Annotated in this window: 116 protein-coding genes and 6 tRNA genes (1 of these 122 running past the window's edge); 33 read left to right on the top strand and 89 right to left on the bottom strand. The window is 44.0% G+C overall.

Annotation, left to right across the window (positions count from 1 at the left end):
• A protein-coding gene (locus tag Q8O71_04010; GenBank protein ID MDP2705525.1) for an ABC transporter permease crosses the window boundary here: on the top strand, nt 1-222 show its final stretch. It extends 1002 nt beyond the left edge of the window; only the last 222 of its 1224 coding nucleotides appear in the window; its start codon lies off the left edge, out of view; it ends in the stop codon at nt 220-222.
• A 31-nt stretch (nt 223-253) separates the two neighbouring features.
• Nucleotides 254-721, top strand: a complete 468-nt coding sequence (locus Q8O71_04005) for a hypothetical protein (GenBank protein MDP2705524.1) — start codon at nt 254-256, stop codon at nt 719-721.
• A gap of 3 nt (nt 722-724) precedes the next feature.
• Here Q8O71_04005 and Q8O71_04000 read toward each other — a convergent pair whose 3' ends face one another.
• Nucleotides 725-1354 (bottom strand): hypothetical protein, encoded by a 630-nt coding sequence (locus tag Q8O71_04000; GenBank protein ID MDP2705523.1) that lies wholly within the window; start codon nt 1352-1354, stop codon nt 725-727.
• 162 nt (nt 1355-1516) lie between these two features.
• On the opposite strand from Q8O71_04000, the gene Q8O71_03995 reads away from it, so the two are divergent.
• The 5 genes from Q8O71_03995 to Q8O71_03975 all read left to right on the top strand — a co-directional run bounded on the left by Q8O71_03995 (nt 1517) and on the right by Q8O71_03975 (nt 4274).
• A complete protein-coding gene (locus Q8O71_03995; GenBank protein MDP2705522.1) occupies nt 1517-1723 on the top strand; it encodes a hypothetical protein in 207 nt (68 codons plus the stop codon).
• A gap of 551 nt (nt 1724-2274) precedes the next feature.
• Nucleotides 2275-2457, top strand: coding sequence for a hypothetical protein (locus Q8O71_03990; protein ID MDP2705521.1), 183 nt, complete (start codon nt 2275-2277; stop codon nt 2455-2457).
• 96 nt (nt 2458-2553) lie between these two features.
• Nucleotides 2554-2754, top strand: coding sequence for a PspC domain-containing protein (locus Q8O71_03985; protein ID MDP2705520.1), 201 nt, complete (start codon nt 2554-2556; stop codon nt 2752-2754).
• Between the two features lie 380 nt (nt 2755-3134).
• Nucleotides 3135-3530, top strand: coding sequence for a hypothetical protein (locus Q8O71_03980; protein MDP2705519.1), 396 nt, complete (start codon nt 3135-3137; stop codon nt 3528-3530).
• A 129-nt stretch (nt 3531-3659) separates the two neighbouring features.
• Nucleotides 3660-4274 carry a hypothetical protein gene (locus Q8O71_03975; GenBank protein MDP2705518.1) on the top strand — a complete coding sequence of 205 codons (615 nt, stop codon included), beginning with the start codon at nt 3660-3662 and terminating at the stop codon, nt 4272-4274.
• 1384 nt (nt 4275-5658) lie between these two features.
• Here the strand turns inward: Q8O71_03975 and Q8O71_03970 are convergent.
• Nucleotides 5659-6156 (bottom strand): hypothetical protein, encoded by a 498-nt coding sequence (locus Q8O71_03970; GenBank protein MDP2705517.1) that lies wholly within the window; start codon nt 6154-6156, stop codon nt 5659-5661.
• A gap of 351 nt (nt 6157-6507) precedes the next feature.
• On the opposite strand from Q8O71_03970, the gene Q8O71_03965 reads away from it, so the two are divergent.
• The 7 genes from Q8O71_03965 to Q8O71_03935 all read left to right on the top strand — a co-directional run bounded on the left by Q8O71_03965 (nt 6508) and on the right by Q8O71_03935 (nt 18872).
• A complete protein-coding gene (locus Q8O71_03965; GenBank protein MDP2705516.1) occupies nt 6508-7137 on the top strand; it encodes a hypothetical protein in 630 nt (209 codons plus the stop codon).
• A gap of 20 nt (nt 7138-7157) precedes the next feature.
• Nucleotides 7158-10232, top strand: a complete 3075-nt coding sequence (locus tag Q8O71_03960) for a type IV secretion system DNA-binding domain-containing protein (GenBank protein ID MDP2705515.1) — start codon at nt 7158-7160, stop codon at nt 10230-10232.
• 10 nt (nt 10233-10242) lie between these two features.
• The gene (locus tag Q8O71_03955) at nt 10243-12189 is read left to right on the top strand and encodes a recombinase family protein (GenBank protein MDP2705514.1); all 1947 of its coding nucleotides are present in this window, start codon (nt 10243-10245) and stop codon (nt 12187-12189) included.
• 69 nt (nt 12190-12258) lie between these two features.
• Entirely contained in the window at nt 12259-16110 is a 3852-nt protein-coding gene (locus Q8O71_03950; protein MDP2705513.1) for a hypothetical protein, read from the top strand.
• 129 nt (nt 16111-16239) lie between these two features.
• Nucleotides 16240-16719 carry a hypothetical protein gene (locus tag Q8O71_03945; protein ID MDP2705512.1) on the top strand — a complete coding sequence of 160 codons (480 nt, stop codon included), beginning with the start codon at nt 16240-16242 and terminating at the stop codon, nt 16717-16719.
• Nucleotides 16720-16776: 57 nt separating this feature from the next.
• Nucleotides 16777-17781: a hypothetical protein gene (locus Q8O71_03940; GenBank protein ID MDP2705511.1), complete on the top strand. Its 1005-nt coding sequence runs from the start codon at nt 16777-16779 to the stop codon at nt 17779-17781.
• A gap of 77 nt (nt 17782-17858) precedes the next feature.
• Nucleotides 17859-18872, top strand: a complete 1014-nt coding sequence (locus Q8O71_03935; protein ID MDP2705510.1) for a hypothetical protein — start codon at nt 17859-17861, stop codon at nt 18870-18872.
• Between the two features lie 37 nt (nt 18873-18909).
• On the opposite strand, the gene Q8O71_03930 is transcribed toward Q8O71_03935, so the two are convergent.
• Nucleotides 18910-19134, bottom strand: coding sequence for a helix-turn-helix transcriptional regulator (locus Q8O71_03930; protein ID MDP2705509.1), 225 nt, complete (start codon nt 19132-19134; stop codon nt 18910-18912).
• A gap of 106 nt (nt 19135-19240) precedes the next feature.
• On the opposite strand from Q8O71_03930, the gene Q8O71_03925 reads away from it, so the two are divergent.
• From Q8O71_03925 to Q8O71_03860, 14 genes are all read left to right on the top strand, one after another.
• On the top strand, nt 19241-20119 hold the full coding sequence (locus tag Q8O71_03925; GenBank protein ID MDP2705508.1) for a hypothetical protein: 879 nt from the start codon (nt 19241-19243) through the stop codon (nt 20117-20119).
• 59 nt (nt 20120-20178) lie between these two features.
• Nucleotides 20179-20583: a hypothetical protein gene (locus Q8O71_03920; GenBank protein ID MDP2705507.1), complete on the top strand. Its 405-nt coding sequence runs from the start codon at nt 20179-20181 to the stop codon at nt 20581-20583.
• 16 nt (nt 20584-20599) lie between these two features.
• Entirely contained in the window at nt 20600-21343 is a 744-nt protein-coding gene (traT, locus tag Q8O71_03915; GenBank protein ID MDP2705506.1) for a complement resistance protein TraT, read from the top strand.
• A 39-nt stretch (nt 21344-21382) separates the two neighbouring features.
• A complete protein-coding gene (locus Q8O71_03910) occupies nt 21383-23830 on the top strand; it encodes a hypothetical protein (GenBank protein MDP2705505.1) in 2448 nt (815 codons plus the stop codon).
• 49 nt (nt 23831-23879) lie between these two features.
• A complete protein-coding gene (locus Q8O71_03905; protein ID MDP2705504.1) occupies nt 23880-24050 on the top strand; it encodes a hypothetical protein in 171 nt (56 codons plus the stop codon).
• Between the two features lie 167 nt (nt 24051-24217).
• Nucleotides 24218-24787, top strand: coding sequence for a hypothetical protein (locus Q8O71_03900; protein MDP2705503.1), 570 nt, complete (start codon nt 24218-24220; stop codon nt 24785-24787).
• Nucleotides 24788-24801: 14 nt separating this feature from the next.
• Nucleotides 24802-25845: an endonuclease/exonuclease/phosphatase family protein gene (locus Q8O71_03895; protein MDP2705502.1), complete on the top strand. Its 1044-nt coding sequence runs from the start codon at nt 24802-24804 to the stop codon at nt 25843-25845.
• Between the two features lie 430 nt (nt 25846-26275).
• Complete coding sequence (locus Q8O71_03890) at nt 26276-27589, top strand: hypothetical protein (GenBank protein ID MDP2705501.1); 1314 nt, start codon at nt 26276-26278, stop codon at nt 27587-27589.
• Between the two features lie 30 nt (nt 27590-27619).
• Nucleotides 27620-27826, top strand: a complete 207-nt coding sequence (locus tag Q8O71_03885) for a hypothetical protein (GenBank protein MDP2705500.1) — start codon at nt 27620-27622, stop codon at nt 27824-27826.
• 798 nt (nt 27827-28624) lie between these two features.
• Nucleotides 28625-28831 carry a helix-turn-helix transcriptional regulator gene (locus Q8O71_03880; protein ID MDP2705499.1) on the top strand — a complete coding sequence of 69 codons (207 nt, stop codon included), beginning with the start codon at nt 28625-28627 and terminating at the stop codon, nt 28829-28831.
• Nucleotides 28832-28835: 4 nt separating this feature from the next.
• A complete protein-coding gene (locus Q8O71_03875; protein MDP2705498.1) occupies nt 28836-31334 on the top strand; it encodes a site-specific DNA-methyltransferase in 2499 nt (832 codons plus the stop codon).
• Nucleotides 31331-34024, top strand: a complete 2694-nt coding sequence (locus tag Q8O71_03870; protein ID MDP2705497.1) for a DEAD/DEAH box helicase family protein — start codon at nt 31331-31333, stop codon at nt 34022-34024. The genes Q8O71_03875 and Q8O71_03870 overlap by 4 nt, the downstream gene beginning before the upstream one ends.
• A 4-nt stretch (nt 34025-34028) precedes the next feature.
• Nucleotides 34029-37070: a hypothetical protein gene (locus Q8O71_03865; GenBank protein MDP2705496.1), complete on the top strand. Its 3042-nt coding sequence runs from the start codon at nt 34029-34031 to the stop codon at nt 37068-37070.
• A gap of 74 nt (nt 37071-37144) precedes the next feature.
• On the top strand, nt 37145-37225 hold the full coding sequence (locus tag Q8O71_03860; GenBank protein ID MDP2705495.1) for a BsuBI/PstI family type II restriction endonuclease: 81 nt from the start codon (nt 37145-37147) through the stop codon (nt 37223-37225).
• Nucleotides 37226-37304: 79 nt separating this feature from the next.
• Here Q8O71_03860 and Q8O71_03855 read toward each other — a convergent pair whose 3' ends face one another.
• From Q8O71_03855 to Q8O71_03825, 7 genes are all read right to left on the bottom strand, one after another.
• Nucleotides 37305-37607 carry a hypothetical protein gene (locus Q8O71_03855; GenBank protein ID MDP2705494.1) on the bottom strand — a complete coding sequence of 101 codons (303 nt, stop codon included), beginning with the start codon at nt 37605-37607 and terminating at the stop codon, nt 37305-37307.
• A 57-nt stretch (nt 37608-37664) separates the two neighbouring features.
• Nucleotides 37665-37928 carry a septation protein SpoVG family protein gene (locus Q8O71_03850; protein ID MDP2705493.1) on the bottom strand — a complete coding sequence of 88 codons (264 nt, stop codon included), beginning with the start codon at nt 37926-37928 and terminating at the stop codon, nt 37665-37667.
• 20 nt (nt 37929-37948) lie between these two features.
• Entirely contained in the window at nt 37949-38209 is a 261-nt protein-coding gene (locus Q8O71_03845) for a hypothetical protein (GenBank protein ID MDP2705492.1), read from the bottom strand.
• A gap of 176 nt (nt 38210-38385) precedes the next feature.
• The gene (locus tag Q8O71_03840; protein MDP2705491.1) at nt 38386-38649 is read right to left on the bottom strand and encodes a hypothetical protein; all 264 of its coding nucleotides are present in this window, start codon (nt 38647-38649) and stop codon (nt 38386-38388) included.
• 176 nt (nt 38650-38825) lie between these two features.
• Nucleotides 38826-39836, bottom strand: coding sequence for a CHC2 zinc finger domain-containing protein (locus Q8O71_03835; GenBank protein MDP2705490.1), 1011 nt, complete (start codon nt 39834-39836; stop codon nt 38826-38828).
• A 161-nt stretch (nt 39837-39997) separates the two neighbouring features.
• Nucleotides 39998-40942 (bottom strand): replication-relaxation family protein, encoded by a 945-nt coding sequence (locus Q8O71_03830; GenBank protein MDP2705489.1) that lies wholly within the window; start codon nt 40940-40942, stop codon nt 39998-40000.
• Nucleotides 40943-40991: 49 nt separating this feature from the next.
• Nucleotides 40992-42380: a type IV secretion system DNA-binding domain-containing protein gene (locus tag Q8O71_03825; protein MDP2705488.1), complete on the bottom strand. Its 1389-nt coding sequence runs from the start codon at nt 42378-42380 to the stop codon at nt 40992-40994.
• A gap of 810 nt (nt 42381-43190) precedes the next feature.
• On the opposite strand from Q8O71_03825, the gene Q8O71_03820 reads away from it, so the two are divergent.
• Nucleotides 43191-44078 (top strand): site-specific integrase, encoded by an 888-nt coding sequence (locus Q8O71_03820; protein MDP2705487.1) that lies wholly within the window; start codon nt 43191-43193, stop codon nt 44076-44078.
• Nucleotides 44079-44409: 331 nt separating this feature from the next.
• Here Q8O71_03820 and Q8O71_03815 read toward each other — a convergent pair whose 3' ends face one another.
• From Q8O71_03815 to trpS, 14 genes are all read right to left on the bottom strand, one after another.
• Nucleotides 44410-45453: an NAD-dependent epimerase/dehydratase family protein gene (locus Q8O71_03815; protein MDP2705486.1), complete on the bottom strand. Its 1044-nt coding sequence runs from the start codon at nt 45451-45453 to the stop codon at nt 44410-44412.
• A gap of 53 nt (nt 45454-45506) precedes the next feature.
• Complete coding sequence (gpmA, locus tag Q8O71_03810) at nt 45507-46211, bottom strand: 2,3-diphosphoglycerate-dependent phosphoglycerate mutase (protein ID MDP2705485.1); 705 nt, start codon at nt 46209-46211, stop codon at nt 45507-45509.
• A 319-nt stretch (nt 46212-46530) separates the two neighbouring features.
• A complete protein-coding gene (locus tag Q8O71_03805; GenBank protein MDP2705484.1) occupies nt 46531-46785 on the bottom strand; it encodes a hypothetical protein in 255 nt (84 codons plus the stop codon).
• Nucleotides 46786-46842: 57 nt separating this feature from the next.
• Nucleotides 46843-48150, bottom strand: coding sequence for a peptidoglycan DD-metalloendopeptidase family protein (locus Q8O71_03800; GenBank protein ID MDP2705483.1), 1308 nt, complete (start codon nt 48148-48150; stop codon nt 46843-46845).
• A gap of 2 nt (nt 48151-48152) precedes the next feature.
• Nucleotides 48153-49502, bottom strand: coding sequence for a glutamate--tRNA ligase family protein (locus Q8O71_03795; protein MDP2705482.1), 1350 nt, complete (start codon nt 49500-49502; stop codon nt 48153-48155).
• A gap of 2 nt (nt 49503-49504) precedes the next feature.
• Nucleotides 49505-50632: an undecaprenyldiphospho-muramoylpentapeptide beta-N-acetylglucosaminyltransferase gene (gene murG, locus Q8O71_03790; GenBank protein ID MDP2705481.1), complete on the bottom strand. Its 1128-nt coding sequence runs from the start codon at nt 50630-50632 to the stop codon at nt 49505-49507.
• A gap of 4 nt (nt 50633-50636) precedes the next feature.
• Nucleotides 50637-51737: a putative lipid II flippase FtsW gene (ftsW, locus tag Q8O71_03785; GenBank protein ID MDP2705480.1), complete on the bottom strand. Its 1101-nt coding sequence runs from the start codon at nt 51735-51737 to the stop codon at nt 50637-50639.
• Between the two features lie 181 nt (nt 51738-51918).
• The gene (locus Q8O71_03780; protein MDP2705479.1) at nt 51919-52995 is read right to left on the bottom strand and encodes a hypothetical protein; all 1077 of its coding nucleotides are present in this window, start codon (nt 52993-52995) and stop codon (nt 51919-51921) included.
• A gap of 62 nt (nt 52996-53057) precedes the next feature.
• Nucleotides 53058-54023 (bottom strand): serine hydrolase, encoded by a 966-nt coding sequence (locus Q8O71_03775; GenBank protein ID MDP2705478.1) that lies wholly within the window; start codon nt 54021-54023, stop codon nt 53058-53060.
• Nucleotides 54020-54583, bottom strand: coding sequence for an SMC-Scp complex subunit ScpB (locus tag Q8O71_03770; GenBank protein ID MDP2705477.1), 564 nt, complete (start codon nt 54581-54583; stop codon nt 54020-54022). Before Q8O71_03770 ends, Q8O71_03775 begins: the two co-directional genes overlap by 4 nt.
• Nucleotides 54584-54588: 5 nt before the next feature.
• Nucleotides 54589-54915, bottom strand: a complete 327-nt coding sequence (gene cutA / locus Q8O71_03765; protein MDP2705476.1) for a divalent-cation tolerance protein CutA — start codon at nt 54913-54915, stop codon at nt 54589-54591.
• A gap of 10 nt (nt 54916-54925) precedes the next feature.
• On the bottom strand, nt 54926-55675 hold the full coding sequence (locus Q8O71_03760) for a ScpA family protein (protein ID MDP2705475.1): 750 nt from the start codon (nt 55673-55675) through the stop codon (nt 54926-54928).
• Complete coding sequence (gene aspS / locus Q8O71_03755; protein MDP2705474.1) at nt 55662-57002, bottom strand: aspartate--tRNA(Asn) ligase; 1341 nt, start codon at nt 57000-57002, stop codon at nt 55662-55664. Before aspS ends, Q8O71_03760 begins: the two co-directional genes overlap by 14 nt.
• Before the next feature lies 1 nt (nt 57003).
• Nucleotides 57004-57987, bottom strand: a complete 984-nt coding sequence (trpS, locus tag Q8O71_03750; GenBank protein MDP2705473.1) for a tryptophan--tRNA ligase — start codon at nt 57985-57987, stop codon at nt 57004-57006.
• 155 nt (nt 57988-58142) lie between these two features.
• Here trpS and Q8O71_03745 point away from each other — a divergent pair, with 155 nt between their 5' ends.
• Nucleotides 58143-58343, top strand: coding sequence for a hypothetical protein (locus tag Q8O71_03745; protein ID MDP2705472.1), 201 nt, complete (start codon nt 58143-58145; stop codon nt 58341-58343).
• 46 nt (nt 58344-58389) lie between these two features.
• On the opposite strand, the gene Q8O71_03740 is transcribed toward Q8O71_03745, so the two are convergent.
• The 46 genes from Q8O71_03740 to Q8O71_03515 form a co-directional block, all read right to left on the bottom strand.
• Nucleotides 58390-58983 carry a class I SAM-dependent methyltransferase gene (locus tag Q8O71_03740; GenBank protein ID MDP2705471.1) on the bottom strand — a complete coding sequence of 198 codons (594 nt, stop codon included), beginning with the start codon at nt 58981-58983 and terminating at the stop codon, nt 58390-58392.
• 27 nt (nt 58984-59010) lie between these two features.
• Nucleotides 59011-59766 (bottom strand): methyltransferase domain-containing protein, encoded by a 756-nt coding sequence (locus Q8O71_03735; GenBank protein MDP2705470.1) that lies wholly within the window; start codon nt 59764-59766, stop codon nt 59011-59013.
• Nucleotides 59767-59771: 5 nt separating this feature from the next.
• On the bottom strand, nt 59772-60242 hold the full coding sequence (locus Q8O71_03730; GenBank protein MDP2705469.1) for an NUDIX domain-containing protein: 471 nt from the start codon (nt 60240-60242) through the stop codon (nt 59772-59774).
• Nucleotides 60243-60265: 23 nt separating this feature from the next.
• Nucleotides 60266-61051, bottom strand: a complete 786-nt coding sequence (locus Q8O71_03725) for a hypothetical protein (GenBank protein ID MDP2705468.1) — start codon at nt 61049-61051, stop codon at nt 60266-60268.
• Between the two features lie 72 nt (nt 61052-61123).
• The gene (locus Q8O71_03720; protein ID MDP2705467.1) at nt 61124-61309 is read right to left on the bottom strand and encodes a hypothetical protein; all 186 of its coding nucleotides are present in this window, start codon (nt 61307-61309) and stop codon (nt 61124-61126) included.
• Nucleotides 61310-61324: 15 nt separating this feature from the next.
• Nucleotides 61325-62380 carry a radical SAM protein gene (locus Q8O71_03715; protein ID MDP2705466.1) on the bottom strand — a complete coding sequence of 352 codons (1056 nt, stop codon included), beginning with the start codon at nt 62378-62380 and terminating at the stop codon, nt 61325-61327.
• Nucleotides 62381-62488: 108 nt separating this feature from the next.
• A complete protein-coding gene (locus tag Q8O71_03710) occupies nt 62489-64051 on the bottom strand; it encodes an ATP-binding protein (GenBank protein MDP2705465.1) in 1563 nt (520 codons plus the stop codon).
• A gap of 27 nt (nt 64052-64078) precedes the next feature.
• A complete protein-coding gene (locus Q8O71_03705; protein ID MDP2705464.1) occupies nt 64079-64831 on the bottom strand; it encodes a GNAT family N-acyltransferase in 753 nt (250 codons plus the stop codon).
• A 54-nt stretch (nt 64832-64885) separates the two neighbouring features.
• Entirely contained in the window at nt 64886-65590 is a 705-nt protein-coding gene (locus Q8O71_03700) for a methyltransferase domain-containing protein (GenBank protein ID MDP2705463.1), read from the bottom strand.
• A 2-nt stretch (nt 65591-65592) separates the two neighbouring features.
• Nucleotides 65593-66363 (bottom strand): lysophospholipid acyltransferase family protein, encoded by a 771-nt coding sequence (locus Q8O71_03695; GenBank protein ID MDP2705462.1) that lies wholly within the window; start codon nt 66361-66363, stop codon nt 65593-65595.
• 151 nt (nt 66364-66514) lie between these two features.
• Nucleotides 66515-67597, bottom strand: coding sequence for a molecular chaperone DnaJ (dnaJ, locus tag Q8O71_03690; GenBank protein ID MDP2705461.1), 1083 nt, complete (start codon nt 67595-67597; stop codon nt 66515-66517).
• Between the two features lie 16 nt (nt 67598-67613).
• Nucleotides 67614-69542, bottom strand: a complete 1929-nt coding sequence (gene dnaK, locus Q8O71_03685) for a molecular chaperone DnaK (protein ID MDP2705460.1) — start codon at nt 69540-69542, stop codon at nt 67614-67616.
• Nucleotides 69543-69580: 38 nt separating this feature from the next.
• The gene (locus tag Q8O71_03680; protein ID MDP2705459.1) at nt 69581-70156 is read right to left on the bottom strand and encodes a nucleotide exchange factor GrpE; all 576 of its coding nucleotides are present in this window, start codon (nt 70154-70156) and stop codon (nt 69581-69583) included.
• Between the two features lie 68 nt (nt 70157-70224).
• On the bottom strand, nt 70225-70635 hold the full coding sequence (gene rpsI / locus Q8O71_03675) for a 30S ribosomal protein S9 (protein MDP2705458.1): 411 nt from the start codon (nt 70633-70635) through the stop codon (nt 70225-70227).
• A 5-nt stretch (nt 70636-70640) separates the two neighbouring features.
• On the bottom strand, nt 70641-70985 hold the full coding sequence (gene rplM / locus Q8O71_03670) for a 50S ribosomal protein L13 (protein ID MDP2705457.1): 345 nt from the start codon (nt 70983-70985) through the stop codon (nt 70641-70643).
• A gap of 5 nt (nt 70986-70990) precedes the next feature.
• Nucleotides 70991-71338 carry a 50S ribosomal protein L17 gene (gene rplQ, locus Q8O71_03665; GenBank protein MDP2705456.1) on the bottom strand — a complete coding sequence of 116 codons (348 nt, stop codon included), beginning with the start codon at nt 71336-71338 and terminating at the stop codon, nt 70991-70993.
• A gap of 45 nt (nt 71339-71383) precedes the next feature.
• Complete coding sequence (locus Q8O71_03660) at nt 71384-72352, bottom strand: DNA-directed RNA polymerase subunit alpha (protein MDP2705455.1); 969 nt, start codon at nt 72350-72352, stop codon at nt 71384-71386.
• 68 nt (nt 72353-72420) lie between these two features.
• A complete protein-coding gene (gene rpsD, locus Q8O71_03655; protein ID MDP2705454.1) occupies nt 72421-73029 on the bottom strand; it encodes a 30S ribosomal protein S4 in 609 nt (202 codons plus the stop codon).
• 14 nt (nt 73030-73043) lie between these two features.
• Nucleotides 73044-73478: a 30S ribosomal protein S11 gene (rpsK, locus tag Q8O71_03650; protein MDP2705453.1), complete on the bottom strand. Its 435-nt coding sequence runs from the start codon at nt 73476-73478 to the stop codon at nt 73044-73046.
• An 8-nt stretch (nt 73479-73486) separates the two neighbouring features.
• Entirely contained in the window at nt 73487-73867 is a 381-nt protein-coding gene (gene rpsM / locus Q8O71_03645; protein MDP2705452.1) for a 30S ribosomal protein S13, read from the bottom strand.
• Nucleotides 73868-73902: 35 nt separating this feature from the next.
• Complete coding sequence (gene rpmJ / locus Q8O71_03640; GenBank protein MDP2705451.1) at nt 73903-74019, bottom strand: 50S ribosomal protein L36; 117 nt, start codon at nt 74017-74019, stop codon at nt 73903-73905.
• Between the two features lie 2 nt (nt 74020-74021).
• The gene (infA, locus tag Q8O71_03635) at nt 74022-74252 is read right to left on the bottom strand and encodes a translation initiation factor IF-1 (GenBank protein ID MDP2705450.1); all 231 of its coding nucleotides are present in this window, start codon (nt 74250-74252) and stop codon (nt 74022-74024) included.
• Nucleotides 74253-74412: 160 nt separating this feature from the next.
• Complete coding sequence (locus tag Q8O71_03630; GenBank protein MDP2705449.1) at nt 74413-75708, bottom strand: hypothetical protein; 1296 nt, start codon at nt 75706-75708, stop codon at nt 74413-74415.
• A gap of 15 nt (nt 75709-75723) precedes the next feature.
• Nucleotides 75724-76920 carry a hypothetical protein gene (locus tag Q8O71_03625; protein ID MDP2705448.1) on the bottom strand — a complete coding sequence of 399 codons (1197 nt, stop codon included), beginning with the start codon at nt 76918-76920 and terminating at the stop codon, nt 75724-75726.
• Between the two features lie 40 nt (nt 76921-76960).
• A complete protein-coding gene (locus Q8O71_03620) occupies nt 76961-81295 on the bottom strand; it encodes a DUF5011 domain-containing protein (protein ID MDP2705447.1) in 4335 nt (1444 codons plus the stop codon).
• Between the two features lie 119 nt (nt 81296-81414).
• A complete protein-coding gene (locus Q8O71_03615; GenBank protein MDP2705446.1) occupies nt 81415-83160 on the bottom strand; it encodes an alanine--tRNA ligase in 1746 nt (581 codons plus the stop codon).
• Nucleotides 83161-83163: 3 nt separating this feature from the next.
• The gene (locus Q8O71_03610; protein MDP2705445.1) at nt 83164-83370 is read right to left on the bottom strand and encodes a hypothetical protein; all 207 of its coding nucleotides are present in this window, start codon (nt 83368-83370) and stop codon (nt 83164-83166) included.
• Nucleotides 83371-83502: 132 nt separating this feature from the next.
• Complete coding sequence (locus Q8O71_03605; GenBank protein MDP2705444.1) at nt 83503-84126, bottom strand: uracil-DNA glycosylase; 624 nt, start codon at nt 84124-84126, stop codon at nt 83503-83505.
• Nucleotides 84123-84392, bottom strand: coding sequence for an MGMT family protein (locus Q8O71_03600; protein MDP2705443.1), 270 nt, complete (start codon nt 84390-84392; stop codon nt 84123-84125). Before Q8O71_03600 ends, Q8O71_03605 begins: the two co-directional genes overlap by 4 nt.
• Nucleotides 84364-85182, bottom strand: coding sequence for a PD-(D/E)XK nuclease family protein (locus tag Q8O71_03595; GenBank protein MDP2705442.1), 819 nt, complete (start codon nt 85180-85182; stop codon nt 84364-84366). Before Q8O71_03595 ends, Q8O71_03600 begins: the two co-directional genes overlap by 29 nt.
• A gap of 5 nt (nt 85183-85187) precedes the next feature.
• Complete coding sequence (locus Q8O71_03590) at nt 85188-86018, bottom strand: restriction endonuclease (protein MDP2705441.1); 831 nt, start codon at nt 86016-86018, stop codon at nt 85188-85190.
• 60 nt (nt 86019-86078) lie between these two features.
• Nucleotides 86079-87179 (bottom strand): tRNA 2-thiouridine(34) synthase MnmA, encoded by a 1101-nt coding sequence (mnmA, locus tag Q8O71_03585; protein MDP2705440.1) that lies wholly within the window; start codon nt 87177-87179, stop codon nt 86079-86081.
• Between the two features lie 46 nt (nt 87180-87225).
• Entirely contained in the window at nt 87226-88266 is a 1041-nt protein-coding gene (mltG, locus tag Q8O71_03580) for an endolytic transglycosylase MltG (protein ID MDP2705439.1), read from the bottom strand.
• 12 nt (nt 88267-88278) lie between these two features.
• Nucleotides 88279-89508, bottom strand: coding sequence for a hypothetical protein (locus Q8O71_03575; protein ID MDP2705438.1), 1230 nt, complete (start codon nt 89506-89508; stop codon nt 88279-88281).
• A gap of 89 nt (nt 89509-89597) precedes the next feature.
• The gene (locus Q8O71_03570) at nt 89598-90638 is read right to left on the bottom strand and encodes a sigma factor-like helix-turn-helix DNA-binding protein (protein ID MDP2705437.1); all 1041 of its coding nucleotides are present in this window, start codon (nt 90636-90638) and stop codon (nt 89598-89600) included.
• Nucleotides 90639-90829: 191 nt separating this feature from the next.
• Complete coding sequence (leuS, locus tag Q8O71_03565) at nt 90830-93268, bottom strand: leucine--tRNA ligase (GenBank protein MDP2705436.1); 2439 nt, start codon at nt 93266-93268, stop codon at nt 90830-90832.
• Nucleotides 93269-93325: 57 nt separating this feature from the next.
• Nucleotides 93326-94270, bottom strand: a complete 945-nt coding sequence (locus Q8O71_03560) for a DUF5671 domain-containing protein (protein MDP2705435.1) — start codon at nt 94268-94270, stop codon at nt 93326-93328.
• Between the two features lie 70 nt (nt 94271-94340).
• Complete coding sequence (gene ychF, locus Q8O71_03555; protein ID MDP2705434.1) at nt 94341-95444, bottom strand: redox-regulated ATPase YchF; 1104 nt, start codon at nt 95442-95444, stop codon at nt 94341-94343.
• A gap of 7 nt (nt 95445-95451) precedes the next feature.
• Nucleotides 95452-95676 carry a hypothetical protein gene (locus Q8O71_03550; protein MDP2705433.1) on the bottom strand — a complete coding sequence of 75 codons (225 nt, stop codon included), beginning with the start codon at nt 95674-95676 and terminating at the stop codon, nt 95452-95454.
• Between the two features lie 41 nt (nt 95677-95717).
• Nucleotides 95718-96554 (bottom strand): ROK family protein, encoded by an 837-nt coding sequence (locus tag Q8O71_03545; protein MDP2705432.1) that lies wholly within the window; start codon nt 96552-96554, stop codon nt 95718-95720.
• Between the two features lie 9 nt (nt 96555-96563).
• Entirely contained in the window at nt 96564-97529 is a 966-nt protein-coding gene (locus tag Q8O71_03540; protein MDP2705431.1) for a bifunctional phosphoglucose/phosphomannose isomerase, read from the bottom strand.
• Between the two features lie 294 nt (nt 97530-97823).
• A tRNA-Ala gene (locus tag Q8O71_03535) sits at nt 97824-97894 on the bottom strand.
• Between the two features lie 44 nt (nt 97895-97938).
• A tRNA-Pro gene (locus Q8O71_03530) sits at nt 97939-98009 on the bottom strand.
• A 2-nt stretch (nt 98010-98011) separates the two neighbouring features.
• Nucleotides 98012-98085 (bottom strand) — tRNA-Ala (locus Q8O71_03525).
• Nucleotides 98086-98255: 170 nt separating this feature from the next.
• Nucleotides 98256-98327, bottom strand: a tRNA-Pro gene (locus Q8O71_03520).
• Between the two features lie 82 nt (nt 98328-98409).
• A tRNA-Val gene (locus Q8O71_03515) sits at nt 98410-98483 on the bottom strand.
• A gap of 141 nt (nt 98484-98624) precedes the next feature.
• Between Q8O71_03515 and Q8O71_03510 the strand changes: the two genes are divergently transcribed.
• On the top strand, nt 98625-99134 hold the full coding sequence (locus Q8O71_03510) for an NUDIX domain-containing protein (GenBank protein ID MDP2705430.1): 510 nt from the start codon (nt 98625-98627) through the stop codon (nt 99132-99134).
• A gap of 58 nt (nt 99135-99192) precedes the next feature.
• Here the strand turns inward: Q8O71_03510 and Q8O71_03505 are convergent, their stop codons facing one another.
• From Q8O71_03505 to Q8O71_03495, 3 genes are all read right to left on the bottom strand, one after another.
• Nucleotides 99193-99459 carry a hypothetical protein gene (locus tag Q8O71_03505; protein MDP2705429.1) on the bottom strand — a complete coding sequence of 89 codons (267 nt, stop codon included), beginning with the start codon at nt 99457-99459 and terminating at the stop codon, nt 99193-99195.
• Nucleotides 99460-99804: 345 nt separating this feature from the next.
• Nucleotides 99805-99880: transfer RNA gene (locus Q8O71_03500), tRNA-Ala, on the bottom strand.
• 52 nt (nt 99881-99932) lie between these two features.
• Entirely contained in the window at nt 99933-100898 is a 966-nt protein-coding gene (locus tag Q8O71_03495) for a D-alanine--D-alanine ligase family protein (GenBank protein ID MDP2705428.1), read from the bottom strand.
• On the opposite strand from Q8O71_03495, the gene Q8O71_03490 reads away from it, so the two are divergent.
• Nucleotides 100897-101082: a hypothetical protein gene (locus Q8O71_03490; protein MDP2705427.1), complete on the top strand. Its 186-nt coding sequence runs from the start codon at nt 100897-100899 to the stop codon at nt 101080-101082. The two genes, Q8O71_03495 and Q8O71_03490, sit on opposite strands and share 2 nt — an antisense overlap.
• Before the next feature lie 131 nt (nt 101083-101213).
• Here Q8O71_03490 and Q8O71_03485 read toward each other — a convergent pair whose 3' ends face one another.
• The 5 genes from Q8O71_03485 to Q8O71_03465 all read right to left on the bottom strand — a co-directional run bounded on the left by Q8O71_03485 (nt 101214) and on the right by Q8O71_03465 (nt 108315).
• Complete coding sequence (locus Q8O71_03485) at nt 101214-102428, bottom strand: GIY-YIG nuclease family protein (GenBank protein ID MDP2705426.1); 1215 nt, start codon at nt 102426-102428, stop codon at nt 101214-101216.
• Nucleotides 102428-105043, bottom strand: a complete 2616-nt coding sequence (gene uvrA / locus Q8O71_03480) for an excinuclease ABC subunit UvrA (GenBank protein MDP2705425.1) — start codon at nt 105041-105043, stop codon at nt 102428-102430. Before uvrA ends, Q8O71_03485 begins: the two co-directional genes overlap by 1 nt.
• Nucleotides 105044-105146: 103 nt before the next feature.
• Nucleotides 105147-105377 (bottom strand): hypothetical protein, encoded by a 231-nt coding sequence (locus Q8O71_03475; protein MDP2705424.1) that lies wholly within the window; start codon nt 105375-105377, stop codon nt 105147-105149.
• 369 nt (nt 105378-105746) lie between these two features.
• Entirely contained in the window at nt 105747-107756 is a 2010-nt protein-coding gene (gene uvrB, locus Q8O71_03470) for an excinuclease ABC subunit UvrB (GenBank protein ID MDP2705423.1), read from the bottom strand.
• A 67-nt stretch (nt 107757-107823) separates the two neighbouring features.
• Nucleotides 107824-108315 (bottom strand): FKBP-type peptidyl-prolyl cis-trans isomerase, encoded by a 492-nt coding sequence (locus Q8O71_03465; protein ID MDP2705422.1) that lies wholly within the window; start codon nt 108313-108315, stop codon nt 107824-107826.
• 95 nt (nt 108316-108410) lie between these two features.
• On the opposite strand from Q8O71_03465, the gene Q8O71_03460 reads away from it, so the two are divergent.
• Nucleotides 108411-109127, top strand: coding sequence for a TIGR00730 family Rossman fold protein (locus Q8O71_03460; protein ID MDP2705421.1), 717 nt, complete (start codon nt 108411-108413; stop codon nt 109125-109127).
• A gap of 44 nt (nt 109128-109171) precedes the next feature.
• Here Q8O71_03460 and Q8O71_03455 read toward each other — a convergent pair whose 3' ends face one another.
• From Q8O71_03455 to Q8O71_03405, 11 genes are all read right to left on the bottom strand, one after another.
• Complete coding sequence (locus tag Q8O71_03455) at nt 109172-109705, bottom strand: hypothetical protein (protein ID MDP2705420.1); 534 nt, start codon at nt 109703-109705, stop codon at nt 109172-109174.
• 184 nt (nt 109706-109889) lie between these two features.
• A complete protein-coding gene (locus Q8O71_03450) occupies nt 109890-110477 on the bottom strand; it encodes an L-threonylcarbamoyladenylate synthase (GenBank protein ID MDP2705419.1) in 588 nt (195 codons plus the stop codon).
• A complete protein-coding gene (locus tag Q8O71_03445; protein ID MDP2705418.1) occupies nt 110474-110845 on the bottom strand; it encodes a VOC family protein in 372 nt (123 codons plus the stop codon). Before Q8O71_03445 ends, Q8O71_03450 begins: the two co-directional genes overlap by 4 nt.
• A gap of 97 nt (nt 110846-110942) precedes the next feature.
• Nucleotides 110943-111194 carry a DUF5654 family protein gene (locus Q8O71_03440; protein MDP2705417.1) on the bottom strand — a complete coding sequence of 84 codons (252 nt, stop codon included), beginning with the start codon at nt 111192-111194 and terminating at the stop codon, nt 110943-110945.
• Nucleotides 111191-111745, bottom strand: a complete 555-nt coding sequence (locus Q8O71_03435) for an NAD(P)H-dependent oxidoreductase (GenBank protein ID MDP2705416.1) — start codon at nt 111743-111745, stop codon at nt 111191-111193. The genes Q8O71_03440 and Q8O71_03435 overlap by 4 nt, the downstream gene beginning before the upstream one ends.
• Nucleotides 111705-111917, bottom strand: a complete 213-nt coding sequence (locus tag Q8O71_03430; protein MDP2705415.1) for a hypothetical protein — start codon at nt 111915-111917, stop codon at nt 111705-111707. The genes Q8O71_03435 and Q8O71_03430 overlap by 41 nt, the downstream gene beginning before the upstream one ends.
• 60 nt (nt 111918-111977) lie before the next feature.
• On the bottom strand, nt 111978-113183 hold the full coding sequence (locus Q8O71_03425; GenBank protein ID MDP2705414.1) for a replication-associated recombination protein A: 1206 nt from the start codon (nt 113181-113183) through the stop codon (nt 111978-111980).
• An 89-nt stretch (nt 113184-113272) separates the two neighbouring features.
• Entirely contained in the window at nt 113273-113674 is a 402-nt protein-coding gene (locus Q8O71_03420) for a hypothetical protein (protein ID MDP2705413.1), read from the bottom strand.
• A gap of 88 nt (nt 113675-113762) precedes the next feature.
• A complete protein-coding gene (locus Q8O71_03415; GenBank protein ID MDP2705412.1) occupies nt 113763-114350 on the bottom strand; it encodes a hypothetical protein in 588 nt (195 codons plus the stop codon).
• 6 nt (nt 114351-114356) lie between these two features.
• Nucleotides 114357-114506, bottom strand: coding sequence for a hypothetical protein (locus Q8O71_03410; GenBank protein MDP2705411.1), 150 nt, complete (start codon nt 114504-114506; stop codon nt 114357-114359).
• 31 nt (nt 114507-114537) lie between these two features.
• The gene (locus tag Q8O71_03405; protein ID MDP2705410.1) at nt 114538-115170 is read right to left on the bottom strand and encodes a hypothetical protein; all 633 of its coding nucleotides are present in this window, start codon (nt 115168-115170) and stop codon (nt 114538-114540) included.
• Nucleotides 115171-115343 lie beyond the last annotated feature (173 nt).

Below are 115343 nucleotides of genomic sequence, written 5' to 3'. Positions count from 1 at the left end.
GAAGCAATTATGCTCACATTTGTTGGAGGATTTGTCGGAGTTGTCCTGGGGTGGGGGATATCGTTTACGATTACCGCTTTAGGACTTATTCAAACGGAGGTTTCTATTTTTTCAATTCTTCTTGCCTTTGGCGTGTCGGCGGTTATCGGCATAGTATTCGGTTATTATCCGGCACGGCGGGCGGCGGCGCTTAATCCGATAGAAGCATTAAGATACGAATAATCAGTAAAAATTAAACAATAAAGAAAAAATTATGAATAAAATCATTGCAGGAACCGTAGTCGGAGTAGTCATTGTCGGAAGCGCTTCATTTTTCGGGGGCATGAAGTATGCACAAAACAATACTGCCGCGACATTTCAAGGCGGTAATTTTTCCAATCTTTCCGCCGAAGAGCGGCAAGAGCGTACGCAACAGTTGGGTGAAAATGTGGGGATAGTGATGCAAGGAAACGGTACGCGGGGAGGCTCTTCTTTTGTTACGGGAGAAATTATTTCAAAAGACGAACAGAGTATTACCGTTAAACTGCAGGACGGAGGTTCAAAGATTATCCTATTTTCGGAAAGTACAAAAATATCAGAAAACACAGTTGGTTCGGCAGACGATTTGAAAACCGGTGAACAAATTGTTATTACTGGTACGGCGAACCAAGATGGCAGTATAACCGCTCAAACAGTTCAAATTGGGGGAGCGTCCCGAGTATCAACACCGCCTACTCAATAGATGTTATACACTTTTTAGTTTGAAAAACGGCTGAATGCCGTAGGTATATATCGCGGCGATTGCGGCAGTAATGCCATAGAAAATCCACACATACCGCAAGGAACCTGTGCGCAAATCTCCTCCGAGACCGAGGGAATGGAAAAGGATAAGAAAGAAACCGAGCGTTGCGATGAGTTTAACGATGTACCAATGTCGCACAAAAAAATCGGTATTCTTAAATTTCTTTAAAATGTCATAAGCGACAAAAATCAGCCATGCAACAATGGCAAACCATACGAGGTATTGTTTATCGCCCGGAGCATACGTAAATCCGCTTCCTTTAACTCCGATAAGCCAGAAACCGACATAGATTAAAAGGGGGTGGAGAACGATGCAGATTAAAACAACGATAGAAGAAATCGTCATAAACTTTTTGTAATCAAAATATTGCTCCAACTTTTCTCTGAAAGGCCCTCCGACAATATGGAGCCACATGATGGAAAACGCGATCAGCCCAAGCACGGGGAAAATTTCAAACACCACCGTTTTGTTCCACGACAAATCCGAATTCCCGAACCATACAAAGATAGGGTAGAAGACTGCGGCAAGCGCGCCGAGGGAGATGGTGTATTGAATTAGCTTCTTGCTGTGCATAAGTATTTTTTAAGTATAGAACATTTAAAGCAAAATTAGCCCTTTTTGACTTTTGCCAAAAAGTGATTCGTAATTGACGAAGGGCTTGAAAAGTGGTACTATTGGAATTGCAGAGGAGTGGCTCATCGAAAGATGAATTTCATCAAGGGATGAATCTTCCGCATGCGGTGTGTGGGCGTCGAGCACCGTGTGAAGTCTCTTCTGTCCAAAGAAATGACGACAATATTACGGGTAGCGGGGTTCATTTTCCTCGTCCTGGCGTTCAAACAATTCTTTCCGGATGTGTTTGACGGGATGGAGAAAGCGATGCTTGGGCTTTTAGGCCCCGACTTCCTCCAAGCGAGCCCCATTCCTTCTATCGCGAGATAGGGAACTGGGAGCCCACAGTAGTTCGGTAACTTTTATTAACACCACCCCTCCGCTGTAACAGGCGGAGGGGTGGTTTGTTTTTATTTAAAAATATGTATACTGAATGAGGATGCAGGAAGCTGGAGGGGAAAAGGCAAAGGCGGTTATATCGAAGCCATAAGCTAAGGAATAGACACCCCCTCCGGCCTTTTTTCTTGACCTTTTTTTAATAAAAACTGTATACTTTAGGAAGTAGCACGACGTTGAGTGTTTCAATTGTCTGAAATGCTGTTTCGTCCGGTGGTTCTTCTCTGTAGAGGTATCCGTTCCAAAAAGACCGGCCTCGGGCTCATAACCCGCCGGTCTTTTTTTATTAAAAACAGACTTGATTTTTTGTTAATTTCGTGCTATTCTACAGGTAGTTCTTTGAGGTTTCGAAAGATAGTGAACGAGGAAACCCTCTCTGTATCGCAGGTTTCTATAAAGCCTTCGGTATAGAGGGGGAGTAGGCGGATTAAGCCTCAGTCGCAGATAGTCGTCTGCGATACAAGTCCCTCTCAAAACCATTCTCTATGAGAATATTACGAGTTTTGGGACTTGGGTTGCTTATCATCCTCCTCAAGTTTCTTGTTCCCGACATCTTTTCGGAAATACAACAGACCATTGTCCTGTTCCTGAAAACATTTCAGTTCGCCCTTGGAAAGTCTCAAAACTTTCTGGGCAACTCATTTACTCCCACCATTCCCCTTCGGTAGGACAATAGTTTCAAACAGCCTTTTCTTTGCGAAAAGGCTGTTTTTTGTGCTAGAATGCCAGCGATGATAGAAGATTGTTAATTTAATACAAATTTAATGGAAAATAAGAAAAAATTGCACCGCTCAACTAAAACCAAGATTCTGGGGGGTGTATGCGGAGGTATTGCGGAGACATATGAGCTTGATCCGACTCTTGTGCGCCTCGGAACACTCCTTTTGGGTGTTGTAACGGGTGTTTTTCCGATGATTTTGGCCTATTTCGTAGCCTGGGTCATTATGCCGGAAGAGGCAGTTTAATCTGATTTGGCAGGGTAGGGGAGATACGGCTTTGTTAAGCCGTATCTTCTATTATAAAACAAAAAGGGGATTGACACTCTTCTTAAAATCTGCTATGATTAAGAGAAGTCCAGTGAAGAACTGGATTTTTTCATTTCCTAAAAGCCCGCTTCGGTTGAAATAGAAAAAACTTTCTTGATTCTTCCGGAGGCTTGCAGGACAGAGGCGTTTCGCCCAACATCTCATTCCGCAGGGGATAAGACCAAAGCGAAAGTTGCCTTTTACAAAATAAAATTTAGCCTATTTTAGAACTTACCGCACTTAGCATTATCTTCGCTCTTTCAAATATAACCAATACTCAAATTCCCGACTCGTTCAACACTATCGTTCCCGATTCTCCTGTGGCAGGGGTGGAAACCTCCGCCGTTACTCAGGTGAAAAAGGAAGAGAAGGAACAGTTGGAGAAGGCTACGAACGTTGAACTCTATGTGCGCCATTACTTTGTCGACACACCCGTGATGACCAAGATTGCGTACTGTGAGTCTCGATTTCGTCAGTATGATAAGGGCGGTAAAATTCTTCGTGGAGAAGTGAACCGTGCCGATGTCGGGGTGATGCAGATTAACGAATATTATCACCTTGAACGCTCAAAAAAATTGGGATTGGACATTTATACGCTTGATGGCAACCTCGCCTATGCCCGCGACCTCTATGAGAGAGAAGGGGCACGCCCGTGGATGTCATCCTCTCCATGTTGGGCAAAGTTTACCCTCGCGGATGAGATAGCGAAGAACTAATCTAAACAAAAAACCCCTACTGGAAACGGCGGGGTTTTTTGTTGCAATTTCCCTGGGCCCGTGTTTGAATGTGCCCTAGTCAAAGTTCCATGACAATAACCAAATACTAACGGGCACAAAGGAGGGCGAATGTTTACCATCATTACCAAAAATAATGTAGGAAGCATAGCAACAAAGCTTATTTTCAAAAGAGGATACATCCTCATCGCCGAACCGGGTACGGGATGTCCTGGCGACATATGTATTAAACTGTTTCGTCACCCGAAAATCTTGGGTGATTCTTCGGTACTGTCAGGAAACCTTATGAAAGACAGGGGGTATCTCCTGCGCGTCATTCCCACCCCCTCGGAAGATAGGGCTTTCAACCACTGCCGTAGTTTGTTCTCGGTTTTAACCGTGGGATTTTATCAGTTCAAAATCCACTATGACGGCATTTCAAACACAGGTGTTCTTTCAAACAGGTCGGAAGGGGTAAGTCTCTATGTCCCTTCATACTCCGGGCTCGGAAAAGCATTTTCTTTTGGATTGCAGTATGTCGTCAATCGACTGCATTATTCCGAAAAGGGAAAGGGGCAGTCTCTTCCGCTCGTGACTAAAGGCAACATTGAAGAAATGGTTGCATATGCCCTTGATGACCTGAGGACGGGAAAGGTGTTTCAGGAAAATATCAGTGCGGGCCAGGAAGCGGATAGTCACTATGAAAAGTCGATGCAGGAAAGGTTTCTGAATTCTCTTCGTTCTTAAGTTTTAACCGCTACGTTTATAAATTAACGTAGCGGTTTTTTTGTACAGACAATTCCCCGGTATCCTTGTCGGGGGAGGGGGAAGGTGGCGGGAAATACACATTTGTTTTTATACTCCCTCTTCTTTCTCTCAAAAATTTTAAAAACTTCTGAAATTTTTTCTTCAGAAAAAGAAATTATTATTAATTTTTTATTTTTCGCGCATATCGTCGGATTTGAGAAATGGCGGATGAACTTCAGGGGAAGTGCTTGACAGTAGCCCCGAATGTGACAACTGTGGATAACTCTGGTACGTCGCACAATAAGACTTTAGAGACGTTAAAAATTTTCCAAACCCAGCTGAATTTAGATCAGTTGGGCTTTTGTGCATGGAAGCCTACAGAGGAGAGAAACAAGGGAACCCACTTATTATCAATTTAAACCCCAGCTCTCATCTGTAGACTCCCTTGCATAAGAAGAGGGGGAAAGGTCGAGATTAATAACCAACCGCTTTACTTCTATGCCGGATGAAGAATTTGAAATTGTTTCGTTAGAGGAGAAGTCGTTTGGCACGGAAAGTAAAGACGATGAACTAGAGATCATCGAATTCTAGGTCGCTGCCATTGCGTGCGGCCGAAAGGCCGGCGAAGAAGTTATTCTTTGCATTTACCGGCAGGCAATGGCAAGGGGGCTGGAATGATCAAACTATAGATAGAAGCCTCCATCTGTGTTTTTCGGACAAATACACTGCAGAGTTATATCAGTGAGCCGGAGAGATTTTGAGAGTTAGGCGTTTGCAATGTGACAAATAGCGGGATGTTTTATTCCTCGCAGAGGGGCACATTGAAAATAGGTACAGCCTATTTTTCCACAAGTCGCAAACCTTTCTCTTGGTATCTGGCTCAATGACGAACCATATTGAATAGTGGATAATTGGACGCGCCAAAAAATGCGTTGAAAATTTCCCCTTGGAGAACCCCTTGGGTTTTCTTCCCCTTCGTAAATGCTACTGCATTTACGAAGGGGACACAATTCTTTAATCTCTTAAAAATTTATCTAAACATAAATGGGGACTCTATATGGCTGGATTTTATTTTCTAAGAACGATCCTCCTCGTGGTATTGACAAATTTTTGATAGTATGCTTTGATTAAGAAAGGATTTTGTGTTCTTGGGAAGGCCCTCCTCTTTGGCAGAAAAAAGCTGCACATGCAATCACGCATGTGGGCTGTAACTGCCAAAGAGGAGGAGTGTAATGGAATTACCCTTGATAGTGAAGATAATTTGTGGCGTCTTTATCGTATTTGAAATTGGATCGGGCATTTATATGCTTTACACAGGTCAAAACTACTACGATTAAGTAGCCGAAATTTTAAAAATAACTGCTTCATAGTAAGCAGTTATTTTTTATTGCTCGTTGCTCGTGTGCCGCATAGTAGAAACCCAAAATTGTATTACTGCCGAAAAAATAAGACATGCTAGGCCAATGGAATATAGAAGAAATTGGTCAAAAAAGATGTTAAAAATTTGAAGTATGCCCGCAGCAGCTGTTTTGGGAAAAAATATACGTTTTAGCATTTTAGGGTGTGCCGGAACGTGACCATCTTTAGTTAGTCGTCTTAGTTGCTGCCAATTATATACAAATACTACCCAAAAAAATCCAGCCAGCGCTATACTTGAGATCCTCCAAATTTGTTTCTCTGATCCATGCCAATAAAAAATAAAAACAGGGAGAAGAGAAAAACAAAATAGTCCAAGTGTATGCTGCAAAATCAGTTTTACAGCAGCGATTTCAATAAGTGTCCATGGTTTTTCAGATTTCCTGAATACAGTAATCAGCCCACTAAACCCAGCAAACGCTATTCCAACCTGAGCAAGTGTTAACAAAAAACCCTCTTCCTTCATTTTTGTCCTCCTTGGAAAACTATAGGGATATGTGCTAACAAGATAAATATTGAAGACCAACTTAAATATAATTATACAGGAAAGGGAAGTGGTTTTGAATCAATTTTTAGTACGAAATTTTAGATGTAAAACGATAATCAAATAGACGTGTCACTGCAATGTTGGTATGCCTGAGCTATTCTTAAAACTTTGCCAACTAAGAGGCATGAAACTTTATTAAGTATGGGGGATGCACCCGTCCAATCATTTTTTATAACTCATTAGCTTAGAAATGGTATAATAAATTTTTAAATTGTTATCATTTCAAAAAAGGGGCTTATAATCCAACGGGCTGAGAAAATAGATGTAATTTTGAGTTGGCATCACCTTATAGAAAATTTCAATACTTCCCCTCAAGAATTTTACGATCTCCTCGAAAAAGCCATTGCCCGGCGTCAAATACCCAACTTGGAAATATCACGTGTTGAATGGAAAGAAGGGGGACTGCTTTCCAGTAATCGTGAGTATCTGCGTTTAAGCCGGGAGCGGCTTATCGGCTACATATGCGCCGCACCGTTCGGGACTGGCTTCTTCTTTTCATCGAGATTGGGGGACATATCGTCGCGTCTTACTCCTCTTCAAATGCTTGTCCTGCTTGTCATCGTGGTTCTTTTCTTCAATGTGTTTATTTCATCGTTAGGATTCTTCTGGGGATCGGTGGTTCTTGCCGGAGTAATCGGCTCGCTTGTCTGGTTTTCGAGAAGCATGGCGAGCAAAGGATTGACGGACTTTGATGCTATCGTCCTCAAAATTCTTCTCCTTGGTGCCGTCTACTATTATTTTTTTAGGCCCGTTACTTTTTTTCGCTATGACGCCATAAATAGCTACGCCGATGCCGTTCATTCAGCAGTGTTGGAAGTCATAGACGAAGTGACGAAAGCTAAGGGAATCAGACTTACCGAAGATCAACGCAAACCGATTATGAAGTCCCTGTGGAAATGATTCATTGAAGGAATTGTTGCATGGCATTGGCAGAAGATATATACGAATCGCAAATCGTCAAAGCCACCCGCCGGTTTTACGAATGGGAATATGGGGGCAGAGGAATACAATCTTTTGATTTTCATGTTCTTCCTGAGCCTCCGTTCGTATCGTTTCCCGGATATTACTCAACCCAACCCTCCATCGATGACGGACGCAGGAAGACTTTTTTAAGTAGCGTGACAGATCAAGTGTTTGGTCTGCTTGTCTCGCGAAGAAAGAATACGGCGAGCGATGCTCCCGAAGAGGCGGAACCGCTTGATATCGAATCCAACAGGGCGTCATATACTTTGCCTCATGAGATTCAGATAACCCTGCCCGCCGCATCCCAAGTTTCCAAAGAAGTCTTTGAACAATTTTTGTTGAGCCTGTCGTATTGCGCGCACCCGCTTGTTTTCGAAATCATCGGTTTGTCCGATTCGATCACGGTTCAAATCGTCGTTTCGGATGGTGATCTGGGTCAGGTAAGGGCCCAGCTCTCCGCGCATTTCCCGGAAGCCTCCATGTCTATCCGTTCCGATTTCTTTAGAAATTCATGGAGAGGCGTCAAAGGCGATGGAGAGACTGCCATAGTTGATTTCGGACTTGCTCAGGAGTTCATGTTGCCGCTTGCAACTTCACGTAAGTTAGACCCCGATCCATTTATCGGAATCATGGGAGCATTGTCGGAGATGCGGGATGGAGAAGCCGCTGTATTTCAGGTGATTTTCGAGCCGGTTTGCGCGCCGTGGGCTGAAAGCATTTTGCAAGCAGTCATCTGTCCCGACGGCACGCCATTCTTTATGAACGCCCCGGATTTTGCCGCTCAAGCCAAGACAAAAGTCGAAAAGCCTTTATACGCCGCAGTTGTGCGCATTGCCGCGCGAAGCACGCGAATGGATAGGTCAAGAGAGATCGTGAAGGCGCTTGCGGGAAGTCTGTCGGTCTTTTCAAATCCCACCGGCAACGAATTGATTCCGCTTGAAGACGATGAACGGTATAGTTTAGAAGACCGCGAGAATGATTTGATCGCAAGGAAATCGAGAAGAAGCGGCATGATTCTCAATAGTGATGAACTAATTTCCATTGTCCATCTGCCCTCGGATTCAGTGAAAACGGAAAAACTTAACCGGAGGGCAAAGAAGACCAAAGCCGCGCCCAAGACGGCGTTAAACCATAACTTGGTTCTCGGGGAAAACGTTCATCTCGGCGAGACTCGAATGGTTACCTTAAACTCGAACCAAAGAGTGCGTCATACGCATGTAATCGGCGCGAGTGGTACCGGCAAGAGCACGTTGCTGCTTAATCTCATTTTGCAGGATATCCGCAATGGGGAAGGAATTGCCGTTCTTGATCCGCATGGTGACTTAGTGAACACCATATTGGAACACATTCCGGAAGAACGCTTCGAGGACGTCATCGTCCTCGACCCATCGGATGAAGAATACGCAATCGGCTTTAACATTTTGTCCGCGCATTCCGAGCTCGAGAAGAATTTGCTTGCCTCCGATCTCGTCGCCGTTTTCCGCAGGCTTTCGACAGCATGGGGAGACCAGATGACATCCGTATTCTCGAATGCGGTGATCGCATTTCTCGAAAGCACACGCGGCGGCACATTAGCCGATTTGCGCAGGTTTCTCATCGAGCCGTCCTTCAGAACGGAATTTTTGAAAACAGTCACCGACCCCGAGGTTGTCTATTATTGGACCCGTGCTTATCCGCTTTTGTCCGGAAGACCCCAAGCCCCGATTATTACCCGGCTTGACGCTTTTCTTCGTCCGAAGCCTATCCGCAATATGGTTTCCCAAAAAGAAAACCGTCTCAACTTTGCTGAAATCATGAACGGCGGAAAGATTCTTCTCGCCAGACTTTCGCAGGGAGCCATCGGAGAGGAGAACGCCTATCTTTTCGGCAGTCTGCTCGTTTCCAAATTTCATCAGCTCGTCATGGGGAGACAAGAAACAAGAGAAGAAGACCGGCGGGACTTCTGGCTGTATATCGATGAATTCCAAAATTTCTCCACGCCTTCTATGGCATCTATTCTCTCCGGCGCCCGAAAATATCGTTTAGGGCTGACGCTTGCGCATCAGGAATTACGGCAGTTGGAAGCGCGCGACCCGGATGTCGCGAGCGCGGTGCTTGCGAACGCGTGTACCCGCATTTGTTTTCGTTTGGGAGACCAAGACGCGAGAAAACTGGAGAACGGTTTTTCTTTTTTCAAGTCGGATGACATGCAGAGCTTGGGAATCGGAGAGGCTGTCTGCCGAATCGAGCGGGCCGACTTTGATTTCAATCTGACGACTGCACTTCTCCCGAGGGTTGACAAGACGATTGCCGAGGAGAAGCGGCGGCGAATCATCGCTCTTTCGAGAGAGAAATACGGCATTCGACGAGAGAACTTGCCAATTGAACCGAGAATGGAATTTGAAGTTGAAAAGCCGTCAATTGTTCAACCGAAGAAGGAAGAAGTCAGAGTTCTAAAAGAAGACATTCCGTCTGCAAGAGAATCCGCGCCGATCCATGCGATTGCCGAGAGAAAGAGATCTCCCATACCAGTTCAGCCGGGGAGAGGAGGCAGGGAGCATAAGTACCTTCAGTTTCTCATAAAAAAACAGGCGGATGATTTGGGGTATCTTTCCGTGATCGAGAAATCCATTCTCGACGGCAAAGGAAGCGTCGATGTCGCGCTTCAAAAAGGGGAGTGTTCCATCGCCTGCCAGATTTGCGTAACGACGCCGGTGGATCAGGAGGCGGCCAACGTTAAAAAGTGTTTGTCCGCAGGATTCCAATATGTTACGGTAATATCCGCTGATCCCAGAAAACTCGAACAGTTAAGAAATGCTATCGCGTTGGAAGTTACCGAAGAGGATAGAGAGCGGGTGTGTTTCTTTTCTCCCGAACAACTCTTACCCTTCATGCAGGAAATCGCGATGAAATCAATGAGCACCGAAAAGACGGTGAAGGGATATAAATTAAAGACAAATTATCGCCCGACTGACAGCGCAGAAATCCGCGAGCAGGCGATTGTGAGGGTCGTTGCCAATTCTTTAAAGAAACTCAAAGAGCTGAAGAAGTGAGGAGGGCGCCATGCCTAAGAATGTACATGAGGGAAATGGATTAAAAAAGCAAGTCGGCATATGGATCAGAGTATCGACCGAAGATCAGGCAAAAGGAGAGAGCCCAGAGCACCATGAAAAGCGAGCCAGCTATTACGCCGAATCGAAGGGGTGGGACGTAAAAACAGTGTATCATCTTGAAGCCGTGAGCGGGAAGACCGTCTTCAATCATCCAGAAACTCAGAGAATGTTAAGCGACGTTCGCAAGGGAACGATCACCGGCCTTATTTTTTCCAAACTCGCTCGGCTTGCACGGAACACCAAAGAACTTTTGGAATTCGCCGAAATCTTTAGAGAGTGCAATGCTGACTTGATCAGCTTGCAAGAATCAATCGATACAAGCAGTCCCGCCGGACGCCTCCTGTATACCATGATTAGTGCGCTTGCCCAATGGGAACGAGATGAAATTGCGGAACGCGTCGCTGCCTCCGTGCCCATCAGGGCAAAATTGGGGAAACCCTTGGGGGGAGCGGCGCCTTTTGGCTATCAGTGGAAGGACAAGAAACTTATCCCAGCTCCGAACGAGGTGCCGATTCGAAAACAGATGTACGAGCTTTTCTTGGAACACAGGCGAAAGAAGGTTGTTGCGCGTCTTTTGAACGAAGCCGGTTATCGAACGAGGAACAATTCAAAATTCTCGGACACGACCGTTGACCGGCTCTTGAGAGACTCCACTGCTAAAGGACTGCACCGCGCCAATTACAGTAAAACGCTTGATAGAAAGAGGCATTGGGAAGTAAAGCCGGAGAAAGACTGGGTTTTCACGGAAGTCGAGCCCATCATTTCTCCCGAACTGTGGCAGCGATGCAATCACATTCTTGAGGAACAGGGAAAGTCACGAAAACGGGTATCGAGAACGGCCGTACAGTTGTTTGCCGGATATGCGGTCTGCGCCTGCAAGGGTCAGATGTACGTCCTTTCCAATTACCCCAACAAATACGTATGCCGCAAGTGCCGAAACAAAATCACTATTTCCGACCTTGAGGAAATCTACCTTGAGGAACTGAAAGGGTTCTTCATGTCCCCTGAGGATATAGAGAAGTACCTTCACGGGGCGGAAGACACCATCAAGGACAAAGCGGAACTGATGCAGGCCTTGGAGAGGGAGTATCAGAAGATTAAAAAGGAAATGGATGAAACATATGACCTGTATATGGCCAAACAGATCACCAAGGAAGGGTTCGGCAAGCGCTACTTACCCTTGGAGGAGAAAGAAAAGCAACTGGAAGATGAGATGCCGCGCGTTCAGGCCGAAATCGACTTCTTGAAGATTAACTACCTCTCATCGGATGAAATCCTTGCTGAGGGAAAGGGGTTGTACGGGAACTGGTCCCGGCTTGAATTTGCGGAGAAACGCAAGATTATAGAGAACATTACGGAAAGCATTGTCATTGGGAAGGATGAAGTGGAAGTCAACCTCTTTTATTTGCCCTCCACTAAGAAAGTGGCCAAAGAGCTTCAGAACCACATCCTTGCGTTGCCTTTTTGCCATATCAGGCGTACCGCCCAAAAGCCGCCTGATCCGGCCTATCCCAAGAGCCTTACCACCATCGGAGACCATGTTAAGAAGCGCAGGTTAGACCTTGGGCTGTTCCAGAAACAGGCGGCCGCACAAATTGGCGCCGATGAAATGACCATCTGCCACTGGGAACTAGGGCTTACCGAACCCGAAATCCGCTTTATTCCCAAGATCATTGAATTCTTAGGCTACAATCCATTGCCAGAGGCCCAGACACTCACAGAGCAAATCATACATTGTCGGAAGACCCTAGGCCTGTCCCAAGCACAACTGGCGAGGCGTTTAGGCGTTGATCCGGGGACGTTGGCAAGGTGGGAAACAGGTAACCGAGGGCTGGGGGAAAAGCATTTAGGCGTAATCCAGCGATGGCTTGAAAGTTTTGGTGTCAAAATGGTGTGAAGTGCGTTAAAATAACCTTAATTTCAAGAAAGACTAATAGGCAAAGAAAATTAAAATGAGAGTAATTTAATGGTAGATCTGGGAAAAATAACTAACGAAAAAGATTTTCAAAGATTGGTTAATCACTTATTCGCAATTGAATGTAACTCGCCAGCTTTTATTCCTTCGAGTCCTTACATTGGTTTTGATAACGGCTGGGATGGTTATTATGAAGGGTTTTACCCTAGCGAGAATTTAGAGGGTTTATTTTCCATTCAATCAAAATGGACGCAAAAGAATTTTAGTGAAGCAGAGGGTCATTTAAAGTCGGAAATTAGTAAGGAAATCGACAAGGCAATTAAAAACAAGGTTGAGCACCTTCGCATTGCTACCACTGCAGAATTAAGGGTTGACCAAGTCAAGGCTTTGGAAAATTTAAAACCCAAGGAAATAAAATCACTACATGTTTGGCATAGAGAAAATCTAAAAATTAGAATTGAGCGACAGCCCTTTCTTAGAAATTCTTATTTCGGTGATCCACAGCATCCGTTATTAGTCCCCGCCAGTCTATATTTTGATGATTTAGAGAAGCAGTTAATTGATGTCCCTGCCCATGAGATCACTGCATTTAAATCTTATATAGAAGAATTTCAAAAGTTTATGGCTTCAGATAAGCACCAATTATTTGTTGTTCACGCACCCGGCGGCTTTGGCAAATCGCATTTGCTGCGAGAAATAGCAACTTTGGCATATGAGTATGACCCCACTCGGCAGCCATGGATGCTTAAAACGGGTTATCGATCTTTTGAAGCTGCCATACAAGAAGAAATTGACCCTAAACAGAAATACTTATTAATTCTTGACGATGCAGACCGTGATTTAAATACTTTAAATCCTCTTTTGGCCTTTTTAACTAAAAGCGGTGTGGATATCAAAGTTGTGCTTAGCTTAAGGACATCTGGAATTTATATTTTGCAAGATAGAATACAAGAGTTTAGGGCGAGCGGGTTTACCACTGTTCTGAAAATTAATGAGTGGCCTAAGGATGATTTATTGAAACTGCTTCGTGCCTGTGCAAATAAAGATAGAGTTAACGATGAGGAAATCATTGTGCATGACTTTCCTAATCCATACTTTATTGTTCTTATCGGAAAGCGTATTAGGGGGGATGGGATTAAAGACTTTTCTAAAATTAAAGCTGAAATAATTGAAGATATTATTGTTGATGCAAAGAAGTCACTTGCTGATGTTTTTCAAGACGGCGCGGATGAACTTCTTTTAAATCTAGCATGTATTGTGCCTTTTAATAAGGATAATCAGGGAACGATTGACGAAATAGCTAAACAGTTAAATAAAAGTAGTGATCTTATAAAAAAGGCCATTGATCGGCTGGTTCAGTCTAATATATTACGGCAAGTCGGCCGCGCAATTCGATTTTCACCTGACATGCGAGGCGATGTTTACTTATTGTATAAGCTAGAACAGTTAAGTAAGGAGTACTTGAAAAACCTAGTTTTGCAATGGATGCCTCTGTTTTCGAAAAATATCTTTGTTAATTTGGGAGCCACATTTAAATATGGTCAAGCTAACATTATTTCAGCTATGTTAGAGGAATTTATAAACGAGTGGATCGACAAGGCTAAAGATACTTCGGGGACTGAAAGAAGAGAAAGACTGGAATGGTTAAAAAATGTTGTCGAATTTATACCCAAAGGTTGTCTTGATTTAATAAATACATATTTTGACTTTCCCCCTCCCCAAGAAACTAGCTTCCTTTATCCCGATGATTATCGCGTTGTATTGCTTTCTACAGATGATTATGGCCCGGCCATTGATGGTTTAATCAGAAGCCACAAATACCGAAATGAAATTTTATGCTTAATTGAAAGATTATATTCATTAGAAATGAAGGGAACATATGACAACTATAAACCGTTAACTTTAATTAAAGATTGCGTTTCTCCTTTAAGAAATGATGTTGATTCTATTGTTGAGATGCTGAATCTAATGGAGAAGTGGTTGGATGAGCCGAATAAAAATAGAGCGGACATGGTCAAATCAGCATTGTCAGAAGTTCTAGCAGCAACCCACGAATATAGCCGCTCTTATTTGGATAAAATGGAATTTGGTGAAAGACCTCTGCCCAATAATCCTAAAGTATTACAAATGAGAGATGCAGCAATGGCGTTATTAGATAAATTGCTTACACATGCCAATATTGAGTACCAGCTTTGCGCAATTGACGTTGTAAGCGACATTGGCAAAACGAGGATGGGCCATGTCTCACCTTCTCAGCTACCTTTAGCCGAAAGATTTGTTCAAGAAAAAATTAAAATTATTGATGACATTGGCCGCTTGATTCATCCTAATACAGATTTTCGTCTGTTGAGCGACATAGAGGATTTGTTCTTGCACTGGTGGGCCCAAGATGCTCCGGGAATAGAAAAGATTACTGAGTTATTAAAAAGTATTCCTCGAAGTCCTGAATACGAGCTTTTTCGATATTTTTCCTCTCGGTTAGATATTGTCCAGAGTTTTGAAGAAGTTTCAAAGGATGCTCCCCAAGCTAATAAATGGCCGTGGTTAGTTGAGAATGTAATGTCAAAAAAATGGTATTTGAAATCACATGATTTTTCAAGGCCTGTCCAACAATTAAATCAGGAATATAGCTCTGCCGAGTTGATAGCAAAATTTGTAAATCGTTTTGCCAAGAAGATTGAACCTTTAAATTCACATCTATATCCCATTTTTATTTATTGTTGGGTTGAGTTGAATTCAGACGCTTTTAGAGAAATTCGGGATAACACTACATTATGGCAATTAATACCCGATTATTTCAAAATGGAAATTGACGGTGCATTAACGAACCTTGATCCTAATCATCTGCAACGGTTAGCTAACGAGATACTGTCAGATATTAATAAGGCGACAGATGAGCGAATCAGCACATTGTTACATTTGATTACAATAAAGCAACCAAGAGAACGATCGGATTGGTCAAGAAAACTCATTGGGTGCGGTAATGACAAAATAATAAGCAAAGTAGTGCGAAACCTTTATTTCGTTTTCAAGGAAAATAAGAATGTTGATGACTTGATGGGATTATTATTATTGGCGTTAAATGAAATTAAAAATATCGATAATCAGTTTGTTGACAACGTTTCATTTCTTACCCACTCACTAAAGGATGATTTTAAGAAGCACAAAGATATCAACAAGTTAGTCAAAGCCCTCTACGATTTAATAAAAGATAGGCCTGAGCTGGAATGGCACGATCAGGAAATTGTGGAATTTTGTATTGGAAATGTGGATGAATTAATTGCTTTCATTGATTATCGCCTTAAGGAATCTAAGACGCATAACAAACGAGCCGAATTCGAGGCGATACCTTATGATGGAATAAAACATTTGAGCGGATCAATTCAATCCTACGAGGATTATAGGAAATTTCTTTCCCAATCTCTGGAATGGCATAATATTTATTCTGAAGGAGTGGAATATTATGACGTTCAGAAAATACTAAAGCCAATTTTATTCGCCCGTAACAATAAAACAAATCAGCTTTATATAACAGAATATATTAATGAACTGGTTCAAAAGAAGCAAATTAACGAGATATTGATTTGTGCTCAATACCTCCCACTAAACGGTGAAACTGTTGATTTATTCTTAAGAATCTCTGAAGAAGGAATCAAGAGTGATAATTTAAAGACAATTCGTTCTTTGTTATTTTCGAAAACATATCCTGAGGGTGGATGGTCTTCTTCTGGTGGTCAAGCTCCACCAGCCCTTTTGGAAAAAAAGCGAATTTACGAAGAGATGCAGAAAAAAACTTCTCTGGGAGCTCTAAGTAATTTATTGAAAAGATGCGCGGACAGTGTTGAACAATCAATAAAGGAACATTTAGATGTTAATAAGGAATTTTTAGCAAGCAGGGGTTAATAAAGTTAAGGGGAAATTTTGGGCAGAGAAATACGAAATGATATTATTAAATGTCTATCAGAACGAGGTCCCAACTGGGTTCGAGAAGGGATAATTCTCCGCGATCTGTCAATTCATAGTGCGGATGAAGTGAAACAATACCTTAAGCAGTTGGTTGGCGAGAAAAAAATAGTTGAAACTGTGCATCGCATAGAAGAGACAGATATTATTGTTACAACATACGCTCTTAAATCATATGCCGATAGTCCGATAAATTCTAATATAGAGATTAACGGGGTTAAAGTGCCGCGCTTAATGGATCGGGATTTAGCTAGGGCTGAAGATACAAATGTTTTGGCAGAGGAGCTACTGAAATATAGCAAGGTTTTAGATTCAAAGATTGATAAAGCAGCCAATAAATACATGCGCAAGCATGCAGCAAATATAATAGCTCTTTTTAGTTTATTTCTTGCTTTAATTTCATTTATCACATTTTCTTTTAAAGTAATCACGATAAACCCTGAAATAAGCAAATCCGAATTTTTGATATACAACATTTTTCAAATACTGCCACCTGCAATTGTTTTGTTTGTCTTTGCATTTTTACTAATATTTTTTCTAAAAGAGTGAATTAGAGTTATAAAATTCAAATAAAGAAGAATCGACGGACATACGACTGGATGCGATATGTTAAAGGTTATTTCTGATAGAAACGAGTTGGCGAATTGCCAGCAGGAAATGTTGAAAATACTCAAGACCAAATTGAATAACGTCGAGAGATTGGTAATCGGACATCCAGGTGGGAATTTTCAAGAAACGGTTTATTATGACGATAGACTTTGGTTTGCCACGAAAATCTTAATGAAAAAAGATGTCGCTATCCCAAGATATTGGAATGGATTCGGATTGGGAGTGAGCAGAAAAGGAATGCAAACTATCGCCGTAGAAATCAACATTCCATTGCAAGGTGTAGAAAAAAGATTGTCGGGGATTTTTGCCAAGGATGAGACTGGGAATTGTTATGTTTTAAGCAGAGGAAAGATAGGAGGGGGAAGTCCCGGAATAGGGAAAAATGCATTTATAGATTGGTATAGAGGAGAACGGTGCGACATCATTGATAATCAGGGTAAAATCGAGGAGGCCATATTGATCGCCTCTTTTAATTCGAAATATTTTCTTAGGAGTTTGTACAATTTTGTCCAAGAGGTCGCTAATTTTAAGGCGGCCGTTAAGAACAATGATCACCTTAGAGGCATTGATAAGAAAATTTTATTAGGATTTTCGCCTGAATCGTTTGGCAGAAGAAAAGCGAATCTTCATCGTAATATTGAATATGAGTCATACCATGGTTTCGTCGTGAACGAGCTTGAAAAATATGTTCGAACGAAACATCAATCTTCTAAGTGTGAAATATTCAATAATCGTTATATTGATTTGGGAGTCCTATCCGATGGTCAAATATTAAGCATATACGAAATAAAATCATCCTTGGACAGACAAAGCATATATACGGCCATAGGTCAGCTGGTTTTCCATGCTGCAGGGCATCAGAAAGCCCGGAAGATATTAGTTCTCCCTGATGAAAAAGGTATTAAAGGGATTAAGGGAATTTTGAATCAATTGGATATCGCCTTGTTAACTTATCAGATTGAAGAAGAGAAGGTTAATTTTAAAGAGGTTGATTTAATTTAACTGCCTTCAAACATTCTTGTTGACTCCCCGTGCTTATCGGAGAGTTCGAGGCAATATGCGATGTAAAGAGAGAGGGCGTGACATTGGCAAATGGAATAATCAAATCCGTTCAAGCTTGGTCTCGGATTTTGATTGTGGGATTTTTTGTAATCAATCTTATTGGTTGTGATTCCAATAATTTTCCACAATCTTGGGCCGAATTTAAGGCATTTAATCCGTTCGATGCCAAAAGTGGCGCTGAAAGGGCTGTGCTCAGACATTTTGAGACACATAGTAAGCGTCAAGACGGGAATATGCAGTTTATAAGTTCTATTCCTGCGAAGTTTGGAGAACAAGCCGATTTCTGGGAGATACGGAATTTTAATATCGGCATATCTCTCGTAGAAATGTCTGAGGCGGATCGTCTTAACGGGATTGAAGATCACGCCACCTTTAATGTCACTTGTTCAGCTTACCGCACACGCGCTTTTTATCCCAAAGAGTCGAAGGAGTGGTCGCTCTGGAAAGAGGGCGGTGAGCTCCTAAAAGGAGAAGCTGTAAAACGCAACGGGGTTTGGTCAGTTCAACTCACCCGGAATACTCCCATGGATGGGGCAGTGCAGGTTTCAATCGAGAATCTGGAACAATTTGAAAAACGAGGTAAAGAAAGATTAGCCGCCGATGGTGGAGAAGGGGGAACCAATCGATACAGACTTCCGAGAAAATTGGTGGCTATGATTGAACCTTATACCGAAGCACGATTCTTTGATTCTCATACTCATGTGTTTGAGGGCAGCTATGAAACGGTTTGGCAGGCTGTAGAACGTACATTGAAATCTCGGGGCGATAAAGTCATTGCAAGCGACCAAACGGCAGGTACATTGACGACGGACCTTTCACGCCATGGAATGTTGGGGTTTCCAACTCACGACAAGTTTTTCATTTATTTGGAGTCTCCAGACTCAAATCATACGCGTATTGAGTTTGTATTATTTTCTCTTGGGCCGAATAATGAACACTATCTAGTACCGATAACTGATAAAGAATTTGTCGCAAAAAGGGCGCAAAAATTTCTGACTTTAGTGGAGGCATCTTTAAAACCGAAGACATAGTTTTAGGCCTCGATGCAGTAATTTTTTAAATCTGGTATTAATCCCGCAAACGAAGCAATTCCCACATCGGAACGCCCAGCCCCTTAGCGAGTTTTTCAAGAGTAACGATCGTCACCCTTTTCTGAGGCACATCGAGCTCAAGATCTCGAATGTGCTGCCTGCTTACCCCCGACCGTTTAGCCAATTGAGAGATCGTATACTTTCTTCGCTCCCGCAGTTGTTTGAGGTGCTTGGCGAACCTGACTCGTATATCCTTCGGCATAGGGTCATTATGCCAAATCATTTGACAGCTATGGCTGTCAGTGGTATTATTTTTAGAAATTACCGGTTAGGCCTAGGTGTTAACCGAACCACTTTTTTGGGGAAGAATGGACAGTCGCGAGCTTGATGGGTTGATTGATGAACTGGAAACTACGGTCGAGGATGCCGCTCCGCTTCGGACGAAATGGAAACCTGTATGGGAACAAATTCGCGCGATCGCAGCCGGGTTCAAGGGAAGCCGTTACCCGAGTCGAGAGGAAAGAGAAGCGGCGTGGACCCGTTTTCAATCCCTTATCGACCGCGTCAAAGAGATCCAATCTCAGGAAAACCAGCTCCGGGAATCCATGAGAGGTATATCGGAAAGATATAGAGACGAGATCATCGCTCGGGCGCATTCCGCCATACCTCCAAGCGGTTTTGAAGAAGGATTGGCGGGAGCCTTCCTCGCTCCGATTAATATGTTCAGTGCCGCGTTTTCTCGGTTGCTTCCCGGGTCACCTGTGGACGAACACAGGGAGATGCTCAATGCGTGCTCGGAGGTGTTGCGCGAAGGATGGGGACTGCTGTCCCGGTACAAAAGTGAAATGCTCGGACACCACAAGCAGGAAGCATTTGAAGCGCTCTCCAAGGCAAAAGAGATTCTTGATAATCAATGGGCCCGTTGGAAAGAAACTCAGCAAGAAGCGTATGAGGCCCGCTGCCAAATCCGGGAAGAACGGGAAGCGAAGCGAGCGGCATGGAAAGAACGCGCGGAAAACAATATCGGGAATCTCCGACAACGGCTCGAACGGCTTCTGGAAATTTTGGCGAACAGAGAGACTCACTTGGAAGAACTTCGTGAGAAACGCGACACAGCTTGGAATGACGAATTTCGTGAGCGGGTTGAGGGATGGATTGATGAAGAGGAAGAGAACATCCAAGGAATCCGCGAAAAGATCGAATGCGTGGAGGGCTGGCTCGAAGAACAACGAGTGAAACTCTCTTGAGGCGACAAAACGGCAGTCGCTTTCGATGCTTAGCAGTAAAGCCGACAAGGAGATTGATTATGGTGATCTTTGCTATGAAGAAGGTAGTGCCTGTTAATAACGCTCGTTATTCACTTAATCCCGTCCTATCAACCTTGATTATAGCGTTCCTGTCGGTCATGGTTTTATCTGTCGGGGGTTGCGTAACAGCAGGAAAGAATTTTGATATCAGCCGGGCCGCAGCGATCCAGAAAGGCGTAACCACTAAAAATGAGATTTTAACCATGTTCGGTAAGCCTTATTCCAAAAGCCAATCCTCGGTCGGCGAAACTTGGATGTATCAATATATGGAAATGCGCCCGCACCTTTCTGATGTATTCGCGCTGGTGGGAATATATCATGCAAACCAATCATTACAAATGATGTTTATCACGTTCCAAGGGGATATCGTTCAAGATTATAATATTACCGAACAGGGTAAGTGACAACGAAGGAGGCGAAATGTATTACAAAATTCCGAGATTCGCAGTCGTATGTTTTTTATTGGTCTCTGTAGCAGTTACTTTTTCCGGATGCGCCGGGACCATAGAAGCGATAAGCAACCGGCAGATGACCCTCTCCGCACAAATGTCGGAGACGATATTCATCGATCCCGAAAGTCTCGCCAAGAACAACAGCATTTTTGTCCGGGTCACCAATACCTCGGATTTTCAGGAGATAGACTTCGCGGAGCTGTTAAAAAGCAAAATTTCCTCCCGAGGGTATGTCGTAACTAACGATGTGAGCAAAGCAGGTCATATCCTTCAGGCCAATCTCCTTTATATGGGCGCGCAAAAGCAGGACTTGACCGCCGAGGGCATGCTTGTCGGAGGCTTTGGCGGCGGGTTGGCGGGTTCCAATGTCAGAGGCGGCTGGAGAGGCCCCGTTGCCGGAGGAGTGGCAGGCACCCTTGTGGGGTCTGTCATCGGCGGAGTCGTGGGGTCGATGATCCATGTCGATACCTATTTGGGCGCGGTAGACATTCAAATCAAAGAAAGAGTCGAGGGGGGAGTCAAAGGCATGATGAAGACCAATACCACCTACGGCTCCGCGACCAGCTTTACGTCGGAGAGGCAAGTTGATTCAGGACATCAGGAATATAGGACGCGCATCGTGGTCACGGCAAAGCAGACGAACATCGACAGAGCGAAAGCCTGCGCGGCCATAGCGGACAGATTGGCAGTCCAAGTGGGAGGGATGTTTTAAAGAAAACGAACGTGGTAAACAAAGGAAAGGCGGTTGGAAATGGGTATATTCAGGAGGGGCTTTGTTACATTCTCTGTAGTAGGGTTAACATTCTTTTTTCTCGTATGTAATTTTCCTTTTGTTGGGCAACTTCGAGCAGACGCTGCGACCTTCCTCTATCTTGATGATGAACTTGGGAATCTCGCGAAGGTAGATGTGGAGGATGGAACGGTTGACCTGATTGGAAACACTGGTTTTCAGTTGACGGATATTGCCTTTGATCCATCAGCAAATCTTTATGGTCTTACTTTCGATAAGCTATGGCGGGTTGACCCAACAACTGCGGCGGCCACCCCTTTAGGGTTCCATAGCATTCTGGGCGCAAATTCCCTTGTCTTTGGAAACGACGGCACCTTGTATGCAGGGGGATCTAGTAAAGGTCTGTACACGATTGATCCACTAACGGCGAGCAGCACCCTGATCGGCGATACGGGGTCTCCCATGTCAGGAGATTTGGCATTTCACAATGGAAAGTTGTACAGTGCCTCCTTGGGTTCAAATCCCTTTTCACTTGCAAGTTTCTTGAGGGAGATTGATGTATCCACGGGTGCTGGCACAGTCATTGGCCCGACAGGGTTCAACAATGTTTTCGGCTTGGCATCACCTGATAATGGGATTCTCTACGGGGCAGCAGGAACGAGTATTTTTTCGATTGATACCACCACAGGGCTCGGGACGTCAATGTTTGATTACAATGGCTCCGGACTGGGGAACGCATGGGGCGCTGCCTCCATAGTGTCTCTTCCTTCGCCACCTCCAGATGACGGGGGAGGCGATACGGAACCGCCGCCGCCAGATGATGAGGAACCGCCACCGCAAGAACATCCGACGGGTTCCGTAGATCCACAAAACGGCGAGCCGATTGTTTCCAAAAACAATAGGCCTACTGAAATTGAACCTCCTCCTCTTCATGGGTTATGGTCAATGCAGGAGCAAGGCGGAAAGAAGGTTCTTTTACCCGGAACAGCCGGATTTGACTCATCAAAGCCAACGGTTGTCCTTGTTCATGGGTGGGAACCAAACAATGTGAAAAAAGATGGGACGGGCGCGTTAATTAACTCTTCCTTACCCTCTTGGATACGGGACACAGTTGAGAATCCTATTACGGGGACGCTAAATTATCGAAAAGATATTAACGTCTTGGCTTGGAATTGGATGGACGTTGCATCAACGACTTATGGACCTCCAAGCCAACCCTTTCCGCAAGGACAAGATCCAATAACAGAAAAACCATGGCCGGGAAATTTAGTGTGGAAAGAGGGAAGGCTCATGGCGAGAGCGCTGGAGACTACTTTTGCAGAAAGTGGTACAGTTTTAGGAAAAATTAATGGTCAGCCGCCGATACACTTGATTGGGCATAGCAATGGAGGCGGTGTAGTTTCTTTTGGAGGATATTTGCTTGATGGTTATGGATATGACGTTGATCAGATTACTCTCTTTGATGCGCCGGATGGAGGGCAACCCTATTCTTTAACTGAACTTAAATTAGACGGTTGGATAGAAAAGAACGCTTTGGGAAAAGGAATTTGGATAGATAACTACCCAACATCTTTTGGAAAAAATTATTTCTTGGATGTAGACGTAGAAAGCGGTGGAGACATTGTTAATATAGATACTAAAGGTTTTCCTCCCACATCTCATTTGGGAGATGTGTTTAATCATGGTTATCCTTTTAATTGGTATTTTGGAGTGGATGATGATTTACACAATCCCTTTAATAAGATTGAGATGGGGACACTCAGTAAATCCAATGGAATGCCAATTTCAGATGTAGGAGCCGCATGGTCAAAGGTGCTTAATCCTGCTCCGCGTATTCAGGGACAAAGTATAGATACTGTTCGTCGGGAATTGGGACAGAATGATCCATTTTTAGTTAAAGAAGATGATCTTCAAGATCCGTTGTCAGTATATACACTTTTACCTTGGGATGCTTCTACAAGACCGACATCCGGGCATACAGCGAAGGTGGACATAGGAGCGTTTGATTTCTGGCTCAAAAAAGGAGACGTGTATTTTCTAGATGGTTATTACCATATGGCAACAGCCTCACCAGTATTTCTATTCAGAGAATATTCATTCCCTATAGATAGTCAATCATTGTCATTTGCTTTTTTGCTCGAGAACCCCTTGCCGGAAGACGAACTCTGGTTTTTTGTCGGACTTGATCCGTTGTTTGGTTTTGATGGTGGTTCATTCCCTAGAAATTCGAATGAGTTTCTTTCATCACCGCCGATCAACGTCTCTCAATATGCCGGAACCAATCAGTGGTTGACCTTTCTTTATGATAGCGATGAAAAAGGGCACCGAGCTCAAATTGGGAATATCAATCTTTACCGATTTGAGGAAACCATTGACTCTTCAGTTGTTCCAGAACCGTCAACAGCTGTCCTGTTCGTCTTAGGGATGCTGGGATTTTGTGTTGTAGGCCTTAAAATAAGATTGACATAAAGTTGTCGTCTTTTCATGGAATTTATTGTAGGATGACCGTAGAAAAAATATGACCAAACCAAAATTTTCAAAAAAACAGGAACTGGAAGCAGAGATTAGAAATAAACTTACAATGCCTCTGACTGTCCTTAATAGCTTCATGGCAGGGAAAAAGGTCTCGGACAAAAGCGTTGAAATCGCCATCCGTGATATCGAAGCGATCCTTAAGCTGATGAAGTAGACATGCTTTTCTGAAAATCATTGATTTCAGGAGTGTTTAGGTGTATAAAAATGCTTAATGAAAAGCGGGTGCGGTACGTTTGAAGGGGGAACTGCCACGTTAAAATAACTCAAACCTTCGTCCTTAGAGGCGAGGGTTTTTTGTTTTGTGGGTGGGAAAGAGGGCTTATGTCGCAAGATAATATCTCCAAGAAACAGATTGATCCCAACAAAATCAAAATAGGCGACGTGATATTGGTGGCGAGCGGCACGAAAGCAACCATTGTGGTTCAACATAAGCTTGGTTACGGCGAAAGCAGCAAATGGACTCATGTTGCGGGAAGCATGGGCGGGTATGATTTGGTTGAAGGTCAAATCCCACAGTCAAGGGTTTGCAATTTACAGAAAGATTACGTGGATAAAGGTATTGAAATAAGAGTTGTCAGAAAAAACTACATTGATGACAATGACAGGATTAAAGTAACGTTGTGGTGGGCAACCATGAATAATATCCCTTATGACAAGCTCCAGCTCCTATGGTTTCCCATTGCCGCATGGCTGGGGAAAATTTTGCTTTATATGAGGAACATTTTTAATAGCCGAAAGAGATTGATTTGTTCGGAACTGATTGCCAACGGATTTTATAAAGAGGGATACAACCTGTTTAATAAACTCGCGGAGAATGTGTTGCCTGCGGATTACGACAATCAGGAACTGTTCAATGTGGTTAATGATGTCTGGCTGGATAATAGAGTCTGAAAGATTTTGTTCGTATGCGTAAATTTATATGCACGATCATTTTCCTTGCCCTCCTTTTTGTTTCTCCAAATACTGTTTGCTACTCTGATCCTTCTGTTTCCCTTAGCTCAACTACTCAAATCCGGATCGGCACCTTTAACATCGAGAAGCTCGGCAAAGACAATCCGTATCAAGTGAAAAATGCAGCAATAATCCTCAAGAATTATGACATCGTTGCGATTCAAGAAGTCATGAATACCGGCGCCACAAAAAATAACCCTTTAGGCGGAAAGGGTATAGAAGCCTTGCAGGAGATAGTTGCTCATCTCGGTGAAGATTGGGACTATGTTGTCAGTCCCGAGCCGAATGGAACGGCAAACGCTGAAAAAAGCAAGGCATTCAGTACCTTCGAGTATTATGCTTTCCTTTACAGAAAGTCAAAAATTGAACTTGTTAAAGATTCGGCCCATGTGTGGAATGAATCTGAAAATAAAATGTCCGGATTGAACGATCAAGAAAGGCAGTTTGACAGAGAGCCTTTTATTGCCTCATTTAGAGCAAAAGACGGCAATTTCGACTTTACCATTATTACCATTCATGCCGCTTCGCCCGCCGCACAATGGAGAAAAGACGAAATAGGAAGACTTGTTTTCGTATACAAGACGGTACAGGATTCAGACGAGAGCCAAAATGACGTTTTCCTCATGGGCGACTTCAATACGAACGTAGACAAGAAAGAGTGGGACTCTTTTAAAAGTCTGCCCAACATAAAGCACGTCTTAATATCGAAAGACGTGACAACACTTGATAAGGCGAGGGGCAGGCTATCCAAGAGCCAATATGACACGATGTGGTATCAGGACATTTATAGCGATGAGGATATCGTTCCAGACTCGGCGCATGTGCATAGAGCGTGGGAAGAGGATTTGCAAACGCCACAGGGAGTTAAAATTCCTAAGAAGATTAAGGGTAGGGAAAATAAAGGGATTTGGTTATATGGCGCATATGCCTCTGATCACTTGCCGTTAACTGTGTTGCTGTGGAATAACAGAGATGCCGATAATTTTGAGCATAGATAGAATATCCTCTAAAAATAAGCAAGAAAGAGATATGGAAATATGAAATACGTGCTATAGTTAAACTAATACAAAAATTTAACTGGCAGGATTGAATGCTGGTATTAAAATTAAATTATATTTCCCCCGGCTAATCTTTTCTAAAGATTCAGTCGGGGTTGTCTTTTTATGTGCACATTGCCCTAATAAAAATTAGTTGAGTTATTATAGATTTTAGTATATAAGAATGCATACTCTAAGGGCTAAATTTGAGGAAGAAAATTATTACTGTGCAATAATCCTGAATCTTCACTCGCAAAAGTGAAGATTTTTTATTTTTAATATAATATAGCTTGCCCAAAATTCATTAAATGTGATTACTTTGTGCCAAGAGCGCGGGTAATCCGTTGTGTAAATTATAGTCACTAACTATAAAATGTAAGTAGGTTTACCAATGCAACATATAGCCTTACTATCCCAAGAACTTGCTAAGAAACTAAATATCCCTGAAGAACTAATTAAAAGATATCTTATATCGAGGTTAGATAGGATTATCAAATACGCCAAGTTTTTTATATTAGAAGATGAGTATATCGAGAGAGAATGGAAGGAAATGGTTTCTTTGCATTATATAAACACAACATATCAATTCAAGCCTTTTGTAGCAAGAATTCACTTCTTCAAAGATAAGGTTATTGAATCGGATTTCTATCTTGGATTTGCGAATATACGGCCCATCGGTGAGGTGTCTGCCAGTTTGTCATTTATATATCCGAATTGGAAGATGTTAGCTCATGAATTTAGGAGGACGTATGGAGAAGATGTATATGTAATGACTTATAAAAAAACTGTTCATATTTGTGGAAAAGAATTAATTATTCATACTTTTCCATTTTTTTCTCAAGATGGTGTTGTCACAATATGCGCCCATGCTGCTATAGCTATGGTTACAAAATTTGTGAGAAGAACATTGGAATATAATTTGATAAAACTTTCTGACATTGTTGGCGGATACTCGTTTAAGACTAAAATGATCTCCAGCGAGGGTATTACTATTTATCACATGATAGAAATTTTTAATAATGCCAAAATTCCAATTTCAAGTATACATTTTAACAAGTATAAAGAATATTTTAGAGAATGGGCGGATAGTTATATAGAAAGTAAATTGCCCATAATTTTAACGTCAAACGATCATGTTATTACTGTAATTGGGCATACGCTTGGAATAGACAACCGAAGAAAATATTTAGTATACGATGATTCTGGTGCTTTTTTCCAACAAAAAGATTTGGATGGTGATACTAGGAAAGGCAAATCTTTTGTAGATTTAGTAAATTGGGAAGCTATCGAAGATTATATAAAACCAAATGGGTATATGATAGTCCCAGAAATGGAAAAAGTTTTTATCCCTTTTCCAAATATGAAGAAAAATTATGTACGTTTTGTAAAAAGTGTATTTCTTAAAGAGGGTTATGAGGTAAAATCAGAAAGATTCTTAATTGTGGATAATAGTATATTAAAGAATTTTCTAATGAACCCCAAGAAAAAGACTCTATCTGACAAGGACAAAAGTAGGTTTGAGGAAATGGTAAAGTCAAATTTGCCGCATTATTTATGGTTTTGTGAGGTTGTATTATCGAAAAACGGCAGGGAAATGATGGTGGGTATAATTGCTGACCCAACGAGGCATTTGCAATCTTCATCAAGTATGTTTTATAATTTCAGAATACGATTAGATAGAAGTATAAGTTTGTTGACAATTTAATTCTAAAAAATTACTCAGGAGGTGATATCAATGACTAGAGTCAAGCGAGAGAAAACCAGCAAAGATGAGAAAGAAGAAATGGAGTTTTTGGATTCTCTAAGCCAATCTTTTCACGATGCTTATGCTGATGAGAAATGGGTCATAAAGCAAGGGGAAAAGTATCTTCGTGATGCAGAAAAGATTAAGAAAAAAAGGTTTGAAAGCTTTAAACTCACCTTTACTACTTTTGTGAGATAGTCCTTTTAGAATTGGGAATTGGTTGAATTTAAAAGAACTAAATTATTAAGTTTAATAATTTAGTTCTTTTTATTGTGCGCCCGGCAGGGCGCACTTACTCGAAGGTGTAAGTCCTTTACAGGCTTGGTAGGAGGAACTGTTAGCCGGACGGCAAGGGTGTCTATCGTGAGGTAGAATCTGAAGGAAGCCGCAGGCAAAACGCTGGCCCGACGAACAGGAATCACATAGAGGCGGACATGCTGGGTGAGGAGTCAATTATCTCTAAAGCCCAAAACCTATCCGGAAAGCATGGGCGTATATGTGGCGGGTATAAGCGGGAAGGTAAGTGCGCATTACCCGGGGATGTCTGCATGTTTGCCCTGTCTGCCGACAGGCAGGCGCAAGGCTATCGTCGTCGTGAGGCGATGGGAAGAACATGCAGAAGTCAGCAGAGGCCATAGTAATCGTCGAAAGACGAAGAAGGGCTGAATCTGTCATAAGAAGCCAAGTTGAAATTCTGAAGTCATGACCAGAAGTTCCGCAAGGAAGCCACAATCGGAAGCAAGGGACGGAATCCCTGAGTTAAGAATGGGCGGTTAAATGATACAGGCATTGAGACTAAAAGGCAGGAGATGATAGAAACCGCCCTATACCGAACGGTCCGTACGGTGGTGTGAGAGGGCGGCGAAGGCGACTTCGCCCCCTACTCAATCTTGAATCTGATAAAAAACAAGGAAATGTCATCTTGTAGAATAATAATCCTATATAGAATAATGTTACAAGGGTTGCTATAATAACGAAAATAAACACATTTTGACCATGCCTGATATCTCAATCAAATTTGGAAAGCGCGTTCGTGAGATCCGCCTGAAGAAAGAAATGTCTCAAGGCAGCCTCGCCAAGGTTTTAGGTGTACACCCAACCTACATTAGCGGCATTGAGAGAGGTGTAAGAAATATGGCCCTTAGAAATATCGAACGAGTAGCAAAAGCATTAGGCGTGCCTATTGAGGATTTAATTAAATAATCTTATGCCACGCAAAGCATCAAAAAAGAAAAGAATATCAGTTGAGGCATATTCACACGCGGATAAAAAGCGAAAGAATAATCCGCCGGTCGGTCTTGTGTCATCACAAACCGACAAGTTGAATGGCATTACAAAATACGCGCACGATCCGCATATTGATCCGTATCTCTCTTGGGCTGGTAAACAAGAAGGCAACGAAGTCAATGTCCGCAATTTGAGTTTACATATTCACGAGCGCATTGATCCTATGCGTATTGTAAAATCATTTTTGAAAGAAGAAGAACTCAATCAACAGGCGACACTCTTTGACGCTTTTGAGAAAAAACTCACGATTGGTAAGGCGTTTGAGTTTTATCATCACGCGCAAGATTGGACGAACCGTCTTATCGCTGGTGATTCGCTCCTTGTGATGAATAGCTTGCTACAAAAAGAGGGTATGGCTGGCGAAGTTCAGATGATTTATGTAGACCCTCCCTTCGGTATAACATACAACTCAAATTTTCAGCCGTTCGTTAATCGTAAAGATGTTAAGGACAGAGATGAGGATTTACCATCCGAGCCGGAAACCATTAAAGCGTTTCGTGATACATGGGAGTTGGGTATACACTCTTATCTTTCTTATTTGAAAGATCGTTTCCTTCTCGCTCGTGAGTTGTTAAGCGATTCCGGTTCAATTTTTGTCCAAATTGGAGACGAAAACATCCACCATGTCAGAGAATTACTTGATGAAGTATTCGGTAGTCAAAACTTTTTTTCTCTTATTACTTTTAGAACAACAAGTGGACTTGGAAGTAAAGGACTAACTGGTATTGCTAACTATCTGCTTTGGTATGCGAAGGATAGAAATAAAATTAAATATCGCCAACTGTTTAAAGAGAAAGATTCAACCGAAGGAGCGTTTGGTTATGCTCACCTTCCAAGTGGAGAACGACGCAGTTTATCGGCCGAGGAAATACATAACCCTTCACTTCTCCCTAAAGGCAGTAAAATATTTAGCTCGGCAGACCTTGTTTCTTCAGGTTTAACAGCAAGTTGTGTTTTTGATTATGAATTTGAAGGAAGAACCTTTAAGCCCGGAAGAAATCGGAGTTGGAAGACCAATCTTGAAGGTATGAAAAAATTGGAGGCCGCAAAGCGGTTGGTAGCGTTCGGCAACACATTAAGATTTGTAAATTATTTTGATGATTTTCCAGTTAGTAAATATACTAATGTTTGGACTGATACAGTTGGCGAACTAAAAAAGATTTATGCCGTTCAAACATCAAAAGAGATTTTGAAAAGATGTATTTTGATGACTACTGATCCAAGCGATATAGTGTTTGACCCAACATGCGGAAGCGGCACTACTGCTCATGTAGCCGAACAGTGGGGTCGTCGCTGGATAACTTGCGACACCTCGCGCGTTGCTATTACGCTTGCGAAACAACGACTTATGACTTCTTATTTTGACCACTATCAACTTGCTCATCCAACCGAAGGAGTAGGAAGCGGTTTTGTATATAGGAAAGTTCCTCATATCACAATTAAATCAATCGCAAACAATGAATTAGACAAACAGGAAATTCTTTATGACCAGCCAGTAATTGACACAAGTAAAGTCCGTGTAGCCAGTCCATTTACAGTTGAAGCTGTTCCCGGACTTCGTGTTAAACCATTTGACGGAAGTCAGCAGAAAGTTACTACAACCGGCGAAGACATTGCGCGCACCGGAGAAACAGCGAATCAGGCAGTATGGCGCGACGAGTTGAAGTCGTCCGGTATCCGAGCCGTGGGCGGGAGTATCATCAATTTTTCTCGTATTGAACCGATGGCGGGGACAAAGTATTTACACGCCGAAGGTGAAATTTTAGACGAGAAAGGAAAACAGAAAAAAGCGGTTATCAGTTTCGGCCCGGATTACGGCCCGCTTGAGCAACGCCAAGTAGAGGAAGCTATCAACGAGGCGCGCATTTTAGCCGATAAACCGGAACTCGTCATCTTTGCGGCATTTCATTTTGACCCCGAAGCGTCAAAGGATATTGATGAGATGAAATGGCCGGGTGTTTCCATACTCAAAGCGCAGATGAGCGTTGATCTTCTAACTTCGGATTTACGCAAGAAGCGTTCGTCCAGCCAAAGCTACTGGCTTATTGGCCAGCCGGACATTGAGGTTGTTAAAAGCAAAGGCGGCACATACAAGGTGCGCGTTAATGGATTTGATTACTATAATCCCGTTACGGGCGAGATTGATTCCGGCGATACCACTCGGATTGCGATGTGGATGTTGGATACTGATTACGACGAGCAAAGTATTTTACCCGTTCAAGTTTTCTTCCCAATGAAAGATGAAAAGCGGGATTGGACTGGTCTTGCGAAAACTTTGAACGGCGCGGTGAACGAAGAAGTAATGGATTCGTTTATTGGTGTTGAATCACTGCCGTTTAAGGTGGGCGAACATAAAAAAGTTGCCATCAAAATTATTGACGACCGAGGTATTGAATCGTTTGTCATCAAAAAATTATGAGCCAAAAAAGCATAGACAAACTGATTATCAACGATGCCTACACCGAGCCAACTCGGTATTGGGCGTATATCCGAGAAAGTCAGGAATTTGAATTGCGTGATGGGCGACGGAAAGCAGGATATTGGAAATTATCCGGCGTAGGCCGTAATGGTAACGACGATCTTGGTGAGTTCGTTGAGCTGGAGTTGGTTAATAAAATTCGTTCACGAGTTCAGAAATGGCGTGCCGAAAATTATCCCAATGTTACCGGCACGACCCGTAAACTTCTTGAATACTGGCGCGATAGAGAACAGCGTGAGTATTCGCTTTTCTTCTGCCAGCTTGAGGCGGCTGAAACTGCTATTTGGCTTACCGAGGCAAGCCCAAGCGAAAAGCAAGGCATTGATTTACCATCCGAGCCGGAAGGTTGGCAAAGACAATCCTTCAAAATGGCTACTGGCTCGGGTAAAACAGTTGTGATGTCAATGCTGATTGCGTGGCAAGCGTTAAATAAGATCGCAAGTCCAACAGATACCCGTTTTACAAAAAACATTTTCGTTGTCGCACCCGGATTAACTGTGAAGGATCGCCTCCGCGTTTTGAAACCGGAGCGAGAAGACAATTTTTATCAAAAATTCAACATCGTGCCGTCCTCAATGTGGCAAGAATTATTACAAGCAAAAATTGTCGTTGAGAACTGGCATACGCTTGCGCCGGTCAATGAGAACTATGGCCCGAAGGTGGTAAAGAAAGGTCCGGAAAGCGATGAGGCGTTTACACGCCGAGTTGTGCCCGACATTGGCAACGCTCAAAATATTTTGATTATCAACGACGAAGCCCACCATTGCCACCGGCCATCTCAAGAGGAAGACAAAGAGGAGCAAGAGAAGGCGACGATTTGGATTAGCGGTATTGACCGCATCCATCGCGCGCGAGGAGTATTAAAAGCGTTTGATTTGACCGCAACACCATTTCGTCCAACCGGAAGCAATAATCGTGGCGAGGAGCTTTTCACTTGGATTGTCAGCGACTTCGGGTTAAACGACGCAATTGAAAGCGGATTGGTAAAAACTCCGCGTATTGCGGTTCGTGATGATTCAGTAAATATGAACAAAGATTTGCGCTCTAAACTTTTTCACATTTACCCCGAAGTCAAAGACGATTTGAACCGCCGCGCCGAGCCACACGAGGGGTTGCCCGATCTTTTATCAAACGCGATTGATATTTTGGGCGGTGATTGGTTGCGAGAAAAAGACGACTGGAAAAAACTGCGTCCTACTATTAAAACGCCGCCGGTGATGATTATGATTTGTAACCGCACGGAAACGGCGGCGCGCATTGAATACGCCATCAAAAATGGCCACATTGTAACGCGAGAGTTAGGCGATGGTTTAATTCGTATTGATCAGGACGCGCTTGATAAGATTGAGGCCGAGGAGGGCGAGGAGCTTGTAAAAAACAAACGCGAGCTTGCCGAGGAACTTCGGGAGCAAGTGAATACAGTCGGCAAAGAGGGAAAGCCCGGCGCACAAGTCCAATGCGTCATAGGAGTAAATATGTTATCGGAAGGTTGGGACGCGCAAACAGTAACGCACATCTTGGGCGTCCGTGCTTTCACGAGCCAACTTTTATGCGAGCAAGTTATCGGTCGCGGGTTACGCCGTATTGATTATGGCAATCTTTCCGAACCGGAGTATGTAACTGTCTTCGGCGTGCCGTTTACTTATCTGCCCGTTGAGGACACCGGAAAGCCACCGAAGCCGCCAGTGCCAAAAACTAAGATTGAGCCGATAGCGGAGCGCGCGACATTAGAGATTCGCTGGCCTCATGTGCTCCGCGTTGATTATAAGCTCAACTACTTCTTGGAGCTTGACTGGAATAAGTTAAAGCCGCTTGAGCTTTCAACCGAGGATGCGCGAACTGTGGTAGAAGTTGCGCCTGTCATTGACGGAAAGCCGGACCTGACCCGCCTGACCGAGCTTGACTTGATGAAGTTCGGAGAAGAAAAGCGTTTCCAAACTCTCAAGCTCCAAGCCGCCGTCCGGCTTCGGGAGCGGTTCAAGGAAAATTGGGAAGGCAATCCGGCAAGTCATGTTAGCCAACTTCTAAAAATAATTGATGAGTTCATAGCGTCCGAGAAACTTGTCGCTAAAGTGCCGCAGTTTGAGCACGCAGAATTACTCAAGCGGATAGTTATCTCCCTTAATCTACAAAAGATTGTAGATCACCTCGGACAGTTTATAAAAAGTTCAAGCTCCGAAGACCCTGTCGCTATCTTTGACACTGTGCGGCCGGTAAGAAGCACCGCAAGTGCGTTTGTGTGGTATACAAGCAAGCCAACCCAGCCGGTCAAAAAAAGTCAGATAAGCCATGTCGTTGCCGATAGCAAGTGGGAAGGTAGTATGGCGTTTGAGTTTGAACGCGACAGGATTCCGGGGCTGGTGTCGTGGGCTAAAAACGACCATCTCGGTTTTGAAATTTACTATCTTTGGAAAGGTTCGCTCCATACCTACTTCCCCGATTTCATAATTAAGTTTACGGATAACCACTATCTAATCTTGGAGGTAAAGGGTCAGAAAACCGATCAGGACGACGCCAAGTGGGCGGCGGCTCAAGAGTGGGTAAGAGCGGTAAATCTCAATGGCAACTTCGGCAATTGGGAATTTAAGACGCTAGAAAAGCCGGGGGATATTTTTGAGGTAGTTAAATAAAATTATGAACTCACCGCGAGGATCAATTTGGAGAAAATGGGACTTACATGTTCACACTCCCAAGACCAAAAAGAATGACCAATACCGTCTTGAAGAAAAAGATGGTGATGTTTGGGATGAATTTTGTAAAAAGGTAGAAGAATCCGATACGGCGGTTTTTGGCATTACGGATTATTTTTCAGCCGATAACTATTTTATTTTTATTAGTAAGTTTAAGACCAAATATCCGAAATCAAAAAAACAATTTTTTCCGAATGTTGAGTTAGCCACCAGCTATGTTGTTAACAAAGCACAGGAGGAAGTCAACATCCATTTATTGTTTAATACGAAGATTGAAAACCTTGAACAGAAAATCAAAACTTTTTTACAAAAATTAAATACAAATAAAACTGTCGGAGAGGGTCGCTATATCACAGCATCAGAATTATCAAATCAATCAGATTACGAGAAAGCGACAACAACACGAGAGTTTATAGACGAAGCATTGGAAAAAACATTTGGGGGTAAGGCAGATATATCAAATTATGTATTGATATTTACAGCCGCAAACAATGACGGAATTAGAGCCGAAACAGAACAAATTGACGGAAAAGTAAGAGGGATAAAGAGAAAGGCCACGATTACTGATGAGTTAGATAAGTTTAGCGATGGGTTTTTTGGTAACCCCAGCAATACCGAACATTTCTTAAAAAATGACCGCTTGGAAGATAGCAAGGAAGAAATTAAATCCAAACCCGTAATTTCTGGTTCAGACGCACATTCGTTTTCTCAATTTGACGAATGGGTAGGAAAACGAGTTAATAGCAAAGATAATCTGAAGGAAATTACTTGGCTTAAAGCCGATCCTATATATGACGGCTTAAAACAAATTCTTTACGAGCCATACCCAGGTGAAAGAGTTTTTATGGGCGAACTACCGCCGACCTACAAAAATACTTCAAAAGTTATTGATAAGGTTGAGATTAAGAACTCAAAAAGTTGGTTTGGAATAGAAGCGATTTTATTGAATGAAAACCTTTCTTCTGTTATAGGAGAAAAGGGTTCTGGTAAAACGGCCTTGGCTGATTTTATCGCTTTCGCGGGAGGCGACTTTATACAAGATGAGGAAGATCAAGCATCTTTCATATACAAAGCACTTATACCGACAAAACAAATTGCTGAAACGATAGAGGGTTGTGAAATCACGCTTTACTGGAAGAACGGCGAACAAGATATCGCTATTATTAGCAAGGATTTTAGTAACTACCAGCCCAAGAGAAAGATTAAGTATCTTTCCCAGAGCTTTATTGAAAAAAGGTGTCGTCCGGAAAACTTTGAGGAGCTACAACATGAAATTGAAGATATAATTTTTCAACATATACCTGCTTCTGATAGGTTGGGTGAAACCACTTTTGAAGAATTAAGAAGGCGTAAGACCGAAGGGATAGAGGTGCGGAAAGCAGAGTGCCGCCGAAATATTTTAGAACTTAATAAGGATATTTTCTCTTTGGAAGAAGATATTTTTAGTTTAGAAACCAAAAAGAAAGAGAAGGCTGATTTAGAAAAGGAGCAGGGGGAATTAGACACACAAAAACCCAAACCCACTACCGACAAGGAAAAAGAAATAGAAACAAAGCTATCTCTCTTGAACGAGCACAAGAATAGTGTTGATAATAAAATTGCTATTCTTAAATCTCACTTATTAACCGTTGAGAATATCAAGACAAAAACCTCAACGCTTAAAACATACGCGGACAAGCAATTGTCGCAAATTAAGGACGATCTTAAAAATATCGGTTTAATCTACGAAAAGATAGAATTTTCTATAACACCGGATTTTCTCACGGCTCTTGATGAGCAAAAAACGAAGTTCAATGAGCAAATCAACAAGTTGAAAGGAGCTATCAAAACCAAGGAGGAAAATGATACGGCGGAAAATAAAGAAGTAAAATTGGACGAGTTAAAAGAAGAATTGGTCAAAGACTTGCCTTTGAGTGATACCGAGGAGTGGATAAAAAAGCTTGAATCAATTTCAAGCATTGTTGAATCTACTCGCAAAGCTATAAAAGAATACGACGGTAAAATAGCGAAAATTAAAACAAGGACAACGGAACTTGAAAAAAATATAACCGATATAGAAACAGTAAAAATATTGGAACTGCCCAAAAAAGAAGTATTAAGAGATGAAACCTATAAACAATACTTTGAATTATTAAAAGAAGAAAAGAAGTCTTTAGAAGAACTTTACGCCCCTCTAAAAGATAGAGAGAAAAAGGAAAAAGAAAATCAGATGGAATTTTTTGCGAGAATTGAATTAGATGTGGAAGGATACTTCCGCAAAGCGCAGTCTGTTTTAGATTTTGGGAGGAAGGGTAAGTATTATAGAGGCAATGACAACTTGTTTAAGAAGATCAAAGGTATTGCCGAATCTATTGAGCTTGGTGAGGTTGAAAATATATCTGGCGAAATAAAAACTTTTTACAATAGCTTTGAAAAGGATGTGGATGGGAAAGAGTTGGATATACGCTCGCAATTACTCAAAGGAAAACAAAAATTAGATTTTTCTAATTGGTTTTTTGACACTAGCGATTTTAAAGTTGCCTATAATATTAAATATCAAGGAACGAGTTTGGAGTTGCTTTCACCGGGCAAAAAGGGAGTAGTATTGTTGCTCATGTATTTGGTGCTAGATACAGAAGGTAGTGTCCCGCTCGTTATAGACCAACCCGAAGAAAATCTTGATAATAAATCAGTATTCCCTTCGCTGGTTGATTACTTTAGAGAAATTAAACGCCGACGCCAAGTCATTGTTATCACTCACAATCCTAACTTGGTATTGAACACTGACGCGGAACAGATCATTGTCGCAAATTTTGATGCTGTCCCAAGTTTACAACCATCCCGTATTTCATATGTAAGTGGAGCTATTGAAAACTCATTTGTGAGCGAAAAAGCAAAAATACCATTAGAAAAACGAGGTATAAGAGAACACGGATTGGATATATTAGAAGGTGGGAAAACAGCTTTTAGAAAACGCCGCGAAAAATACGGACGGACAGCAGAATAGAAAAAGGGAGTTTGCCGATCTTTCAAGACGGCAAAAGTTTTTAACACGCGCACGGGAAGGTTGGGGCAAGTGTTATATGGGAAACAGAAGTTTGGATTGCCGATCCCAATCATATGATTCATTTCAATGGGCCCAAGTTCTTTTTGGCATATTAAACGATTATTTAGAGCAAATGATTTTTACACATAATAGAAAACACCTCTTCAAATTTAAGAAGAGGTGTTTTGTTTTAACTCAATAATCCTCGGGAAGTAAAACTGTTGTGACAGATCGGTCGGATTCAGTGATAATCCAGAATTTTGTTCCGGCGGCTCCCTGATAAACAGAAAGCAATCTGTATCCTTCCTTCAGCGACAGTTCGTTCTCTCGACGGTCTTCCTCGCAAACTTCGCCCCAATCTCCTTTAACATGACGACTTAATGCTATCAGTATGTCGTGATGCGTCAGCTTTGACAAAGCGTTTGTAGTGGAGACTATTTGTCCCACGGGAAACTTTGCCAGTTTTGTATTAGATAACGCATTGACTTCCGGGTACATACGATCACCTCCTTTACTGGTTTGGACAATGTATTTGCCAACGGTTTCAGAAAATTCTTATTCGTTATCGATCTCTTTGGTATAAGCGGACATGACTTCGTCATCCAATCGTTTCTTGAATTCTTGATCCAGACAACGGATGGAATCATACCAGCGCTTGTCTTTTCCTTGCCCTTGCGGCATGGATACAAAGAGTCCTTTCGGGCCTTGAACGATACGGATTCCTTTAATCAGCAAAACATTGTCAATCGACAGATCAACAAAGGCTTTAAGTGATTTGCTTTCCGGCTGGCGATAAATTCTTTCGACGGTAATATTCATGGTTTTTCTCCTTTGAAGGTTTATTCGAGAACAATCGTCTGTTTTTCGGCCCCTTTTGGGAAACGAATACCTTTAAAAACTTTTTCTTCATAAAGAATCTCAGCACCGAGTCCTCTCAAGAACGCCTGATAGACCCCAGCAAATGGATCCAGTGGGTCAAGGGCGCGATCCAGAAAGTATTCAACCACGACTCTGTTTCCTTCCCTGATTTCATTCAGACTAATCCACAGATCGTTTAAAATACTGGTTCTAAACTCTGTGAATTTTTCTTCCTGAGTCATATGGCTCCAGATCTTCTTGCCCATTGTTCTACGCATGAGTTTGTCGAACTCGCGATCTGTTTTGCCCATTGTCCGAGATTCCCATATATTGAAGATTGCACTTATTAATGCTTGGTTCCCAAAAGTGTCCCGGACAATGGCTGTATTAGCCGCCTCCAAATCTCTCTCAAAACATTTTATCGTTCGCATAAGATTTCCTCCGATTGTTTTAGAAGATCCGGCGGCATGTTGCCTCCTGTCGGTTTTCCGTTCGTGTTAAAGGGACATGTTTCGCATTTCGTTTGGTCTTTGCACGCCTCGCAGATGGCGGGAGCAGGAATGAATTTGATTAAGTCGGTAAGGATCCATTCCATGGTTTTGGTCATCGGTTTGTTCAGCGACCAAGCGATCCTGCGTAACGTAGAACTCGCTTTATAAGTCAGTTCCGGCGTGTAGGCCATGATCGTTCCTTTCGTTTTTTGTAAGACGGAAGAATTATTAGGGCCGGGAAGTTTTGGGGTCCCCCGCATGCCGACGAACAAAGCCCGAGTCTGCTTCGTCAAGCAGGAACGGGCAGAATGAAAGGGTTATCCCTTCACGTCCGTTCGGAATGCCCCCGAACTTCCCGACCCGACAGTTATTTAAGCAGCTCAATGAATCTTTTTTGAGACGGATGTTCTGATTGCAGTCCTTCTTGAGGGAGTTTGATCGTTCTGACATAGCAGGCAGACGACAGGCGCATGAGAGCGTTTTGACAGCCCTGTTGCGCGGCTTCATCCTCATTGAACATAAGGACGATGCGGCCTTGAGGAGAAACGGCTTGAAGAAGCAGTGTTGACTGTTCTTCCGAGACCGCGTTTCCCATAATGGCAACTACTCGATGGAAGCCCTCCTGCCAAATTTTCATGCAGTCAAATACGCCTTGTACCACGATGAGGGGTTCCGTTGAAGATTCGTTTATCGCACGGTGAACATTGAATATTTCCAGCGATTTTTTAAAACCTTCGGGAAATTTATATTTTTCTTTTCCTTCCGGCGGTTGTCCGGGCCAGCGACCGATATACGCCACAAGCCCTCCATCCAAGTTGTGGACTGGGATGGCTATTCTTCCGGTCAAGATGCCTTTTTTGCAGTGGCCTAAGCCGAACGCAATGATTGTCTCTGGGGACAATCCTCTTTCAGTAAGATATGTATGATTGGGATCGAGATGTTTAAGGGAGAATCCAAGAGGTTTATTTTCCTTAGACTGGCTTTCTGGTGCGGCCGATTCTTCGGCGTCTTTCTGGCTTTGCGGGTTTTTATCTTTTGTTTTTTCTGTTTGTTTATCCGGTGCGGTGTCTGCCGATAGATCAAACCATTTCACAATGAGAATCGCTGCCTCGCGGATTCCGACGTTTTCCTTACGGCTCACGAAGTCCAAAATATTCCCGCCGGATTTGCATTTACCGAAGCAATTCCAGCAGTTTTTGGAAACGCTGACTTTAAACTGTCCCTCTGTGTGCCCGCTGTGAAGAGGGCAGGGACCGCTCAGAGAATCTACATTTCTTTTGAGACTCTGCATGAGCCCGTAATACTCAAGAACCTGAAGCATTGAGACTGACTGTTTAATGGCTTTGAAATCGACAAAACCGTTATTCGATTCAGACATAGATCGCCTCCTTTGGATTTGAGTTTCTCAAAATGAACAGTTCCAATCGTAAGTATACGCCGGGGACTGAAGTTCAGAAGGGAGGGGGTGTGGATAACAAGAAGAAAGAAAAGCCCTGCTGTATGGCAGGGCTTTTGTAACTTTCTGAAGATGCGAGAATATCAGCTTCCTATGTCCGTTAGTAAAGAGGAAGTCGAATCACCGTGTCCATCAATAAAGGGCAAATTTAAAATATTTTCGCAGGAATCAACATCGGACATGCTCGCAAAGAGAAAGATACCTGATCCCTTGCCGTCATTAAGCAGTTTGTTCGCCGCAATGAGATGACTCAGTCGCTCTTTGCTGTTTACGACAACGAGCACGCGAAATCTTTTCAATCCGAAGAGGGAAGTGTGAAGCTCTTGTCTCCATGTCTCATGGTAAGCAAGGAGTTTTCGATAAAATGAAGTCTGATTCAAATTCTTCCGCATGACAGGCATGGTGCCTCTATCGACTTCGAGGAAGAAGTAAACCGTATCGGTGCCGTTTTGGGGGCGCAGGCCGAATAGGTAGTCGGGGATCACTCCAATTGAAAATACGTCCTTATTAAAAGGGACGGATACATTCCAGCCAAGTTTTTTGTGTGCTGGTGAAGTACCGGCAAGATTCCGCAGGGCCTTTTCTTTTTCCAGAAATTCCACATCACTATCCCGGCATCTGGATTTCAACCGGACGAGAATTTCAGAGACCGATAAGGTGTGTTGAATAAAAAGCCGTTTGACGGATCGGTTTTTTGCCGTCCAATCGATCTCCGTCCTTGGAATGCCGAATTTAGCTTGGATCAAATCCGCGCCGCGATTGCCGAGAGCGTAAATCATCGGATGAGAACCGCCGGCGCGGTAGTAGTCGAGCTGGCTTATGGGCCGGTCGAGATAGCGGTTGTTGTACAACAGCTTGAGTCGTCTTAATAAGTTTTGATGACTGCCTTCTGTAAGAGTCGCAATTTGCTTAGAGCTTAGAAGGCGATATCTGAAGACGTGGTGGATGATGTGGAGATCGCGTGGAGTGACGCGGATATGTTGAGTTTTAGCGGAACGATTGAACCTCGGGGTTCTTATAAATACCATATATTTCATAACCCGCCGCCCCGTTTTCGGCAGGTTTGTTGTGACAAAATTATGCTGATGCGCTATGCAGCCATCTGGCGATTTTATTTTCAACGATTTCTCTTTTTAAGGAATATCGTTGTCTTGATTGTTCCACTATCCTTTCTCGATGGTATTTCGAAATTCCCATCTTCGAAAGCGTTCTTGCCCGGAACGGCTCAAGGTACTCGCCATCTGCAAGCAGCTTAACAATTATCTCATATCTTTTTAGATCGGTGAACTGCTCGGCTGAATGAGAATTACCTAATTCCTTTTCCAATATTTCGGCGTCGGTATTGCCTACGCAGAAAGAAATGATGGTGCCGACGTTGCCGAGAATCGCCTGCCTTACTTCAGGTGTGATTTGGTCAAGGTACTGATGACTGAGGATGAGGGAGAGGCGGTACTTGCGGGCTTCGGAGAGAATGGAAGCGAAACTGTCCGTCGTCAGCGACTGGAATTCGTCAATCACCAGAAAATAGTCTTTTCGTTCTTCCTCGGGGATATCCGTGCGGGACATGACCGCAAGCTGTAATTGAGTGACTAAAAGCGAGCCCAAGAGGTTTGCTTTATCTTCGCCAAGAGATCCTTTGGCGAGATTGGCTATGAAAATCCGTTCATTGTCGATCATAAACCGGAAATCAACGGTGCTTTTTACTTGGCCCAAGATGTTGCGAATCGCGGGAGTCGTAAGAAACTGGCCGATTTTATTTTGAATTGGAGCGATAGCCTCCCGCATAAAGCGGTTATCGTAGTTTTCATACTCATTGACCCAGAAAGCCTTCACAAATGGATCACGCACCTGTTTTACTACCCATTTCCGGTATGAAGAATCCGTGAGAAGTCTTGGAATTCCCAAGATGGTCGTATTCTCGCAGTCAAGCAGAGCGGCGACTGCGTTATAGAGGATATATTCAAGACGGGGCCCCCATGAGTCCCGCCAGATACTTTTAAACGAACTGACAATCCCCGAAGCGGCCTGATGGCGTCTGTCGAAAGGAATATCGGCAAAGAGATTAATTCCTACGGGATATTTGAGGTCGGCTGGATTGAGATAGACGACATCACGCGTTCTCCACGAGGGGATGTAATCGAGAAGATCATGCGCGAGGTCTCCGTGAGGATCGATGAGGCCTATGCCGTGGCCGGCTTCGATGTGTTGAACGAGAAAATTATGTAAGAGCGTACTCTTACCCGAACCCGTCTTTCCGACGATATACACATGTCTCCGGCTGTCTTCCGTCTTGATTCCAAAGAGCGTTTCCGTCCCTCCCCAAGAAAGTCTTTTGCCTGCAAGGATTTCGTTACTCATGGTTGCAAAGCCAGCTTCCAGTCCCTTGCCGACATACGGTATGAGAAACGAGCCGAAAGGGTAGTGGGAGCTGATTTTGAAGCCTGAGCGGCTTACTGGAATGTGCAATGAGTCCGGGGTAATTATAACTTATGGAAAATTGATTGCCAGCAGGCAATGAGTAGTGAGCACGTAGTGGTTAATCGTTTGAGCTTTTCCCCGCGTGTCGACGCTCAATCGAGCGGCCGACTTGCGCTTCTTGGTGCAGACTCAAACGATAGTGCGGAGACAAACCCGATAGCCGTCAGGAAGAAGAGCAAGTCGGGCGCGAGCACGACACGCGGGGAACTAGTGAACCAGTCCTCAGTTAAGAGATAGTTGGCCGATTGAGGCCACAAGTTAGTCCTACATACCATGTATGTAGAGGTATTTGTATATGATTGGTAAGGCATGCTGAGTTCTTTGACAAGATTCGAGAAGACAGTAGTATGGCGTTTGGCAAGATCGCCGCCTTTACGTTGTGACCCCTAACTTACCTGTGGATAACAGGGCAACTGCCAATGAGGAAACGGGCAGGAAGAGTGGCACAAATTCAAGTATACTAGCCACCTTTCGCCAAGGCCGGTAAATTGAACGTAGAGGTGGATGGTTTTGTTTTGCCTACCTAAGATCAAGAGGCCGGTAAACCGAAGTTCTAAGGTGGTAATAATTCCCGCTGCTTTAATTAGCAGTGGGAGCACAGTCAACCTTAATTAAGGGTGCCTAAAAGCAGTACCTGATGTTCACTCACCGAGGGTTAATGTGCTATTACCCGCCTTATTTGAAAACTTTATGCAAATAGAAAAAGATTACGTAGCTTTAGATAGGCTGATAAACATCCGACGGAGATTAGGCCAGAAGATTATCACAACCACGCATGGGCCGGTAGAAGAATACTTAATGTGGAAAGAGACTCATTCAAGGACAGCCTTTAAGGCGTACAGAATATGGGTTGAGCGGTTTCAGAGTTTTGTAGGAAAGGATCCAGAGAAACTTGAATTATCTGATATCACGATGTTCATGAGGATGATCCAAGCGGTATACTCACCGAAGAATGTAGAGTATGGCATGAACATCATTTACAACTATCTTCGATTCTGGAAGGAACAAGGCAAATTATCTCTTCCTCTATATCTGGTGAAGGTTCCAACTGCTATCGCCAATTCGCATAATGCGATTACGGAAGATGAATATCAACAGATGTTAGCGGCCTTGCAGGAGTATGGAATTTTTGATCTCAGGAATCAGTGTATTATCCGTCTTCTGCACGACACTGGAATGAGAGTAGGAGAGTTATGTGCTTTGAACATCGAGGATATGGAGGAAGGAACCGCAGTGATCAAAACAGAAAAGACTACCCGCAAACGAAGAGTGTTCTGGACAGATGAGACTGCTCGTGTAGTAAAGGAATATATGATAGCGCGAACCCAATTCTGCCAAAGTGCAAAACTGACTAGCGCCCTATTTATTGGGCTGAAGGGAAATTTTAGAGATGGAATTACTTCTCGCTCAGTGGAGAGAATGGTTAAGGAAACGACACGATTGGCCGGGATAGAAAGGATAATTTGTCCTCATTCTTTCCGGCACGGATTCATACATCGATTAGCGAAGAAAGGAGTGCCTGATGCCATCATTGCATTGTTGGTGGGACATTCTACGCCTCATACGATTGCTCACTATACGAAATTAAGCAGACTTGAGATCGAAGAAACGTATAGAAAAATTTTTGAGGACAACGAGTGGGGAAGGGGGGTCATGCCGGGTGAAGGCGTTATTGCCGTTGCGTAGCATTGTTCATTAATATCCACAGGGCTTGGCTTGCATCTCTCGATGATAACTGTATAGTGAAGTCATCAAGAACATTTACAGTTTAGATTCACATCGAATTCGGCTGGGTTAGGGAATACTGAAGAAAAGGGGCTTTGTAAAGCCCCTGTGGATAACTCTGGAACGTCGCACAATATATCTTTTGCGACGTTACCATAGGGGCAAATAAGGAGACCTCTTTTGACACCCCCTTTAAGTCTTCTTTTTGTATACGACTCTATGGCGGTATTATCGAACCTCCACTCCTCTATCGAGATAAAATTTTTTATTCGGGACGAAAAATTTATTTTTATTATTTCATGTCCCCCGAATCTGATATGCCGGCTTTATGCCACATACCGTGTGCTTTGTACCACAGAACCGCCTTCCGGGCCGTTTCTTCGAATGGTTTTGTAGTCCAGCCAAGCTCCATAACGGCCTTTTTGTTGCTAAATGCGACAAAATCCTTGGCAAGACGGAAATGGTCCCAGTATATGAGCACCTTGTGCTTCGGGAAGAATCTTCTGATCCATTCGTCGGCTTGGACGAATATGTTCATGAACCATACGGGAAATTTTGTTTTGGGAGCAGGAATACCTGATACTTTTTCAAATATTTCAAATAATTCTTTTTCCGTGTAATTTTTCTCATTACATAAAATATATCGTTCTCCTATTTTTCCGCGTTCCGCGGCAAGGATATGACCTTGTGCGACATCATCAACATCGGCAACGGCGACAAGCGCGTCAAAATACCCCGGATATTTCTTTTGAAGGAATTTAATGACAATTTCCCCGGACGGTGTGGGGCGCGAATCCCCCGGTCCGAAAATTGCCGATGGATTGACGACTACCGCGGGAAATCCCTCCGCGCGAGCCTTTGTAAGAACATAATCTTCCGCAATTCTTTTTGTTCGCCCGTAATAGCCAATTTCTTTTCCCGGAGGGATATGGTCTTTCTCGTCGGCGGTAATGTGTTTTCCCAACTGTCCTATGGTGTATACGGAGCTTGTAAATACAAACTTTTTTACTCCCACACTTTGAGCCACTTCCACGGCATTTTTTGTGCCTTGTAGATTGACTGCGTCCATTCGGGGTTCTTTTCTAATCCCTATAGCCGGAAGTGTGTACAAAAAAGCGGCATGATAGAAGACTTCAGTCCCCTGCGCCGCAACTTTAAAACTGTCGAGGTTTAAAATATCTCCCTCAACTATTTTTATCGCAAGACCGTCAACACTTTTGGCTTGGGAGTCGTTTTTTTGAACAAGAAGTGTTACTTCATCCCCGTGCGCAACAAGTGCCCGCACGAGGGCCGAGCCGACAAAGCCTGTTCCTCCAGTCACAAAAACTTTTGACATGTGTTTATTTTACAATAAAAAGACCCTCAATCAATTTATGAGGGGCTTTTACTCTACACTTTAACCTTTTTTTCCAAATAATAGTGCCTGATGGGAGCCAACTTTTCATCAAGTTCATAGACAAGCGGAATTCCTGTCTCAATACTGAATTCGGCAATATCGTTGTCTGAGACGTTATCAAGATATTTAACAAGAGCCCGGATAAGATTGCCGTGGGTACAGATGATTATTTTCTTCCTTTTCTTTATCTGAGGAGCGATCTCCTCGTGCCAATATGGCAAGAATCGGTCGTACGTGTCTTTAAGAGACTCACTGGTCGGTAATTCCAAAGGAGAAAGGTCTCCATATAGAGGATCATTTCCAGGATATCTTTTGTCCGTTTTTAACACTGCTGGAGGTCGGGTAGCGTAACCTCTGCGCCATGCCTTGAATAGTTCTTCACCATATTGCCGTTTAACTTCATCCTTATTAAGACCTTGGAGAGTCCCGTAATGACGCTCATTGAGACGCCATGATTTTTCTATCTGAATGCCGGTTAAATGCATATCGCTCAAAAGAATTGAGAGGGTATTAATTGCCCGTTTTAAAACAGACGTAAAAGCCAGATCGAATGTAAAACCATTTTCCTTGAGGAGCTCTGCCGCTTCATGGGCCTCTTGAATTCCCTCTTCATTTAAATCGATATCTTCCCATCCTGTAAAAAGGTTCTGTTTATTCCAATCTGAAAGGCCATGCCGCAATAAGATGATTTTGTACATTGTAGTAATGGCTAAATATAGTCCTGTATTTTAGCACAAAAATAAAATCCCCTATAACGGTTGAAATATTACGAGGGTTTAAGATGCTTGCAAAAAGCTAATCCAAAAGCTCCTCCCAATGCTCCTCGACGACATATAAAACCGCGTTAGCGGGAGCAATAAATATGAAAAGGAGGTAATACCAAAACGGCGCTTCTTTGCCCTCTCTCCAGTATTGGTCTGCCTGGTGAGAAAGCCACATTAAAGGCGCGAGAATTGGAACAGCAAGGATAAAAAGTAGAATTTTAATCGCTTTCACCTGAACTTCGTGTCCGTAAAATTAGTTTTTGATTGTTTCTATAATCGAAAGAATCCACTGCCAGACGACCCCTATGATAATATCGTTCCACAGGTAGTCTGCGAATCCTTGAATGTAGTTAGTCCAAATGTTTTCGATGAATTCAAGCGCCGGTCCGACTACCGCTTTCACTTCAGGAGAGTCGAGCCATCCTTTGATATCGAAACCGAAGTAACCCAAGGCAAGGACCGCAATGACAATTATGATTATATCCCTAATGAATCCTCTTTTGTACATGTTGATAACTTTTTTGGCGAATAAAATTAAAATTTAAATTAATTTTTTCATTAAATTCTATTTCGATGGTAAGTATAGCATAGGATCAAGGTACGCATCGTACGGAGCGATGGGAATTCGAGCGTCGGCGCAGTTCGTAACTTTTTTCGCTTCGCCGAAACGGATAACCTGCACGCCTTTGGTGAGATACACGGTGAAATGGAGGTGCGGCCCGGTGCTGTAACCGGTATTGCCGCTGTACCCGAGAAGCGAGCCGGTTGAAAGTTGGCTGCCCGGGGTTACTTTTATCAAGGAAAGGTGTGCATAAAGGGTTGAAAGGCCGTTTGAGTGCTTAACCAAGACCCATTTCCCGTACGAATAACAGCCCGGGAAAGCGTCGGTATTGCCGGAATCTTCCACCACTCCGCCTAAGGCGCTTAAAATCGGGGTTCCTACAGGCATACCGAAGTCCGTGCCATTGTGGAACGGTCTGCCGTAGACCTGGGGGTTCAATTTGGCGAATTCGGTGCCGCCAAAAAGCTGGGTAATGATTGAAAGGGGTTTAACTTTGGAAGTGTCAAACGGCCAGGTAAAAATAGCCGAAGCTTTGGGAATGGAATTCGGGTCAATGGCGATTTTGAGGTCGGATTCGTACTGGGCCAGTTCCCTCTCGAACGCTTCTTTTTGCTTCTGCTTTTCCGTGAGAAGTTTTTTGTATTCCGATTCTTTGTTTTGTGTCTGTTTGAGCAGCGTGCTCTTTTCCAGTTTATTCGCGGTCACGATTTTTTGCTGGTCGGCAAGCTGGCTTTTAAGAAAAACCAGTTCTTTTTTTCTTTTTTCCTCACTTGTCTTCTTGTCCTGCAGGTCTACTTTCAAGTTTCTTAATTCGCCGAGTTTTTCGCGCACCCCGATCTGGAAACGCTGAAGGTTTTCAATTTCGTTCCAAAATTCCGATAAGTCGGTATTTGAAAGAAATATTTCAATCAAGGTCGCATCATCAGCGGCATTGATATTCCGCAACGTTTTTTCAATAGCGGCGAGATTCTGCAAAATTTCCTCTTCCTTAACAGAAATCCCGTCACTAAGGTCACTAATGCTGTCATTTGCGACACTGATTTTTTGTTCGGTTAGTCTGACGTCGGCGGCAAGCTTTTTAGCCGTCGTATCAAGCGTTTTGACCGCATTCTGGAGCGTTTGGGCCTGTTTACCTGTTTCCGTAAGTTCTTTTTGGTACTGCTGTATTTCTTTTTCCAGTTGCTCTATCTGGGTGCTTTTGTCGGTGATTTTTCCTTGGAGTTCCTCAACGGTAGCCCCTTTGCTTTGTGGAGCAAATGTTAGTGCGACAGCGAGCGTCAATATGAAAATCTTTTGCCATGAAAATTTCATTGTTATAATTTTTGAATCGCGCTTGATATGCGGGCCAAGGTTTCTTTTTTCCCCAACACGCTTGCGAGGGTGAACGGGTCGGGAGATTTGTCTTTTCCCGATAATGAAAACCGTATGGGCCACAGCACGTTTCCCCGCCCCTCTTTCTCGGCATATTCCCACAACGCCTCTTTTACTTCCGTCGCATTGAATTCTTCTTCAGAAAGAGTTGAAAGTATGGTGAGCGCCGTTTTTAAATTGGTGATTGTTTTTTCTTTCGGCGTATCTTTCCAGGAAAGTTTTTCGGCCGGATATTCGGGTGTCCCGACAAAGAAATCGAGTTCTCCGGAATCAAACATGGCTTTGAGGTCTTCCAATTTTTCAACGCGCTCGGTTACAAGCGGGGTTATTTTTACCGCCATTTCTCCGGGAAGCGTTTTTCCCGCCGCTGCCGCGTATTGCCCGATAATCTCGGTCATTTTTTCCTGGGGAAGGTCCCGTATGTACTCTTTGTTTACCCAATTGAACTTTTCGGGGTTAAAGACGGCGCCGCCCTTCTGTATCTTATTAAGACGGAATTGGAGGATAAGATTTTCAAGGGAGAGTTTCTCCTGGTCGGTTCCCGGATTCCAACCCAAAAGGGCGAGGTAGTTGATGACGGCTTCCGGAAGGTAGCCCCGCTCTCTGCATTCGCGTATGGACATTCCCCCGTTTCTTTTGGAAAGCTTCGAACGGTCCGGCGCGAGAATCAAAGGAAGGTGCGCGTATGCCGGACGAGGAGCGCCGATGGCCTCCTGCACAAGAATTTGTCGCGGAGTGTTTGAAATATGGTCTTCTCCGCGAATAACGTGGGTTACGCCCATTTCAAAATCGTCTATAACAACGGCAAAATGAAATACGGGTTCGTCGAGACTTTTTGCAATGACGAAGTCTTTCAGCTCCGTCGTGTCAAAACAGACTTCTCCTCGGATGAGGTCGGCAAAACAGATTTTCGTGCCCGGATTTTTGAAACGGATGACCTCACTCCTGTCCCCTTCTTTTACCATCTCTTCTTTGGAAACGTATGCTTTTCCTTCGGTAATGAGTTTCTCCAGATATCGTCTGTATACGTCCCCTCTTTCTGATTGTCTGTAAAACTCATCGTGGGAAAAGCCGAGCCATTTGAAATTTTCCAGAATGTCGTCCTCGTACTCTTTCTTGCTGCGTTCCTTGTCGGTATCTTCGATACGGAGAATAAACTTGCCCTCATGTTGGCGGGCGTAAATATAGTTAAACAGCGCGGTGCGGCAATTACCAAGAGTGAAAAACCCTGTTGGAGAGGGGGCGAAACGGGTAACAACAATTTGCGTAGAATATGTGTCGCTTTTTTCCATAATTAGCCTTCATGTTCAACTCCTATTGAAAGAATTTCTCGCGCGATTTTTTCCGCCGCGTCCGGTTTGAAAAAATCTTTGGCCGCTTTTTCCATTTTTGTTTTTTCTTCCGGATTTGCGAGTATGCGTTCTATTTCCGACAAAAGAATATTGGCGCTCAAGTTTTTTTCTTCAATAACGAATGCCGCTCCGGCTCTCGCGTAGGCAAAAGCGTTTTTGCGCTGATGGTCGTCGTTTGAGTTGGTGATGGGAATGAGAACCGCAGGCTTGCCCCACGCGGCGATTTCAAAAATCGTCGAACCGGCGCGGGAAATGACAAGATCGGCCATTTGAGAGGCCATGCGCAATTCTTTGGTATCCAAATAATCATACGGCTTGTGTCTGTATTTATTTTGATTTTGCAAAAGCAAAACATCGGCGGTGGTTTTCACTTCCTCGAGATTTTTCTTCCCGGTCTGGTGGATGACCTGGTAGCGCTCTACCAGTTGGGGCAAAGAGTCGATGATGGCATTATTCACAATTTGCGCGCCCTGGGAACCTCCGAGCACGAGAATGACGGGAACATTTTTTTCGAGATTAAAATATTCTTCGGCGTCTTCCGTTGCGGGTTCAAGCATTTCTTTTCGAACGGGATTGCCGGTTATGGCCACTTTCTCTTTGGGAAAATATGAGATGGTTTCCGGATATGAAAGCGCAATGCGACGGGCGAATTTTCCCGCCCACGCATTTACCTTTCCGGGCGCAGTATCGGATTCGTGTATAACGACGGGAATCTTTAGGATACGGCCGGCAAGTAAGGCGGGAAAACTCGCGTACCCCCCTTTGCCGAAAATAACATCGGGAAAAATATCAAACACGACGAAAAGCGCCCGGATTACTCCCCATGCGGTTTTAAACACGTCAAAAACATTAAGCAACGAGAAATATCCGCGTATTTTCCCTGCCGGATTTTTCCTGTATATGATTCCGTTTTCATACAAGATTCCTTCGTTGTACGGAGAGGTTGATATGTAGTAAAGTTCCACCCCGAAGAGTTTGTTTTCTTTTACTTGTTTGTTTATTTCCTGGGCGACGGCAATGATCGGATAGAAATGACCGCCTGTGACGCCTCCTGTAAAGAGTATTTTCATGTGCTTACACTCGCGAGCCGTACTTAGATACGTTAAAAATGATACCTATTTCGGCAAGAGTGACAAATAATGCCGTTCCTCCGTGGCTTATGAATAAAAGCGGGATACCGGACAAAGGAAACAGTCCCAGCATGGCGGAAATATTAAGAAATGACTGGGATACTATCAGTATAACAATTCCTACGGTTATCAGTCTACCGAACGAATCGGCCGCGTGTGAGGCTATTTTAAGGCCCCGCAGAAAGAAAAACATATATAGAAATACAAGAGCGGTTGTGCCAATAAAGCCGAATTCTTCAGCGGCTACGGAAAAAATCGAGTCGCCGATAGGTTCCGGAAGCGAGCCGAATTTCTGAATGCTTTGCCCGAATCCCCTTCCGGAAAGGCCTCCCGAGCCTATGGCGATGAGAGATTGTTGAATTTGGTATCCGGAACGGTGGGGGTCGCGCGCCGGGTCAAGAAAAGTAAGAATTCGGTCTTTAATGTAGGGCTTAATATAAAATAATGCTCCGATGCCTATAAGGCCGATAAGAATGATAAGACCAATGTGCCGCCATTTCGCGCCCGCAACAATAAGCATCGCTATTCCCGAAAAACAGATAACGGCAAATGTGTCTATGTCCGGCTGAAGCACGAGCACCGCTCCGGCAAGGCCCGAAAGTATCGCAAACGGCAAGAGGCTTTCGGTCCATGAACGTGTTGTTCCCCGAAATTTTGAAAGCAAAGCGGCAAAATAAATAATGAAAGAAATTTTAAGAAATTCGGAAGGCTGAAAAGAAATAATTTTCAGGTCTATCCAGCGACGCGCTCCGCCGGAATCCAATCCGATGCCGGGGACAAAAACCAGAAGTGTGAGAATGATGCTTCCCAAAAAAAGCAGAGGTGACCATTTTCTCCATAATTTGTAATCTAGACGGGAGGTAAAATTACACGCGATAATTCCTCCGACAAGACCGATGAGAATTTGTTTGACAGTGATGCTTACCGGGTCAATCCCCTCACGGTTCCACAATCCCATGGAAGCGGACAAGAATACCAAAAGGCCTGCCGCCACAAGCACGGCAACGGAGATAAAAAATAAATTGTCGGTTCTAGCCCGTGGCATTGTAGCAATAATAGCATTTTCCCCTTCCCCCTCCCTCTGGCCGTTAGAGCGAAACTATATTTTTTGCAATGTTCGCAGGAAAATTTGCTTGGTTCGGCTCTTAGCCGAAAATTTTCCGAGTTTAGCAAACCCGCCGCTGGAAGCGGGTGAGCACTTTGCAAAAAATATAGTTGAACGATTTCTAACCGATAAATGCCAACACCATTCCAAGGAGCGCAAAGATGATGCTGATAATCCAATACCGCATCGTCACTTTATACGGCGGCCAGCCGATAGCTTCGAAATGGTGGTGCACGGGAGCGGACAAAAACACTTTCTTCCCTTTACGGAAACGTTTTGAGAGAACCTGAATAATAACCGAAAGCGTTGTCAGTACTAATGGCAGTGCGATAACGGGAAGCACAAGTACCCCGTAGCCTTCGCCCAAGGAGTCGGTCAGAAAAGCGACAACGGCAAGCGTGAGTGTGAGCCCCATCGTTCCCGTTTCGGACATATAAAATCGCGCGGGAGGAATATTGAACCACAAGAATGCGAGGATGGAACCGGCAAGCATAGCGCAGAAAGCGGCAAGGTTGATTTGGTCCTGATGAAAAGCGACACTTGAATACGCAAGAAATGTCGTTGCAAACACTCCTCCTGCAAGGCCGTCAATGCCGTCTATGATTCCGCCGGCATATATGAAAAGCATTATGGCAACAAAAACAGGGATGAAAAGCCAGCCGAGTTCTATTATCCCGCCATTAGGGAGCCCAAGGCCTATAACATCAAGTTTAAAAAAGAACCACGATGCCGCGAGAATACCGATGACCGTTACGACTCCGAGACGTTTTTTTAAAGAAAGTCCTCCGGAAAAACGGCCTCCATTGCCCCGGATTTCCAAAACATCGTCAATCATTCCGACAATACCTCCCGCGATAAGTGTAAACAAAGGAATCCATGTTTGGTCGCGGCTCAAGAAATCAAGTTTTGAGAAAAAATCGAAAGGAAAAACTTTGGCGAAGAGCCAAAAACCGAGGATGGTGATAAGGGAAGATACCCAAATGACAAGACCACCCATTCGAGGGGTATTTACCTCCCTGTCTTTGTGCAGTGCGTTGAAAATTGGCGTTTCGGTCCCGTCCATGTCCACTTTTCCGGACTTTTTCTTCCACATTTTGTGCTTGTAAAGGAAATGAGTTACCGCCGGGGTAATCAAAATTCCCACGCCGAAAGATACGACTGTGGGAAAAAGCACTTTAACTATGTCTAAAACTTCCATTGACTAGATTATAGCGGGGAGATGGCCATTTGGGAATGACTGTTTTTAAAGCCCTCTCTCCTTCAGTCAGTTTGAGCGATTGTCTGGAAAGTCGCTTTGACCAAGGACAGCACGTCATCAAAACGGCCCTCATATGTGGAACCCAAAACGACAACAGCAATGGGGCGGTTGACCTCCGAATTGAAAATAATAACAAGATTTCCTCCGGACAAATCGGTAAAGCCGGTTTTGGAAGCGACAAGGCCGGGAATTTCTCCTATTTTTGTGTTGGTATTTTTTGCTTCATGGACAAGGTTGCTTAACGAAGTAAATGTGAGGGTGTCATAACGCGTCGCTTCGAGAAGTTCAGGATGGTTTTCGATGATATAACCAAAAAGTTTTGCCATGTCGCGCGCCGAGCCGTAGGCTCCTCCCGATGCTTCCGCGACGTCAAGACCGTTCTCGTTTGAAAAATGAGTTTCCAAAAGACCGATTTCTTTCGCTTTTTCGTTCATCCGCGCAATGAATCCTTCGCGTCCCAATTGGCTTTTTTCAGTCCCTAAATCAACACTTCCCGCGACGGAAGCAACCGCCCGGGCGCCATCGTTTGAAGAAACGACAAGACTGTAATCAAGGAGGTCTTTGAGTTTCCACCGTTCGTCTCCGAACAACCCACTGTCCCCCTCTTCGGCCAAATCGTCATTCCCGATTGTCACAACGGTATACGCGGGAATAAGTTCTATGGCGGTAAGCGCGGTCATTACTTTGGTCAGTGACGCAAGTGCCAACGGTTCATCGGCGTTTGAAGAATACAGCGGTCGGTTTTCCGCCAAGTCGTACACATACGCCGCTTTTGCAGAAAGAGTAATTGTTTGATACGGATTGATTTTTTCTGCCGTTAAAGTTGAAACATCGTCGGCAAAAACAAAGTGAGTGGCACGGGGGAAAATAGTATAAAAGGAAAGCATGGTCGCAAACGTAATGAGAAAACACGCCACCAGTTCGTGCGTTTCAAGTGTCTCAAGTTGTGGGAATTTCGGTCTGTTCATAATAAGCTTGGTTGTTCCTCTTTTTCCTGTTCCTCGGCGGCTTTCTGCGAACTTTCAATTTCCTGCCGCACCGTTTCATATTCCGGCAAATCTTCCACGCGGGAAATGCCCAGATACGAAAGAAGTTCGAATGTAGGTTTGTATAAAAATACCCGCTCGTCCTTTTCGTTTTGTATGCGTTCAACAAGCCCGCGAACCATAAGATTTCTTACTATAAAGGCCGAGTTGACGCCTCGTATATAGTCGATTTCACGACGGCTTATAGGAGAACGATATAGGACAATGGTAAGAGTTTCAAGCCCCGCCCTTCCAAGCTCGCGGGACAATTCTTCTTTGGCGACTTTCGCAATAAGTTCGCTTGCGTCTTTGGCTGTCGCAAGCATAACCTCTTTTTCTTTGCGCATGAGCGTAATGCCGCGATTGGAAAGAGAGGATTCCAACTCGGTCAGCGCGGCCAAAACTTCTTCCTCCGAAACGGAAAGCATTTCCGAGAGTCGTTTCGTTGAAACCGGCTCACCTTTAAAAAACAATATCGCTTCAATGCGTTGCGCGAGAGACATAGGGCCTATTGTATACTTTCCGCGGTGTTTGCATCAATCCACTGCAAGTATTTGTCAAAACCCTCAACGATGGATATGGCGACGATTTGAGGCAATTTGTATGAGTGGTGTAAAAGAATATATTCTTTCACTTGGTCGAAAAGGTCGCGCTTGGTCTTGATATACAAACGATATTCTTTTTCATCCTCGACTTTACCCTCAAAACGGTACACGCTTTCAATCTGGCCGAGCTGAACACAGGCGGCAAGTTTCTGCTGTACGAGACCTTGAGCCAACTTTCTTGATTCTTCCAAATTCGGACACGTGGTGATGATAATAATGTGCGTATTCATATTTTTTTGATTACGTATAATTCGGCGTTTTAATTTTATTTGATTCCAGATGAATATCCTCAAAAAGATTTTCCTGAACCGCCTTAATCGCCCCTTGTTTGACAAGTTCGAGCAGGGCAAGAAAACTGACTACAACATGCACTTTTTGTTCTTTTGTTTTCATATCTCCGTGCTTGGAAAATTCTTTGAAGGTCATTTTTAAATTGGAAGTAACACGTTCCATGAGCCGGCCTATCATATCTTCAAGGCTGATTACTTTTTCAACAACAGCTTTCGCGAGCTGCTCCACCTTTGGCAAGTTTTTTAAAACATCGCGGATAGATGAAAGCATGGCCGAAACGGTAATTTCTTTTGTCGGGGAAAAAACAGGCTCCACGTTTTTGTTCGGGTTTCTCATAAAAAGGACTTTATCCCCGAACCGTGTTTTGACATGATGGCTTAGTTCCTTGATTCGCTTATATTGTTTGAGACGGCGCTCCAAGTCTTCAATACTTCCCTGTTCCTCATCGGAAAGTTCAAGTGTCGGCAACAATGACTTTGACTTGATAAGCACCAGAGTTGAAGCGACGAGAATAAAATCCGCGCTCTGCTTTATCGGAAAATCCGAAAAACTTTTTATATAGGAAATAAAATTGTCCGTAACTTGAGCAAGCGAAATATCGTTGATGAGCAGTTTCCGTTTTTCAATAAGAGAAAGCAGAAGGTCTAAGGGCCCTTCGAAAACCTCCGTCTTTATTTTGAATGAGTTATTTTCCTCCATCGTCTTTGGAGAGAAGAATGTCGATGCGGTTGAGGTCCCGCGGAAAAAGAGTCGCTTCTTTGACGTTTTCAAGTCCGAGAAGTTTCGCCGTAATACGCTCAAGGCCTAAGCCCAGTCCCCCGTGCGGTGGCATTCCGTATTTAAAGGCTTGCAGGTAGAAAGAAAACTTTTCCGGGTCAAGACCTTTCTTTTTCATAGCTTCTACAAGAACGTCGTGGTCGTGAATACGTTGTCCTCCTGTGGTTATTTCAACGCCCCGAAAAAGAAGGTCAAAACCCTTGGCGTATCCCGGGTCGCTTTCGTCTTCATACGTATACATCGGGCGCTTACTCATCGGAAAATGGGTAACAAATATGAAATCCGAATCGTATTTTTGTTTTGAGTACTCACACAGTTTGCGTTCATGGTCTGGGTCAAGGTCGGGAGCAGTGCCACAATCAATTCCATATTCTTTTTTGAGTACCTCCTGAGCTTCTTTAAGTTTAAGAGACGGTATTGTTTCGGGTACGGACGGAATTTCCGCACCAAGCAACTTGAACTCTTTTTCACAAGAAGTTTTCAGTTCTTCCATTATAAAAGCGAGCAATCTATTCTGAAGCTTCATTATGTCCGTATGGTCTTTGATGAAGCCCATTTCGAGGTCAAGGCTTGTGTATTCGTTGAGATGGCGTGTTGTCGAATGTTTTTCGGCACGGTACACGTTTCCTGTTGCAAATACTTTTTCAAATATGCCAACCATAATCTGCTTGTAGAACTGAGGGCTTTGAGCTAAATGCGCGGTATGTTTGAAATACTCGACATTGAAAGAGTTGGCGCCCCCTTCGGCGTCTTCGCCGATGAGTTTCGGTGCTTGAATCTCAACAAAATTTTCGTTTATCAAAAATTTTCGAAATGCGTTGATGATTGTTGCCTGCACCTTAAAAATAGCCTTGCCTTTGGGAGTCCGCAGTGTGAGCGGAAGATGGTCAAGATATGTATCGATATTAAGTTCCGTTCTCAATTCAAAAGGCAATTCTTTGGCTTTTCCCAACACGGAGATTTCTTCGATATAAATTTCCACAGAACCATTTTCTTCGTCGGTTTTTACCATCTTTTCCGGACGGGCATTTACTTTCCCCTTTATGGAAATCACCCACTCCGAACGAAGCTCGTTTGCAGTCGCGTATGCCGCATCTTTTGCCGAGGTAACACATTGCACCTTTCCGCTCGCGTCCCGCAGGTCAAGAAAAATAAGTTTTCCGTGGTCGCGGCGAATGTCCACCCATCCGGAAATCAAAACTTCCTTGCCAATTTCATTTTTAAGATTGTTGATGTATGTACGTTCCATGTTATGAAAGTGTCAAACCAACCTTTTCCCTTACTTCCTTCATCTTTTCTTCCACCCGTTCAAAAGCCCGTTTCCCATTTTCCGAAAGCAGGTCGACTACGTACTCCTTGTCTTGGGCAATTTTTTCTCGTTTTTCGCGCAACGGAGCCGCGAAAGATTCGATGTTTCTGATAAGTATTTCTTTTGATTCCTTGTAGCCGATACCTCCCTTTTCGTACCGCGCTCTGATTTCATCAAGAGGCATTCCCGACGCAAATAGTTTGTGCAAAGCGAATATTTTGTCCTGCTCCGGGTTTTTTGGTTCATCAATGCCTTTAGAATCCGTCGGAATGCTCATTACGGCTTTTTCAATTTCTTCTTTTATCGCAAAAAGTGGAATGGTGTTGTCGTAGCTCTTGCTCATTTTCTGCCCGTCTGTTCCGGGGACGGTTTTCACGTCTTCCAGAATAAGCGCTTTAGGTTCTTTGAATGTTTCTCCATACGCACGATTAAAAGCGCGGGCGGTGTCGCGAGCGATTTCCAAATGCTGTTCCTGGTCCATGCCTACGGGCACGACATCGGCATTATTCAAGAGAATGTCAGCCGCCATAAGCAATGGATATTGGAAAATTCCGACATTGATATCTTTGTTTTTTGCTTCCGCATCCTTGAATGCGTGCGCACGCATAAGATACGGCATGGTGGTAAGACAATTAAAAACCCATGCAAGTTCGGCCACTTGCGGAGTATCTGATTGTTTGAAAATGAGAGCCTTCTTTGGGTCAAGGCCGATGGCCAGATAGTCTATGGCGACATCCAAGGTGCTCTGCGCGAGTTCTTGCTTGTTTGCAACCGAAGTAAGGGCATGAAGGTCGGCGATGAATATGAGCGAATTGTAGTCACTCTGGAGGTCGACAAATTGCTTCATCGCGCCGAAATAGTTTCCGATATGGGGCCTTCCTGTAGGCTTAAGACCTGAAATCAAAATTTTCTTGCCTGAAGTCATATATGGAGAAATAATACCAAAATAAGGCCTTTTTTGAAAGCAAAAAGATAATAAGTGCCTTGACTTTACATAAAAATAATAGTATAATTAGAATTAGGTTAGAAAAGTTTTTGCACCTTCAAAAAGGAGGATATATGAGTTTAAGGACCAGAATTATGGAAGACATTGCCCAGGCTGAAAGGCCACACAGGGCCTGCACCAAGGTCGCTTCTCCCAAAGAAGTGGCCACAACAGAAAGAGCCCGTGCCCAGTTTTTCCACGATATGTCGTGGGTCGGGCAAAGACACATTCCCCGCTGGAATGAAAAGAAATTGAAAGCGTCAACATCTCCGTTATGGCTTTCCTGGTTAAATTAATCCCCCTCCCATTTACTAAAGAGCAGAGATTTTTTCTCTGCTCTTTTTATTTTTCTGGTTTTGAAACTATAAAATTAAACAGGTGTTGATGTTTTGGTTTTCCAAGAACACTCGGTTTATCATTTTCTTCCTCTATAAATTTGATTATCTTAAAATCTAAAAATAACTTTTCAGCCTCTTCTTTTGTATGAAAGGTTTTACCACTGTTTTCAGTATTCCAAGAATCTTTATTACCAAATAGTTGACCTGCAAACACACCTTTAGGTTTAAGTGAGAGAGTAATGTTCTTTATTAAACTGTTAAATGTTTTTGGAGAATTATACGGTAAAGCGTACTGAGCATTTATCAAGTCATACGTCTCATGAGGAAAAGAAAAATTTTCAAAGCTACTTAAGAAAAAAGAAAACTTATCTCCTAAGATGTCTTTTGCCTTTTCTTGGGCAGCGATATCACTGTCAATTGCCGTTACATGTTTAAAACCAACTGATAAAAGGTATTTTGAATCGTTCATTGCTCCAGCTCCCAAATCAAGAGCCTCATCTTTATTCCGCACATGTTCTACTGCTTCAGTAAGTAAAACTCGGGGTGGGTTTGACTCGGTTTTCTTAATATATTTTTCCCACGATACATTGTGTGACATACAAGATTTTTTGTTTGAGAATACCAACTACATCTTTTTAGCCTCAAGCATCAGAAATAGCGGGATTTCTTTGCGGGCGGTGTCTTCCGCTTTCTGACGCGGGCCTTCCTGGCTTTCTCTGTGGGAAATCCATTCTTCAAGTTTGGATATTGCAAAACCGTTTTTGGACAATGCTTTGAAAAAGTCCTGTAAGGAACGGTGGTAAGAAATCGTTTGCTCCCCTTTTTCTTCCCCCGGATGCATTTCAATGGAAATTTTTTGAGGAGAAAGATAGCGGTCGATTCTGCGGTACTGAATTTGCTTTTCCTCGTCCCATCCCCATTCCGATTGCTTCGGGATTCTAAATGCCGGGTGGTTGAGCACCATGATTAGCCCGCCTTGCGGAGAAAGAACACGTTTTACTTCAGAAAAAACTCCCGAAATATTTTCAATATTTTGAATTGCAAGAATAATCGTAACCACATCAAATTCAGCATCTTTAGCGAAAGAAAGATTGTCGGCGGGAGAAACATGAAAAGTAATTTCTTTGGGAGAATGTTCTTGTGCGTACCCAATAAGTTCCTTTGAAATGTCGGTCCCAATGACCTTGGCACCGGCATTTGCGAATTCACGGGAGAAAAATCCCTGCCCGCAGGCTAAATCAAGCACGCTTTCCCCCGCTTTCAAATCAAGCACCCGAAGCAAATTCGGCAATATTACTTTGCGCTGATACGTATCCCCGCCCTGTTCAAGGTGCGTATCATACCAATCCGCAACATTTCCCCATGAAGTATTTTCTTTCATTTAATTTATATCCGACGTCTTTCTTCAACTTTTATAAAGAGTTCTTGAGGATGTTCGAGAAAGCCATTTTTTAAGTCTTTTATAAGTAAATCTCTGATTTCTAACTGATATAAAAGGGTGTTGGGTAAATCGGAAATATAAACCCATTCCGGCTTATACGCCTGTTTTCCGTCAGCCATCTCTTTTAGCTCTTCGGCATCCTCTCTTAGTTTTGGTTCTCCTGAAATGTAATTACAAAGATAGAAGTAGTTCTCATCACCGCTATCCCATATAACCTTATACACCAAACGGTCAATTATTGCATCAACTGTCGTTTCTTCAGAAAGTTCTCGAAGCGCTCCTGTTTCTAGACTTTCATTTTCTTCCTTGCCACCACCAGGAAAAGAATAATATTCCTTTCCATCATTAATACGATGCATTAGAAGCACCGTATCTTCTTTAACCACAATCGCAGCTACTCTTTGTCGTAGTATCATTAAATATATTCCTTAAGAATTGTCTAGCCAACTAAACTACGGATGGCGGATTCCTGCATAACCGCATGACCAGCACCATAGATAACAAAAATATTACTTCCCTCTTTCCAATATTTTTCTATTTGCACCAATATCTGCTCATTTCTGTAGATAGATTGGCTTCTGGACAATTCATTAATTCTTGATAAAACAGTTATTGGAGTGGTAATTTGAGAGAATAATTCTTCGTCATCAATATTCAACTCTTGATTAAATAATTTTTTATATATCGAATTAACAAGTTCTAAAGATATAACCAAATCCGGCCATTTAAATAATTTACGATATTTCTCAGTATGATTTGAAAGAAATTCATGTATGCTTCTTCCCTTTTTGTGTTGCTGCCAAAATTTTATAGCTTGGCATTCATACCAAAAAAGAATCTCTTCTTTAGAAAAATATTGAAGCAGATGGACAATTATTTTATCGTTTTGAGGTTCTCCAAAGATAAGCAGCGCCTTATTTTTATACGCTAGATAGGCTCCCGCACCTGACTCACCATGTTTAATAATTTCTTTTTCCAGTGTAGCTTCTGGCTCTGGCATTTCATGTGCTTCTACAAGAACTACTGTTTTCAGTCCCTTAGTTTCATCAAGAAATTCGTTCCATTTCGCTTTTAATAATTCAAATTGCGGATGATTGGGATCATGGGAATGACTGGAACCAAAATAGTAGATTGATTGTTTTGTTGATTTGGCAATGTAAAAATATGGAGTTTCATGCTTAATTTTCGAGTACTGATCATAAGACATTAACAAATCTTTATTCACAATGTATTCATATTAAAAAAAAGAGCGGGTTTTTGCAAACCCGCTCTTGGCTAACTAAAAACTTACTTCGTGTCAGTTTTTTCCACTGTCATCGTAGTCGCAATCGGAATACTGATAGTCATCGTAATTCGTGACTTCCGGTATTTTTGATGAAAAACGACTACCATCCTCAATCCGGCTAAATGAACCTTGAAGCGCGAGATTTCCAGATAGCGATGACTGCCGTTCATTAACTAAAGAACTACTCTTACGTGACATGGTCCTTACCCCCTTTCATTTAAGTCTTTCCTTGATGTAATCATAGAAACCGAGCCTACTTTCACAATACCTGTAAAGAGGCACCCCCTCTTCATCTGCTTTCCGATGGCTAACGCAACCATTATGACACAATGACTGCAAACTGCAAGTGCGACACCTTTGAGGAAGTTGGCCAATTGACTCTTTCCAATTAAGGAAAACAGGAGTATTCACTAAGTCCTGAAAAGTTCTCAGGGAGTCAATACTTCCAAAATGGGTAGATTTACCCAGCCTTTCACAAGGATAAATGTCGCCAGTGTAATGGATAGCGAACCACTGATAACAGGTACCTTTATACACGCAAGAATTAGCACTTTTTGATTTGGTCCATGCAAGCATGCTATCCAACTCGCGAACACGAATTGTGGGATCATTAAGTACGAGCCACGTTTCAAATATTTCTATGAGAAACGCCAGCCATTCTGTGTCTGTTAGTCCGTACGTATCACCATCACAATCTGACGCTGTGTTATAGAAAGCATTGAAAGCAATGCTTTTAAACCCAGCATCCACTAGATCAAGAAGCATCTCTTTTGCGTATCTGACAGTCTTTTTAGTAACAGTACAGATAACGCCGGGATGAATGCTATTATGACGAAGAGCTTCCACACCACGCATCGCTTCCTTATATGTTCCACGTCCAGCAACATTTATTCTGTCACTGTTATGCGTTTGTTCACTTCCATCAATACTTACTCCGATATCAAAGTGGTTATCATGGAAAAGTTTAGCCCAATCATCATCAATCAACATGGCATTTGTCTGAACAGCATTCATCCATATTTTTTGCTTATATTGGTTTTCCAGTCTCAAGATATGATGGAAAAACTTTTTTCCTGCCAGCAATGGCTCGCCCCCGTGCCAATTCACACGAATTCGTGCTTGTGGTAACGAATCTAGAAAAACAAAAAGTTTTTCTAGATTGGCCACAGACATCAAAACATTCGTATCTTGATCAAAGTCACGGTTTCTGCAATATGTACAACGGATGTTACAGAAATCACCAACAATTTTCACTTGGAATGAACTCATGTCATCTATCCTCCTTTCTGTCTAGAGATTCAAAAGTCTTTTGTCAAAGACCAACTTCCTCATATAATATAATCTTTTTCTTGCTTTGTCAAGAAAAACCACTTCAGGTTAAATCTCTATAGAGAAAGTGGAGCCCTGATTGGGGCCGGTAGAATCAGCCCAAATGCGCCCTTTGTGGGCGTCTACAATTTGTTTTGCGATAAAGAGGCCGTAGCCGGTGCTGTGGACGTTTATTTTTACCGAATCCTTGCCTCGTCCACCTTCGGTAAACAGCAATTTTCTATCTTCTTCTTTAATTCCTACCCCAGAATCTTTAACAGAGAAAAGAATTTTGCTGTCTTTCTTTGAAAGGCTGATTGTAATGGTTCCGGAAGGCGTGTATTTAATCGCGTTATCAATAAGATTTCTTAGGACGTGCTTGCTTATCTGCTCTCCGTCGCCATTTAGCGTATAATCCTGGTTTTCGTCAATATTAAGTTGGAGGGCCAGTTTTTTCGTCTCAATATTAGGCTTAAGCATCCCAATAACATTGTTAAGCTCGCCCTTGAAATCGAAAGGCTTCATGTTGAAACTCACTGTCCCTTTTTTAAAATTACCAGCCTTTAAAATACCATCAACCATATCAATGCCCTGCCTGGTGTCGTCTAGGGCCTGGGTGGTAAGCATCTTTAAATCAGGAGCAATTTCTCCGTAGTCTCCGTCAATCATTGAGGAAAGCGCCCAGTGGCTCTTGGTGAAGTATCCCTTGATTTCATGCCCTATGAAGTGCAGAAGGCTCTCCTGGCGTCTGTTGGCCTCCTCAAGCTCCCCCGCCAGTTTTTCAATATGTTCTCTCTGTTCAACCTCCCTATAAACACTTTTTATTAATAAGAAACCAAAAAATGTAATTAATACCAATATCCCTGATTTTACTAATAGGTCGAAGGTAGAGCTTGAAAGGAATAAATCTATCATCATTACAATGATAATTACTCCTGTAAAAAGCTCAGTTAAAATGATTCTAATATTGAAAAGCTGGAATCTAACCATGGCAATAAAGATTGACACGACTAAAAATAAGGTGAATATCGGGCCTAACCATGTATAATCAAAAATTTTAAAAAAAGGGAAAATTAAATCAGGTACTATGGCTAGTGCAGAAGTAAGTAAGGAACCAATAAAAACATACTTCACTTGACCTTTTTGTTCTTCGGTTTTTGCGCGTTTATACTGGACGTCTAAGAAAAAATAACCAGAGAAAAAGTAGAATGTCAAAAGTAAGCCATAAAATATATAACCACCCTCAATGCCGTATGCGACACCTGTACCACTGTTACTCACTATCAGATTTGTAAAAAACAAAAAGTATAAAGCAACCAAGCAGGGTATGCTGAATAAATAAGCTATCAATGAACTTCTGTAGACTTTTTGAGGAAAAACTAACGAAAAATGAAAAAACACAAATGCAATTAAAAGAGCGGAGATGTGGGTTAGACGTATCCACTCAAAAAAACTTCGATATTCTGGTGAAAAAAAACCTATAATAGCAACGCTCCATATTGCTGTCGTAAGAGCAATCAGTGCAAAAAGAAGATTTTTTAAATTCTTAAGACCTCGAGAGAAAATAACAAAAGCGAGAATAACATTAACTGCCACCACGATATATAAAATTGGTACAATCAAATTTTCCATTTAAATTATTATTCCTTTCATTATAACTTAAATTATCCCTAGAACCTTGAGGAAAAAAGAATATAGGTTTTTTCTAAGAATTAGGGTGTTATCTTTTTCTTTTTTGAACAACCACGGATTATAAATAATTTTTGAAATATATTTTTTAAAATCCACAGTCAAATAAAAAATTGGTAAGGCAGGGTCATTAGGTTGATGAAAATAATTACGAATAGTGTTGGTCGCTAAATCAATATATTCAAATTTTTTAATAGGATTAAAAGGAAAACGGAGTAATTTCATTTTTTGCTCAAGACTTTTTTTAATAAATGCATACCCTCCCTGAATATTATTTCGTGTACCATAATCAGCCAACATATCCAACATCATAAGTAGAACGAGACCTCTTGGAAGATAGATTTTCTTCTCACGGTCTAAGGGAACAATAATCAGACGTCCCAGCTCCCCTCTTCTGTCACGAGGAATTTTTAGCATTTCAACGGGTTCGATAAAATGATAAACACTCTCCGTAGGAAGAGGGTCAGTAATGATAAGACGAACTGTTCCAATAATTTTATTATCTACAATTGCTACAAAATACTTACATTTTCTAGATTTATCATACTCGTCACTTTCTTGATTGTCGGGAAACTGGGAGGGAATGATATACCCTTTTCTCGAATATTCTTTAAAACGGAATTCATAAACTTGTTTTAGTTCATCTACAGTTTCAGTTTCACCAAAGATAACTTCTTTTTCTCCTTCTTTTATTGCTAATTTAAGTTTTTTGTAAATCTTCATAGCTCTTGGAGAATTAGGTAAATTGTATTAGAAAACAAGCCATTTTAGAATGGCTTATTTTATCGCGTGATTAAGGATTGCCTGATTGGCATACGTGGACTTGTTTTGAGAAATTTCTTTGAAAAACGTGCTTTCGAGGAGTTCTTTCTGCTCATTTTCGCCTATAAAAGCAAAATTATTACCTTTATGCTCTTTTATGATAAGAGAATTATAGTAAAAAATCTTCATTGTCGGCACTAAGAGACTTAGCACTTCCCCCATGGTTTTCCCCAAACCTTTGTTTTTTAAACTCCATCCAATGTGGGCAAAATAAATTTTTATCGGTTTAAAGCCAGTATGCACGTTTGAAACGACAATTTTTCCACCTCGTTTCAAAATTCGGTAAAACTCTTTAAATGCATACGGACGAGTTTCTTTAGGTAAAGTGTAAATCGTATTATTCGAGACAATAGTGTCAAAGGTTTCGGAATCGAACGGAAGCGGTTCTGTGAGGTCATGAAGCACAGTTTTTCCCGAGGGAAATTTCTCAAGATATTTTCCAAGTCCTTCCTGTGAAAAATCAAGAGCGACAACGTCGGCACCCTCTCGGGAAAGCAAAATCGCCAAGTTACCAGTTCCAGCTCCCGCATCAAGAATTTTCATTCCTTCTATCTCGCCAAGGGGTTCACGGATATCTTGAAGCAGTGTCTGATACGGCTCGAGGATATTGAGTAGGTCGTATACTTCGAAATATTTTTTCCAGAATCTTGTGTCCAACATATTTAGCCCTTTAATTCTTTAATCTTCTTCATCACTTCCTGGGCGGCAATATGGAAGTCGTGAATTTCAACTTCTCGCGAAGGTAAAATATCCATGACAAAAAAAGGTTTTCCGAAAGAAATTTTTATTTTTCTTTTGAACGTAAGAAGCTCAAAAAGGTTTATGTTATATAACCCGTCAATTGAAATCGGGACGATTGGAGCATTGGTTCTGTACGCAAGATACGCCACTCCCCCTTTGGCTTCCCGCAAATTACCGTCGCGCGTTCGTGTTCCTTCAGGGAAAATAACAACAGTGCGGCCCTCGTCAACAAGTTTGATATGCGCGGCAAGAGATTGCTCATAATTGTGAATACCGATTATAACCGGATACCCACCAAGAAGTTTAAACAATAAGCCTCCGTAAAAATAACCACGCCAGCTAAAACGAGGATTATGGACGTATGTTTTTCGTTGCCTGGAGGTGAAGAAAAGAGGCCGTAAACGGGAAGACAGCGGTAGCACAGCCGGAATAATAATAGGGTCGAGTTCGCTAATGTGGTTTGAGGCGAGAATCACACCGTGAGGAATATGTTTAAGATTTTCAAGACCTTTTATTTCAATTCTTCCGAATATGTAAAAAAACAGGCGCATAACGGGAGTGAGAAACGCCTGAAAAATTGTCGGGAATAAACGGTACGCCGGAAGAAATTTCTGTTCTTCCTGAAAATCAGCCACGGCAAATATCTCCGGTACCGCCCTTAATTTTGGTTTTGTAGCTAAACTTGTTGCCATGTATTAAACAAAAAACGCCCATAAAGGCGTTTTAGACAATACTTAAAATATAAATGAAAGAATCATCAATAATCCACTCTGAATACTCTGTATTTCCCTATACTTCACTATACCCACAATTATAGCAGATTTTTGCCAAATTGTATAGAGGCTAAATCCCCTCTTCTCGGAGTTTTTCGATGTTTTCTTTTGATTTTTTGGAGAGTTTTCTTGGAAGTTCCACGGCAATCTTTATGAGAATGTCGCCGCGCGTTTTACCGTCCTCGTAAGGCACTCCCTTGCCCTTGATGCGCAAAATCTCGCCAAATGCCACCCCCTCGGGGATTTTGACGATAATATCCCCATCAAGCGTCCGTACGGTGTATTTACCGCCCAAGAGGGCGTCTGTAAGGCGGACATTGAGGGTCATTGAGAGGTTGTGACCCTCTTTCCTGAAAATCGGGTGCTTTTTGGTACGGATACGGACATACAAGTCGCCGGCTATACCACCTGCAACAGCTTCCCCTTTTTGGGAAAGTCGGATTGCTTCACCATCTTCAATTCCCGCCGGAATTTTGATGCGGATTTCTTCGCGTCTGTCCAAAATACCCATGCCTTTGCAGACATTGCATTTTTTCTTCGGAGTTTTTCCTTTGCCATGACAGTCGGTACATTCCTGGACTGTAGCAAACGAACCTAAAATCGAGTGCCGAACGTTCTTTACTTTTCCTTTGCCGCCACATTGAGCGCAGGTTACCAACTCGGAACCCTCTTCGGCCCCGCTTCCTTTGCACGTTTCGCAGAAAGAAATTTTATTTACAAGCACTTTTCGCTCAACGCCGAAAATACTTTCCTCAAAGGAAAGTTCGAGATCGATGGAAATATCGCGGCCGCGTTTGGGGCGCCCGCCACGGGTACCACCAAAAAAGTCTCCGAAAATGTCCCCGAGGTCTACATCTTCAAAATTGAAACCGGCGTTACCGAAACCGGAGAAATCAAAGCCTTCAAAACCCTGTCCTTGGCCTTGGCTGAATCCTCCCGCATCGTTAAATACCCTCCCATATGAGTCATATTGGGCACGCTTTTTATCGTCGGAAAGAACGCCGTACGCTTCGCTCGCTTCTTTGAATTTTGCTTCATCACCGCCCTTTTTGTCGGGGTGATATTTGTGGGCAAGCTTGCGGAACGCTTTTTTTATATCGTCTTTGCTTGCGCTTTTTTCAATACCAAGAATTTCGTAGTAATTTTTGGCCATATAAGCTTATACTATCCTATTTTGCCGTATTGTCTTCTTTTCCGTCCTTATCGTCTTTTTTCTCTTCAAAGTCGGCATCGCGGACGTTTCCGGAGTCATTTTTATTTTCTGTGGAACTGCCCGAAGGTTGCCCACTTGTCTGTTGCTGTTTTGATATTTCCTCCCCGATTTTCTGCAATTCCGAAGAAAGGGCGGAGGTAGATGACTTGATATTTTCAATATTATCCGTGTCCTTCTCCTTCTTGAGAGTATTTATTTTTTCCGTGACGGAGTTTTTAAGTCCTTCGGAAATTTTGTCTTTGTAGTCGTTGAGAGATTTTTCCGCCGTATAGAGCATCTGGTCGGCAAGATTACGCACTTCAACAACTTCTTTTTTCTTCGCGTCGTCGGAAGCGCTTGTTTCCGCCTCCCGTTTCATCCGTTCGATTTCTTCTTTTGAAAGTCCGGAGCTTGCCTCGATTCTGATTGATTGTTCTTTGTTTGAACTTTTATCTTTGGCTTTAACGCTTAAAATGCCGTTTGCATCGATATCAAATGCCACCTCAACTTGAGGAACACCGCGGGACGCGGGAGGAATACCATCGAGGATAAAACGCCCGAGGCTTTTGTTGTCCGACGCCATAGCACGTTCACCTTGAACAATGTGAATTTCAACGGAGGTTTGGTTGTCAGCGGCCGTTGAAAACACCTGCGAACGGGATGCCGGAATGGTGGTGTTTTTTTCTATGATTTTTGTCGCAACTCCACCCATCGTTTCTATCCCCAAAGAAAGAGGAATAACGTCGAGAAGCAGGACGTCACGGACATTGCCCTGTAAAATACCGGCCTGAATGGCGGCTCCTGCAGCCACAACCTCGTCCGGGTTAATCGAGCGGTTCGGTTCTTTTCCGAAAAACTGCTTCACCGCTTCAATCATTTTCGGCATTCGGGTCTGTCCCCCAACAAGAACGATTTCATTTATATCGGCAACTTTAAACGGAGAAGATTCCATGGCCCGTTTGGTGATTGTAAGGGCGCGGTCTAAAAATTCTCCCGCAAGACTTTCTAGCGTTGCCCGGGTCATTTTTTTGACAAGGTGTTTGGGTCCGGAAGCGTCCGAAGAAATGAACGGAAGATTGATTTCGGTCTCAACCGCGGAAGAAAGTTCGATTTTCGCCTTTTCGGCACCCTCATCGAGACGCTGTAAAGCAAGCGGGTCCTTGCGAAGGTCTATCCCCGATTCTTTTTTGAATTCGTCAGCGAGCCAGCCGACGATTTTTTGGTCGATGTCGCGCCCGCCGAGGTGGCTGTCTCCGTCCGTCGCTTTTACTTCGACGACATCGTCGCCGACTTCAAGAACGGAAATATCGAATGTTCCGCCCCCAAAGTCAAAGACGACAATCTTTTCATTTTTCTTTTTATCAAATCCATATGCAAGCGCGGCGGCCGTCGGTTCGTTAATGATGCGTTTTACATCAAGCCCCGCGATTTGTCCCGCGTCTTTTGTCGCTTTACGCTGGCTGTCATTGAAATAGGCCGGAACGGTAATAATGGCCTCGGTAATTTTTTCACCGAGACGGGCTTCGGCGTCGTTTTTCAGTTTTTGCAAAATCATCGCGGAAATTTCTTCCGGACGGTATTGTTTGTCGCCCATTTTAACAAGCGCACCGCCGTCTGCACCCTTTATAACTTCGTATGCGACAGCCGCTTTGTCTTTCTGAACTCCCGGTTCTTCGAAAATATGCCCCATGAAGCGCTTAATTCCGAAAATCGTATTGTGGGGATTTGTAACCGCCTGCCGCTTGGCAAGAAGTCCCACCAGCCTTTCTCCCGTCTTGGACATGGCAACAATCGAAGGGGTCGTTCGAGCACCTTCGGCATTCTCGATGATTTTCGGACTACCGGCTTCCATTACGGCGACTGCGGAGTATGTTGTGCCTAGATCGATTCCTATGATTTTTGACATATGTTTTGATAAAAAATTAACTTATATTTAAATTTATTTTATTGACCTTTTTTAAATTCCCCTATTTTTACGTTCGCCGTGCGTACAATCTTTCCGTTAAGTGTATACCCTTTTTGAACAACTTCAAGAATTTTTCCGTCCTCTTCTTCATCGGAAACAGCAATTATTCCCATGGCATGGTGTTCCCGAGGATTGAATTTCTCTCCGAGAGGGTCAACTTCGGCAATGCCGTTAGTTGAGAGCACATTCTTAAGCTGAGAGTAGATATGTTCCACTCCAGCCTGCCATTCCGGAGAAACGGAACCCCAGGAAGGATTTTTTACCGCAAGTTCAAAACTGTCAAGCACGGGAATGATTTCTTCAATCAGGCCTTCCTTGGCGAACTTAAGCAATTCAACATTGCGTTTCTCATCATCTTTTCGGGCATTTATAAAATCCGCTTTATCACGTTGCCATCCTTCAAGGTAGGCCTGTCTTTCTTCCTGGGCCGTTTTCAGTTTCTCTTTGAGTTTTTTTATGAGGTCGCGGGGATCTTCTTCAAAGACCACGTCTTCGGATTCCTGTATGGATTCCGTTTCTTCTTCCATTTCCTTTTTTTTATTTTCTTTATCCATAGAAAAAAGTGCTTAGCAAGCTAAACCGACAATATTGAATTGAAAAAATCCGGGAAGAAAACCAAAGACTAACGCTTGGACCATTGTTTGGATTTTCGGGCTTTCCGGAGACCGAATTTGCGTCGTTCTTTCATTCGAGGGTCGCGTGTCAAAAGGCCGGCTTTCTTTAATGTTCCGCGAAGTTGTATATCGCCCTCTATGAGTGCGCGGCTGATTCCGTGGCGAACCGCTTCGGCTTGGGAGTGAATGCCTCCACCCTTAACAAGTACGCTTATTTTGAATTTTCCTTCCGATTTTACCTGTGTAAAAGGATCTTTGACTATTAATTGCAATTCTTGCGTCGGAAAATAAGTCGAAAGATCTTTCTCATTGACGACAAAAGTTGTTTTGCCGGCAGGATATAGCCGCACGCGGGCAATAGAGGTTTTTCGTCTTCCTACCGTTTCTATGTATTCTTTTGTTCCTTTCGTTGTTTCCATAATATTTATTCGCTGATGGTGAGGCGCTTCATGCGTTCCCCTCTTAATTTGTTTCCGGGCAACATTCCGTACACCGCTTCCTGAAGTACCGCCCCGTACCCTTTCTTTTCTATGATTTGCTTCATTGACTCGTGACGGAGCCCGCCCGGGTAGCCTGAGTATCGGTTATATATCGTATCCTCTTTCTTTTTTGGGGCAATGCTCATTTTTGAAGCATTGAGGACTTCAACGGAAATTTCCGCTACTTCGTTTCGTTTGAATGCGGGTGTTGTTTTTCCCAAAAGCATCGCAGCGATTTTACTCGCCAAGCGCCCCATCTTTTGATTTGTTGCGTCAATCGTGTGCTTCATGTTATTTATACAAATTCGATATGTGCCATAGGCGCGCTGTCCGAAAGGCGTCTGCCCAATTTAACAATGCGAAGATAACCTCCCGTTCTCTTTTCGTATTTTGGAGCAATAACGGAAAATATCTTCTTTGTTCCCTCGTTTCCGATTTCTTTGATGACAAGACGGCGGGCGGCAAGAGTACCTTTCTTTCCATATGTAACAAGACGCTCTACAAACGGTTTCACCACCTTTGCTTTTGTAACGGTCGTTTTCATTTTTTCTTTAAGCACCAAGGAACGGGCAAGAGAGCGTATGAGGGCTCTGCGTGGTCCGGCTTTTCTGCTTAATTTTTTGTTGGCGTTATGGTGTCGCATATGTGTAAAAGGATATAATACCCGTTTTCTCTTTCGTGTCTATCGTTAGTCTTTTAGGGAAAGGTTAAGGGCGGTAAGAGCTTCTTTGATTTCCTCGATACCTTTGGCTCCGATGCCTTCAATGTTTAATACATCGTCTTCTTTCTTTCGCACCAAACCTCCCACGGTTCTTACATTGCCGTTTAGCAAAGCGTTCATGGTACGTGCGGAAAGGGCGAGTGTTTCTATTCTTGTTTTGAGCACTTCGGGGTCAACGTCCTTGGCTTTCTTTTTTTCTTCGGTCTCCACTTCTTTTTCCGCTTTTAATTCTTCCAAGTCTTCCTCTTTGAATCCGACAATGGCCTTGAGCTGGTTAATCATTATTTCAATTGAACGTTCAAGGGCGTCTTTGGGGCTGATTGTTCCGTCGGTTTCAACAAAAATTCTTAGACGATTAAAATCGGTTCTGTCTCCGACACGCATGTTTTCAACTTCATAGTTGACGCGGCGGATGGGAGTAAAGATGGCATCAAGCGCAATGGTACCGATATCCACTTTTCCTTTCTGAAGAGTTTCTTTTGAGATGAAGCCCAAGCCACGTTCAACGGTCATTTCCACATCAAGCACTGCGTTCGCGCTCGTAAGATTGGCGATAGAAAGTTCCGGGTTGAGAATTTCCACTTGTCCCATCTTCTCGATGTCTCCCGCCGTGACTTCTTTTACCCCCTTAACATTGAATCGGAGAGTTTGGGGCTCGTCGGTAAGCATTTTGATTCTTACCCTCTTTAAATTGAGAAGAAGGGTAATCATGTCTTCCTTAACGCCGTCAAGAACGGAAAACTCATGGCTTACTCCCGCGATTTTTACGGAAGTGATAGCGGCGCCGGGAAGCGAAGAGAGAATAATTCTTCGCAACGAATTACCCAGGGTGTGGCCGTACCCGGGGTATAAGCCGTCTATTTCGTAGACGCCTTTGAATTCCTCTTCCGAAATTATTTTCGGTTTTGAGGGCAAAACGATGGTGTAGTCCGGCATATGGAAGCTTTGCGCTTAAAAAATTAACTTGTAAATTATACCTTAAAATATCAAACTCGGCAAGAAACCTACCTACTGTAGAACTCGAGCACCGAATTGAGGTCAAACAACATGTCCGCTCCGTCCCTTTTTGGCAAACTGACAATGTCTGCTTCCTTCTTTGCCGTATCGGATTTGAACCATATCGGAGCGTTGATTCCCTGCAGACGTTCGTCGAGTTTTGCAAATAAGGGCTTCGCAAGACTCAATTCTCTTATCTTTATCTTGTCGTTGATTTTCATCTGATAGGAAGGGCGTGTTACTCTGACCCCGTTTACTTGAATGTGGCCGTGGGAGACAAGCTGGCGGGCCATTGGGCGGCTCGGCGCGTATCCGAGACGGAAGATGGCGTTATCAAGACGTCGTTCCAGGTTTTCATACAGCGCGTCGGCGTTTTTCATTCCTTTTCGGTTCATGGCTTCCGCAACATATTTTGAAAATTGTCTTTCGGAGAGAAGGTACGTGTAGCGGGCTTTTTGTTTTTCAATAAGCTGGCGTCCGTAATCACTCATTGCCCCTCGCCGTTTTTCAACTTTTGTTTTTTTCGCTTCAGACAACACATACTTCTGCGTCTGGGTTTTTTCAAACACAGGCGCTTTGAGTCTTCGTGCAATTTTGTATTTTGGTCCGATTTTCATAAAATTTTTATTCCTTATACGCGACGCGGTTTGGGAGCACGAGGCCCGTTAAAAGGCACCGGCGTGATATCTTTTATCGACAATAAATTAAAACCCTTCGAGATGAAACCACGAACCGCCGACTCTCTTCCCGATCCAACCCCCTTAATGACAACCGAAACATCGTTGACTCCCATGATTTGGGCTTTATCGGCAAGAAGCTCCCCTACTTTTGCGGCAGCAAACGGCGTTCCTTTTTTGGCCCCGGAAAAACCCAAGCTTCCGCTTGAAGACCAGCAGAGAACCTTCCCGCTCGTGTCGGTTAATACGACTTTTGTGTTGTTATAGCTTGCTTCAACGTTCAAAATCGCGGCACTTACAGTTTTTTTCGGAATCGAAGGAACCGCGCCTTTCTTTGCCGCGTCCTCGCTTATCGTTTCTGTTTTTTTAACAATTCGTTTCTTTCCCATATTTATTTCTATGTCTTCTCAAGTTTACGTCTTCCGGTACCCATCGTCTTTCTTACGTTACCCCGTCTTGTTCGGGAGTTGGTCCGCGAGTTCTGTCCGTGAACGGGAAGACCTTTTGTGTGACGCGCGCCGCGGTATGACGAGATGTCCTTGAGTCGTTTTATATTTCCGGAAACGGTGCGTTTCAGATCACCTTCAAGCTGAAATTTTTCAAGTACTTTTCGTATCGCATTTTCCTCTTCAACATTCAATTCTTTTGCTTTCTTTCCATATTCGACTTTCGCTTCATCCAAAACGGCGTGCGCACGCGAACGGCCGACTCCGTAGAGAGCCGTCAAGGCGATTTCTATTCTCTTGTTATCCGGTATGGTAATACCCAAAATACGCATGTCTAAAGTTACATTAAAAAATTATAAAGGCACGCTTAACCCTGACGGGCCTTATTGCGCGGCTTAAGTTTGTTAATACGGTATAGACGCCCTCGTCTTCGGACGACTTTGTCTCCCGCCCCTCTTGCTTTTATTGAAGATTTTACCTGCATATTTATAACCTTTTCGTAATACGTCCTTTTTCGCCGTATAAATCAAGCACCATTTCAACTCTGTCTCCGATAAGAACACGTATTTTATGCATACGCATCTTCCCCGCAAGATATGCGAGTATCAGATTTTCCTTCCCCGGAACCTCCACTCGAAACTGGGTATTTGGCAACGCTTCAATAACAGTCCCAATGACAATTTCAAGTTCCGAGTTTTTTCCTTTTGAAAGCTGCATTACGTTAAAGTAAAGGTGCCTCGGGGCTTGCCGTGATACATTTACCCTTGCTTCGCCATCACTCGGACACCATGAAAACTAAGAAGTTTTCGCGGCGCTCCTCGCTCAGCGAAGTAATGGAGAACATACTAACAAAAAGTGCAAGGGTTCGTCAACCCTCTCATCGACGTCCGGGTAAAACGATTTCAACCTTTATTTTATTGGGGTCTTCGGGAAGCATACTTCTCCAGAAAGGCATCACCGTTACCGTGGCTTCGGCTATGGAGGAGTAGGTGCCAAAAATTTCCTTTGCCACGCTTCGTTCTCTTCCGGAAAGGTCGACTTTCAGCTTTTCAGCTTCAAATAAAGCCACGAAAACGCCATTTCCCTCAAAAGTAAATTTAAATTCGGTCATTCTTTCGGGATTGGTATTGTTCTTTTCTTTGATGGAAAGAACAAGGTCATCAAGTCCCAGAAAATCCGCTTCGGAACCGAATTCGGGCACCATGCTTTGCGCGAGGTAATTTATGAAATCGCCCCGTTTAAACATAACTCCATATAGTGTGCCTTTCTGGCGGATTTCGGCGGAAGTCGCGCTCCCCGCCCCCTGTGGTAAATCTTCAAAAGAATAAAAAACTCCACCGTCGTAAAGAATGAAATTTTCAGGGATTTGGTCTTTCGCTTCGGTGAGAAGTTCGGACATGAGTGCTCCTTGAATTTCCTGTTTTGTTTCCGCGAGCGTTCCCTGTTCCACTTCTTTAATTTTACCGACAAACCCTCCCGTCATCGGTGTTTTCGAACGCGCATAAAAATTGCTGTATTGAGGAGAGCCTTTGAAACCGGGTATCGTAAAATCCGCGAGGCCTATATTGTATTTTTCTCCGGGTTCATCGGCATACACGACGGATTCCGCACTACCGGGCGTTGTTTTCCCGTCTTTGGTTGTTTTTCCGGGCACAACCACCGATTCGGCAACGCGGTATACAAGACCTTCGGGAGTCTCAAAACGGGTATTTTTAACCAGCCTCTGACTTTCCGCGCTGTGATTGTTGTAAATTACAATGGTTCCCGACGCCTTCACTCGGGCGTCCACTTCTTTGGTTGCCGGCACCTCTTTCCCCTTTTCTTTGTTCAGGGTCATGATTTCAAATGCGGCCGCATTTGTATTGAGAGCATCTCGGGAAGCGGAGAGAATGATGGCGTTATTGAATAAAACCTCCTGAGTTTGGGGGGTAACTTTAACGGTTGCACCGACAAATAAGGAAGCCACCGCAAAAAGGAGCACGATAACCGACAGCGCCGCGATAACCCAAATAGCGACATGGGTTTTCTTTTCGTTTTTTTCCGGTGATGAAGGTGAGGAGGATTGCTTGGGAGGCTCTGCCTTTCTTTCTTCTTTTCGGCGGTTCGGTAGCGGAATATCCCTTATGGAGCGCCTATCGGGAGGTAATACATCTTGAACGATATTTCTTGCCATACGTCTATTATACCTTTAATTTTTGTTATGAAATATTTTGTTTAAATATACGGCTTCAAGCGCGATAAACGGATCGGCTTTCATTCCTTTTTCCATCGCGACAATATGAGAGGTTTGTTTTTCGTTGAGAGGTAACGTGTCCAGAGGATACGCGCTTCTTTTAAGATATGAAAGAAAAACCGGAGCGACGTCGTCATCAACGGTGAGAAATACCTTCCTCGGAAGTACGTTGCCTTGACCGGCAAGGTCCTTCGCCACTTCATTGAGATAAATCACCCACTCCTCTTCGACTTCTTTTATGACTTGCTCTACTTTTACGGCCAAAGCGGGTTCGGCGGTTTTGTTCGCGTACAAAGAAAGATACGAAAGAGCGACTTCGGCATTCGTATTCATTTTCTTCATAATGCGTCGCGCGAGAAAATTTCTGCCAGAGGGAAACGATGCGGTTTCAAGTATGATTCCCCCTCGCACGAGCGAAACATCGGTTACTTCCCCCGTAATATCCATCATCAAAAAATCTTTTACTTCGGAAAAGAGTTCGGTAAAGGCGCCGAACGATGCGAGGCAAAAACTGTGGAATTTGATTTTGTCCTTATCAAAAGAGCTTGAAATAACTTCGGTTATTTTTTCCGTTACCTTTTTTGACACAAGACTTGAGAAAAATGAAAAAGAAATGTGAGAAGATTTTTTGCCATAAGGATTTTTCGTTTCATACCCATTGAGTTTGATATGGATTACTTTTTGTTCGGCCAGAACAACATTTTTGTCGAATGTGTCGGCATATGCGGAATGCGCGATAGAGTCTTCGAACGCCTTTTCTTCCTTTCCGGTAATTTCGGAAATAAAATCTTCGGAAATCACAATCGGCGACTTGCGTTCCACTTCAAGAGTTTTTGTCTGCGAAACGTACCAAGGTGAGGCAAGAACGCAATGGATATGGCGAATTGCTTTTCCCGAAAGATGATAGGAGTGCAAAAGAGGAATTCCCTCTTTTTCAAGTTGCGCGAGAGCATCCTTTATCAGGCTCACTATAGAAGTGAGCATTCTGTCGGAATCGGGGTGTTCGGTAATCGGCAAACCAAGCCTTAAAGAATACACGACATGGGGAAGGTGTGTTTCCGAAAAGATAACTATTGAAGCGTTTATGGAGGCGGAACCGATATCAAAAATGATGGAGGGTTCTGATTTTGATTCTTTCTTAAGGAAACTCATGATTATAAATAGTACAACAATTTTTAAAAAGATTCTTTGGTTATATTACGTTTTCTGTTGACGTTGCGGTTTCCTGCGTCGTCGTGGCGTTATTGTTCGGAGATGTATCGTCAGTTTTCTGCACTTCCATAATGTTTACAATTCTCTCTACGGTCGTGGTATTTCCAGCGTCATCGGTCGCGGTATATGTAACCGTGTGTGTGCCGGCAACCGATGTGTCGATTGAAATGCTTGTAGTGGTTGCTCCATTAAGGTAGGTATACGTCGTTGGATTTTCGTCCTGGTCGTCAGTAATCAACGCCCCGAGGTCGGCGTAACTTGTGTTTATCGCTATTTCCGCAGGATTATTGCCTTGGATGAGAATGATAGGAGGAGTGGTATCGGAGGCTTCTTGCTCTTGGTTTCCACCATTTCCTGAAATGTCACCGGAGACATTTCCACCCTCGTCGCCAATGTTACCTCCGCCAACAAAAGCAGTGCTGCCGTTAGCAAGCGTAAGCAGGGAACGAACGTCCTCTTTCGTGAGACACTGGTCATCCACACAAATTTCTTCTTTTGCGCGGAATGAACGGGCAAACACATCCCCAATGCCATTCGCCGCGTCCGCAAACCATGTTGTGAATCGCTTGAAGAGATTATTAAAGAAGCTCGTTGCAAATGATTGTGATTCCGGTGTAGATGTGGCAGTCGTAGAGGCAATATTATCCAGGTTGAGATTAAGCTCCTGAATCGCTTTGGCCAATACGGAAAGTATGGCATTTTTTTGAAGTCCTCTGGGACGACCTAAACTATCGTAAAATGCCAATTGTGGACTGCTGGAAGCCATTTCCTCCGCGATAAAACCCCACATAATTGTTTCTTCCAGATCCTCATTGTATATAAATGAAACAGGTCGCCACCCGGAAACCAAGGACAAAGCCGAGACTTCAAGTGTTTCTATATTGTGTTTAAATCGGGCAGAGGAAGTGTCGCAATCGCCACTGGAAGCGTTAACACCCGCCTGCAAAGTAGACGCGCCTGAAGCATCGATACACACCCAACGGGAATTATCATCAGATGCGGCAAACGTTGCAATTTCAAGAAGGCCTTCAATGTGTGCGTTACCACTTTCGATATACAAACCCCAGTTATTGGTTACTGCATCAGAGGCCCATCCATACAGAGCGATGTTATTAGTCCCGGCTCCTGCGACCGTAGCATTGATGGCAATATTGTCTGAGTTAGTGGATTCAGTGCGTGCACTGATGACACCAAATGTTGAGTCTGTGTTGTCAAAGGCATAGAGTTTCTCGGTATTTGGAGCCGTTGCTCCAATGCCTACCTGACCATTCTTGACAATAAATTGTGTCGTCGTTGCCACTCCCGTTGAAGAAGAAGCAATAACGAAAGAAGGAGTGGCGATGGCGAGGTTGTGAGTACCGACGGAGAGTTTAGCCCACGGAGTTGAAGATGCGATGCCGACTGATGCGTTGAAGTTTGAGTTAGAGTTTGTAAAGAATCCTGCTGCGACAATCGAAGAAGTTGTGGCCGATTGCCCCACTATCGGATGTGTCCAAGCGTCATAAGAAGACAATCCTCCGCCCGTGCCACAGGCTGAACCTGAATTTGAAATAAGGCCTGTGATACTGAATTGTGCGCAGCCTGCAGAACCGCCCGCACTGCTGACAATTAAATTAGTTGTGGAAGCAGTGGTGAATGAGGCGGTTGTGGTGGTGGCGTTTGTCGTTGTTGAATTTGTTGAAAGAAGATTTGGGAAAGTGTTGTCCGAGGTTGTGGTGGCAGTAAAGTATGCAGCGACAGTTTGCCCGATGACAGATAACTTCGCGTACGGACTTGTTGTACTGATGCCGACGTTGCCCCCAGCGGTAACAACAAAGTGGGTAGTGGTGGCGAAAGAGGCCGTAGAGGAAGCAATAGCAAAAAGGGTATTTTCATAATTTGAAGTTGAGGTTGCGTGTATTGAAAGCACTGCATAAGGTGAAGTTGTACCAATACCTATATTTCCACTTCCGTTAAATACGGTTTTTCCATCACTCCCCGATATTTCCATCAACACAACATTGTTGTGGTTCACTACCTGTAAACCTTGTGTCTGTGGAGTAGAGTTGCCGTATATTTTTAGCTGAAGGTTATTACTTGTGAGAAACCCACCGGTGTCTTCCACAATGTTTCTTCCGATACCCCAATTTGCATCATTGGCCGCAGAATTAAAGTAAATTCCTTTAGCATCTAAAAATTGTACATCTCCATCTCCTTCCACCATAAAGACAGTAGTAGAGGCCAGTTTAAGTTCAAGAAGGTTCCCGGAAAATCCAGAGACGGCATCCGCTCCTATCAAGGTGGTAGTGGTGTCTTTCCCCGCAACAGAGAATTTGGCGTAGGGAGATGTGGAACCAAGACCAAAATTATGAGTCTCTCTCATTATGGACACTGCGTTCTGTCCGAAGCCATTAGAACCACTGCTGTCCGTATTTATCTCAAAACGATTTGATTGTGCAAGGTATTTGATTTGAAAACCATAGTCCTCGGTTCCTGTAGATTCAGTAAGCTCAATCGCTGGAGAGTTGGCATTATCGTTAAGACTGGAACTTCTTATGTGGGCTATCGGATTTGTTCCATACACTGTGAAAAGGGCAGTTGTAGTTGCCGTCCCGATGCCCACATTCCCTGATGAATAGTCAACAACGAATGTTGAACCATCTACCGTAAGTCCCCCCGCAAACGTACTCGTCGCCGTAGAAGAAGTCGCATGAAAGTACGGAGCGGCGATTTGTCTCCAGGCTTCAATGCTTCCTGCAAAGGTGGAGGTACCGGTGCCGGAGACAAGAATGTTTTGTGTTGTCGTTGGCGCGAGAACGGATTGGTTAAAGATGTTCGTGGTCAAATTCCAATCTCTGTAGTCAGCACCGATAAAGCCAAGTGAGGAGGTGGCATTTAAGGTATATCCGCTTGACGCATTACCTAAGAGAATTTGTCCGTATGAAGGGAGTGTCGAGAGTCCCGTTCCTCCGTATGCGGCAGAAAGTGTTGTGGTTGCAGAAACGGTACCACTCAGCGCTTGAAGAGGGCCTGTGAGAGAACTAATGTAGGCAGTACCCGAGATAGTAAGTGCCGTCGTTGAAGCGTATGGGAATTGTGATGCGATAGTGGTCGATGTTGCCTGGAAGTACGGAGCAGCAATTTGTCTCCAGACTTCAAGGCCTCCGGAGAAAGTGGATGTACCGGTGCCATCAATGACCAGGTTGTGAACGGCTGTTGAGGTTGCCTTGAGAGAAGCTTGGGAGAAAATGTTAGTGGTGATTTCAAAGGCTTGACCGAAGGAAGAACCGCCTCCGCTTCCTGTTCCGCAAGCGGTACCGGTAATCCATACCACTCCGCTACTTGTTGCCTCAAGACATCCCGATGTTGTTGTACTTAATGTGAGACTGCCACTTACAGTGACAGCGCCACTAGAAAATGTATCGCTTGAAAGTGTTCCGAAACCCCCTGAACCGCTTGTAATATCAACATCACTCCATGTTCCACCGATAATTGAGGAAGAAGTGATAGTAACACCGGAAAGGTTGTCTATTTTGTTCAGAAGTTGAACAGGTTGCGGAACCGAGGGATAGAAATATTGAACGGCAGTATTTTGGGCTGAAGAAATTTTACTCAACAACGTCGCCGCGAGGGCGGAAAGACGGGATTCCAATTCGCTTTTGGAAACAGAGTCGGGAGCAGGGACTTCCTTGATGATAGTTGTAACAGTTTGAGGAGGTTGTGTTTTGGGTGGAGCCTGAACATATACAACTGTCGGGGATTGCTCCGCTGTTTCCTGAAAAGAATCGCTTTTTTGTGCGGCGGACTCGTCAGCCTTTTCTTCCGCGACCGGCGCGGGAGAAACAGGTTCTTGTACTATGGGTGCCTTATTCTGGATATATGATTCTTCACTTGAGAAGAAACTGGAAAAAATTTCATTGACTCCTTTATATAAACCAATAGAAAGATTATTGAACATTTCCCCTATTGCTTCGAAAACATTCGCACGAAGAAAAAAGTTTCCCTTGGAATCGGGTTGCGCACGCATGAAAGCACCGACATACAATTCCCCAAAGGTATTCCGGAGATGGACCCGACTTTTTTCAAAAAGCACAAAAATTCTTCGGCGGGATTCCTGGAGTTGTTTTACCCCTTGTTGCGCTCCGCTTCTCGCCACTTCGGAAACAAAAGAAAGCGTGCTTTTGCCGCTTTGTCCGATATTTTCTACGAATTGGGATAGAGGATTTTCTGCCGCATAAGCATCTTTGTGCTCTACCAAAAAAGCGATGCCTGGGAGAAGCATGGCAAAAACGAATACTCCCGAGATGACAAATTGTATTGTGGACTTTTCGTTCATTGGTTAAAGACCGGAACTTGAAAAGAGCCGTACACAAAAAACCTCAGTCGATTACATATCGGCCTCTTCCCTTTACCTTTTATTTTATCAACTACCCTGAGGAAAGATAGTGGATAGATTTACTCAAGTACGGCTTTAATCCTGCGTACCCCGGCGGAAACCGCCTCTTCTTTGAGAATTTTAAATTTTCCTAAGATACCGGTGTTCTCAACATGAGGTCCGCCGCAAAATTCTTTAGAGATGGGATTGCCTTGTTTATCTTCAATAAGATAAACGGAAACAATATCGGGATATTTTGCGCCAAACTCCATTTCTGCGCCGATTTTCTCCGCCTCTGCAAGGGGCATTTCTTTCCGTATCACGGAAAGATTTTGGGAAATATAATTATTTACGATTTCCTCAACTTTCTTTTTTTCCTCATCCGTCATTTTCCTTTCGAAAGAAAAATCCATACGCAGACGTTCCTCGGTGATATTACTTCCCTTCTGTTTTACACTTTTGCCCAGCACTTCCTGAAGCGCAGCCAGGAGCAAGTGATGTGCGGTGTGGTGCTTGATTGTTTTCTCGTTGTGATTAGCAAGACCACCCTTAAACATTCCCGCAGACGATGTGCGAGAGAGTTCTTGGTGCCTTTTATAAGAAAATTCATAGTCCTGCTCAAAATTCTCATCTTTACTATAAATTAAGTGGCTTATTGAATCTAAAAACATTTCCTTCGGTATCCCGTAAGTGGAGAAATAATTAAAAGCTTCTTGACCTGTAACAATCCCACCAGCGTTGATATTCTTATTTATTTCTTTCAATCCCCTCTCCAGATTAGATTTAAAATTTTCCAACTCTTTTTCATAGACCTCAATGACAATCTGAAGATTAATTTTGTAGTTTGTTTTTTTATATATTTTTTCAATTTTCTGAAAAGCTTCTTTGTGAAATGGGGCTAAAAGTGTCTCACCCATAGTCCTACGCATTAGTCTTCTCAAAATATAGCCCTTGTCTTTATTACTTGGTAAAACACCATCAGAAATTAAAAAGGTGCTTGTTTTTAAATGATCAGTGAAAATACGATTTATTCTTTCTTCACGACTATCATTTTTAGGATCTCCTTTTAATATAGAAACAGCGGGAATCTGTTCTCTCTTTTGCTTTATTAAAGAAATAATTGGTTCAAACAAATCAGTCTCGTACACATCATTTTTTTTCTGTACTTGTACCGCAAGACGTTCAAGCCCCATGCCTGTATCAATTCCCTTTACCGCAAGCGGTTCATATTTCCCTTCTCGGGTTTTGTAGTATTCGTTGAATACAATGTTCCAAATTTCTACGCCATTAACATAAATTTCAGTTGTCGGACCGCAAGGACCCTCGTCCCCCGTCGGACCCCAGAAATTATCCTGACGATTGTGCTCTTTTATTACAAGATTAGGGTCGATTCCAGCCCAAATAGCACGGGATTCCTCGTCGGCAGGTATGCCACTCACTTCGTCCTTGAACACGGAAACGTAATCTATCGAAAGCCCGAGTTCTTTGGTGATAAATTCATGAGCATATTCAATCGCTTCTTTTTTCCAATATCCGCCGAAAGAAAAATTACCGAGCATTTCAAAAAAGGTAAGGTGTGTTTCGTCTCCCACTTCATCAATATCCCCGGTGCGCACGCATTTCTGGACAGTCACAATATTTTTATTCCCAAAATCTTTGATGGCATTTTCGGGAGCGGTATAGTAGGGCTTGAATTGCTGCATTCCGGCGGTTGTAAAAAGAACCGAAGGGTCGTTTTGCGGCACAAGCGAAGAAGAAGGAACAATGGCATGTCCTTTCTTTTCAAAAAATTTTAGGAAACGAGAACGTATTTCTTCCGATTGCATGGTTTAAACGTATCCTCTCGCTCTGGCATACAGTTCAACAGCGTACGCGGCAAAAATAGCGGTAAGGCCGACGACAATATAGAGGCGCTCCCGACTCATTACGGCCAGTCGTTCGGCATTGGTTTTTTCTTCTTTCATCACATGACTGTGAAGAGAGAACAAAACTATTGCTATGAGAATTTCCCCCACGAGACGGAGGGTGGAAGCCATAATAAGAATGTTGTAGGGAAACATCGGAAACATAAAAGGTGTGTTTTTTTGCCGTCGCTGGCTCAGAAATGAGAATGTACGAACATTCTCATTTCACTCACTGCGCTAGGCAATAGAGTTACTATACGAGTTTTATTGTGATGCGTCCAGGTGGTATTTTTTAAGTATCTCAAAGTCTTTAAAGAGCGTTTCCTTCATGTGTATGTTGTAAATGGCAACAGCAGGATGATAGAGGGGAATAATGGTTATGTCTCCGTATGAGACGGCCGCCTTAAAAGTTTTTCCATGAATGCGGCTTATCGGTTCAAGCTCGAACTCAAGACCGAATTTATTGAAAAGATATGCCATTGAGAAACGGCCAAGGGTCGCTATGACTTTCGGCTGAATGATGTCTATCTGCCGGTCAAGAAACGGCGCGTATATCTCAATTTCCTGCGGAGTTGGATCGCGATTTTCCGTGGGTCTGTCTTTGACGATATTTGTGATATACACGTCCGTGCGGGGAATATTGATTGACGCAAGCATCTCATCCAACAGTTTTCCCGCCGCCCCGCAAAACGGCCTTCCTGTTGCGGCCTCATTTCTTCCCGGCGCTTCCCCGACAAACATAATGCACGCATCATGACTTCCTTCGCCGATAACGGGGAAAACTTTATTTTTTACCCGCTCCGAATAAAGAGGCGAGGCGGAAAGTTTGACTACCTCGTCACGAATCTGTTTTAAAAGCGGTGTTTTTTCTTTATTTTCCTCTGTCATATAAGCGCGCCCTCCTCGCGAAGTTTTTTGATTTTCTCTTTGTTGCCCCTGTTATATCCTCCTATCGTGCCGTCGGAACGGATAACCCGATGGCATGGAATATCCGGGTCGTAATTGCCGTTGAGCACATTCCCCACCGCTCTGAAACTTTTCGGATGGCCCGCCCTTTGCGCCACTTGTTTGTAAGAAAGCGTTTTGCCCGCAGGAATGTTCTTTACAACCGCAAAAACCCTATGTCTAAAAGAGGCGGCCCGATTTTGTGTCATCGTCTTTTTTTTCATCGATTTTTTGCCCGTACAAGCCCCGAATGGCTTTTCCGGCGGATTCGCGATATGAACAGTGTTCACACAGTTCTCCCGCTTCCGGCAACATTTTTTGCAGAAGGCACGATTTGACATCCGTTACGGTTTTTTCAATCCACGAATCGTCTCCGGTATGAGAAATGATTTCCACTTCAAATTCAAGTTTTTTATCAAACACCGCTCTGTCTTTAATGCCGTTTGCGTAAACAAAATATCCCGTATTGGAAACCCGGTAGTCATTGCCGCGCAAAAGCCATTGATAAAATTCAATCTGCCGTTTGTATTGCGGGCCCCACCCGCCGGAAAGATCAATTTTACCCGCTTTACTTGTCGCTTTATAATCAACGACAATCAATTCCCCTTTCGGATTAACCCACACATCGTCAACGGCTCCAAAAAAAGTCAGGTTGGTTTCCTTGTGGAAACGGGTTACTCCTTTGAAATTATTTCGCCATTCTTCGATTTTTTGGTCGTTGAAAGGGACAGCATCGATTCCATACTCTTTCATAAGCGGGTGCGCGGTCCCTTCCGTCCTATGGACATCAAATTCCTTTTTCAACAGATGGTCAACCGCGACATTTAACGTAAACGGGGGCATGGACGGACGCCCGATACCTAGAATTTCATTCAGATAAAAACAACGCGGACATTCAAAAAACAAATCCACTTTTGAGCGGCTAAGCCGGTGAGCGGCATTGCTTTCGGGGTTGAAAGTAATTTTTTTTCTTTTGGCGTTGTAGGGCAGTGGAGACATATGTTTTAAATACCGCAGAGAGAACGCGCCTCGTCAATAACTTTCTTAAGTTTGGCATCATTTACGCCAAGAGACGGAAGGCGCGGGTGGTCAACAACATCGCGGCACAGCACGACACCTTCGGAGAGGAGGGTTTGCTTTTGCGACGTGGTCAATGTTGAAAGACACGTCAAAGGATGGAGGCCGCTTTCTTCAATGAGTTGTTGGAGATTTCCTTTGGAAGGATAATTCCACCCTATCATTGTCAGTCCTTTGCACATTCCGTACTCGATAGCCGCCTGGGTAAATTTTGTGTTGGTGATAAGCCAGCCCTCTTCTTTTTTCGTGTCGGTCGGCCCTCCTTGTTTTATAAAAATATCTTCAAACCGGGCGGCAACGTACAGTGCGACTTTCACATCCGACTTGATGCCGATTTCATTATGAAATTTAACCTCAACCATGATTCTTTTTTCCGGAGAAGAAATCACAAGGTCGACCTCATGGTCAACGCAATTCCCCGAAACAATCATGTCGCGCTCAACGGTAAAACCTTTCCGCTTGAAAACCTCTGAAAGAAAATTTTCGAACGGAAAGCCGCTCGGCCCAAGGTCCATAAGCGCCCGTTTAAGAGAATATCGCATCGCCGCCACCCTTTCTTTCTTATGCAACAAAGAAAACGCGAGACGGTAAATATCGGAAGTCTTCATCCCATCCTGAAGCAAGCTTTCGATGGACTTCAAAACATCGGAAGCCATCTCGTCGGAAGCACCGGAGTTTTTTAAGGAGCGTATAAGTTTTTCGGGCGCAAAAAGTTCTTTGTCCCCGTGCGCCTTGATAACATAAATGTTTCCGTTCATATGACCATCATTATACCGCGAAAGCGAAAGTCTAAAAACACATGAAACAGTCCAACGGCTTTAGGCAATCCTATCGACAACCCCGCCACCAAGGCATACGTCGTCCTTCGTATAAAAAACCAGCGATTGCCCGAGGGCCACGCTATCCTGAGAGGTTTTAAAAACCGCGACGGTTTTCCTCCCCTCTTTTGTCAAAAATCCCGATATCGGTTTTTGGTGATAACGGAAACGGATATTATAATCCCGATTCAGCGAAGGAAATGCGCCGGAAACCCAGTGCGTATCGGAAAGTGTAACTTTTTTTGTTTTGACTGTTTCATAAATCGCTTCTTTCTTGTCGGAAACAATGAGCCTGTTTTTGGCCACGTCTTTATCAATTACATATAAAGGGGTATCGGAGGTGCCTTTTTTCGTTATGGTAAAACCATGGCGCTGTCCAATGGTATACAGATGCACGCCATCATGGATACCGATAATTTCTTCCTTAAGGTTGACGACATGCCCCCGCTTTACGGGAAGATAGGCGGCCAAGAATTCCCGAAAATCAATTTTCCCCAAGAAGCACAATCCCTGGCTGTCTTTTTTTTCGAATGTGGGAAGATTGAACTTCTGTGCAAGCGCACGTACTTCCTTTTTTTCATACCCACCGACAGGAAACAGGCTTTGGGAAAGTTCTTCTTGGCCCAGTGTCCATAAAAAATACGATTGGTCTTTTTCCTTATCTTTTGATTCCTTGAGAAGGAAAACTTTCTGTGACCCCTTGCCTACTTCCTCGCGAATGGCGTAGTGGCCGGTGGCAATCATATCCGCGCCCATCGTTTTCGCTTTTTTTAGGAATGAGCCGAATTTAATATAGCGGTTGCACATAACATCGGGGTTCGGTGTCCTTCCCCGTTTGTATTCCGAGAGCATATAATCCACCACCTCGCGCTTGTATTCTTCTTCAAAATCAAAGGTGAGAAAAGGAATATTGAGAGCGGCGCAGACACGCATCGTATCCCTGCGTTCTTCTTTCCAATCGCACGGCAGGAAATCCGGATGCCATACTTTGATGAACACGCCCGTGATGTCATAGCCGGCTTTCTTAAGCAATGCGGCGGAAACGGAGCTGTCCACCCCGCCCGACATGCCTACAAAAACTTTTTTATTTCGCTTCTCCATGTAGCCGTTAGTTTACACAAGACCGGCGGGAGCGCAAAGGAAAATATTACCTATCAAGATAGAGTCGCCGATTTTGTTTATGTTCCTCGAACGTGCGGGCATAATGCATTACGCCGTCGTGACCGGAAAGAAAATACAGATAACTGCTTTTAATGGGAGTAACCGCCGCTTCAATCGCCCCAAGACCGGGATTTGCAATGGGCGTCGGAGGCAACCCGGCGTATCTATACGTATTGTACGGCGAATCGATTTCCAAATCGTCAAGCGTCAAATCAGGCGTTACCTTGCCGTTAACGTATTTAAAGGAAACATCGACTTGAAGAGGCATACCGATATCGATGCGACGCCACAAGATATCGGAAATCATACGCCGGGTATTTTTTTGTCGCGCTTCGGTTTCTATGATTGAGGCCATGATAATCACGTCCTCAAACGGACGCCCGAACTCTTCTATCCGGGGCATAATCCCTTGAATTTTTTCATCAAAGTTTTTTTTCATGGCCGCTACGACAAACTCAGCTTCGACGTTTTGAAGAAAAAAATATGTGTCAGGGAAAAGGTAGCCTTCGGGCGCGATGGCGATAAATTTTTCCGGGTCGAATTTCTTAAACTTTTTGGCCACCAAATCCGCAATTTCGAATACATTGAGGCCCTCGGGGATTGTCATGCGAGTCGAAGTGAGGCCGTGGTCGTCGCTTGTGATGCGACGGGCGACGGTAATGACGGAAGAAGGATCTTTGAAAAAATAATCGCCGGCATAAATACGCTTGTCCCCCCCGAATACGGTCACAAATACTTTAAGCCAGAACGGAGAACGGATAATGTTTTGTTCGGCAAAAAACATAGACACCTGATTGAGCGTTTTCCCGTCTTCAATCGTTGTAATCGCTTGCGCGGGAAATTCCCGAGGAGCGCTGAAAAATGACGCGTAGAAAAGAGCGTAAGTAAGCACAACCGCCACGGCACCTTTGATAAGCGCGGTGTCATTTCGCTTTATCCACAAAAAGAACAGATTAAAAACATTTCGTACCGCTGGCAGAAATGTCGAAATAAAAAATTTTGAAATGTCGGGGAAAGAAAAGCGCATGAGCGAGGAAATTTATATAGGAAGATTTGAAGGCGCTTCGGCTTTCTTTGAAGTAATACGAGTGACCGTCGGAGTGCCGACAACTTTGCCCGGGAAGTGGAACATCGTTGCGAGTTCTTCCGTCGTCAGAATGTAAGGCTGGGCGCGGAAATGCGTGTGGGGAGGATAGAAGAAAGAACGGTGCTTATAGGAATCAAGCATTTTTCTCTCGATAACACGGCGGCGCATATTCTGAAAGTCTTGCCATGGATACTCAAAGGCGCTGAATTTTCCGAGCTTGAATCCGTTGCGGGTATTTGAGCTGAATTGCCTGACACTGCTTATCAAACCACTGATATTACTGCCGTCAAAGGAAGGTTTTTCGGCAAGATAAAAACCCCGCACAATCGAATCAAACGCAAACTTTCCCATGTTACGACGCATCGCAGTAATAAGATTCCTCTGCTCCTCATCAAGAAGCATGAGGGAAGGCATTTGCTTTTCTTCGTCCACCACTGCTTCCGTCATAATTTTTTTTATTTCTTTTTCAATGTCTTTTTGCCAGTCGGGTCTTGCAAGCCGTAAATCTTTCAATCCTTCTTTTCTGTGGGCCCGGATAAGAATCTGAATCCACGCCTGCTCTCCCTTCCTGAGCCCTCCGAGATATTCAATAAGCGACGTGATGGGGTCGATTTTAAATTCTTCCTTTGGGTCTTTATCGAGGCCGTATTCGATATAGGTTTTTAGCGGATAGGCATCAGCCTTGGTAAGTTTGAAATAGGTGGCCCAAAAAGGATAGTTTTCGGGGTCGAAAGGAAATCTTTTCGCATAATCCTCAACCTCGTAAATTTCCACATTCGGATATTGGGCATAAATATGATTTTCAATGAATTTTTTGAACTTTCGGTGCCCCCAAATGTAAAAATGGACTTCCCCGCCGAGAGAAACAAGTTCAAGAGAAAACCACGGACGCACTTTTCCTATAAGATATGCGTCAATATATGTGGGATTTGCCGCCTGATACAACTGGGTGAGCACCAGCTCCATTGCCGCCGGTGAGCGGAAAATTTCGGTCGGAAGCTTGATTTCAAGCAACACGGTGCCCTGTTCACGTATCCAACGCGCGCGTATGTAGTTTATCCACGTATGAAAAAGCGCGGTTCCCGAAAGAATCGGAAGCCACACGAATACGGTTCGACGCAAAATATCGAGCGCTTGTGAGATGCTGTCTCCGAATGACGACGTGAATTGTTCAAATAGCACGTTTTAAGTATACATTATGAAAAAGACAAGGAAAAACCCCCAAAAGGGGGTAAGCTGCACCGTCTAAAAACCTATGGGTGTAGATTTAATTATTTGGCGAGAGCGTAGCGGCCTTGGGTGTCTTTTTTGAAAAACTTCGGATTCTGAAGATTAACGACAATGGTGTTTTCTTTAACATATCGTTCCTTCAAGACCTTGTCGATAATTTCCTGCTTGGTAAGAGGGCCGTTTTTCTCAAGCACTTTGCGAATAACATCTTTAACGACACCACTCATATATCCCCATTCGGAAAGGGCGTACAAGCCGCGGCCGACAAGAACAAAACGGGAATCTTTGATAAGTTCGTTGTGGGTCGTCGCAACGTGGGCCTTTTTATTGAAAATTTTGGTAATTGCTTCGGCTACTTCTCGAAAATGAATTGGTGAACCGTGTTTACGGATAACCAGGAATGCATAGTCGCGCATACCGCGGGCATTGATATTTGAGGAACTTGATTTGCCCCATTCGCCAAGAGGATTGCGTCCGATTTTCTTTGAAAGCGAAAGCCAGCGCTTCATGATTTCATCACTTTTATATTTTTCGGCGAGCTCATGGAGTTGTTCCAGAAAAGATTCGATAAAGTCTGGATCCGATATGAGGTCATCGTCGGAAAGATTTTCGTACAATTTCTTCAAAGACCCGTGCACCTGTTCGGCAAGTTCATTGTCGACGTGCCAACGGGTTTTAAAGTGGTCATCTTCTTTGTAACGGGTAAAATGTTCACCGACAACTAAAAGGAAGTGGATATGGTTTTGGGTACTCTTGTCCTTGGCAAGCGTCGTTAAAAATTCTTCTTCCGGAACAAGTCCGCCCATTAAATGCATGGATTCCTTGAGCTCTTCAAAAACCGGAAGGGTTTCTTTGTATTCCTTGGATTTTCGAATGTGGTCGAGAGAGTAGTTTTCTATTTGTCGCACGCGCTCGCGGGTAATGTTGTATTTTTTCCCGATAGCTTCGAGAGTAAGACGGGCGCTTTCATTTCCGAGACCATAACGACTTACAATGACGTCTTTTGCCCTGGGAACGAGAACAGCAAGGAGTTTTTTGACAACTTGTTTGGGCTTAAACGCTACTGTAATTTTTTCGGACATGTTCAATAGGTTTATTTATTCACTACGTTGTATCACTACACTAAAAGAAAGTCAAGGAAATGTCAAATGCCCGCTCCAACCCACTTTTTCCAAACACGATAAAATCCTGTTGGATTTTTCTCTGCTCATACTTTCCGGACTCCGCAAGGTTTGGAAAAAGTGGATTCTCGCTCAAACGCGAAGAAAACAGGTCAAACAACAAAACTGATGAGTTTTCCTTTTATGAAAATGGTCTTTTTAATCTCCTTGCCTTCCGTCCATTTTTTTACGGACTCTAAAGAAAGTGCCTGTGTTTTAATTTCATCTTCTGTTGCGGTGTTTGAGACAGTGCATTCCCCCCTGATTTTTCCGTTTACCTGCACGGCAATTGTGGCCGTTTCGGATACGAGTTTTGCAACGTCAAATGTCGGCCACGGCTGAAGATGGATTGAGGTTTGGTAGCCCAAGGCCTGCCATAATTCCTCGGTGATATGTGGAGCAACCGGAGACAGAAGGGTAATAAATGTTTCAAAAATCGCTTGCGGAATTTTTTCTTCTTTTTCAAGAGAATTCAACAATATCATCATGTCCGATATGACGGTATTAAAACGAAAATTTTCTATATCCTCGGTCACCTGCTTTACGGTACGGTTGAAAAGAGTTTCGTCCGAAACGGTTCCTTCTTTTGAAACTTTTTGCGCGAGATTCCAGACACGCTCAACGAAACGCCGTGAGCCCACGAGATTGTCCGTACTCCATGAGATTGACGCTTCAAACGGACCCATAAACATTTCATATACACGCATGGTGTCCGCGCCGAATTGCGCAACTATATCGTCGGGATTAACGACATTTCCGAACCGCTTACTCATTTTTCGTCCGTCCGTACCCATGATAAGGCCTTGGTTGCGAAGGGCTATGAAGGGCTCTTTGGTGCTTACTGCGCCTATTTTATAGAGAAACTTATGCCAAAAACGGGCATAGATAAGGTGACGCGTGGCATGTTCTGTACCTCCCACATACATGTCCACAGGAGCCCAGTGTTTTTCCTTTTTGGGGTCAACGAGCGCCTTGTCATTTTTCGGGTCCATGTAGCGCAGGTAGTACCAGCACGAGCCGGCCCACTGCGGCATTGTATTTGTTTCGCGCTTGGCTTCCCCGCCGCATTTCGGACATTTCACATTCACCCACTCTGAAATGTTTGCGAGAGGTGATTCCCCCGTTCCGGTCGGTTCGTAGTACTTCACATCAGGCAATTCCACCGGCAAATCTTTTTCAGGCACGGGAACTACACCACATTTTTTGCAATGGATGAGAGGAATAGGTTCACCCCAATATCGCTGACGGGAGAATACCCAATCTTTGAGTTTGTACTGAATTTTTTCTTTTCCTTTTGCAAACTTTATAATTTCCTTTTTCGCTTCCTCACTTTCCATGCCAGTAAACTCACCTGAATTCCAAAGTTTGCCATTTTTAGCGTAGTGGTCATTCCATTCTTCAGCATATTTTTCCATGGTCCAACCTATTTGGACGCTACCCCCTGAAAGAACAACAGGACGAATTTCTATAGAGAATTTCTTGGCGAACTCAAAATCACGCTCATCGTGGGCGGGTACTGCCATAATTACCCCGCTTCCATAATCCGAGAGAACGTAATTCGCAATCCATACGGGAATTTTTTCTCTGTTCGCGGGATTTTTTGCGTATATGCCCGTAAACATTCCCTCCTTCTCCGGAACTTCATTAAGCGCGCGAACCGCTTCCTTGGCAAGAGTTTTTTCGATGAATTTTTTTATTTCTTCGCTCGCTTTCCAGCCGATATCAAGCCAGAGTTTCGCTCGCGCTGCGGAAATCGCTACAAAGGTCGCACCGAACAGCGTGTCGGGGCGTGTAGTGAATACTTTTACCTTATGTTTGCCATCGGGCTGGCCGGGAATATCCACAAGTTCGAAGTCAAATTCCGCTCCCTCACTTTTCCCTATCCAGTTTCGCTGGGATTCTTTTATGGATTCGGGCCATGCCAAATCTTTCAGGTCGGCAAGCAAATCTTCCGCATAATCGGTGATTTTCAAGACCCACTGGCGAATCGGACGTTTTTCGACAATCGAACCGCAGCGTTCGCACTTTCCTCCTTCCAGGTCTTCGTTAGCAAGACCTGTTTTACATGACGGACACCAGTTAATCGGCTCGTGCGACTCGAAAGCAAGACCGTCTTTAAACATCTGCAGAAAAATCCATTGCGTCCATTTATAGTATTTCGGGTCGGTAGTATCGATTTCCCGCTCCCAGTCATAATTGAATCCGAGAATTTCCAGCTGTTCTTTGTAGCGTTTGATATTTTGCTCTACGGCAACGCGCGGATGAATTTTGTTTTTAATGGCATATTCTTCCGCGGGCAAACCGAATGCGTCCCACCCCATTGGATGCAGGACATTGAAGCCGTTCATATGCTTGAAACGTGAGTAGATATCGGTTGCAATGTAGCCCTTTGGGTGCCCGACATGAAGTCCCACACCTGAAGGGTATGGGAACATGTCCAAAATATAGGCTTTTGGCTTGTCACCTAATTCCGTTGTTTTATAGATTTTTTCTTTTGCCCATTTCTCCCGCCATTTTTTTTCTATGGACAAATGGTTATATTCCTGCGCCATATTGCTCTAGTATACAGAAAAAAGCGGCGATTTTCCCGCCGCTTTCTCTTCTTTTAGCTATCTTACTTTGGTATACGGAGGATACCTGTCCGGGTCAATAGTGCGTTCAAAGCAGGTTCTTCCCTTTTCATGCTTCCAGTTTTCAAATTCATAGTCGCTGACAAACTCGGGCTGTGCAATACTTTTTACACTTTCCTCACTTGGAAGATCAAAGGTAGCACACAATTCGAAGGAAAAGGGCGGAATTGCACGATATTCATATTGGGACTGGGTAGCAGGGTCGACAGGAACCTTGTTGTACGAAAGAGAATCGACAAGGTCATCAAGTGTTGTCGGTAATTTCTCTTTTGACTGCCAGTAGTTAAGCACTTGATATTGAATGTTTTGCAAGTCGGAAACTCGACGACCGTCGATTTTCAGAAGTCTTTGCTTAAACGGCGAGCCCATAATGGCAAAACTCAAACAAATGAAGCCGATAATGACAACGGAAAGAGCAATTGCGAGTTTTTTGTTTTGTGATGCGTTTATTTTGTCCTTCAAATCGGCAATATGATACCAAAAAACGGCGACTAAAACAGTAAAGACCGACAAGACCTTAAGGAGGAAACCGAGAGTGATTAATTCTCCGCTCACGAAACTGTACACCAGAACAACAAGGTCGATAGCAATCGCCAGACCGGAGATAAAAAGCGTAAGATACACCAGCCATTTTCGCACTCCCAACTCACGCTTGTAAGGGTTGGTGCCATATTGCTTATTGAGAAGCCATGAAAGAAAAATGTACAACGGGGCAAAAATAACAAGCGCAGACACGGGGATACTCAGGTCGCTTGTCGGAACCCCCTGTTCAAGCGGCAAGTTCGGATATACATAGTTAATAAGGCTGAAAACGAGATTGAGAAAACTGATTACCGTTACGTACAAGGCGACAATAACTCCGAGATGGAGAAAGAAGTCGGCGGCTGTTGTACGGGGTTTTTGTGTTGGCTGCGTTGTATCCATAGTAATTACTTATTGAATATACGTATAGTATATTCCTTTTTTAACGATAAAAAAAGGGTACGTAAGCAAGCTACGCACCAATTTTGAACTCAATCACATCACCATCTTTAACGACATATTCCTTCCCTTCGGTGCGCAGAAGGCCTTTTTCCCGGGCGGTGCCGTATGAGCCGGCTTCGAGAAGCGTGTTCCACGGAATGACTTCGGCACAAATGAATCTGTGCTGAAAGTCGGTATGGATTGCGGCGCCCGCAACGGGCGCTTTTGAATCGCGGCGTATCGTCCATGCGCGGCTTTCGTCTTCTCCCGTGGTAAAAAACGTAATGAGATTCAGCAATTCGTATCCCTTTTTGATGAGCGTGTCGATACCGTCATCTTTTCCCCCAAGTTCCTTGCGGAACGTTTCTTTTTCTTCTCCAACAAGTTCTTTGAGTTCGTCCTCGATTTTTGCGTCGGCAATCGTCCACTTGGCGTTAGTGTCTTCAAAAAACTTTAAAAGTGCCGTCCAGCGCTCGTCTTTCAGTTCATCAAGGTTCGTTCCCCCGCCTTTTTTGTTGAGAACATACATAATCGGTTTTGAGGTCAGAAGGTGAAGATTTCTAAGCACGGGTTTTTCTTCTTCCGTAAACTGGAGCGTGGAAACGGGTTTCCCCTCTTTAAGAACCGGCTCGATTTTATTCAATACCCCCGATTCGATGAGCGCGACTTTGTCTCCTCGCCGTGCGTCTTTTTCAATACTTCCCTTACGTTTCGTAACCGTCTGCAAATCTGCCAAAACAAGCTCGAGATTGATTGTTTCAATGTCGGACAGCGGCTGGATTTTCCCGTCAACGTGAATGATGTTTTGGTCTTCAAAAATACGCACCACTTCCGCAATGGCATCAACCTCCCTGATGTGACTTAAGAATTGGTTGCCAAGGCCTTCGCCTTCCGAGGCTCCTTTGACAAGCCCGGCAATATCGACAAATTCAATGGCGGCAGGAATGGTTTTTGCCGATGTGCTGAATGTTGTAAGTTTCCACAACCGTTCGTCCGGCACGGCAACAATGCCTACCGATGGGTCAATGGTGCAAAAAGGAAAGTTTTCCGCGGGAACAGACTTGAGGGTCAGCGCGTTAAACAACGTTGATTTTCCGACATTTGGAAGCCCGACAATTCCGATTGAAAGCATGATAAATGATTTAGTGGGCGATATTTTTCAATTCCGATTCGTATTTTTTCATAACCTCGGCCATCGCCGCGCTCTGGTCTTGTCCTCCTTTTACCTTCTGTTCCACTTCGGTAGCGACTTTTTTGAAAAAATCGGGGTTTTTTTCAACAATGGAAATAAGTCTGTCGATTTCGGAATCGGGCACCCCTTTCAGTTTTGATTTGATAAATTGTTTAAGCAAAAAATTTCCAAACATAATGGGCGATATTTTTATCTTAATAGTCTTCAAAGACTACACTATCTTATTACTCTGTTCAAATGGGCAAGCGCCCCGTAGAGGCCTCCGATAGATTCAAGCTGTGCCTTTTTGATAAGGGGCATATATGAAAACTCTTCAAGAAGTTTCTTTAGATACAGCGTCGTCAGATGAACATCGATGCCCGGACGCCCGACTATCATGGGGCCGCCCAAAACGATGACCTCAGGGGACCAATATAATGTGGTGTTGAAAAGACCGTAGGCCAGCCACTCCGCCATTTCTTCCCACGCATGCTTGTCGGTAACTTCCCACGGAGGAACACCGAACCGTTTTTCCATAGCCGAACCAGATATGAAATTCTCAAGCGTACCGTTAGGATTATCAACTGGGTCAATGGCCGAAGCGATATCTATGACCTGATGTCCGGGTTCAAAACCGGCAGTTGAAGGGTCGATAATTCCTTTGACAATGCGCGCTCCGCCGACACCGGTGCTTACAGTGACATATACGACAATATTGTGTCCTTTGCCCGCCCCGTATAACGCTTCTCCCAACCCCACAATAGCCGCATCGTTTTCAATAAACACTTTTCCTCCGATAATTTTCTCCAACTCTTCCTGAATGGGCTTTCCCACCCATGCGCGCAAATGGGGAGAACGGACAAGTTCTTTTTTTTCTTTCAAGAAAGTGCCCGCGATACCTCCCGCGGCGCCCTGGGCTTTTTTTCCGTGAGTTAATTCCGCGACGACGGATGCAAACCGCGACATTCCTTCGTTAAAGTCTTTCGGGGTTTCAACGATTTTATATTCTCCAAGTTGACGGCCCCCGTCGGAGACGGCGATACGCATCTTTGTTCCGCCAATGTCGAAAAGCATGTACATGTTTTATGCGATAAGACTTTTGAATTCCTCAATGAGAGGCACTTGTTCCGGGTCAACGCCGTAAAAAGAAGCAAGGGAAAATGCCGTCCAGTCCGCAAGAAAAATCGAGTTGAATGCTTTTTCAAGGACATGCGAGCCCGTAAGCATCACCTCCTCCACATCGAAACCCCGCGTAAGATACAAGTCTTTCGCGATGTCCATTCTTTTTATGATTGCAGGATGGTCGTTGGAATCCCGAAGAAAAATAAAATGAAACGGACGCATGAGTGCTTTTTTTTCTTCGGTCGTGTCAAAACCCGCGAGCTCATTGTGATTGAGTTCCGGAAACATATTGAAAAAGGCGGGGATTTTCGCGGTTTCGTTAAATTTTATTTTCCAATTGTATGCAAGTGAGTGGTTGTTATTTGAGGAATAAATCACCGGAACCTTTCCCTGCAACTTTTCGGCAAGCATTTCTCCGTCCTGCTTAAACCGCATGGCATCCAAGTTCCCCCGCATGCCCCATAACGTATTAAGAAGCATTTTATTCGATGTCGCTTCGGCAAGGGCAAGCAACGAATACCCGACGGCGTTTCTCGGCTGAATACGCACGGCCGGAAGAGCGATATACGGTATATTGTTTATTTTCGCAAATTCGAGAAGTTTTCCTCCGGACGCGATAATTATCAGATTGAGTTTCTGGTCAAAGGCTTTTTGTGCAAAATCAATCGTTTCAACGGTATTTCCGGAAAACGAACTGGCGATAAGAAGGCCTTCTTTCAATTTCGCGTGCGGGTATTGAGGCAATGCATAGTCATAGTGAACCGAAAGATTGAGCGTCGGGTCGTACAGTTTTATGAGCCCCGCGGCAAGATGGGAACCGCCCATGCCGCATAAAATAAAATGTTCCGCCGGACGGAGCGCGTCTGCATTTTCAATGACTGGGTGAAAAGAAAATTGTTCCGGAAAACCGATTATAGATTCTTCCATTCCCCCTATTGTAACACAGCACTTAATATTTTTTGAAAAGAAAAAGCCCCGTGAGATGGCGGCTGTGCCTGTCTCACGGGGCGGTGCAAAAAAGATTATTGAACAGTAACGTTCTTGTCCAAAAACACAAGTTTTCCGGTCGATGTAGATCCGTAGGAAATCGGTTACAGATATTTATTTACTAGCAATTTCCGCGACCTCAGCTCGCACGCTTGCGCTTGCTTCATCTTGTGATTCCCCAACGCTTCGCGACAGAAACAAAACAACCGACATAAAGCCGGTGTCTAGTTTTTGTGGACCTAGGGGGAATCGCACCCCCGCCTCATCCATGCCATGGAAGCGTTCTACTACTATACTATAGGCCCGTAACAAGTTTCATTTAAACAAATAAAAACAACGCTCTCAACTATCGGGCTGCCGGGAGTTGAACCCGGGTCATACGCACCCCATGCGTATATACTACCGTTGTACTACAGCCCGTTTGGTGGACCTGGGGGGAATCGAACCCCCGCCTCAGCAATGCGAATGCTGTGTAATACCACTTTACTACAGGCCCTTCTTTTCAGAGTCGGGATGCCGGGATTTGAATCTTACAGATTCTGTACACCTTTTGGATAATTCAGAAATTATCTCAAAAGGTCTTGCGATATGCCCCCAGCATATCTCACCCGGAGTCTCACCTCTTCGAGCCTCGGAAGTCCCCCGGACTTCCGGTTAATCCCAGTGTCGGGATGCCGGGATTTGAACCCGGAGTCTCACGCACCCGAAGCGTGCATGTTACCGTTACACTACATCCCGACACTAAAATTAACCCCGAAGCGTGCATGTTACCGTTACACTACATCCCGACTCTAAAAAGAATTTTCCACATTCCGCGCTGTGGGCGGAACAGGATTCGAACCTGTGACCTTACGGATGTGAACCGTACGTTCTAACCAACTGAACTATCCGCCCTATCTTTCAATGTAAGGATAATACAGCAAAATATGAAAAAGGTGAAATAATAAATTGTCATTTATCATTTTATATGGTATAATTAGGACTAGAATTTGAAAGATGTGGGATTAAATACCATCTCAAAAAAGGAGGCGCGTAATGAAATTGTTTGCTGGAATAGTTGTCTTGTCCGAAATCAACAGGGAGTGGTACGCATTTCTTTCCAAACGGCCTTTGTGGAATTCCGAGAAAGGAGACTTTGAGTCATGGGCCGGGGGATATCAGATTACGGCCGTGGGAAAAATGGAGTCAGTCGATAATGGGAATTTCCACCAGTGTGCCTTGCGGGAGTTTGGAGAGGAAACCGGGCTTGGTTTTCTTACCAATCTCGAGGAGGTACATAAAACACAGGTGTTCGACGATTACCAAAAAGTAATTTTTATGTCCGTAATTCCCTGGCCTAAAGTCATCCTTATAATGCAAAAAACCCACCTTGTTCCTTTCACCCTGGAAGATATGGAAAAGGTCAGGGATATGCGCGCATATCGAACCGATGGTTCATTTTCTTACGAAGACAGGGCGTTCAAACCCGAAGACGGGATACGTATGTTCCCTGACGAGAAAGTGGCTATTATAAAATCCCTTTCACGTTTTTGTGTTTTGAAGTAATTGTTCAAACAAAAGGCCTTGCGAAATTCGCAAGGCCTTTTTTCATTTTTCACACACTTTACACATTGATACAGTCGGGACTTACTTCGACTTCGCGGGTAAAGTCTTCTTTGAGAGGAGCTTCGTAGGAATAACTCACCCCCAAAATGCCACTTTGAAAAACCACTTTTTCTCTGATTAAAATAGGGGTATGTAATGTCACCCGCACTTTTTTCCCGAGATCTTCTTTTACTACACCCTTTAATCTAACCGTCCCGGCGAACAATATTGTTATTGGATCCCCTTTTTGAAAAACTTCACGTTCGATTGCTTTAGTAGCAAGCATAGAAGCCTCCTTTCAAAGAGATACCTTCTGCAGACAATTAGAGCCTAACTCATTCTAATTGTCAAACCTACGGACACGAAAAACTTCCTGATGGAAAAATCTTACCTCACAGGTTTTTGCCCACTGGCAAAACCTGCGAGCCCACCTCCTTCACCTTCGTTCAGTCCGGTCTTGCGAAGCTTCATGTATTCGCTTCTCACCCCGGCTCGGTGTGGTCAGGGATATTTTGTGTGCCGTCGCACACAAAATTCCACGACCCTAGCTCGCCTGTTTTTGCTACTGTAAAAACATGGCTCCGCTTTCCACCAAACGAAAAAACCTGCAACAATGCAGGCTTTCTCTGTTTGGTGGACCCTAGCGGATTCGAACCGCTGACCTCCTCATTGCAAATGAGGCGCTCTACCAACTAAGCTAAGGGCCCGACGTATACTGATTTGAAAAAATCCCTTAAGGGGGATTGCCCAAATTCTACCCTATTTGCGGCTTAAGGCAAGGGTAATGAGATGGTCGAGAAAGTCCGGAAATTTCGTACCTCCCGCTTCAAGCGCTTTGGGAACCAGCGATTGAGGAGTCAATCCCGGAAGGGTGTTTGTTTCGAGAATATACACACCTTTGGGGGAAATAATAAAATCGGAGCGCGAATAGTGCCGGAGATGGAGAGCGTTGTGGGCAATGGTCGCAACATTTTGGATTTCTTCTTTTACTTTCAAAGTAAAATTGGCCGGACAGATTTCCCTGCTCTCCCCGCCATATTTGGCTTCATAATCAAAAAATTGATTTTTTGAGGGGTGAATGATTTCTATGGGAGAAAGAGCGTGTATTTTTTTCCCTCTGAAGTTTTCAATCACGCCGCATGTCGCTTCTCTTCCGGAAATCAGTTCTTCAATAAGAACAGCGGACGAATGTTCAAGTGCTTTCTTCACTGCTGTTTTAAAATCCGGAAAACTTCTTACGATACTCACACCGACCGAAGAGCCGGCATTTGTCGGTTTAACAACATACGGGTGAGGAAATGTCCTGAAAATTTCTATAAGCCCGGCATCATCCGCATCTTTTCCTCTGAGAAAAACATGTTGGGGAGTTTTTAGCCCGTGCGCGCTGTAAACTTTTTTAGTGAGCATCTTATTCATTCCCACCGCAGACGCGAGAGGACCCGAACCCGTGTACGGCACGCCGAAGTGTTCAAGCAAGCGCTGAACCTTGCCGTCTTCTCCGTAGGAACCGTGTAAAGCGTTAAAAACAACGTCGACTTTTTTGACGATTTTTGAAAGTGGCCGCGGCACGCCTTGGCTATGCCATGTGCCATCGCGAGAAATAAAAATGTCGTGTCCGACATATTTTTCCGGAAGGTGGGTAAGCACGCTCGCCCCCGTTTTTAAAGAGACTTCATATTCGCTTGAAGGTCCTCCTCGGAGAACGCCGACAACGATTTTAGGCATGATGAAATTATACCACTACGTTCATCCGATTTTTCTCAAAAGAAAAGACCAATCGCGTGCGATTGGTCTTGTATGTGAACTGCGGTATCCGCAGATTATTTTGGGGGAGAAGCCCGCACTTGTCTCGACGGGATTTATTCAATGTTCCCGATGTCGAGCAAATAGCATTCTCAACTACCCGTGAACTGACCGGAATGCCGTCTATGATAGACGCGGGCTTCAATTTTCCCCCTCCCCTTAACCATTCGTTCTCTCTGGAACGATAATATGCTAAGAAACGATATAATAACACAGATATTTGGCAGTTGTCAATGCCTATTTCCCCCGTAAAAACCGGTGGTATGAGATAGCAAAACGATGCGCTTCGGAATTTATAAGTAAAATTTCTCTTTTTCTTTCTTGAACCATACGTCCGTTTCCCAGAATATTTTTCGGCTTATGGTGTTCATCTTTCACCACCGCCACAACGGGAACATGCATATTCAGTTCGGAAAGCGTTTTGAGCGCCATATTTCTTTGTGCAACGCCCCCATCAACAACAATCAACCGCGGGGATGGCCATTCGGGATGTCCGAAACGCCGCGTAAGAATTTCCTTGAGTGATTTTGTGTCGTCCACACGGGCGCTTTTCACTTTGAATTTTCTGTAATCGCTTTTTTTCACTTCCCCGTTTTCCATAACGGTCATTACACCGACAACCGAGGTTCCGGAAATGTGAGCAACATCGTATGCCTCAATACGAAATGCATCCGAGGGTCCGCCCGAGGCCATTTCGCGGGCATGTTTTATAAGCGCAACGTCCTGAATATGCTCAAGGGAAAAAAGAGTTTTCTTTATTCTTTCCGCTTTTTCAAATTCAAGTCCTTTGGCATATCTTTTCATTTCCCGCCTTAGTGAAGAAACAAGATTTTGTTTTTTCCCCGAAAGGAAAAGGGAGAGGTTCCGGATGTGCGCCCCATATTCCTTCCGTGAAATTTCTCCGCTGCACACTCCGGGACATAAGCCGATTTGCCTGTTAAAACACGGTTTCCCCGATTCCCTTTCCGTTGCGGGCAGACATTTGTCTCTGAACGGAAAAATTTTCCGGACAATCTTCATCGCGTCTTTTAAGAGTCCCCCGTTTATAAACGGACCAAAAATATGAAGGTACGATTCTTCCCGTTCCAGTTGTCTTCCCCGCACCAAAGAAACACGCGGAAAATTTTCTTTTGTTATGGCGATGTAATTAAAACTTTTATTGTCTTTTTCCCTGCTATTGTACGGAGGCTTCCATGTTTTGATGAGATGCGCTTCAAGAAGTAGGGCTTCGAGCACCGAGTCTGTCGGAGTTACTTTAATGCTCGCTGCTTTTTTAACCATAGCAACGATAATCGGTCCGCGGGCATCGTTTATGTCTTTGGAAAAATAACTTGAAACACGCTCTTTTAGAGACGTCGCCCTGCCGATGTAGAGAATTTTTGAGCCGGACATAAACATATACACGCCGGGTTGGCGCGGTAGTTTCTTTTTTTTGAATTGCTCGGAAGTCATTAGCGTTTTTGCCGGTTGAATAATTTTCTCAGGTACGTTCCCGTATACGACTTGCCTGCATTGGCAACATTTTCGGGTGTGCCTTTGGCGACGAGAGTACCTCCCTTGTCCCCTCCTTCCGGTCCGAAATCAAGAATATGGTCGGCATTTTTTATCAGGTCCATATTATGTTCAATGATAACAACCGTATTTCCCTTATCGACAAGGCGGTTGAGTATTTCTATGAGTTTGCTTACATCTTCATAATGAAGCCCGATGGTCGGCTCATCGAGAAGGTAAATGGTTTTGGTAAGATGCGGGCGATACAATTCCGATGCAATTTTCACGCGTTGTGCTTCTCCTCCCGAAAGCGTCGTTGCCGACTGCCCGAGTCCGAGATAGCCGAGCCCGACATCGTTTAATGTTTTAAGCCTGTCGTAAATTGCCGGAATGTCTTCAAAAAAAGCGAGTCCTTCTTCGACCGTCATTTGCAATACTTCGTGGATATTTTTCTTTTTGTACTCGACTTCAAGCGTTTCTTTCATAAATCGTTTTCCATGGCATACGTCGCACGGCACATATACCGTCGGCAAGAAATGCATTTCAACGGCAATCGTTCCCGCGCCGAGGCATGTTTCGCAGCGTCCGCCCGTAACATTAAAGGAAAATCTGCTCGGCCCCCAGCCCCGTGCGCGAGCTTCGATGGTTTCGGCAAACAGTTCACGCATGAAGATAAAAGCACCGGTATATGTCACGGGATTGGAACGCGGTGTTCTGCCGATGGGCGATTGGTCTATAAGGATGGCCCGACCAAGATATTCGGTCCCTTCGACGGAAGAACAATTGAACGTGTCATTGGTCCGATAACGGCGCTCGAGACGGGCTTGAAGATTTTTATAAAGAATTTCGTACATAAACGATGATTTTCCGGAACCGGAAACTCCCGTTACCGCGACGAATTTTCCGAGAGGAATTTCGACGTTAAGATTTTTAATATTAAAAATTTTTCCACCCTTGACCGTCAGTTTCCCTTTGTCCTGCGTCCTGCGATTTTCGGGGATAGGGATGTTTTTTTCACCGCGAAGATACGAAAGAGTGAGTGATTCGGATTCGTTCTTTTTGGCGGTAAGCAGTTCGTCAAGCCATCCGGAAACGACAATCTGCCCGCCATGGATACCGGCCCCGGGCCCAATATCAACGATATAATCCGAGGAATAAATCGTGTCCTCGTCGTGCTCAACCACGATAATCGTATTACCTAAGTCGCGCAGATTAATAAGCGTTTTTATAAGCCGCTCGTTGTCGTGCTGATGGAGTCCGATGGTCGGCTCGTCAAGAACATACAAAGCACCGACAAGCCCGCTTCCGAGCTGCGATGCCAGACGAATACGTTGTGCCTCGCCGCCCGAGAGCGTATGCGCGCGACGGTCTAAGGAAAGATAATCGATACCGACATCTATCATGAACTCGAGACGGGATTCGATTTCTTTGACAACGACTTTTGAAATATTTTTTTCCCTCGCGGAAATCTTAAGACGGGAAAAAAAATCGGATGCATCTTTGATTGAAAGCGCGACAAGTTCGATAATATTTTTTCCTCCGATAAGAACATGAAGTGCTTCCGGGCGCAAACGCGCGCCGAGGCACGTGGGACATGGTTCGTCTCCGAAGAAATGTTTGGTGCCAAGGCCATTACATGCTTCACATGCCCCGTACGGAGAATTAAAAGAAAACAGCCTCGGTTCTATTTCCGGATATGAATAGCCGTCCTTCGGACAGGCAAATTTCGAGGACATGAGAAACGATTCTTCCTTTTTCGTCTGCCCCTTGAAATCCCGAAAACGGATTTCAACAAGACCCTGCGCCTCGTGCAGAGATTTTTCAAGTCCTTCACTCAGACGTTCAAGCGCGTTTTTTTGGTTTTCCTTTTCTCCGAAATCGGCAATATTGATGGCGTCGACAAGCGCGCTTATTTCATGGCGTTTGTTTTTGGAAAGAATAATTTGTTCGCGAAGTTTTTTTCTTACTCCGTCAACAAGTACTTCCGAGTATCCCCGCCCCAACAGGTCGTAGAGAAGCTGGTAGTATTCCCCTTTTCGTCCCCGCACAAGCGGAGCAAAAAGTTCCACGTACACAGGAAGGGGAATTTCATTTTTGCTTTTTGCAATTTCTTTTGCTTTCTCGGAAATCTTTTCCAAAATGAAATTTTTGATTTCTTCGTTGGACAGGCGTTTTATCTCATCGCCGCACACAAGACAGTGCGGTCGGCCGATACGGGCATACAAAATGCGGAGGTAGTCGTAAATTTCCGTTGTTGTGGCAACGGTCGAACGGGGGTTGTTGGAACGGGATTTTTGGTCAATTGAAATAGCCGGGGAAAGTCCGATAATCTCGTCAACGTCAGGCTTTTGCATTTGGCGTAAAAACTGACGGGCATATGAGGAAAGAGATTCCACATAACGTCGTTGGCCTTCCGCAAAAATGGTATCAAACGCCAAAGACGACTTCCCCGAGCCGGAAAGTCCCGTAAACACGACCATCTTATTGCGGGGCATTTCAACGGTAATATTCTTGAGGTTATGCGTGCGCGCCCCTTTAACAATGATTTTATCCTGTTGTGTTTCTTCTTTTTTCATACAGACACCAAACGGGCCCCCGGAGTAGTCCATAGGGGTTAGGTGGAAACAATCATAGTATAAAAAGAAAACCGCGGCAACTGAGACGCCGCGGCTTAACTTTTTAAGAAGATGAAGGGGTACGTTTGGAAATTTTTTCCTCGGTATGACTTCGGGTTGAGCATCGGATGTGTTCGACGGTTACTTCGGCGTTGCGTTTAGTACCGTCGTGGGTTCTTTGTTTTTTGAAACTTGATTCTTCCTGAAGCGCCCCTTTCATTGTTTTAAGAAACTCATCCATGTCGTTTGCCACTTCTCCCTCCTTTGTACTGTGTTCCGATATAAATTTTATCATAAAGGGCATTAACCGCGGGGCAGGCCTTGCACCCATTTTGTTACGACCTCGACTCGGACGCCATGTACAATCGGAATTGTCCACGCGCCCCTCGCTTGTCGTAATAAAAAGAGCCGCAATCCGTTAGAACGGATTGCGGCCATGGTGAAAAGAAAGATTACATAAGCCAAGGAAATCTCGCATAAAAGTGAAACGACCGTGAAGAAAATTGGGGAGTAAAAAATCGATTACGGGTGAAAATCTGTTTTGAGGGCATAACCCCGTCCCTTTTTCTGAAAAGGTTTTTCATACGCGCGCATATGGTTCCACTCATAAGGCTCCTTTCGCTTCGGTTTATACGAACATCCTTGCTTTATTGTACCAAAAGATTTATTTCTTTGAGCGCAATGCCTTTATTTCATCGCGAATAAGCGCCGCGGTTTCAAAATCGAGTACCTTCACCGCATCGGCCATTTGCCGCTCTTTTTCTTTTATAAGTTTCCGCATATCACCCTTGAACGCAATGCGGTCAAGCGCGGTGAGAGTGGCAACCGCCCTGTCATGTTCGCTTCGCAATTGCTCGGTGATGTCGTGGATTTTCTTTTGAATTGTTTTCGGAGTAATACCGTGCTTCTCGTTATATGCGACTTGTATGGCGCGACGGCGGTTGGTTTCGGCGACCGCACGCTGGATCGAGCCGGTCACCACATCGGCGTAGAGAATAACCCTTCCGTCCACGTTTCTCGCCGCACGTCCGATAATTTGAATTAAAGACGTTTCAGAACGCAAAAAGCCTTCCTTGTCCGCATCAAGAATACCAATCAAAGACACCTCCGGAAGGTCGAGACCTTCTCGCAGAAGATTAACCCCCACAAGACAATCGAATTTCCCCCTCCTAAACTCCGTCAGTATTTCAATGCGGTCTATCGTCTTGATGTCACTGTGTAAATATTCGGCCTTAAGTTTTTTTTCTTTGAGGTATTCGCTTAAATCTTCGGCCATGCGTTTTGTAAGAGTAGTGGCAATAACCCTACCGCCTTTTTTAATGGCCTTTTCCGCCTCAACAATGAAATCGGCGATTTGGCCTTTGTATGACGCACCCTGAATAATAGGGCGCAATATGATTTCCGGGTCAATGAGACCCGTCGGACGGATAACCTGTTCGACAACCTGCTGGCTTTTTTCTCGTTCATAATCGGCGGGAGTTGCGGAAGTGAAAATCACTTGCCCGATACGGTCTTCAAATTCTTTGAAACTTAAGGGCCGATTGTCTTTTGCCGACGGAAGACGGAATCCGTGTTCGACGAGAGTCTCTTTCCGGGACGCATCTCCCATTTTCATTCCTCCTATTTGGGGTACGGTAACATGCGATTCATCGATAATGGTAAGAAAATCGGGACTTCCGTCGGCTTTGCGGGGAAAATATGCGAGTAACGAGTCCGGCGGTTCACCGGAGGCTTTCCCTGAAAAATGGCGCGAGTAGTTTTCGATACCGTTGCAGTAACCGATTTCTTTTATCATGGCGACGTCATATTTCGTGCGGCGTTCCAGGCGCTGTGCTTCGAGTTCTTTCCCTTCCGCGTGGAGTTCTTTGAGGCGTTTCACCAATTCCGCTTTGATGCTTTTCACGGCACGCCCGATTTCCCCCTCCCCCGCCACGAAATGCTTTGCGGGGAAAAGGAAAACGGACGATGTCTCTTCAAGAATAACCCGGGAAACAGCGTCAATCTTTTTTATTGTTTCGATACGGTCGTCTTTAATTTCAATTCGGTAAATCGTTTTTTCGTTTACGGGCATTATTTCAAGCGCGTTTCCGACAACGCGGAAAAGACCGGGATTAAGGTCGGCGTTGGTCCGCTCAAAATGGATGTCTATAAGACTGCGTATAAAATCGCGACGGACGACGACATCCCCCGTTTTTATTTTCAAATTGACTTTCTCGTATTCCGCGGGGCTGCCGAGGTTGTAGATACAAGACACCGAGGCTACCACAATGACGTCTCTGCGCGTAAGAAGCGCTTGGGTTGAGGCGTGGCGTAGACGGTCAATTTCTTCGTTGATTTGCGCTTCCTTTTCTATATACGTATCGGTTATTGGCATATATGCCTCCGGCTGGTAGTAATCGTAATAGGAAACGAAATAATGCACCGCGTTGTTCGGAAAAAAATCCCGATACTCCTGGGCAAGCTGGGCGGCAAGAGTTTTGTTGTGCGCGATGACAAGTGTCGGTTTGTTTATACGAGCGATAACGTTTGCCATGGTAAACGTTTTTCCGGAGCCGGTAACGCCAAGAAGCGTTTGATACGACAAGCCTCTGCCAAGCCCTTTCATAAGTGCCTCAATAGCCTCGGGCTGGTCCCCCGCAGGTTTAAATTCGGATACGAGATTGAATTTCCCCATGTCCTCTACTATATACCACACAATGCAAAATCCGCCGACCCGTCTACCGACGAGGCGTTGATATTCTTTATTTGCTTACATTAAGAACCTCCACTTCAAAAACAAGAGTTTCATTTTGAAGTTGGTGTCCCACCGCTCCTCCGTATGCCAGTTGGGGCGGAATAATGAGTTTCCGTTTCCCTCCGACTTTCATTCCCACCACTCCCTCATCCCATCCACGAATAACCTGTCCGGCGCCAAGAACAAACTGAAATGGAACCCCCCTATCAAGAGAACTGTCGAATTTTGTGCCATTAACAAACGTTCCGGTGTAATGAACGGTTACTATGGTGTTTGCAACCGCCTCTTCACCCGTCCCAACTGTCAAATCCTCAACTATAAGTCCCGAGGGCAATGTTCTCGGATTCACCTCTTCGGACTGATTCGAATTGTCATTTGTCATGGTATTTTGCGACAACAGGGAAAGAAAACTTGTAATAGTATCTCCAAATACGAATAGAGCGATAACGAGAAGGGACGCCGCCACGGCAATCCATTCTTTACGGTTCAATGTACGCATAATGGTTAATGAATAGCTTATGTGCGTTCAGTATACTATCCAACGGCGGGGGTTGTAAATTGCGCTCGCATTCAAATTTCAATACAATACAGTGAATGGAACACAACGAACAAAATCGGCAGAAGCCCGCTTTCAAGACAATTACCCTTGATGAGCTTGAAATTGACGCAAAGAAACGCCTTTCTGTCATAGGCTCGGAGTTTGCGCGGGGGTTTGAGTTTCTCAGAAACTATCCCAAATCGGTTACATTTTTCGGCTCTTCACGAGTTAAAGAAAGCGACCCCTATTATAAAAAAGCCGAAACGCTCGCTAAACGAATCGTTGAAGAAATGGGATATTCGGTAATTGCTGGAGGAGGGCCAGGGATCATGGAAGCGGCAAACAAGGGTGCGTATGAAGCAGGCGGAACGTCTCTCGGACTCAATATCAAGTTGCCGAACGAGCAGGTAACCAACCCGTACGTTACGGACAGCATAAATTTCTATTATTTTTTCGTGCGTAAAGTGTGTCTTTCTTTTTCGGCAGAGGCATACGTGTTTTTCCCCGGCGGTTTCGGAACACTCGATGAAATGTTTGAGATTGTCACCCTGATTCAAACGAAAAAAATCAAGCACGTACCTATTATCCTTGTCGGGAAAGAATATTGGCTTGAGCTTGAAAAGTTTATTGAAAAAAATCTCTGTGCGTCAGGAATGATACATAAAGAAGATATGGACCTATACCATATTACCGACGATGAAGATGAGATTATTGATATGATCCGCACTACCCCCGTGCAAAGCGGGGTTCCGTACGGAGACCATCATAAATAAACAAAAAAATACCCCCGTCAGCCTTAGGCTGACGGGGGCTTTTGTTACTTCCGTGAAGAAGTAGCGAGTAGGGGTTTTTCTTTCTTCTTTTTTTCCTTCGAACTTCCGTTTGAAGAAGGTACGGGAATCTGCCACGATTCCTGTTTTGCTTGCGCTCTCGGAACACCAAGCTTTTTTTCCGCCGTATGAATCATAGCAAGCGGCGAACCATTTTCCGACAAAAGCGGACCGCAGTACACATCGCAACGGCCTTGGTACCTCGGATAAAAACATCCGAATTCTTTGACCTCGCTCCCTAGTTTCACCAGGGCGATGTCAATTTCAAGACCACCTCGCACCAGTTCGATAAAGCGTGGATTTTTGACATCCACCCACCGGACCGGAGTAAAGTGTTTGCTGTGAACGGTACAACGTTCGGACATAAGCGAGAAACGGTCATTACACGTAACATCAAGAGAAACAAGAAAACGCATTTCCCGCGCCGTAATTCTTCTTCCGATTTGTTCGCCGAATCGAATCAGCTTTATCGGAGAAAGAAAACGGTTGAAAGGATATGTGCCTTCCGTCTTGCGTGACATTGTGTAATATTCGTACGCTCCAATGTCCAATACCTTCTTGTACTTCCGATACCCATTGCTCCCTTTGTACATATTTCCCCCTTCTCTGTAAAGAACAGTTGCCTCCTTTTTCCCAAACCACTACACGACTCTTGGATAGAGTCTTGGGCAAAGGAGAATTTCGCCTGGGGTATAGACTACCACTTTAAAACCCTTCAGTCAATAATTCTTCAGGAATTTCTTCCACACCCGGGCGGACAAGCATGAATCCGCCCTTGTTCATCTTCACTATCGTTGAAGGAAGGGATGTGATTCTGCCCCCGTCTATATAAAAATCGGGGTCGTTTCCGAAATAGGCCATCGCTTCTTCAATGGTTTGCGCCGGTTCCCCGCCCGAAACATTCGCACTCGGGGCGACAAGTGGTCCGGTGCGGGCAATAATATCCAAAAGTGAGCGCAGCGCCGGCATCCTGAACGCGAGTGTTCCTCCTCCCCGGTCGAGATAGGTGTACTGTTTGTCTCCCGAAGAAAAAATAATCGTCACTTTCCCCGGCCAAAAACGCTCGAGCATCTCGCGCTCTTTTGCGTTTATACGTATTGAAAATTTCTCCAGATCGTCAAAAGAAGAAATTAAAATGATAAACGGTTTCTTTCTATCGCGGCCTTTAAGGGAATAAATGCGTTCAACCACGGAAGGGTTGAGGGCACTCCCAAGAAGACCATACAACGTATCGGTAGGCATAATACCGACACCCCCTTTCTCGAGAGTTTTGATAAGTTCTTCTTTTTTCATGCTTTTTTCTTGAGTTCCCCGACTTCCCGCACAAAAATTTTATTTCCGTCGGGGTCGCTTAACGTAAGTATTCTCCCGTCGCCCGTTTCATGCATGCCCGTAATAACGGTTCCCGTTTCTTTTATGCGCGCGAGAACGGGGTCAAGATGAAAAACGGCAATGCCAAGAGAGAGGGATTGTGTTTTTTTTGTTTCTTGCGGTTCGCGATAAAATTGTCTCTCAAGCGTAATACGCAAGCCGCCATCACTTACCGCCGCCCAATAGTTTCCCTTCTGTTCAATCAGACGCAGACCCAAAACCCGCGTGTAAAAAGAGACCGATTGATGAAGGTCGATAACGGGAAGCGTGATTTTTCCGGAAATAAGCATGGCAAATACGCCTACACTATAGCAAATTTTAAAAATAATATTTTTTGGTTTTAAAATATCGGTCAGAAGCCGCTTTTTTACGGAAATTGAGACTTAATCAATGCTGTTCATCGTTTTTCCGCAAAAAATACGTTGTCAAAATTACTACGAAGAGAGTAAGGAGTGCGGCATACAGAAACTTGGCAAGAAGTGTGTTTCTTGAAAGTGGGAAAATATACTCGATAAGAACTTTTATGGCATCGTTCCACGCAAGTCCAACAACCAATCCGAGACCGCCGAGAATATATCCCATCGTGCGATTGGTAATTTCTTTTTGGATGCGGGTTTTTTCTTCTTGGAGATTAATCATCTTTTTTCTCGGGCAACTTTCAGTGCCTCCGCATACCAGACAATCTGGTCAAAGAGAGCACGTGCTTTTGGCATGTATGACGCATCGGTAATCACTCCTCCTTGATCAAACAACTTGTCGACATTTGTAAAATAAATCACATTACGAATTGGGGTCATCTGGAGGGCAATGGTTACAAGCCGAAGGGATTGAACCATGCGAGCTCCGCCTACCGGGCCGTCGGAAACCCCACATATGGCAACGGGTTTCTGATTATACTCTTTGTACAACTCATCCAAAAGAAGTTTGAGCTCACCCGGGAAACTGTGATTGTATTCCGGAGAAACGACGATAAGACCGTCAGCGCGCCCCATAATGCTTCCCCACCTTGTTTTTTCTTTTATGTCTTCCGGTCGGATTGTTTTTTGGTGTGTAAGCAGTTCCGAAATATCGGCAATTTCGGTTTCGAATCGTCCGTCTTTTCTTGCCTCATCAAACATAAAACGGGCAACGTGCGCGGATAGCCGGTTGTCACGCGCCGTTCCCAGTAAAATTGGAATAAATAAAGGCATGGTTATAAAAATCAGGATTCAACTTCAATTTCTCCCGAACCGTCACAAACCGCGCAACTGCCGTTCCCTCCGCACCAAGTGCAGTTTTTGCCGGTATTATCGTTGTGGCCGGAGCCATGACAATGTCGGCATTCGCCGCTTCCGCCGCAACTTCCGCATTTTTTAAGTTCACGAGTCATACGAACTTACTCCTTAACTTAATTGTAATCAATGGACAGAGATGCCGCAAACGTTATAAAAAATATTTTTTGTCCTTGATTTTCTCCGGAAGAAAACTCTTTTTCGAATATTTCTCGTATCCCTTTCCGTACCCCATATCTTTCATAAGAGCGGTTGGAGCGTTGCGGACTTCAAGCGGAATGGGAAGGTTGCCAAAGGCTTTTACGTCACCCATCGCTTTTTGCAGAGCCTCGTACGCGCGCCTGTCTTTTTTTGACGTTGCAAGATATACGGTCCCGTGGGCGAGATTGATTGCGCACTCCGGATAGCCGATGGTTTCAACCGCTCGGAATACCTCGTTTGCCACAACAAGAGCTGTCGGTGCGGCCTGTCCGATATCTTCGCTCGCAAATATAACCATGCGTCGCGCGATAAATTTCGGGTCCTCCCCGCTGTCTACCATGCGGGCAAGATAATAAAGGGCGGCATCCACTTGCCCCGCGCGCATACTTTTGATAAACGCGCTTATCGTATTGTGGTGTTCCTCACCGTGTTTGTCATAGCGAAGAAATTTTGATTGAAGGGTTTCTTTAAGAGTTTCAAGGGTGATTTTTCCGTAAAATTTTTTCGTATTTTCAAGCATAGTTACGGCTTGGCGCGCATCGCCGTTTGCCATGGCGATGAGCCATTCTTTCGATTTTGTGTCCATTTTCATCCCCGTTCGTGAAATGATTTTCCCCATATCGGATTCGGAAAGCTCCTGAAGCGTAAACACGCGGCATCGGGACAACAGGGCCGGGATGACTTCGAAACTCGGGTTTTCCGTCGTTGCACCAATAAGTGTCAGTTCCCCGCGTTCGACGTACGGCAACAGAAAGTCCTGCTGACTTTTATTGAAACGATGAATTTCATCGAGAAAAAGAACTTTTGGCTTTGGGGAGGAAAATTTGCCGATTTCTTCACGGGTTTGTTTTTTCTTATCCGTGATAATCATAACCACCTGTGGTTTAGTGCTTTCCTTTGAAAGTTTCAGAATATTTCTGATGTCGTCTTTGCCGGCCGATACCGCCGACAGTTCATACAAATCCGCGTCAAGATTTTTTGCATATATGCGTGCAAGTGTTGTTTTTCCCGAACCAGGAGGTCCCCACAGGACGAAGGAGAATAAATGCTTGTCCTCAACGGCAACACGCAGAGGTTTATTTTCTCCGACAAGGTGCTCTTGCCCCACGAACTCGGAAAGATTTTTGGGCCGTATTTGTGACGCGAGCGGTTCCATGCTTTCATTGTACACCTCTTTTTTTGACCGAATTTTCGCAATGAAAAAGCCGCCCTTTGTAAAGAGCGGCTTTGCCCGGAAATTCCTATTCACGGGGAAAAGGGAATAAGGTGGGGATGCCTCCCGTGTTCGTGGACACGCACACGAACCAATATTCCGGCAGCGTACAGTACTTCTTTTACCTCAAAGTGAATATGCCACATGAGGTACCTTCCGAACGCACAGCCCTGAGCAGGGTCAAATTTCTCAAGAGCCTTGTCGCGTCCCCGAAAACCGGCCTTTGCGAGGCTGATGAAAGATATGTCTTTCGGACATACCATACAGAAGTAATATGTCGCAACCGCACGCACCAACAGACGCATGCCGTCCCGGACCTTCTTCCGGTCGGTCAATCTGTTGAGTTTTTCCGCCTGCAGCCTTGCTTCTTTCGAAAAAAGATGTGCCCGGTCTTCCTTGTCTGAGTTACATTCATTCGCGTTGGTCGGTGGCATTGGGAACCTCCTGTTTGCGTGTTTAAGTTAAAGATCTTTTCCTAAATACAAAATACAATAAAATTAAAGCCTAGTCAAAAGACGGGACCTATCGTACGAATTGCACCGTTTCCAGAATGCCGGAAAAATCTTTGAGTATCTCGTCTTCGGGAGAAATATATGTGACTGTTATCGAGAAAATAACGGTATCAAGCAAAACGGCAACAGTACGGGCTTCGTATAAGCCTGACCACTCGTAGGTAACGGCTGTTTTCCCGCCTACGGATGTCGCAACATAAGGGCCTTTCGCCAATTTATAGTTTGAATCGTTCGTACCTTCAATCCATTGCTGAAGTGTACGCGCGTCAATGTCGTTCTGGTACGCATCAAATGTAATCGCTATCGGGCCTTCCCTTCCGGGGGCTAATCCCTCCCGCACAAGACGATTTTCTTCCGTGTCCTCGGTAAGGATTATCGTGTAGTGGTATCGTTCCCCATTTCCCACTTCTTTCTCTTCAAGAAAATATTTTGTTGGATAAGAAAAACTGAAACCGAATGTGTCGGAAATATAGGTCTTCACGTCGCTTAGCGATGCGGGTAATCCTCCGCGGGAAAGAAAAAAATACACCGCCCCTCCGACTATGAGAAGGAGTACGAGAATTGTTGAAAAAGTTTGGGAAGTATTTTTTGCCTCCATGCGAATTTAGTTTTTCTTACTCAATTCGTATATACCGAAAAGACCGAGCGCGGCACCGGACAAAATCGCCGCCGTTAACGGTTCCACCATTGCGGTAAACAAGACGAGTAAAGACGCAATGATGGCAAATATTCCTTCCGTTTTTGATTGGTTCATCACTGTGATTATATCACCAAAAAAGAGAGCCTCATTTGAGATGGTACACTCCTTCCGAGGCGCTCTCAACGCAAATTTTTGAAAGATATGTTGCACCGTCGTCTTCCACCAGTTCATAGTATTCCCGGGGAATGCGGGCAAAGGACTGCGCAAGGTCTTCTTCCGTGGTTGCGTTTATTTCATTCGGACGAGGTAACGAAGATGCCGGGTTGGTGACAAGTATGCGGCTATTGAGCGCAAATGAAATACCGAGTTCCGAGGGAAGCCCGTATGCGACGATGCGTCCCGTTTTGACATCAACAATGGCATGGTCTTGGCAACTTGTTCCGCAACCCCACGTGGCAATTGCAAAATGTCCGGCGAAACCCGGACCCGCGGCAAGCGCTTCGGTAATTTTTGTATAAAACATTGCAGCCTCGGGTGCGTCTGAAAAATCAACTTTCCCGGCGGGTTCTTCGTGATACTCGATCGGAGAAGCGGCATTCTGTCGGAGAGTGACTATGCGGGTGCATACATTTGCCGATATAAGATTTGTATCGGCTTTCATTCCCTTATAAAAACCATAGACGCCAAAAGACAGGCCGATTAACAGCAGGGCAATGGAAATTGTAAGAAAATTTTTTGAGGAGAAATACGTTTTTTGTTCCGCCGTAACCTCTGTCATGATGGCCCCATTATACACCAAAAAAAGACTCGTTTATTACGACAAGCGAGGAGCGCGTGGACAATTCCGATTGTACACAGCGTCCGAGTCGAAGTCGTAACAAAGGATTTAATACCCCGCCCCTCTGGGGCGGGAGAGAGCGAGTCTTCGAGCACCAAATGGGTGCAGGGCTT

It is taken from the genome of bacterium (genome assembly GCA_030690305.1).
Taxonomy (GTDB): Bacteria; Patescibacteriota; Minisyncoccia; order Phycocordibacterales; family JAGLPS01; genus JBBUCK01.
The sequence above is the reverse complement of the archived record's forward strand: the minus strand, read 5'-3'. Positions and strand labels throughout refer to the sequence as shown.

Excerpts from the sequence above, each read along its gene's own strand:
- Q8O71_03490 (MDP2705427.1), top strand. The coding sequence starts at position 100,897 with ATGATGAAATTATACCACTACGTTCATCCGATTTTTCTCAAAAGAAAA.
- Q8O71_03615 (MDP2705446.1), bottom strand. The coding sequence starts at position 83,160 with ATGCAATCGGAAGAAATACGTTCTCGTTTCCTAAAATTTTTTGAAAAG.
- uvrB (MDP2705423.1), bottom strand. The coding sequence starts at position 107,756 with ATGGGGAAATTCAATCTCGTATCCGAATTTAAACCTGCGGGGGACCAG.
- Q8O71_03440 (MDP2705417.1), bottom strand. The coding sequence starts at position 111,194 with ATGATTAATCTCCAAGAAGAAAAAACCCGCATCCAAAAAGAAATTACC.
- mnmA (MDP2705440.1), bottom strand. The coding sequence starts at position 87,179 with ATGGAGAAGCGAAATAAAAAAGTTTTTGTAGGCATGTCGGGCGGGGTG.
- Q8O71_03595 (MDP2705442.1), bottom strand. The coding sequence starts at position 85,182 with ATGTCTCCACTGCCCTACAACGCCAAAAGAAAAAAAATTACTTTCAAC.
- Q8O71_03995 (MDP2705522.1), top strand. The coding sequence starts at position 1,517 with ATGCGGTGTGTGGGCGTCGAGCACCGTGTGAAGTCTCTTCTGTCCAAA.
- Q8O71_03415 (MDP2705412.1), bottom strand. The coding sequence starts at position 114,350 with ATGGAGGCAAAAAATACTTCCCAAACTTTTTCAACAATTCTCGTACTC.
- Q8O71_03895 (MDP2705502.1), top strand. The coding sequence starts at position 24,802 with ATGCGTAAATTTATATGCACGATCATTTTCCTTGCCCTCCTTTTTGTT.
- rplM (MDP2705457.1), bottom strand. The coding sequence starts at position 70,985 with ATGAAGCACACGATTGACGCAACAAATCAAAAGATGGGGCGCTTGGCG.
- rplQ (MDP2705456.1), bottom strand. The coding sequence starts at position 71,338 with ATGCGACACCATAACGCCAACAAAAAATTAAGCAGAAAAGCCGGACCA.
- Q8O71_03550 (MDP2705433.1), bottom strand. The coding sequence starts at position 95,676 with ATGTTTGGAAATTTTTTGCTTAAACAATTTATCAAATCAAAACTGAAA.
- Q8O71_03735 (MDP2705470.1), bottom strand. The coding sequence starts at position 59,766 with ATGAAAGAAAATACTTCATGGGGAAATGTTGCGGATTGGTATGATACG.
- Q8O71_03705 (MDP2705464.1), bottom strand. The coding sequence starts at position 64,831 with ATGAAGATTTACAAAAAACTTAAATTAGCAATAAAAGAAGGAGAAAAA.
- cutA (MDP2705476.1), bottom strand. The coding sequence starts at position 54,915 with ATGAATACGCACATTATTATCATCACCACGTGTCCGAATTTGGAAGAA.
- Q8O71_03805 (MDP2705484.1), bottom strand. The coding sequence starts at position 46,785 with ATGTACAAAAGAGGATTCATTAGGGATATAATCATAATTGTCATTGCG.
- Q8O71_03880 (MDP2705499.1), top strand. The coding sequence starts at position 28,625 with ATGCCTGATATCTCAATCAAATTTGGAAAGCGCGTTCGTGAGATCCGC.
- rpmJ (MDP2705451.1), bottom strand. The coding sequence starts at position 74,019 with ATGCAGGTAAAATCTTCAATAAAAGCAAGAGGGGCGGGAGACAAAGTC.
- Q8O71_03485 (MDP2705426.1), bottom strand. The coding sequence starts at position 102,428 with ATGACTTCCGAGCAATTCAAAAAAAAGAAACTACCGCGCCAACCCGGC.
- infA (MDP2705450.1), bottom strand. The coding sequence starts at position 74,252 with ATGCAGCTTTCAAAAGGAAAAAACTCGGAACTTGAAATTGTCATTGGG.
- Q8O71_03970 (MDP2705517.1), bottom strand. The coding sequence starts at position 6,156 with ATGAAGGAAGAGGGTTTTTTGTTAACACTTGCTCAGGTTGGAATAGCG.
- mltG (MDP2705439.1), bottom strand. The coding sequence starts at position 88,266 with ATGCGCTTTTCTTTCCCCGACATTTCAAAATTTTTTATTTCGACATTT.
- Q8O71_03570 (MDP2705437.1), bottom strand. The coding sequence starts at position 90,638 with ATGTCCGAAAAAATTACAGTAGCGTTTAAGCCCAAACAAGTTGTCAAA.
- dnaK (MDP2705460.1), bottom strand. The coding sequence starts at position 69,542 with ATGTCAAAAATCATAGGAATCGATCTAGGCACAACATACTCCGCAGTC.
- Q8O71_03625 (MDP2705448.1), bottom strand. The coding sequence starts at position 76,920 with ATGAGTTTCCTTAAGAAAGAATCAAAATCAGAACCCTCCATCATTTTT.
- Q8O71_03460 (MDP2705421.1), top strand. The coding sequence starts at position 108,411 with ATGGAACACAACGAACAAAATCGGCAGAAGCCCGCTTTCAAGACAATT.
- Q8O71_03620 (MDP2705447.1), bottom strand. The coding sequence starts at position 81,295 with ATGAACGAAAAGTCCACAATACAATTTGTCATCTCGGGAGTATTCGTT.
- gpmA (MDP2705485.1), bottom strand. The coding sequence starts at position 46,211 with ATGTACAAAATCATCTTATTGCGGCATGGCCTTTCAGATTGGAATAAA.
- Q8O71_03505 (MDP2705429.1), bottom strand. The coding sequence starts at position 99,459 with ATGCTTGCTACTAAAGCAATCGAACGTGAAGTTTTTCAAAAAGGGGAT.
- rpsI (MDP2705458.1), bottom strand. The coding sequence starts at position 70,635 with ATGGAAACAACGAAAGGAACAAAAGAATACATAGAAACGGTAGGAAGA.
- Q8O71_03560 (MDP2705435.1), bottom strand. The coding sequence starts at position 94,270 with ATGGATACAACGCAGCCAACACAAAAACCCCGTACAACAGCCGCCGAC.
- Q8O71_03710 (MDP2705465.1), bottom strand. The coding sequence starts at position 64,051 with ATGGAAAATTTGATTGTACCAATTTTATATATCGTGGTGGCAGTTAAT.
- Q8O71_03845 (MDP2705492.1), bottom strand. The coding sequence starts at position 38,209 with ATGACTCAGGAAGAAAAATTCACAGAGTTTAGAACCAGTATTTTAAAC.
- Q8O71_03850 (MDP2705493.1), bottom strand. The coding sequence starts at position 37,928 with ATGAATATTACCGTCGAAAGAATTTATCGCCAGCCGGAAAGCAAATCA.
- Q8O71_03950 (MDP2705513.1), top strand. The coding sequence starts at position 12,259 with ATGGTAGATCTGGGAAAAATAACTAACGAAAAAGATTTTCAAAGATTG.
- Q8O71_03775 (MDP2705478.1), bottom strand. The coding sequence starts at position 54,023 with ATGAACAGACCGAAATTCCCACAACTTGAGACACTTGAAACGCACGAA.
- Q8O71_03425 (MDP2705414.1), bottom strand. The coding sequence starts at position 113,183 with ATGGAACCGCTCGCGTCACAAATACGGCCCAAAAATCTTTCCGAGTTC.
- Q8O71_03715 (MDP2705466.1), bottom strand. The coding sequence starts at position 62,380 with ATGAGTTCATTCCAAGTGAAAATTGTTGGTGATTTCTGTAACATCCGT.
- Q8O71_03600 (MDP2705443.1), bottom strand. The coding sequence starts at position 84,392 with ATGACACAAAATCGGGCCGCCTCTTTTAGACATAGGGTTTTTGCGGTT.
- Q8O71_03410 (MDP2705411.1), bottom strand. The coding sequence starts at position 114,506 with ATGAACCAATCAAAAACGGAAGGAATATTTGCCATCATTGCGTCTTTA.
- Q8O71_03540 (MDP2705431.1), bottom strand. The coding sequence starts at position 97,529 with ATGGAAGAATCTATAATCGGTTTTCCGGAACAATTTTCTTTTCACCCA.
- Q8O71_03700 (MDP2705463.1), bottom strand. The coding sequence starts at position 65,590 with ATGTTGGACACAAGATTCTGGAAAAAATATTTCGAAGTATACGACCTA.
- Q8O71_03495 (MDP2705428.1), bottom strand. The coding sequence starts at position 100,898 with ATGCCTAAAATCGTTGTCGGCGTTCTCCGAGGAGGACCTTCAAGCGAA.
- Q8O71_03870 (MDP2705497.1), top strand. The coding sequence starts at position 31,331 with ATGAGCCAAAAAAGCATAGACAAACTGATTATCAACGATGCCTACACC.
- Q8O71_03930 (MDP2705509.1), bottom strand. The coding sequence starts at position 19,134 with ATGCCGAAGGATATACGAGTCAGGTTCGCCAAGCACCTCAAACAACTG.
- Q8O71_04005 (MDP2705524.1), top strand. The coding sequence starts at position 254 with ATGAATAAAATCATTGCAGGAACCGTAGTCGGAGTAGTCATTGTCGGA.
- Q8O71_03745 (MDP2705472.1), top strand. The coding sequence starts at position 58,143 with ATGGAAGACATTGCCCAGGCTGAAAGGCCACACAGGGCCTGCACCAAG.
- Q8O71_03405 (MDP2705410.1), bottom strand. The coding sequence starts at position 115,170 with ATGACAGAGGTTACGGCGGAACAAAAAACGTATTTCTCCTCAAAAAAT.
- Q8O71_03940 (MDP2705511.1), top strand. The coding sequence starts at position 16,777 with ATGTTAAAGGTTATTTCTGATAGAAACGAGTTGGCGAATTGCCAGCAG.
- uvrA (MDP2705425.1), bottom strand. The coding sequence starts at position 105,043 with ATGAAAAAAGAAGAAACACAACAGGATAAAATCATTGTTAAAGGGGCG.
- Q8O71_03975 (MDP2705518.1), top strand. The coding sequence starts at position 3,660 with ATGTTTACCATCATTACCAAAAATAATGTAGGAAGCATAGCAACAAAG.
- Q8O71_03605 (MDP2705444.1), bottom strand. The coding sequence starts at position 84,126 with ATGACAGAGGAAAATAAAGAAAAAACACCGCTTTTAAAACAGATTCGT.
- Q8O71_03905 (MDP2705504.1), top strand. The coding sequence starts at position 23,880 with ATGACCAAACCAAAATTTTCAAAAAAACAGGAACTGGAAGCAGAGATT.
- rpsK (MDP2705453.1), bottom strand. The coding sequence starts at position 73,478 with ATGGGAAAGAAACGAATTGTTAAAAAAACAGAAACGATAAGCGAGGAC.
- Q8O71_03445 (MDP2705418.1), bottom strand. The coding sequence starts at position 110,845 with ATGCTTATTTCCGGAAAAATCACGCTTCCCGTTATCGACCTTCATCAA.
- Q8O71_03435 (MDP2705416.1), bottom strand. The coding sequence starts at position 111,745 with ATGCCTTTATTTATTCCAATTTTACTGGGAACGGCGCGTGACAACCGG.
- Q8O71_03510 (MDP2705430.1), top strand. The coding sequence starts at position 98,625 with ATGAAATTGTTTGCTGGAATAGTTGTCTTGTCCGAAATCAACAGGGAG.
- Q8O71_03590 (MDP2705441.1), bottom strand. The coding sequence starts at position 86,018 with ATGAACGGAAACATTTATGTTATCAAGGCGCACGGGGACAAAGAACTT.
- Q8O71_03795 (MDP2705482.1), bottom strand. The coding sequence starts at position 49,502 with ATGGAAAAAAGCGACACATATTCTACGCAAATTGTTGTTACCCGTTTC.
- Q8O71_03875 (MDP2705498.1), top strand. The coding sequence starts at position 28,836 with ATGCCACGCAAAGCATCAAAAAAGAAAAGAATATCAGTTGAGGCATAT.
- Q8O71_03420 (MDP2705413.1), bottom strand. The coding sequence starts at position 113,674 with ATGCCACCGACCAACGCGAATGAATGTAACTCAGACAAGGAAGACCGG.
- Q8O71_03730 (MDP2705469.1), bottom strand. The coding sequence starts at position 60,242 with ATGATACTACGACAAAGAGTAGCTGCGATTGTGGTTAAAGAAGATACG.
- Q8O71_03890 (MDP2705501.1), top strand. The coding sequence starts at position 26,276 with ATGCAACATATAGCCTTACTATCCCAAGAACTTGCTAAGAAACTAAAT.
- Q8O71_03960 (MDP2705515.1), top strand. The coding sequence starts at position 7,158 with ATGGCATTGGCAGAAGATATATACGAATCGCAAATCGTCAAAGCCACC.
- aspS (MDP2705474.1), bottom strand. The coding sequence starts at position 57,002 with ATGGAACGTACATACATCAACAATCTTAAAAATGAAATTGGCAAGGAA.
- traT (MDP2705506.1), top strand. The coding sequence starts at position 20,600 with ATGTATTACAAAATTCCGAGATTCGCAGTCGTATGTTTTTTATTGGTC.
- leuS (MDP2705436.1), bottom strand. The coding sequence starts at position 93,268 with ATGGCGCAGGAATATAACCATTTGTCCATAGAAAAAAAATGGCGGGAG.
- Q8O71_03740 (MDP2705471.1), bottom strand. The coding sequence starts at position 58,983 with ATGTCACACAATGTATCGTGGGAAAAATATATTAAGAAAACCGAGTCA.
- Q8O71_03545 (MDP2705432.1), bottom strand. The coding sequence starts at position 96,554 with ATGCTTTTCGACATTGGCGGAACAAAGATGCGTATCGCCGTCTCCGAC.
- rpsD (MDP2705454.1), bottom strand. The coding sequence starts at position 73,029 with ATGAAAATCGGACCAAAATACAAAATTGCACGAAGACTCAAAGCGCCT.
- Q8O71_03475 (MDP2705424.1), bottom strand. The coding sequence starts at position 105,377 with ATGATAAAATTTATATCGGAACACAGTACAAAGGAGGGAGAAGTGGCA.
- Q8O71_03630 (MDP2705449.1), bottom strand. The coding sequence starts at position 75,708 with ATGGCAAGAAATATCGTTCAAGATGTATTACCTCCCGATAGGCGCTCC.
- rpsM (MDP2705452.1), bottom strand. The coding sequence starts at position 73,867 with ATGCGTATTTTGGGTATTACCATACCGGATAACAAGAGAATAGAAATC.
- Q8O71_03610 (MDP2705445.1), bottom strand. The coding sequence starts at position 83,370 with ATGGCTTCCACCCTCCGTCTCGTGGGGGAAATTCTCATAGCAATAGTT.
- Q8O71_03815 (MDP2705486.1), bottom strand. The coding sequence starts at position 45,453 with ATGTCAAAAGTTTTTGTGACTGGAGGAACAGGCTTTGTCGGCTCGGCC.
- Q8O71_03885 (MDP2705500.1), top strand. The coding sequence starts at position 27,620 with ATGACTAGAGTCAAGCGAGAGAAAACCAGCAAAGATGAGAAAGAAGAA.
- Q8O71_03800 (MDP2705483.1), bottom strand. The coding sequence starts at position 48,150 with ATGAAATTTTCATGGCAAAAGATTTTCATATTGACGCTCGCTGTCGCA.
- trpS (MDP2705473.1), bottom strand. The coding sequence starts at position 57,987 with ATGACTTCAGGCAAGAAAATTTTGATTTCAGGTCTTAAGCCTACAGGA.
- Q8O71_03835 (MDP2705490.1), bottom strand. The coding sequence starts at position 39,836 with ATGTCTGAATCGAATAACGGTTTTGTCGATTTCAAAGCCATTAAACAG.
- Q8O71_03455 (MDP2705420.1), bottom strand. The coding sequence starts at position 109,705 with ATGTCACGCAAGACGGAAGGCACATATCCTTTCAACCGTTTTCTTTCT.
- Q8O71_03855 (MDP2705494.1), bottom strand. The coding sequence starts at position 37,607 with ATGTACCCGGAAGTCAATGCGTTATCTAATACAAAACTGGCAAAGTTT.
- Q8O71_03955 (MDP2705514.1), top strand. The coding sequence starts at position 10,243 with ATGCCTAAGAATGTACATGAGGGAAATGGATTAAAAAAGCAAGTCGGC.
- Q8O71_03985 (MDP2705520.1), top strand. The coding sequence starts at position 2,554 with ATGGAAAATAAGAAAAAATTGCACCGCTCAACTAAAACCAAGATTCTG.
- dnaJ (MDP2705461.1), bottom strand. The coding sequence starts at position 67,597 with ATGGCCAAAAATTACTACGAAATTCTTGGTATTGAAAAAAGCGCAAGC.
- Q8O71_03865 (MDP2705496.1), top strand. The coding sequence starts at position 34,029 with ATGAACTCACCGCGAGGATCAATTTGGAGAAAATGGGACTTACATGTT.
- murG (MDP2705481.1), bottom strand. The coding sequence starts at position 50,632 with ATGAAAATACTCTTTACAGGAGGCGTCACAGGCGGTCATTTCTATCCG.
- Q8O71_04000 (MDP2705523.1), bottom strand. The coding sequence starts at position 1,354 with ATGCACAGCAAGAAGCTAATTCAATACACCATCTCCCTCGGCGCGCTT.
- Q8O71_03760 (MDP2705475.1), bottom strand. The coding sequence starts at position 55,675 with ATGGAGGAAAATAACTCATTCAAAATAAAGACGGAGGTTTTCGAAGGG.
- Q8O71_03900 (MDP2705503.1), top strand. The coding sequence starts at position 24,218 with ATGTCGCAAGATAATATCTCCAAGAAACAGATTGATCCCAACAAAATC.
- Q8O71_03830 (MDP2705489.1), bottom strand. The coding sequence starts at position 40,942 with ATGGTATTTATAAGAACCCCGAGGTTCAATCGTTCCGCTAAAACTCAA.
- Q8O71_03820 (MDP2705487.1), top strand. The coding sequence starts at position 43,191 with ATGTGGAAAGAGACTCATTCAAGGACAGCCTTTAAGGCGTACAGAATA.
- Q8O71_03925 (MDP2705508.1), top strand. The coding sequence starts at position 19,241 with ATGGACAGTCGCGAGCTTGATGGGTTGATTGATGAACTGGAAACTACG.
- Q8O71_03910 (MDP2705505.1), top strand. The coding sequence starts at position 21,383 with ATGGGTATATTCAGGAGGGGCTTTGTTACATTCTCTGTAGTAGGGTTA.
- Q8O71_03450 (MDP2705419.1), bottom strand. The coding sequence starts at position 110,477 with ATGAAAAAAGAAGAACTTATCAAAACTCTCGAGAAAGGGGGTGTCGGT.
- Q8O71_03695 (MDP2705462.1), bottom strand. The coding sequence starts at position 66,363 with ATGGCAACAAGTTTAGCTACAAAACCAAAATTAAGGGCGGTACCGGAG.
- Q8O71_03465 (MDP2705422.1), bottom strand. The coding sequence starts at position 108,315 with ATGCGTACATTGAACCGTAAAGAATGGATTGCCGTGGCGGCGTCCCTT.
- Q8O71_03990 (MDP2705521.1), top strand. The coding sequence starts at position 2,275 with ATGAGAATATTACGAGTTTTGGGACTTGGGTTGCTTATCATCCTCCTC.
- Q8O71_03680 (MDP2705459.1), bottom strand. The coding sequence starts at position 70,156 with ATGGATAAAGAAAATAAAAAAAAGGAAATGGAAGAAGAAACGGAATCC.
- ftsW (MDP2705480.1), bottom strand. The coding sequence starts at position 51,737 with ATGCCACGGGCTAGAACCGACAATTTATTTTTTATCTCCGTTGCCGTG.
- Q8O71_03660 (MDP2705455.1), bottom strand. The coding sequence starts at position 72,352 with ATGCCGGACTACACCATCGTTTTGCCCTCAAAACCGAAAATAATTTCG.
- Q8O71_03770 (MDP2705477.1), bottom strand. The coding sequence starts at position 54,583 with ATGTCTCTCGCGCAACGCATTGAAGCGATATTGTTTTTTAAAGGTGAG.
- Q8O71_03720 (MDP2705467.1), bottom strand. The coding sequence starts at position 61,309 with ATGTCACGTAAGAGTAGTTCTTTAGTTAATGAACGGCAGTCATCGCTA.
- Q8O71_03840 (MDP2705491.1), bottom strand. The coding sequence starts at position 38,649 with ATGGCCTACACGCCGGAACTGACTTATAAAGCGAGTTCTACGTTACGC.
- Q8O71_03920 (MDP2705507.1), top strand. The coding sequence starts at position 20,179 with ATGGTGATCTTTGCTATGAAGAAGGTAGTGCCTGTTAATAACGCTCGT.
- Q8O71_03780 (MDP2705479.1), bottom strand. The coding sequence starts at position 52,995 with ATGGAAGTTTTAGACATAGTTAAAGTGCTTTTTCCCACAGTCGTATCT.